The following is a 115343-nucleotide window of genomic DNA, read 5'->3' as shown; positions in this document are numbered from 1 at the left end:
ATGTGCAAAACGTCAATGTAATCGCCAAAGATTGCCCCGACGGTGGAGGTCGGGACGACACGAAGGACGCTGGGCGTTTTATCGACACTGCTCAGAACGTTCCGGGTGCCCAGCAGTGCAGGCTCAAGCATTTCCCGGCGGCCGTCCTTTATTTTTTCAGGCAGCAGAAAGGGCGACGCCACATGATGGACGACCGTGCAGTCGTGCATGGACGCATCAAACGCGCCGTCTACAAGAAGATCTGCTTCGAACAGGTAAAGTTTGCCTGGATGTTGCTTTTGCAACGTCAGCAGAGGAAGCACTTTTGCCCTGTTGGTGAGGTTGCGCACGGTGGTATTGACGACATTGCCGCTGGCAAGCAGTTGCTGAATCAAGTGGCAGGCCACAAAACCGCCACCCCCGGTAACAAGCACTCGTTCTGTCATCACGGCCCATCTCTTGTTTGATTATTTATGGAGAGCAGAGAGCTACGATAAACAACCGGTCACAGAACGATCAGGGGTTGAGCGGACACAAAAGGGGGCGGCAGCGGACGTTTGATGATCACGTATGTTCTTGCGAGTACGCAAAAACTCAGGAGGTTGACAGGCCCTGGATGTCTTTTCGAAATTGTTGAATTTCGTATCTGGCTTCGCGGGGTGTTACCCCGGTCCAGCGTTTGAACGCCCGACGGAAATCACGAATATCGCTGAAGCCGGTTTCAGTCGCCACGTCGATCAATTTCGTTTCACGGTGACTCAGGAGTGACAATGCTCGGGCCCTGCGTAGCGAGTCGATGACGCCCTGATAGGACTGTCCCGCCTCGTCAAGACGACGCCTTAAGGTGCGTTCGCCGATATTGAGCTGTTGCGCAAGGTCATTGAGTGACGGCGGAGCGCAGAGACGCTTGCGTATTTCCCGTTGAACGGTTTCGACAAGATCTGACGTGCCTTTATCTTCCCAGTTTGCACTGTCCAGCAACTCTGCCACTTCTGCAGCCACGAAGTCATCGCGCGTCAACAATGGAATGTCCAGCCACAGGGCATCGAATTCGATCAGATTGTGAGCACCGGCAAATACCACCGGGCAGCGGAATATTTCGCTGTATCGTTGCCGGTGCGCAGGCTCTGGATATTCAAGCTCGATGCGGCTGGGGAGCATGTCATGATGCCCAGTCAGATGCAGCGCGATGGCCATCGCGCTGGCGAATGCCTCTTCCAGATAAAAACTGATCACGTCAGGGTCAAAGAACTGCGGCACCATGTAGGTCAGGCAGCGACCTTCATGAAGCTCCATTCGATGGCGGAGCAGGGCACCGGCATGCTTCTGATAACGAATGGCCAGGTCCAGCGCCTCACCCAGCGTGGCACTGGCCTGCATACCCAGCCCGACAATGCCCCATGACACTGCTGTCTGGCGCTCGCCGACCGACAGACCCAAGCCGTCATCACCCAGCACCGTGATTGTTCGGCGTACCAGCAGGTTGCTTTGCCGATGCGACAGAAGATAGCCGGGCTTTTTCAGGTCATCAGGAGCAAAACCCAGGCCACGGCATAGCCACTCGGCATCGACGCCACGTTCGGTCGCGTACTGCAGGAGCATGCGCGATACCTGCGGCGGAGCCGAGGCTTCAGAGAACAGTGGGTCAGCAATGAGCTTCATGTTGATCCGGACCTTTTACAGACAGGTTTTATTGTTTTATCGAATCACAGCATGCCTGAAAAAACAGCCGAAACACCCCTCGAATCGTTAAATTAATCATTGATCCGACCCGCCAGCCGAACAAGTCCGTTACCACCCCCTTTTACGTCCATTGGCCCCCTGCATGCTCCGCGCCTCCTTGGCTAACTTAGGGTTCTCGCTGTTGAACCCGAGGAATACAAAGTGAGCCACGAGAACAACAAGATCCACGATTGCGCCGACGCGGTGTGCATTATCGGAAGCGGCCCGGGCGGGCTGTGTATGGCGAGGGCGCTCAAGCGTCAGGGCCTCGATTACGAGCAGTTCGAGCGACACGGCGAAGTGGGAGGCGTATGGGATATCAATAACCCCGGAACCCCAATGTACCAATCGGCGCACTTTATCTCCTCTCGCGATCAGTCAGGGTTTATCGACTATCCCATGCCCGCGCACTTTCCCGATTACCCGAGCAATCGACAGATTTTCGAGTACGTTCGCTCTTTTGCGATGGCGTTCGATCTGTACGACAGGATCCGTTTCAACACCGCAGTCAAAGACGTTGAAAAAGAACAGGATGGACGCTGGCTAGTCACGCTGGCCAGCGGTGAACGACGCCGCTATCGCGCGGTAGTGTGTGCCACCGGCTGTAACTGGGACCCTAACATGCCTGAAGTGAAAGGTCAGTTTGAGGGCACCGTTCGGCACTCGGTAACGTACAAGAACGCCGACGAATTCAAGGGCAAGCGGGTGATGGTCATCGGTGCGGGTAACTCCGGCGCCGATATTGCCTGCGATGCGGCCAAATATGCAGATAAAGCCTTTATCAGCATGCGTCGCGGCTACCACCTCATTCCCAAGCACCTGTTCGGGATGCCGGTTGATGAGTTCGGTGAAAAGGGACCGCAACTGCCGATGTGGCTGGCGCGCCCGGTTTTCCAGACCATTTTACGGGTCATAAATGGTGATACCCGGCGCTTTGGCTTGCCCAGGCCGGACCACAAGCTCTTTGAGAGCCACCCGTTGCTCAATACCCAGTTGCTGCACTACCTGCAGCACGGCGATATTCAGGTAAAGCCGGACGTGTCCCACTACGAGGGTCAGCACGTGGTGTTCAAAGACGGCACGCGTGAGCCACTCGATCTGGTGCTGTATGCCACCGGGTATAAATGGAGCTGCCCCTATGCCGCGAAGTATTTCGAGTGGCAGGGCGGTCGGCCCCGGTTGTACCTGTCTATTTTCAGCCGTGAGCATCACAACTTGTTCGGCATCGGGTACGTCGAGACGAACTCGAGCGCCTATAAGCTGTTTGATAGCGAGGCGCATGCTGTCGCTTGTTACTTGCGTGACCAATTGCATCAGAAAACCCAGGCCAGTCATTTCGATCAGTTGATTGCTACGGACGACCCGGATCTTTCCGGGGGAATCAAGTTCGTCAAATCCCAACGCCACGAGGTGTACCTGGAGGCGCATGCGCTCAAGAAATACCTGCGCAAGCTGTTTCACAGCCAAGGCTGGCCTGCGGTCGAAGAGGGTTATTACAAAAGCCTGCGTAAAGGCACTGGCTATATTCCTGCGCCACTGCAACAGAAGGTCGCCATTCAGGAGACGTGCTTATGAAAACGGTGGTCCTGATTACCGGCGCGGCCGGCGGCATTGGCCAGGCGATCTGCGCCCAGCTGATCCGCAGGGGCATGCAACTGATACTGGCAGACATCGACGAAAAGCAGCTGCGCGTGTTGGCGGAAAGCCTCGGCGAAGATGCTTTTCCCTATGTAGTTGATCTGACCGACCAGGAAAGCCTGGCAGGCTTGATGACCTACATAGAGTCAGAGTTTGGCCGACTTGACGTGTTGATCAACAATGCAGCCATTGCAGTAGTCGAAGCGTTTGATACACGCTCGGTGGAAAGCATCAGTCGAGAGCTCAACATCAATCTCGTCGCACCGCTGATCCTGACTCGTCTGGCCATTCCATTGCTCAAGCGCTCGAACGACGCCCGGATCATATCCACTGTTTCATTGGGGGGCGTATTTCCCACGCCCGAATCACCGATCTACTGCGCCAGCAAGTTCGGCCTGCGCGGCGCAATGCTCTCGATCGGTATGGATCTGGCCGAGAAGGGCATCAAGGTCGGCTCCATCCTGCCAACCGCGACAGACACCCAAATGCTGCGCAAGGAAGCGATCGAAGGCGGCAACGCTTTACAGTTCATTGCACCGCCACAATCGCCGGACGACGTCGCACGTCAGGTGTTACTCATGCTCGACAAACCGTGCCTGGAACGGACACCGAAACCGAGCGAATCCTTGGCATCCAGTCTGGCTATGCTGTTCCCCAACCTGTTGCCACGCACCACCCGGTTGCTGCAAAAGCGCGGTGAGAAAGGCATGAAGAAGTACATCGAGTCGCTCGGCGAGCGCGGTCTGGCGCATCGGGTGGAGGGGATTTGGCGTTTGAAATAGCAGCCGTCTGCGCTGCGGACAACACAGAGCGTTTCAGGGCTAAGGGCTTGCGGACATCGTTCGTCCAGGGGCGATGACAGTTGATCGAGCCAGACGGACCGGGGCAAGCCATTGTGGCGCCTCGTCTGGTGAGTCTCATCAGTCGTGATGTTCAGATCCTTCATGGCGTTTACGGTGCCCGACAGGAGCCGGAGCGCGTTCCGGTTTCCGAAGGTGTGGGCGAGGTCATCGCTGTAGGCGAGGGCGTCAGCCAGGTCAAAGTGGGTGACCGGGTTATCTGCGGTCACTTCCCGGACTGGCTGGAAGGCCCATTCAGAATCGACGTGTTTGCCCATGACGTCGGCGTAACCCACGACGGCTGGCTGGCGGAAAAAGTCGTATTACCCGCCGCAGCGTTGATTCGCGTGCCGGACTCGCTGGCGGACAAAGACGTTGCCGCGCTCGCATCTGCGGGCCTGACAGCCTGGAACGCGCTGATGGAGGTGTGCAAAGTCAAACCGGGCGAGCTGGTCCTTTGTCTCGGAACCGGCGGGGTGGCGCTGGCCGCTTTGAAGCTCGCCAGGCTCCACGGCGCGCGCGTGGCAATTACCTCGTCAAGTGACGAAAAACTGGACATCGCCCGCCAGCTGGGCGCGGACATTACCATCAATTACCGAACACACCCTGACTGGGCTGCGCAAGTCATGGCGCTCACCAATAACACCGGTGCGGACGTCATCCTCGAAACCGGAGGCCAGGACACCCTGGGGCAATCAATCGCTGCCGCTGCCGTCAACGGACGTATCGCGGTCATTGGTGTGACCACGGGGAAGCACTCTCCGATTACCTGTCCCTCATCCTGAAAAATGTAACCATCAGGGGCATTGCCAATGGTAGCCGCGCGATGTTTGTCGACCTCATACGCGCAATCGAGGCAAATGGGATTGAAACCGTTGTTGCCAGGACGTTCAAATTCGCTGATGCACCCCAGGCCTATGCTTATTTTGCTGCGGCAAAGCATATAGGAAAGGTATTGATCGAGTTTGAGCGCAACTGAGGGCAGGGCACAGGATCATCCGGAAAATGGCAAAAGGCTTACACGATCTGGAGTGGATCCACTCTGTACGGTGCCACGGCGAAGGAGCAATCTACACCCATCAACTGCAAGCGCAGGAAGCGCTTCACAGGTCACGGATGATCACCATTGCCGGGATGGCTACCGACAGGATGTCGGAATGGTATTGATGGAAAAAACAACCCGCTTCGGCGGGTTTTTTTATGCGCGCAAGTAATGGGCGCGCCTGCAAATGTAATCGAAGCTGGCGGCAACGGTTTTACGGATGACGTGAAGGTGAAGGGCCTATGCAGGCGCATACCCAAGCCCAAAGGCGGAAAAAGGTGTCGTGTCGCGCGGGTGATCGCAAGGCGGCGCTGACCGTCGATTGGCGGTGGTCGTCATTGGCGGGCTATCGGCCTCGACCGTACTAAGTCTGTTGGGAGTGCCCGTTATTTTTACTTATATCGATGATGGCCACGAGACACTAAAAAAATGGTTTCGCAGACCTCGATAAAACAGTGTAATCCGCTATCGTCGCAGGCTCGGTGACTCGGGCTAACGCCCGGTAATACCTGGCACGCCGACACGTTTTCCTACCTGGGTTCTACTTGGAAAACCCTGCGTAGCGGTGCCCGTTTTTCATCTAGTCACCCTCTTTTTATCCAGTAACACCACAGTGTCTATTCATAAAATCCGGTTCATGCCGATAACGACAGGGATCGCGAAAAGTCAGGATGCAGAGAAAAATCAGGTCCTGCTCTGGCACAGAAATTGGATGACTACTTCTGTAGTCCGAAAAATCGCTTATCGCAAAAGTGCGCAAAACCTGCGTTCAACTACTTGCCTCTAGTGCAGTAGGGCTCTCGGACAGAAGTGCCCCCTTACTTAACGATGATGGATAATCAATGAACCTGATAAATCGCACCAGTTTCGCTAAAAAACTCATGGCCGCGTTCATCGTTTGCGCCATGATCACCTTGGCTGTGGGTGGGTTGGGTATGCTCGGTATAAACCGGCTTTCCGACGCCCTTGAGCTGACCTTCTCGAATAACCTGGTTTCAGTGGCCAACACCAACGAGACGATGACCGCCCTGACCACTCATAACCGTGGGCTTTACCGTTTGCTTGATGCCAAGGACAAGGCCACGGCGGATAAAATGCGTCAAAGTATCAATGCCGAGTTGGAGCGTGCGCAGAAAGTCTATGCCGTCTACCGCGCCACGCCATTGGAGGACGATGAACGCGCAGCGGGTGACCAGTACGACGCCTTGATGCCAGCCTACATCTCTGCTTCCCAGAACATCTTTGACCTGCAGCAGGCGGGCAAACTGGAAGACGCGCGCAATCGTCTAAACGCGCTGGCGGACGGGGAGTTCAATAAGGCTCGCGGCTACCTGCAGATCATGATCGACTCCAACAAGCGCCAGATCAAAGAAGGTGCAGAGGCCGCTGACAGGCTGCAAAGCAACTCGGTATTCATGTTGACGGCGGGTATTGTCATCGCGTTTGTGGTGGCGATCATGTTGGGTATTCTGATCACTCGCATGATTACAGGGCCACTGAGAAGCGCTATCGACGTTGCACAACGTATTGCATCGGGTGACTTGACCCAGAGCGTTTCCAGCACCCGAGGTGATGAAGCAGGGCACCTGCTCAATGCGATCGGCACGATGCAGGGCAATTTGAAACGGACGATTCAAGAGATTTCCAGCGCGTCCGACCAGCTTGCGTCCGCTGCCGAAGAGCTCGGCGCGGTCACTGAAGAAAGCACACGCGGTCTTACTCGACAAAATGACGAGATTCAACAGGCAGCAACGGCGGTCAACGAAATGACGGCTGCTGTCGAAGAGGTAGCCCGCAATGCAGTGTCTACCTCGGAGGAATCGAAAGCACTGGCAACCGACGCAGCCAGCGGCCGTGGTCAGGTCGATGACACCGTCAAGGGCATCGGCACGATGGTGAGCGAGATTACCGAATCGACGGGGTCTGTCACAACGCTCGCTGGCCACGTCCGGGATATCAGTAAAGTGCTTGAGGTCATCCGCAGCATTGCGGAACAGACCAACCTGCTTGCACTGAACGCCGCCATCGAGGCTGCACGCGCCGGTGAACAAGGCAGAGGGTTTGCCGTGGTAGCCGACGAAGTGCGCGCCCTTGCACACCGCACCCAGGCTTCTACGGTGGAAATCGAAGGCATGATCGGCACCGTGCAGTCCGGTGCCGACGGTGCGGTCGCTGCAATGAGCAAAAGCCTGGCGACGGCCACCAACACCCAGGAACTCGCTCAGCGTGCCGGCAGCGCCCTGGAAAAAATCACCAGCGGCGTAGGCACCATCAACGAGCGCAACATGGTGATTGCCTCGGCGTCCGAAGAACAGGCCCAGGTCGCACGCGAAGTGGATCGCAACCTGGTCAACATTCAGGAGCTCAGCGCGCAGTCGGCAGCAGGCGCCAATCAGACGAGCGCATCCAGTCAGGAACTGTCACGGCTGGCGACTTCGTTCAACACCATGGTTGCGCAGTTCAAGCTTTAACGGGCTCGTGCAGGTGTATTTCCGGTCTGATTGTCTGGACCGGGAATACATGCTGCATACCTTGTTCTTGTTCTTTCTACGGGTTGACCTCGCCAGTTTACGGGGGCAAAGCGCTTGAGGTAATTTGAGTCTGGCTTAAACGCTGAAGACAAACAGCGATCAGATGTGAAATATCTTGAAACATTCGTGTCACATGTCGAGTCAATGGAATAACCCTCTTCAAGGTTTTCCGATGAAAACGCCTCGTCCCGACACACGCCTCAAATCCCTCATCAACCTGCGCAACCTGAAAATGGCGCGGTCTGCGCACGCGTTCGTTCGAGGCAATACCGAGCAGTTCTATGAGTGGCTTCACAGTCAGTCGGGCAGGCGTCTGCCCAGCGGTCCGCCGGTCTGGATCTGCGGAGACTGCCATGCCGGCAATCTGGGGCCCACTGGGGATTCGAACGGCCGCATCGACATGCATATCCGCGACCTCGATCAAGCCGTCATCGGTAATCCGGCCCATGACCTGGTGAGGCTGGGGCTGTCGTTGGCGACAGCTGCTCGTGGCTCGGATCTACCCGGAGTGACCACGGCAAGAATGCTGGAAGAGATGATGCAGGGCTACGAAGAGGCTTTTATTGGCAACGACGATGAAGAGCCGGATCGTCCTGCGCAAGTGAAAGCGGGGATGCGTAGCGCGGTACAACGCACATGGAAGCATCTGGCAAAGGAGCGTTTCGAAGGTACGCAACCGACCATTCCGCTGGGCAAACATTTCTGGCAGCTGTCACGTGCGGAACGCGATGCAATCAAGGCGCTTTGTGAGACGCCGGAGATTCATGCGTTGGTGACATCGCTAAAAGGCAGGTCCCAGGATGACCGAGTGCGTTTACTCGACTCCGCCTACTGGGTAAAAGGCTGCAGCTCTCTGGGGCTGCTTCGCTACGCGGTGCTGATGGGTGTTGGCGATGAAGAAGATGAAGAGTTCTGCCTGCTCGACGTCAAGGAAGCCGTCGCCGCGGCGGCCCCACGTACTGCGAGGGCGCGCATGCCCAGAGACAATGGCAAACGGGTAGTGGAGGGCGCCCGGAACCTGTCGCCCGGTCTGGGTAGCCGAATGGTTGCCGTGCGAATGCTGGATCATTCGTTCTTCATTCGTGAGCTACTTCCTCAGGACATGAAGTTGGAACTTGATGAGCTCACTGAGCAGGAGGCCATGCAGGCCGCAGCGTATCTCGCCAAAGTTGTGGGTAAAGCCCACGCCAGACAGATGGATCTGGCCACACGTGCGGCGTGGATCAGGGACCTGCAAACCAATCGATCCGATACCCTGGACGCTCCCTCCTGGCTATGGTCGAGCGTCGTTCAACTGGTCGGTAGTCACGAGCAGGGCTACCTTGAGCATTGCCGCCTTTACGCGCTGTAGCGGTTTCGCCGCAGAGCCAGTAGACGGCAAAGCCGGGACGGTTATCTGTTGTGGCGCAGAATGGAAAAGTTCAGCGCCGCTGCCACCGAGAGCCACACCAGATAGGGAAACAAAATCAGCCCAGTAATGATGTCCAGCTGCAAGGCCATTACGATCATTGTGGCGACAACAATCCACAGCAAAGCAAGAATCACCATCGCAGCGACAATGCGGTTCGCACCAAAAAATACTGGTGTCCACAACGTGTTCAGTGCAATCTGAGCAGCCCACAGGGCAAGCACGATCTGGCTGCCGGGGAGCAGCGTCAGGCGATACCCTGCCCAGGCGAGGAGCAGGTAGATCACGGTCCACGCTACCGGAAATGCCCAGTTTGGCGGGGTGAAGCTCGGTTTCTGAAGGGATTCGTACCAGGCTCCTGGCTTGAAGATGATGCCGGTTGCTGCGGCGGCGCTGCAGGCTAGAAGGAAGATCAAAAAGGTCATGGCTTTTCCTGGGTTGAAACGCTGTAGGGCGTCAGATGAGTGGCAATCTCAAGCTTGGACGCCTGTGCGCTGGAAAGGTCCGATCTTTTGAGTGGCGAGGCGAGGCCAGCGAAGCCGATTGAAACAGTCAATGCCCTGCTGCGCTGGCCGAGCCGCTACTTTTGGTCAATAAGCCGCGACAATTCCATCCTTCCTTGGATCGGTCCCGCCCACATAGCCATGCGCCGTGCGCTGGATAATCTGCGCACCGCCAAAGGCAAATACGCCGCTCGGCTCTTCGACATCGATGTCGTGACCCTTTGCACGCAGTGCGCTGACCACATCAGGGTCAAACGCACGCTCCACCGCGACTTTCAAGCCGGTTTCGATCCTCCAGCGCGGCGCATCGGCAGCGGCTTGCGGGTTTTGCTTATAGCGCAGGATGCGCATCATCATCTGCAAGTGGCCCTGCGCCTGCATCGGGCCGCCCATCAACCCGAATGCCATAAGCGGTGTGCCGTCTGAGTTCATGACAAAGCCAGGGATGATGGTGTGGAACGGGCGTTTGCGCGGCGCAACGTAATTGACGTGCTGCGGGTCCAGCGAGAAGCCTGCGCCACGGTTCTGCATGCTGATGCCGGTGCCGGGTACAACGACGCCCGAGCCGAAGCCCATGTAGTTGGACTGGATGAACGAGATCATCATGCCGCTTTCATCCGCCGCTGACAGGTACACCGTGCCACCCGGTTTTGGCGAGCCATGCCCGGGATTGGCGGCCTGATCAGTGACCAGTCCCGCGCGCTCCATCAGGTAGGCCTTACTCAGTAAATCCTCTGAAGGGACGCGCATGTGCTCGCTATCGGCCACATGTTCGTCGAGGTCGGCGAGGGCCATTTTCATCGCCTCCAGCACCGGGTGAACCGTCTCAAGGCTGTCCACCGGGTGCTCGCCGACGCCCAGCGCTTCAAGCATGGTCAGGCCGGCAAGAGTAGCAATGCCTTGGCCATTTGGTGGGAGCTCGTGAACCACAGCGCCCGCGTATGGCACCGACAGCGTATCGATCCAGTCCACGGTGTGCGTCGCCAGATCGTCGAGACTCATCACGCTGCCATTGGCGTTGGCATGGGCGATAATCGCCTGTGCCAGTTCGCCGCGATAGAATGCTTCGCCTTTGGTCCGGGCGATCAGTTCCAGCGTGCGGGCGTGGTCCTTGAGCTGGATTTTTTCTCCGGCCAAGGGGGCTTTGCCACCCGGCATGAAGCATTCGGCAAAGCCCGGTTGATCCTTGAGCAGGTGCGAGCCGCGTTTCCACAGCTCGGCGATAATCGGTGTGACCTGATAGCCATCGCGGGCGTAGCCGATCGCCGGTTCGGCCAGGGTCGCGAAGGGCAGTTTGCCGTAGCGTGCCGAAAGCTCCACCCAGGCCGACACTGCCCCCGGCACGCTGACCGCAGGCCAGCCGCGTTGCGGCATCTGGCTCTGGCCTTCGAAGTATTCCGGTGTCCAGGCCTGTGGCGCGCGGCCGGAAGCGTTCAAGCCTTGCAGCTTGCTGCCGTCCCAGACGATGGCAAAGGCATCGCTGCCGATGCCGCAGCCGGTGGGCTCTACCACAGTCAGCACCATGGCCGCTGCGATGGCGGCGTCGACCGCATTGCCGCCACGGCGCAGCATGTCCAGCCCGGCCTGAGCGGCCAATGGTTGAGAGCAGGCGACCATATTGTTGCCCATCACCGGCGAGCGGGCCGACGCGTACGGTTGGTTGTAATCCAGATCATCGAACATAAGCGTTTCTCTTGGCAGAAGACGAAAGGTTTAGCCCTTGGGGTCCAGCGCATCGCGCAGGCCGTCACCCAGCAGGTTGAAACACAGGACCGTGATGTAAATCGCCACACCTGGCGCGATCGACATCCACGGAGCCTGCTCCATGAAATTCTTCGCTGTATTGAGCATCGAGCCCCACGATGGCGAAGGCGGTTGCTGACCCAGGCCAAGGAACGACAGGCTGGCTTCGGCCAGAATTGCCGAGGCGATGGTCAGCGTTGCCTGTACCACCAGCGGCGACATCACGTTGGGCAGCACGTAACGCAGGATGATCCAGCGATCCGGCAGACCGATGGCGCGCGCACCCTCCAGATAATCCTCGTGCTTGATCGACAGCACCTGGCCGCGGGTCAGGCGGGCAAAGATCGGCATGGCGGACAGGCCGATGGCAATCATCGCGTTGCTCAGGCTTGGGCCGAGAAAGGCGCCCAAAGCGATGGCCAGCACCAGAAACGGACAGGACAACAGTGCTTCCATGACCTGTGAAATAAGCATGTCCAGCTTGCCACCAAAGTACCCGGCCAGCAGGCCCAGCGGCACGCCGATGAGCATGGCGATGGCTACCGAAACACCACCGGCCAGCAGCGAACTGCGTGCGCCATACAGCAAGCGTGAAAACAGATCGCGACCCAGTTCGTCGGTACCCAGCCAATAGATCAGCGAGGGGGCTTTGCGTACGGCGAGAAAGTTGGCCTTTAGCGGATCATGGGGCGCAATCCAGGGGGCCAGAATGGCCGCGAGGACAAACAGCAGCAACACCGCCGCGCCAATCACTGCGCCTTTGTTGGCGAGGAACTTCTTCAGAAAAGGCGAGCGACTGCGCGGCAGGATCGCGCTATGCGGCAGGCTGGCAATAGCGGTCATCAGGCACTCCTCAGGCGTGGGTTGATCAAGCGATAGAGCACGTCGGCCAGCAGGTTCAACAGCAGAAAGCCAATCGCGACACACAACACCACGCCTTGCACCACGGCGTAGTCGCGGTTGAACACAGCGTCGACGATCATCTTGCCGAAGCCCGGAATGCTGAACACTTGCTCGGTCAGCACCGCGCCGCCAAGCAATTCACCAAACAGCAGTGTCGTGAGGGTGACGATGGGCATCAGCGCGTTGCGCAACGCATGCTTGAGAATCACTGTGCGCGGGAACAGTCCTTTGGCCCGAGCGGTGCGGACGTAGTCAGTGCGCAATACTTCCAGCATGGCGCTGCGGGTGTGACGCATGAGAATCCCCGACAGCCCGGCACCCAGTACGAAGGCTGGCAGAATCAAGGTCTTCAGGTTTTGCCCGAAATCCTCGCCCATAGGCACGAAGCCGGAGGCGGGCAGCCACTGCAGTTTCACTGCAAAGATCATGATCAGCAGAATGCCCAGCCAGAAGTGCGGAATGGAAATACCCGACAGCGCCACCACGTTGGCGCCGTAATCCACGGCGGTGCCTTTGCGCACCGCCGAAATGATCCCGGTGGGAACGCCGATCAACAGCGCAATCAGCAGGGCCAGCACGGCCAGCTCGATAGTCACCGGCAGTTTCGACGCCAGCAGCGTGGTCACCGGTTGCTCGGTGCGCAGCGATGTGCCCAGGTCGCCGGTCAATACGTTGCCGACCCAGTTGAGGTACTGCAACGGGATCGGGTCATCGAGCCGGTACTTGTCGCGCAGGTATTCCATGACCGCCGGATCGCGTTCTTCCCCGGCCATGGCCAGCACCGGATCACCCGGCAGCAGCTTCTGTAGGGTGAAGACGAACAGCGAAACCAGAATCAGCGTCGGTATCGAGCTGAGCAGGCGTCGCAGGATGAACATCAGCATACCGGAACCTCGCAGGTGCGCCCGTCAGTCATGGCTTGAACGCGACATTGGCCAGACGAATCAGACCGTCCGGGTTAGGGACGAAACCGGTCACGTTGTTACGCATGGCAATGATTCGCGGGTCGAAATACAGGTAGGCGGTCGGTACTTCATCGGCCAACAAACGCAGCGCTTCGTTGTAAAGCGCCTGGCGTTGTGCAACGTCGTTGACCGTGCGCGCCTTGTTCAACAGCTCGTCGAGCTTGGCGTTGCAGTATTTGCCGTCGTTCTGGCCACCCTTGCAGGTCACGAACTGATGGATATCGCCATCCGGATCAGGGCGGCCCGACCAGGCGCTCATGCCAATCTGGAAATTGCCGCTCGCCTGTTCGCTGAGCATCGTCGCGTATTCAGTGGCAATCAGGTTGACCTTGAAGCCCGCTTCTTCAGCCATGGCCTGAATGATCTGCCCGACCTGTTGCGCGATAGGGTTGTTGGCCACTTTCAGGTCAACCGCCAACGGCAGTTTCACACCGGCCTGCGCCAGCAGCGCCTTGCTTTTCTCGACATCGCGGGCCGGGATCGGCAGGTCCTTGTCGTAATACGGGCTGTTTTTCGGAAACGGCTGAGCGCTAGGGGCGTACAGCCCCTCAAACACCACCTGGTTAATGGCATCGCGGTCGATAGACAGCTCAAATGCCTTGCGTACGCGCTTGTCCTTGCCGATCGGCGAGTTGGCTTTTTCCCCGTTGCCGATGTTGAACATCAGTTGCATGTAGCCCAGGCCGGGTGTGTTGTAGATCGCCAGCTTGCTGTCACCCTTGACCGTTTTCACATCGGTTGGTGCAACACGCTCAATGATATCCAGGTCGCCGGAGCGCAGGTTGGCCAGGCGCACCGAGGTATCCGGAATCGGCAGGAACACCACTTTGTCGAAGTGATACGCCTGTTTATTCCAGTACTTGTCAAAACGCTCCAGCACGATTCGATCCTGCTGCACGCGCTGCACGAATTTGTAAGGGCCGGAGCAGACCGGGTTGGAGGCGAATTCGCCTTGCGCAGCTTTCGGCGCGAGCATCATTCCGGCGCGGTCCGACAGCTGTGAAACCAGCGTGGCATCGGCCTGCTTGAGCTTGATGGCGACGGTTTTTGCGTCTATCACCTCGACGCTGTCCACCGAGGCCAGCTCGCTTTTGCGCAGCGAGTCGGGGAGGGTGCGGGCGCGGTCGAGGTTGAACTTCACCGAGGCGGCATCAAAAGGTTCGCCATCGTGGTACGTCACGCCTTCGCGCAACGTCATGGTCAGGGTTTTACCGTCTTCGCTCCAGTTCCAGGCGGTGGCCAGTTGCGGCGAGTAAGTCAGGTCCGGGTTGACGTCCACCAGTTTGTCGCACAGCGCGGTGTAGACCAGACGGCCGGAGTAGGTACGCGAACGATGCGGATCAAGCACATCGGGATCGTCCTGAATGCCGATGCGCAACGTCGATTCGGCAAAGGCAGCGTTGGCGGCCAGCAATAACAATGTTCCTGTCACGACGCGTGCGATTCTCATGGCTGGCTCTCCACTGCAAGGGATTGATGATGCTTGAACAGATTCAGGCGCTGGGTGTAGGCAGCGCTGGGTGTCGGAAGGATCAGCGTGGCGCTGCCTGCGTTGGCGATTTCACGCCAGAAGTGGCAAGCCACCTGACGTTCGGCCTCGACTGTTTCCATCACCGGCACAGCTTCCTTGCACAGCGCACGGGCATGCGGGCATCGGGTATGAAAACGGCAGCCCGAAGGCGGGCGGCTGGGGCTGGGCATATCGCCGCCGAGGAGCGAACGCGGCTGGCGCAGGTCAGGGTGGCTGACCGGCACAGCGGCCATCAGCGCCTGGGTATAAGGGTGCAAAGGGTTATCGAACAGCGCGTCGACCGGCGCCAGTTCGACGATTTCACCCAGGTACATCACCGCCACGCGGTCGCTCATGTGGCGGATCACGGCCAGTCCGTGGGCGACAATCACCAGGGTCAGGCCGAACTGGTGCTTGAGGTCTTCCAGCAGATTGACCACTTGCGCCTGCACTGAAACGTCCAGCGCCGAAACCGGCTCGTCACCGAGGATCAAGCGCGGTTCGGAAGCCAGTGCGCGGGCAATGCCGATGCGCTGGCGCTGCCCCCCGGAGAATTCGTGGGGATGTCGGCCACCGTGTTCCGGGGCAAGACCTACTGTGCGCAGTAACTCTGCGACCCTGGCCTGACGGTCGCTGCGGCTGGCCTGGCTGTGCAGCCAGATCGGTTCGCCAACGATGGATTCCACGGTCATGCGTGGATTCAGCGAGGCGAACGGGTCCTGAAAGATGATCTGTAAGTCACGGCGTACCTGACGCAGCTTTTCCGGTGTCAGGTTGGCCAGGTTGCGGCCCTCGTAAATCACGTCACCCGCAGTCGGTTGCAGCAGGTTGAGCAGCAAGCGGCCAAGGGTGGATTTACCCGAGCCGGACTCGCCTACCAATGCCAACGTCTCACCCTTGCGGACTGACAGGTTGACCTCATTGACAGCCTGTACCGGCGGCTTCTTCGGCTGCAAAAGGCCGCTTTGCACGGTAAAGTGCTTGCTCAGGCCGATGCCTTCCAGAATGGGTTTCTGCGCGTTGCTGTCGGGGCTGACGCGCCCGGCGATGTCTGGTCTGGAAAGGTTCACGCACTGACTCCCACATGCTGTTCCAAAGGCGCACGGATGCACGCGGCGAAGTGTCCGGGAGACAACTCAAGCAGCGGCGGGCGTTCGTCTCGGCATTGCTGGATCACAAACGGGCAGCGGCCGGCGAAACGGCAGCCGCTTGGCATTTCTGCCGGCGTCGGCACTCGGCCGTTAATCGTTGCCAGGCGACCTTCACGAGGACCAATCGATGGCATCGAGCCCATCAGGCCGATGGTGTATGGGTGCTGCGGATCGTCGAACAGGGTTTTAACCGGGCCGCTTTCAACGACGCGACCGGCGTACATCACCATGACGTCATCGGCGACTTCGGCCACAACGCCCAGGTCGTGGGTGATCAGAATCATCGCTGTGCCAGTCTCGCCCTGCAAGTTGGCGATCAGCGAGAGGATCTGCGCCTGAATGGTTACATCCAGTGCTGTGGTCGGCTCATCCGCAATGATCAGCGCCGGATCATTGGCCAGCGCCATGGCAATCATGGCCCGTTGACGCATGCCACCCGAGAGTTCATGCGGGTAGGCGTCCAGCCGCTGGCGAGCGTCCGGTACGCGGACTTTTTCCAGCATTTCCAGCGCCCGTTGCCGGGCAGCCTTGTCTGAAAGGCCCTGATGACGCATCACGCTTTCGGCGATCTGCTCACCGATGGTGAAAACCGGATTGAGGGAAGTCATCGGTTCCTGAAAAATCATCGCCATGCGGTTACCACGCACATCCAGCAGGCGTTCTTCGGACATGCCCAGCAAGGCTTCATCGATCAGCAGAGAGTCGTGTGCGCCGACCTGGGCAGTCGCAGGCAAAAGTCCCATCAGCGCCATTGAGGTCACGCTCTTGCCGCAGCCAGACTCGCCAACGATGGCCAGGGTCTTGCCGCGCTTGACGGAAAACGACAAACCGTCGACAACGTTGGCGGGCGCACCGGCGAAGCGTACGGTCAGGTCTCTGACACTGAGCACCGTGCTGTCGCCAGTTTCTGTGAGATGGGCGATGGCGCTCATAAGCTGGCCTCCAGGTCTTGATTGATGACGTTATCCAGCGCCTGTTGCAGCGCCCGTAAATGGCCGCGCATGGCCGTGGCGGCCTTGATCGGGTCGCGGCTTTCAATAGCGCTGACGATGTCGTCGTGATCATGGCTGTAAGTGTCGAGGCGGTCGGCGTTACGCGCCCGCTGGCGCAAATCTCGCCAGGTAGGGTCCAGACGGATCGCATCAAGCATTTCGAAGATATCCAGCATCAGCCGATTACCCGCAGCTTCGGCAATTGCACGGTGCAGGGCGCTGTCCCACAGCTCGATGCCTTCGGCATCAGTCTGCTCGGCGACCTGCTGGCGAGTGGTGCGCTCGGCAAGGCGGCGCAAAATCGCCATCTGCTCACCATTGGCCCGCACCGCTGCCAGTGAGGCAAGTGCCGGTTCCAGGTGCAGACGCGCTTCCATGACCTCGCTGAAATTGGTCCGGCCAGAAAGCCGGGCGAAACTCATGGCAGCGCTGGGTGGTGTAGGTCCGACAAAGGTTCCTTTACCTTGCCGCCGCCAGATCTGGCCTTCGGCTTCCAGCACCGACAGGGCCCGACGAATTGCCCGTCGGCTAACCCCGAAATCGACAGCCAGACCCCGTTCAGTAGGCAGCGCCCGCAGGGGAAATGCCGCATGCTGAGCGACGATCTGCCGCAAGGCATCCAGTGCCAGTTTCGAAGAGTTGTCGATGGGGACGTCAGGATCGAACCTTTGCATCGTGGTACTCACACCAGACCAGAAAAAGATGCCCTGAGCTGCCTACACGCAGACATTCAGGGCAAAGGGACCGGTGCAAGAGCGATGCCAATGAAAATTGGTTCGATCAACTTCCAGTTGCAGGACGTCTCACAATTGCAGGCGATCAAGCCTGGCGCGCCAATGCTCAAAGGTTCGGCTGATCGGTTCCAGGCTTGGAAGAGGATTGGTTCGCAGGTCTGTGAACCAATTTTGCGAAGGAGGCGTTTTTTTGCATCAATGCGGGCATAGTGCGCCAGTGAGGCGCGCATTCTGCGGGGAGATTCTGGCATGGCGTTAAAAAATGCATCGATCGCTGTGCTGTTACTGGTATTGGCGGCTGGCGTCGGAACTTTCCTCCTGATGAATGAAGTGCCACAAGGGGAAGCGTTATCGTTAATAGCCAATGCGCACATTGATGGTTTGATCAGAGAGCCTTTGCTGCTCAGCGTCCGCTTGCCCGATGGTTCAAGTGCGCTTCTCGATGCTTTTGTCACGCGGCCAGAGAAGCCGGGGCGCTGGCCAGTTGCTCTGATCACTCATGGCACTAACGGTGATTCGAGCGATCGCACCAAAAGCCCCAATCTTTTCTCATCTGCGGCTACCGTATTTGCCCGTCATGGTTATGCAGCGGTAGTGGTAATGCGTCAGGGATATGGACAATCGTCAGGTGTCAGCGAAAAGCGTGATGGAACATGCCTCAGTCCCCATCATGCCAGGGCCGGCAGAATTGCAGCTGATGATCTCATTGCAGCATTGCAAGCCATTCAGGGGGCGCCCTGGTCATTACCGGATGAGGCCGTATTGATTGGTGTATCGTCCGGAGGATTCTCGGTGCTGGCAGCGGGCGCGTCCAATCCACCGGGCGTACGGGCGATAATAAATTTCGACGGTGGGCGCGGGGCCAAGGGGGCTGGCAAGGTTTGTGGCAAGGAGCAACTTCTAGCGGCTATTAAAACTTACGGAAGCCTCTCACGACTGCCTACCTTATGGATGTACGCCACCAACGATAAAGTATTTCCACTGCCACTCGGCGAAGAGTTTTTTGCAAGCTACATCGATCATGGAGGACGTGGAGAGTTTTTCCAGGCTCCCGTATTTGGTGAGGATGGTCACACGTTCTTTGAATGGGCGCCTGAAGAAATATGGTGGGGCAGGGTGGCTGATTTTCTGGATAAGAACAGGCTGCCGAGTGATGAGATCATTTCTGCACCTGTCCCGGATCTGGACCCGCCCGAGGGCTTGGCCACATCAGGGAAAGCGTCTTTTCAAAAATATCTGAACAGCCAGGTGTATGAAAAAGCTTTCGCGACCAATGGAGCAGGTGTCTGGGCCTGGAGCGGGGGGCATCGCAGTCAGGATCAAGCAGGCAAAAAAGCGCTAACTCGCTGCGAGAAGATGACACTCGCAAAAAAGGGGTTGCCTTGTACGGTCTATGCAGTAGGTAACACGCTGGTTAACGCGCAGAGAAAGTAAGTTATTTTTTATGAGGACTTCGCGACATCACTTCGCCGCGAGTTGTTGGGCCTGCTGCAACTCGTCGGGTGATATCTTATTCTCGCGTGCCTGTTTTACCAGGGCGTTGTTGGCGGTCGCGAGGCCAGCGCTGAGGGTCGCGATCTCCGTTACCAATGCGCCGACTTTGGATTTTTTGATTTCGGGATCCATATTCTGATCCGCCATAAGCGCCTGTAACTCCTGCTGTTTCTCCTCAATTTGTCGCTTCAACTCGCGGATCATCTTGAGGGTTTTTTGCGTCTGGTCTGGTAAGCCGCTTGATTCGATATCGGCATTCGACTTTGCCTGTGGCTTCTTGTCGTCGGCAGATTTCTGAATACTCGCCTCAGACAATGAGACCTTTACCCCTTCGGCAGGAATTGCAGTTGTAGCTGCAGAAGACGACTCAAGCGATTCATCTGTGACGTTGGCACTGTCAGGCCTGGGCGCAGGGACGACCGTTGGCGTGTAGCTAAAATTGGAGAGCTGAGTGTTGATGTTCAACGTATATGCCTCATGAGATGTCCGCAGTACGCCATTGGTACGGAAATGTAGCAAAACGTATCATTTCTGAATCATCGGCCGATCCTAGCAAATCTTTAGGTTCCGGGAGTGCGCCAATTATGATTCAAGCGCAAACGCCAACGACGTTCGCGATGGCTCGACATTGAAGGCTGTGCTGCCCAATCGGCCGCTGCACACTCCCAGGGCGGAGAACCAGGTGTCGGCATTCAGTCGGCGCACGTCACCGATCTGCAGGCCCATCACTTCAGAACGTCGTTGACCGCCACTGTTCCAGGCAAGAGGAGGAGGGCGCGGTCGCGGATCCCGCGCACCATCCTCGCAGGTCGCGAGCATCGCAGCAGGGGCTCGAGCGCCACCGCGGTTTTCTTACGTACCGCCACGCCTTGCCGCGACTGTGATTTGCGGGCTTCACGCAGCAAGGTTTTCACCGGCGGCGCCTCGGTGGGACTGTCCCAGTCATGCAACCGGCGCCACTTGGTCAGCATCACCAGCCGTTGCCATACGCAGCGCCCCTCGTCTCTATCGGCTGTTCATCGACACTACACACATGCTGTTACTTTCTGTCATAAAAGCTTCATATATAGGATCTATTGAGAATCTTGGGCTAGTCGATAACCGATAAATCCCTCATGTAGCCCTGCTATGAATCTTCGAAGCCTGAAAATTGCCTACCGCAGCCTTGCCTGCTTTGGCGTCCTGATAGTGCTCACGCTTAGCGTTGGCCTGTTCGGATTGAATCAATTGTCACACATTCGTGCGCAGGGACTAGCGCTTGAGAACAACAGCATTCCGAGTATTGTCGAGGCCGACAACTTAGCCTTGCAACTGGCCCGCACGCGCATAGAGGCACTGCGTATGGTCGCAATGCCTGACGCTGCCAGTCGCGCCGCCATCCTGAGCAAGATAGACGGTATATCCGGTCTGGTGAACAGCAGCTTCAAACGCTATGAGCCACTTGTGGGCAGTGATGAAGAACGTAGGCAACTGGAAGCCTTGCAACAGCATTACACGAGCTATCTCAGCTTGCTTGGCAAGCTTACAAACCTGATGTCCATGGGGCAGATCGATCAGGCTCGTCTTGTCATCAGTGACGAAATGGCGTCTGTCGGTGCAAAAATGAACGAGGGCACGGAAGCACTGCGAAAGATAAATGAGACTGCAATCAAAAACGCTGCAATAGCGTCCGATTCGACTTACTCGCAGTCACAGCTGGTAACCGGCATTGCGATCACGCTGGCGGTGGCTCTTACCCTGCTCTTGGCATGGCGGCTCACCGCAAGCCTGGCGCAGCCAATCACTCAGGCGGTTCAGGTCGCCAGAACCATCGCCGATGGGGACCTCACGCAAGTACTCGATGTACGCGGTACCGACGAAGCGGCTCAGCTCCTCCAGGCGATGCAGGTAATGCAAAACAATCTGCGTGAGACGCTTACGCACATGGGTCATTCGTCAACTCAGCTGGCAGCATCGGCTGAGGAAATGTCCGCAGTCATGCATGAGAGTGCACTAGGACTGCAGCAGCAGAACACCGAGATCGAGATGGCCGCGACCGCTGTTACTGAAATGAGCCAAGCGGTAGAGGAAGTCGCTAGCAATGCAACGTCAACTTCCACAGAGTCCAGAAAAGCTGCCGAAACAGCCCGAGAAGGGCAGACTCAGTTGGGCGCAACATTAGGGGCCATCGAAACCCTAACTGAGAACGTTTTGGACGCCCGAGAGCAAGCGCAGTACTTGGCCGATAAAACCCTCAACATAAGCCAGGTACTGGACGTCATACGATCGGTGTCGGATCAGACCAATCTGCTTGCACTCAACGCCGCGATCGAAGCAGCCCGCGCGGGTGAGGCAGGGCGGGGATTTGCCGTAGTCGCTGATGAGGTACGCGCATTGGCACACCGTACGAGCGAGTCAACCCGAGAGATCGAGTCGTTGATTGGTAGCATTCAAGACGGTACCGCACGCACTGTCGATGCACTTGAGTCCAGCGCAGAGCAGGCCCGTCTTACGCGAACTCAGGCTCAGTCCGCAAACTCGGCCTTAGCAACAATCGCGCAGTCAGTCTCCGGTATCGATGATTTGAACATGGTGATCGCCAGCGCGGCTGAAGAACAGGCACAGGTCGCACGCGAGGTAGATAGGAACATTGTAAGAATCCGCGATCTTTCAGTACAGACGGCCACAGGCTCCGAGCAAACCCGGATTGCCAGTCAGGAACTGTCTCAGCTCGCTGCCGGATTAAATACGCAGGTTCGCCGTTTTCGCGTTTAACCAACAATCCTTTCAAAAGCCTTGTCAGGTTGGGGGTCTTCCCCCAACTCGCGCGTGCCTTAAATCAAGCTCGCGCGACACTCATCAATGAGCTTTGGCTATCCAGAGCTCATCAACCCGCGTGGTATAACTCTGACTCATCAAGTCGCGCCGCTTAGCACATTCCGGTGTAGTCGGCACTGTCGCTGTGCGTAACGTCCCGCGTCCCCATCGACTGTTGATCGAGTCCATGACCGACATCAGCCGAGTGTCATTGGTAGCGTAGGGCAGCTCGATCACGACACCGTTGGCATACTTCGCTTCGTCCGGATTGAACATGCCCGTACGCACGCTCAAGCGCATCTTCTTGCACACTGAGCCTTGAGCTCGCAGCTTCTCCGCAGCTCGCGCTGTGTAGGTGGCCACCGCCTCCTTGATGGGCCCAACTTCGCTATGTTTGGCGATGTTTTTTTCATAGTCGCCCGGCGCAGGGTGAATTTGCGCGGCGATCAGCTTGATTTGCCCTTTCTCTTCCAAGTGTGGGGACAGCGCTGAGGCGAATGAATCTGTGCCCGAGCACTGCCTTGGATCCAACGGACGCTACACGATCGGCAGCCTGATGAAAAATATATGGAAGGGCATGCGCATCAACACCGGAGGCCAAGAGCGGACGCAAAAATATAAGGCAAGCGTCCTCCAAACTGTGCGGTGATCGCACAGGTTCTCTGTTAACCGCTTAAGTTTTAACGCCTTGGCGTAGATAGCGTATTACAAAAATCTATTCGGAGTCGGGATATTCCCCATGTTCGCACACTTGAAAGTCCGCACAGGCATGATCGGCGTGTTGGTGTTATTCGTCATCGCGCTGATGTTCTCGATCGTCAACAGCTGGTCATCGGCAATGCGCAGCTATGACCAGGTCGACGAGCTCAGACATACTTCACAACAGATTGACGGCATCAATAACTCACTGCTGTTGGCCATCCGTACCAGTGCCAATGTGTCATCGGCCTTCATCGAAACCGTGGGTGGTCGATTTGAGGATGCGGAAGCCCGGCTGATGCGAAGTGAAGGCATCTGGAACGACGCGATTGCCAAGCTCGATGCATCGACGGCCGATATTCGCGACTCGAAACTTCAAGCGCTCGCCGACGAATTGAAGGCCGCGTTCGCCGAGTACGGCAACGCCATCGTCGGCCAGCGCGCCGCCACCCGTGCACGCTCGGCGGACCAGTATTTCGTGGTCAACATCAGCGCTGGCAAGGGTATGACCAAACTTCAGGAAATCCGGGTGAATCTGGTCGGCGCCTTGGATGCCCGTGCCGCTGAGATTAACCGGGACGCCAGTGAACGCCTGGCCACCGCCAAGCGGCTATCCCTGGTACTGGCGTGTATCACTCTGGCGCTGGCGGTGATTTGCTGGATGTTCATCTCCAGCCGTGTACTGCGCCCGCTTCGTGAGGCCGGTGAGAACTTCAAACGCATCGCCAACGGCGACCTGACCCAAGAGGTCGTGCCCCCGGGCCGCAACGAGATCGGCGACTTGTTCGTTGAGCTTCAGCGCATGCAAGCCAGCCAGCGCAACACCTTGATCCTGATTTCCGGTTGCGCGACCCAACTGGCTTCGGCGGCCGAAGAGCTCAACGCAGTGACCGAGGAAAGCAACCGTGGCCTGCAGCAACAAGACATGCAACTTGAACAAGCCGCCACTGCAGTCAACCAGATGACCAGCGCCGTCGAAGAAGTCGCGCGCAATGCCGTCTCCACTTCGCAAGCGGCGACAGCTTCAAACACGCTGTCGGAGAAAAGCCGTCAACAGGTTCGCGAAAACATCGCGGGTACTCAGTTGATGACAACTGAAATCCAGGGCAGCGCAGAGCGTATCCAGCACCTGGCCGGCGAAGTACGCAACATCGGCAAGGTACTGGACGTGATCCGTGCGGTATCGGAGCAGACCAACCTGCTGGCCCTCAACGCCGCCATCGAGGCCGCCCGTGCCGGTGAAGCGGGGCGCGGCTTTGCCGTGGTCGCCGATGAGGTGCGAACGCTCGCCTATCGCACCCAGGAGTCCACCCGCGAGATCGAGCAGATGATTGGCAGCGTGCAGACCACCGCCGAGCAAGCTGTCGACTCGATGCGAGGTAGCACCCTGCGTGCGCAAGGGACCCTGGAAATCACTCAAGCCTCCGGCGCGGTACTTGAAGACATATTTGCTGCCATCGGCCAGATCAACGAACGCAATCTGGTCATCGCCAGTGCCGCGGAAGAGCAGGCTCAGGTCGCCCGTGAAGTGGACAGCAACCTGGTCGCCATTCGTGACCTGTCCGCGCAGTCTGCGGCTGGCGCCCTGCAGACCAATGCGGCGAGTCACGAGCTGTCGCGTCTGGCGGTCGAGTTGAACGACCTCGTGTCTCGTTTTCGTACTTGAGTGAAGCGAGATCAGATATAGGCCCCGACCACCCGCTTTAGGGTGGTCAGCGCTTCACGCAGGGTCTCCGTACTCACTGAGCCCAGGGCCAGCCGTAACGCATGAGGGACGTGAGCCGAGGTGCAAAACGGCCCGAGTGTCGCGACCATCGGTTACTGGTCCGGTCGATTCCCCTGAGGCCCCAAGTCGCCCAAGCCCGGCAGAAGCGTGATTGCTGTGCCAGAGAGGTCCTATTAAATTTCAAAGATCCTCAATGTGATCGCGCACTTTGGCATCCGCTGTCGCCGAGGTGTGTCGCAACCAGTGAAGTGACGCAGATCTCAAATGCTTCACGTCGTCATCGGGGAAGCCTTTACCTTTGACGAGGCGTAGAGCTTGGAAATGGATGTGAGCGTTGCGAATTGCGGACAAAATCCTAAACCATTGTTTTAAATGGGTATTTTTGTTAGCAAACCCTATTGCGGACACAAAAAATCGGTTTTTGTCCGAGTTACTTCAAAAAACAAGCAGGTTTTTTTCCTCATTTACCGCATACACCTTGTCTGCTGGTTAGTGCTTTGAACTCTATCTGGAACTACTAAAACGTGCTCTGAACTCATGAAAATTCTGAGGAGGAGAGTGCTTTTTTAGACTTTGATTTTATAAAGAAAACCATGTAGAAAACTTATTGGAGTGCTACACAATTTGGCTTGATTTTAGTTTGTCAATATACACTAATTGTTCAAGCTGGTAAAGCAAAAAAAACGATATAAATCAATGCCTGCAATTTATCACTATTGTTTAACTCCTTTCTTTGAAGTGCAATATTCGATAATGAAAAATAAAAATGATGTCATTTTAACATTGTTTACCCTGCAGTTTCAGGAAGTAAGACTAGCTTCGCTGTTGGTAACACCGCTCTTTAAAAACATGAAGTGATAGTTAAAGCCAGTCATCTACGATCGACGCTTCGTACCCAGAAGCTTTCGTTAAGAGGCAGTATGTAAGTGGCAAAAAAATTTAGAAAGAGCGAGACCGCTAAATCCAAAAAAATTGAATTGGAGCATGACAATATGCTCCTTAATGTAAACAGCTCGCAAAAAGATATCGAGAGACTGCTGATTGGAAACGAACGAATTCCGACGGTGGAAGCATACTTAACTAAAGAGATGAATGCTCTCACTGCGGCAGAAGCACTTGGAATTACGCTGTCTGGTTTTTATAAGATTGTGAGGCGAGTACAAGCGAGCAAGGGTGATCTTGGAGTCGTTGTATCGAAGAAACCAGGCCCTAAAGCGAGTTTGCCAGTGTTTGAACCCAATATGGAGGCAATCATCATCGAGAGCCTCCTACACTATACGGGGAAAGCAGCAACTATCGAGAAAGTTTGGGAGCAGGTCTGCACTCTTGCAGATGGACAAATGAATCGCCCCAGGTTTCGTAGACACCTCCATGCCTTAAACTGAGGCCAATCAGGAGGTGCCATGAGCAACCCACGTTATCCCGAAGAATTCAAAATCCGAGCGGTCAATCAAGTGATCGAAAAGAAGCTGCCTGTCGCTGATGTGGCGGCGCGTCTTGGCGTGTCGACGCATAGCCTCTATGCCTGGATAAAGCGCTACAGCAAACCTCAGGCAGAACGGCAGCAAGACGATGATCAGCACGCTGAACTGCGTCGTCTGCGAGCGGAACTCAAGCGGGTCACTGAAGAGCGAGACATCTTAAAAAAGGCCGCCGCGTACTTTGCCAAGGAGTGCGGCTGAAGTACGCCTTTATCAAGCAGCGCGCGGGCGACTACTCCATTCGACGGCTTTGCCTGACGCTGAAAGTCCATCCCAGTGGTTATTACGCTTGGTTGTCTGAGCCGCAATCTGCACGCGCTAAAGACGACCAGCGATTGCTCGGTTTGATCAAGCACTCGTGGCTGGAGAGCGGCGGAGTTTATGGCTATCGCAAAATCCATGACGACCTGCGCGAGGTCGGTGAAGATTGTGGTCGGCATCGTGTGGCGAGGTTGATGCGTCTTGAAGGTCTGCGCTCTCAGACAGGGTATCGACGTCGCCCTGGAAAGTACGGCGGTAAGCCAGCGGTCGCCTCACCCAATTTACTGAAGCGCGAGTTCGATGTCGTGGAACCCAACAAGGTTTGGGTCACCGACATCACCTACATTCGTACGTATGAAGGCTGGCTGTATTTGGCGGTGGTGCTGGATCTGTTTTCTCGTCAGGTCGTTGGCTGGTCAATGAAGTCGCAGATGACCAGTGATTTGGCCATTGATGCGTTATTGATGGCGGTTTGGAGGCGAAAACCGAAACAAGAGGTGATGGTTCACTCCGACCAGGGCAGCCAGTACAGCAGCTCCGATTGGCGCAGTTTTTTGAAGGCAAATAATTTGGTTGCCAGCATGAGCCGCCGAGGCAATTGTCATGACAACGCCGTGGCTGAGAGCTTTTTCCAGCTTCTGAAACGGGAACGAATCAAGCGGAAAATCTACACCTCACGGCAAGATGCTCGTAGTGATGTGTTCGATTACATCGAGATGTTCTACAACCCAAAACGCCGCCATGGTTTCAACAATCAGCTGTCACCGGTAGAGTTTGAAAAACGTTACGCAATGAGCTTGCAAGGTGTCTAGAGAATCTGGGGCGATTCAATCTCTGTCATCTAGCGGGGCAACGAAATGGATATTCGGTTCTTCCTTGAACAGCGGCTTGCCTTCATCAAGCAGCTTTATCTGAATGGGGCCAACCCGTTTGAGGATCGCAAAAGGAAAATTGAGAACGAGGAAGCCCCCTTCATTCCACCCTACAGTGAAGATGGCGAGCCGGCTTATCTGAGTGAATGGCTAGAGGCTGATTCGTCAGTGCAAGTATTGGGTAGCGCATGTTTATTAATGATTGCTGCATCACTACACCTGTACTTCACTGAGTGGGAACGCCAGCTTGGGCCTGCCCCAGGGCCCTCACTCAAATCAACATTCAAAAATGGCGGGTGGCCAAATGGCTACCGGGCATTCTATTTGGCCCATGGCTCAGACCGGTTTGAGGATGGCCCCTTCGATTTCGCTTTGATTGAAGAACTCGTTCTGGCCAGAAACAGTATCCAGCACCCTGACTCATTGGTTTTTGAGACATCTCGATATTCTGACGACGCGCTTCAAAAGATGCCAAGCCCCTTTTTCGTGAGTGATCGGGAAAAAAGCTTGATTGAGGAATCCGATGGTGAGAGTCGGCAATGGTTATACCGACCCCATATTCATATCACTACCGAGAAATTCTTGCATGCCGTTTCTCAGGTGTCGGCATTCGTGAAGTGGCTGGAGGATCAAGGGGAGACCATCATGCATAAGCGTTATCTTGAGCGAAAACGTCAACGCGAAATCGACGCTGGCTCCAGTCCGTCTTAACGTCTATCTCGCTCAGTCATTCGTGAATGAAAGTGCGGTCGTCTAGGATTTTCCTCCGTGGGCTGCTCCCCCAGTTGATACGACCGTGGGTAGCAGCCGGCATGGTTCGAGCAGTGGAAAAGGGCAGCAATTTGCATTGTCATCGCAAATTCAGCCGCAAATGGATCGGCCGCTTGGCATGGGTGAAATCCAACGGCTTTACAACGACAGGAGCAATCAGGAGTAGGGCGTACTTACTTACGTGATGGTCGCGTATTTTAGACCTAGCGAACCTTAAAACGGACAACGACATTATTACCTCGGGCGGAAACAGTGGCGGTGTTACATCCCTAAAATCACTGTGCAGGGTTAGGGATCGGGCGGTGCGGCGCATTGGGTGCTTCTAGCTCACGCATCCTCCCATTTGCCGTGGCTAAGCATTCTTTGAGCTTATCTATGCTCAAGACCTCGGCGCCACGATGTACGACTGCATGGCAGTTGGGGCACAGCGGTATCAAATCGGTTATTGGATCGAGCTCGTATTCCACGCCGATCGTGCTCAGGGGTACGATGTGATGAACATGGATAAGCCCTCTCGCGATCTCGCCGTAGACCGAGCCGAAGTCAAATTTACAAGCTGCGCACACGGCCTTGTGATGCCGAATGCATGCTTCCCGGGCCTGAGCATTGCGCTCGTATGCGTTGACCTTCACCTCTCGCAGTGCCCCCTCTAGGTAGAGCACAGGATGACTGACTTCTTCGGGGATTGCAGGGATAGGTACTTCTTCACACGCGTACCATTGACCTTCCTGCTGAAGCAGCCATTTGCGAGTGATAAATCGTTCAAAATGTTTGATCTTTGCAGGGCCTACGCCGTCCTCGTCCTGGAGTTCGTCCGAGTGCGTAATCTTGAATGTATAAAGCTCGTATCCCTGCTCGGCGACTAACCTGAGATGCTCGACATTGTTGCGCCGCCCCTTCTTTATCTCCCACCCCTCGCAAAGTATGAGTGTACGGTCGCCGTTCATATGAATGTCCCAAGCACCGAATATGACCTTGCGCTCTTGATGATTCACAAACGACCAACTCCAAGTCCAGTTTTTACACGTGGCTCCCAAGGATTCGATAAATGCTTTACGGCTTGGGTAGTAATGGGTGGTCATGCGAAATCCTGTGCGCTAGGTTGTCTGGTGGAGCAGTGAAAGTAGGGGGCGTACAGCAGAGCACGACGGAGTCGACAACGTGCCGCTTCGCTTATAGCATCAGGCAACACGGCCATCAAAGCGCCATATAGCAGCAATTCGCCAAGGAACGTCGAACGTGATCACCAAGATCCGCATCCGTGGGTACCGCATCTACAAAGATTTCCTGCTAAAGCCCAACCCGGGCGTGAACATCCTGGTCGGAGACAACGACGCCGGTAAATCCACCTTAATGGAGGCCATCTCGCTGGCGCTCAACGGGCGGATCGGTGGCAGAGGAATCATGGAGGAGCTGAATCCTCACTGGTTCAACACCGAGATTGTGGCTGACTTTCTTGCACTAAGAAGGGCTGGAATGAAGCCGGCACTCCCACAGATTCTCATCGAGCTCTATCTGCAGGACACGGAAGATCTCCAGGGACTGCTGGGCGCAGTGAATGCCGACGTTCCAACGAACGCTTGTCCTGGTGTCTTTCTCTCCATCTTCCCCAACGAGGAGTACAAGGATGAGCTGGATGAATGGCTTAAAAATCCCTCTCCGCTCCTCCCCGTTGAGTACTACACCTACGAATGGCGGTCGTTCGCTGATAATGAACTCACACGACGGCCGCGAGCGCTCTCGGTGGCCACCATCGACTCCCGTACGGTCAAATCCGCCGCCGGCGTCGACTACCATCTTCGCCAAATCCTAAGCGATCACTTGGAGTCATCCGAGAAAGCAGAGATTTCGTTGGACTACCGCAATATCAAAGCGTCCATGACAGATGGCGCGCTGGCACCGGTGAACAAGCGACTTTCGGGTCTAGGCGCAGCGCTCCAGGAAGAGCCCATGGCGCTGGCCATGGATCAGACATCCCGCACATCTTGGGAAAGCGTGGTCACTCCACACGTCGACGGCTTACCGTTTGCGATGGCAGGCCAGGGTCAACAGGCTGCGATCAAGATCTCTCTCGCAATGAAGCGTCATTCCTCAAGGGCGAACATCGTGATGATCGAGGAGCCTGAAAACCATTTATCTCACACCAGCCTAACAACGCTACTCAATCGCATTGAAGATCTGGCGACGGAAGAGCAGCAGCTTTTCATTTCGACTCATAGCACCTACGTGTTGAACCGGCTCGGCCTCGATGCATTGCTGCTTCTTCACCGCAATAGTGCGTCCAAAATCACAGAACTTGATCCGGATACAGTGAGCTACTTTCAGAAGCTGCCTGGCTACGACACCCTCCGCTTGGTGCTAGCGAAAAAAGTCGTCTTGGTCGAGGGGCCATCCGACGAAATCATATTCGAACGCGTCTACAACGATTGCTTCGGCGCACGCCCGATGGCCCACGGGATAGATGTCATCAGCATGCGTGGACTGGCACTGGCGCGATGCCTTGAGCTTTGCGCAGCGATCAACAAACCTGTAGCAGTGATGCGCGACAACGACGGCGTTGACCCAATCGACCTACGTACTCCGGTTCTAAAGTGGCTGGACGTGAAGCGCAGAGAGCTGTTCATCGGCACCGTCGCTGACGGCACCACGCTCGAACCCTAGCTCATCACCGCGAACGGCGAGTCTCAGTTGCGCAAGATGCTCGGTATCACTGCAGCAGCGACCCTATTGACCTGGATGGCGCGCGAGAAAACAGAAGGGGCAATTCGACTGGCTGACTCGACTGAGGTACTCAGCCCACCGGCCTACATGAAGGCCGCTGCGGAGTTCATCCACAATGCCTAACCTTCTGACCTTGGCTGTCGCGGGTGGTAGAAAAACTCAAGGGCTGGTCGATCACTGCAAAGTGTTGCCTACCGATCGGCGTGTGCTCATTGTCACGTTCACCCAGACGAATCAGCAGGAACTGATCCATCGCCTCGGCTTCCAGGTCGGCGATCGCCACAACCTCGAGGTTCTGGGCTGGTACACATTCTTGCTTCGCCACTTTGTAAAACCGTTCCTGCCATTCAAATTCCCGGGGGAGCGGGTAGGGGGCTTCAACTTCGAAGGTCGCCCTAGCATGTACGCGAAGGACAAGCAGAGATTTATGGATGGTAGCAACCAGATCTACGCATGCGAACTCGGCCGCCTCGCGCGGGAGCTTATGGCGGCCACTCCAGCGTTGAGACGCAGACTTGAGTGCCTCTACGACGAAATTCTGATCGACGAGGTACAAGATCTCAGTGGCTACGATTGGGAAATCGTCCATGAATTACTTGAGTCGCGGATCGACGTCCGCATGGTTGGTGACGTGCGCCAAGCGGTGCTCTCAACAAACCCACGGGGACAGAAAAATAAACAATATGGGTATGCAGGTGCACTTGAATGGTTCCTTGCACGAGAAAAGGGAGGGCTGCTTAGCATTGAGTATGCGACCACGACTTACCGCTGCCGAACTGAGATCGCGACATTCTCTGATTCCATTTTTGATGCGTCATGGGGCTTTCCAGAAACAACGTCAGAGAACCACGTAGCGTCTGAGCATGATGGCGTGTACTTGCTGCACTCCAAACATGTCGACCAATACATTGAGCGGTACCGGCCTCAATGCCTACGCAGCACTATAGCTTCTGGCAAAGAGTTCCCGTTGGACTTCATGAACTTCAAAGTGTCGAAAGGCGCCACATTCGAGCGTGTGCTAATCATGCCTACTGCGCCAATAAAGTCCTTCATTCAGAAACAGATCTGTTTGGAATCAACATCAGCGGCTGCCTTTTATGTTGCAGCTACTCGGGCCAAGCAAAGCCTAGCGATCATCATCGATAAACCTGGGAGCTCGAAACTGCCGGTTTGGGCGCCGTAACTGAGAGCAGCAGGGCGCGTGCGAGGGGGCAAACTTTAGTTCTAGGCAACAACCTATATTGTCTCTGGCGCAATCACTATATGGGGTTACCCCAGGGACTGGTTAGCTAGGTGCAGCGTTTAGGGTCGCAAGGGCTGACAGGGAAATCCCCCCGACTCTTTATGCTGTAAGAGCATTGCACTGTCAGCTCAACCAGCCTTCGCTAGGCAATATCGCGGACAGGCCTTGGCATGTGAGCTTCATGTTCACCAACCAGCGATATCAATAACAATCGTCATGGAGATAGAGCAATGGAAGGGCCTAAGCAAACCTCGCAGGACGTGTGGAATGGGGAGGACGTGCTTGAGCCCAGCTTCATCACCATTCGCCGGCCGTTGGAAAGCGGCTTTTGCGTTGACCTGTATCTTCAGGTCTTCGAAAAAGTCTCCATGGACAAATGGCGGTCACTGCCCGAAGACAGATGGCATCACCTAGCAACGATCGAGCCTGGCTGGATTACGATGTATCCCATCTACACGAACCCACACACTCAGCGCTATCGGAGCCCTAAGAACGGAAACGTGGGTTGCATCCTGTACAGCCATCAGTCGACGCGCGACTTTCCAGACACTCCGGATGATGCCGTGCTCTATATCGACGTCAGCCTCCCTCGCAAACTGTTTGATTCCTGTGATGAAGGGCTGGGACTTGTGAAACAGCTCACCCCGCTCTGGCGAGGCTTGCGATTCGCTCCTGGTTTAAAAACCCTAGTCATATCGGATGATAGTGACACCTCGATCACAGACGACATTGTCTTTGTGAGTGAGGCGAGGGTGGATGAATGCCGTAGAACATGCATGCGGATTACCCGGGCCCGAAAAAAGAGTGAGACGTCAGCCCAGTTGCACTGGGTGATGAGCCAGGTGTTTCCGACGCTGATGCCCAATGTGGTATTCGAAGGCAGCCGCCCTGTACTGGTGAGCGATACGAATGCTCGTAAGGTCGGCAATACAATTGCACAAGCTGCTGTGCGAGCCCGGCGTCACCAGCTTAGGGAGATGAAGGTCGGTGTTGAGATGCTGGCGAAGGAAGCTCCTCGCGAACTTTTCGAACTGCGCGCTGAGATCGAGAGGGTTACCTTGGCTGTGATGATCGAAAAGTTCGAGACCATGCTTGGCCAGAACCTCAGCGAGGGGCACTGGCAGCAGTTCTTCGAGGCCAATCTGTTCATCCTAGGGATGGTGTTCGCGCGCCCGGTGGCGCTTCTGCATACTCAGTTCCATGCCCGGGGATCCATGGTCAATGGCGCTGGCGCCCACATCGGCGACCTGCTTTTCGCGCAGGGATGCGAGCTGGCCATCGTGGAGATCAAGAAGCCTTCCACCCCACTCATGCAGAGCAGGGCGTATCGCAATCGCGATGTTTTCGGCCCACATCTGCAGCTCAGTGGAGCGATTACTCAGGTACTGCATCAGCAAGGCCTGATGCGCTCCAACTGGCTGTCACACCTGCAAGACCCGACGATGCGAGACTTGCAACCAGACACAGCGAGGTGCGTCGTCATTGCAGGTACCAAGCCAACCGAAGAGGGGCGCCGGCGCAGCTTCGAGATCTTTCGCAACGCCTGTAAGGACGTCGAGGTCGTCACCTTTGACGAGTTGCTTGGTAAGCTGCGGATGCTGGCTCAGCACCTGGCACCCGTAGATCCAGTCGACATCCCAGACATTTTCTGAAGAGCAGGCCGCGTGAGTTCTCGAATGAAGATACACAGCGAGGGAACGCCGCGGCCTATCAGATACCTGCCTGCATTTCTGCACATCGGCACATCTGGAGCTAAAGACGTTTACCCACGATCGCGTAAACCTAGGCGCTTGATTGAATGTGCACGTTCCTGATCGTGTGAGTGGTAGTACGTGTTTTGAGTCGTTGCCAAGTTGGAATGCCGAAGATCACTCTGCAAGTCTTTGGCGTTCCGAAACGGTGCATCAAACGTCGCCGAAGTATGGCGCAGCCAGTGCGAGGAGGCCGCCCGCAGGCTGTCCATCTCATAAGTTTCACGGCCTTCAGTGCGCATGCGGTTCAGGGCGTTGTCAAACACCGCCTGGAGAAGGGCGCGCACTTGTCGATCGGAGAGGCCAGATCGACCAGACAGGGTGGTGATCAGCGGCGTCTTCTCTTGATACTCTGGCAATGGCGACAGCCCCAAAAATCGACGGTAGCGCGTGAGGTAGCCGGTGACGTAATCGTCTCGCACAGCGATCTTGGCAGATTTATTGCCCTTACCAATGACATGGAACCACCAGTTACCTTCTTGGTCACGGCGGAAGTCGCCCATTGTCGGTTTCCAGTTACTGCGACCTGCAATATCCGAAATCCGGAGATACATACTGAACATAGTAATCAAGATAAACAACGTACGCTCATATTTATCAGGCTCAGCGGCTGCCATAACCTCAGCGGTATCCAATACATAGTCCCATTGTAGTGGCGTCAGTGCACGGGTAACTGTACCTTCATCAGGAGTGGTACTGTATTGATTCTTTTTGGTGACTTTACGGAACGGATTAGTCCCGACCAGTTCTTCCTCAATCAAGTACTCATAAAAACCGCTGCAAATTTTGAAGACGTTGCCCATAGACCCCTTGGACGAATGATACAGTGTTGCGGTTTTTGTCCTGAATTCGTCAAACGAGCGCTTCGGGACAGGTCGTAAATCAAGACAACCCAGATTTCCGTGGGAGTGCTTCCACGGCAGCTGAACGTTTAAGAAAAATGCTGAAAGCCCCGAAAACAGCGGCTTGTCAGCTTGTGAAAGCCATTTGAACGCCTTAAAGGAATCCCAACGGTCTCCAGACATTTTTCGTTTTTTGTCCTAGATTCTCAAAGTAGGCCGGCGACTCGGTTTTTGTCCTCAATCCTCAAAAAACGGCTAAACGCCCCGGTTCCACGGGGTTTCGAGGGCCCAGAAACGTCGCGTACGCCCGACAGGTGTGTCCGTAATAACTCAAGCGTGGAAGAAACGCCTCATACAACCGTTTGAACTTGACTCATTATAAATCAATGAGTTACAGGAACACGATCAGTCAGCCTGTGTCCAGAATTCGTAAAAAAGTGAGTTTTTTTGAGGGTGGTGAAATTGGCTGAACACCTTTATTTTCGGGGCTTACAGCGCAGCGATGACTCGTTTTGTCCACGATTCGCAACGGTCACAATGGAGACCATGGCGCGTGGATCTTAGGTTGCGGGTGTCCAAATTCACATACCTCCGTTCACCACTCAGCTCCTTGAAATTGCACCATTTTTTCAAATTTCATCACTAACATTCGTTTTTTTGTCACAAGAAAACGGAGTTTAGTGAAGTGGAGCTCATATAAATCAATAGGTTATGAACCTCCGTTTTTTTGGATCAGCGGTACGACCATGCCTCCGAAGGCGACCTATGCTTAGGCGTCAGGTGCACGATTGGAGCATGAATGGATGGTCTCTGTCGGCGATTTTTGCTCAGTGGGTAAGGCGTCCGACCTGCTGGTCGTAGAAGCTATGTGGAAGCAGCGCGGCGGGGTCGTACGTCTCTGCAAACTGTCTAATGGGCTCCAGTTGGCTCTGCCCGAGGAGCGGCTGACCCTGTCAACAGATCCGGTCGGGGCCTTCCGAAAGCATATGGACAAAATCGTCCGAGCCTCTCGCAAAAAGTCCAGGGCCTCAGCTAAGCCCGTGTTCGAATCAAATCCTGCTTGCGAGTTTGCAGAGTACCTTGCCATTACTAAAGACGAAGGGGCCACATATCGGATCAAATCAATCACTTACTTTCTCATCCTGCTGGAATCAGAGTATCTGACCCCTCACTACTCACTGAAAGCTCTATGGCGAGACGTCTGCGTCAAATGTGACCTGCTGGACATCGATCCGCCAACACTCGGGTTTGTCAGAGACCGGTTGCATAGCCGGCATCGTTCATTGCTCCACGAAATGATCGGGCGATAGCTATGGAATTTTCAATAGGTGAAGCAGTTCTGGTGGATGGTTTGGAGGGCATCTACCTAATGGACGGCGATGTCCCAGAGCGGGGCTGTTACCGGGTCAAACTCTCCGGATTACCTGTGCCATCAATTGAGGTACCTAAGAGCAAGGTTCACAAGATCAGCACCAAGGCCGTTGAACAAATCCGCGCGGCAAGTGACGTTGGTGTCGAAAACGCCGAGCCTGACGATGAGGTCAGGCCTGTTTCCCCGTATACCCCTGAACAAATTCTTGTGGGGACTGCACGGGAGGCTGTGATCAAACCACTGTACCTGGGACAGATCACCAAAGAGCAGGCTGAGCAAAAATTGAGCATCGGGCGAACAGTTCTGAATGATCTGCTGCGCCGCTATCGAGAATGGCAATCATGGGAAGCGCTGGTGCCCGGTGTTTCTGGACGAAGAAAGGGCGATACCCGGCTAGAGGATGAGGTTGAAGAGATTCTGGCGAAAGCGATCGATGAAGACTACAAGGGGCCGGGTGCGTCTGTAGTCGCTGTACTCAATCGTGTCCGGTGGGAGTGCCAGGCTATTTCGAAGAATCCGCCTTCAGCTTCCACGGTTGAAAGACGGTGTGCCCAGTCATCCATGCGCAAAGCAGTTGCTAATAACCAAGGCCCCGTTGCGGCGCGGGATAAATTCGACTCTTTTCCGTTTGGTACAGTCACGCAGCGTGCCCTTGAGCTTGGGCAGGCTGATAACAGTCCACTCGACTGCCAAGCGGTCGATCCTGATACTGGAAAAGTACTGGGGCGACCAAACCTGACCATCATCAGTGATGACCATACCGAATCCTATTTAGGATTCTGGTTATCGTACGCTGCGCCGTCAAGAAACACACTCGCAAATGCGTTCTTCATGGCATTACAGCCTAAAGATGAACTGCTGGCGGAGTTCGGGCTTTCTGCACGGTTTAAATGGATGCAGTACGGAAAGTTGTTCAGGTTGAGGACAGATGGAGGCGGCGATCTCAACGCCAAAACTGTCCTTGCAACGTTTTCAAAAAATGACATACGTCACGAGCGTAGAATGCGGCCGCAGAGCGGCGGCAAGGTAGAGCGTAAGATTGGTGTGGTGAATCGTTATTTCATTCAGACGCTGAACGGAGCGATAGCATCGAGTAGGAAAATCGCAAGGGGAGAAAACCCAGAGAAACTTGCGGAATACACCATAAAAGACCTTTTTATTCTTATTATTACCCAGATATGCATTCTGCACGAGCGTCCTGGTGAGGATGGTTTGACGCCCAATCAGCGTTGGATGAGAGACTTTGGCGAAAAAGACGGTGTAATACGAACGCCCCCAGTTGTCAAAGATGCAACCCAGTTCAAGATCGACATGCTCCATCAGAGGAACATCCATGTAAGGCGTGAGGGGCTTCTGACTCTTGGGTTGTTGTATGAGCCCGGCCCGTACTGGAACAGAGTCGGAGAGCCGGTAACTCTTAAGCTCGATTACGGTAACTTGCATAGGGCGTGGGTGATGGACGAAGGGCTATGGGTTCCTGTCAAACTTATCAACGCAGATATTTATCCGAAAACGATGATGGAGTGGAATATCCAGCGTAAATCCGGACTTCCAGTAGGCCAGCATACCCCTGAAGGACTCCAAGCTATGCAGGAACAGCATCACCTCAAGCAGTCCCTTCTGACTCAACGGCAGGAGCGTCGGCTGCAGGAAAGCCGGGATCTTGAGGATAAGATGTGCAAGATCAATCAGCGTACATCTAGCTCGCTCCTGGAACCCAAAGCGCCTGCAAAGCCTCACCAAGGCCCTATACCAGTCATGATGGGGGATGATCTGTGACCCACTTAAGCCCCCGGGCATTGGCGCTACTGGAACTACCTCGTGAAGAGCGGGCGCTTGCGTGCATGCGTGACGTATTCCTTAACTACCCCACAGCGATGGCTGTGGAGCACAGCGCCAAGCGGCTACTCGCATCACCCAGAAATACGTCAAACGCCGGGATGTCGCTCATCGCTCTTCCTGGCTTAGGCAAGTCGACGATTGGAGTGAGCTGGGAAAAGCGAAGCTTTGATCCTGCGTCAGATTGGCCGGGCAAGGTCATTTATCTCGACCTGGTTAAAAACAGTGCAAACCTCAGCGTGATGAAGCTGTTCCTGGCCGCAATCGGGGAACGGTTTCATACACGCCCTTTGAATCTCAGCTATCGAGATGTGGGCTTGGCTAAGACTTTGGTTCGGGAGCATAACGTACGCGGGGTTTTTGTTGACGAGGCTCCGATGTTAAGGCTCGCTTTAACTGGGGCGCCCGTGAATCGTGAGCTGGGCTCAATAAAGGGGCTGGCCGGGCACGAATGGCAGCTAAATGTTTTTTTGGCTGGAACGCCAGACGAAATGTATGCTTTGTTTGACAATGATGAAACACTAAAATCAAGATTCAACATTCGGGTAGGTTCTCTAAGCTATTGGAAGAATGATGTTGAGGGCAGGTCTTTTATTAAAGGTTACTTGGCGCTCATGCCGCTAGGGCAGCCCTCCGTACTCAATGATGATTTCTTTAGGATACTTGAAGAAAATACGCTAACAACTACCACTGTTCGAAAGAAATTGGTTATTTATAACTCGCGCCGTGCGGTAACTGACCTGACTCGTGAAACATGTCGCGCGGCAGTTGAGTCCGGGCAAGAATATGTCAACTCGGAGATATTGGTTAGCACTGTTCGCGCAATGAAGAATGTCATCGAAGAGATAAATCTCAATGACTATGCTCGACCGGACTTGGGCCCTTTTGCATGAGCACCGTTCTCGTCAGTGCGACTGAATGTTGTCTGCTCGGAAACGACGTTGCAGGGCTGACGGGAGACGAAGCTGCACGGGCAGCAGCGATGACCCCAGTGTCCTGTCTCGAAAATAAGCCGGTCACTTTTGGCGGAGTCTTGGGGGACTGCCCGGCATTGCCCATAGCCCTGCGATGGCTCGTCGCGGCGCCTTAGCGGAACACGCGAGCCACTCGCCTAGAGAACGTATTTCCGAGACAGGGCTCTAGCCGAGGTGGTACGCGTGATGCCCTGGCTGCCCTGAGAGCACAGAATTTGAAAAATTTGGATTCAAGGATTCATGACTACGGGATTGAGAACCAGGCTCAATGACGATCAAATCAGAGAAATGGTCAGATGCCTCAGGCAACCAAAAGGTCTTGGAGCAGTGCCTTGAGCACTTTCGTACAGTCACTCAGCCAGCCGAGTCACAAAGCGCTTCACATGCAGCCCCCTGCGCGCCTGAGCGAGAGGTTCTGCTGCTGGCTGCTCCGGCAGGAACTGGAGCCACCGCATTGCTGCTTCACCTGGCTTCTCTCCTAAGTCAAGAAGAGCAGAACGTCCTCTCGGTACTGGGAGGTACGACGCTAGAACCGACTGACTTCAGGCACGCGCTGAGTATTGCGGCTGGCATGCCTGGCGAGCTCGCAACTAAGGTTGACACCACCGTGACCGAGCTGGGCCAAGTACAGCATGCCGTGCTGAGCGCCCGAAACTACGAGACGTCTATAGTTCATGATGTTCAGACTTATCTAAAGGGTAGCAAGGACGCAAATACCAACTTCTGGATCATGTCTCATTGGGTAAAGAGTTTCAGGCAGAAGGGCTTTTTGTTCTGCGGTCTGCCAGATGCCATTTCCACGCTGAGCGTGAGCTTCAAAACCGCCTCGATCAAGCATCGCATTTTCACACTTGAACCTATGGTGGAAGGCCTGGGTTTTGACCAGTTTCTTGCGGATGTAAAAGCTGGGCTAGCGGACAGGTACGCCCCAGACGTTTTGGTTGCAGTGGATACGACCATCGTTCATGGGCGCTCCGGTGGTCGCATCGGCGCTGCTGTAGATGTCATGGATCACCTCCTCATGGAGATGACTGCGTCGATTGACACTGTTGGCGAGCCGGACTGGTACTGCCTGGGTGCACACGAGGTGAGCCAGGAAAGGAGATACGAACCAGATCACGATCAGGTACCTATTCAGGAACCAGTGACTCCCGTATTGGATGAAACGTTTTCGTCTTGGGCAGCGAGAAGCAGCTTGGTGCCCCGGAATTCTGCTGACAGCCTGTTTGCGGAAAACTTCATGCTGCTATGCAGCAAAGGTAGCGTCGACCCTGATCGGCAGTACGCGAATCTGGAGCTTCTTAGCCATTTCTCTCCTCGCGAGCGATTGTTGATTTCAAAGCAGTTCAAGGAAACGGATGATGCCTTAGTAGACTATCCAAACGCCTTGAACTATTGCCCACAGTGCTTTCACACAGACCTCAGTGCGGGCCTGAATCCCGTGTGGCGGCTGTCGTGGCAAAAGTCGCGTAGCTGCGTATGCGTGAATCATAAAGGCGGGGTGATGCTGCAGCGGCTTGAAACGCGGAACTTCACGGTCTTGAACAAGGCCTGGGTCGCTTTCAAAGAGCATGTGCAAAGCCCGGCAGCTCGGTTGACGTCCAGCTTTCCGCTTCAGCACTCGAATCCGGAATTCGTCAGCGGTGATAACTCGTGCCTCGTCCATCTAACAGAGCGGGTTCAGACCTGGTTCTACTCGCTGTCAGAAACATCCACTCCGACCAGGCGCGCAGCAGAGTTCCTGCTGGCATTTTGGCTACAGGATTCAGATGAGAGCAAGACCCAGGGTTTTGCTCGCTCATATTTCTTCTATCGATTAACCAAACCTCATGCCGGGCTCAAGAAAAAACTACATGGCGAGGTTCGGGATCGTCTTAGGCCAGACTCTGCTAAGCCTCGTGATCTCGCGGTTGCGTATTGGATGCTTGGGGTGAGTTTCGAGCTGATCTCTGATGTGGAGGCTGGTTTTATCAGAGACACGACTCGGGCCTATTCGACACCATTCCCCGTGAACAGATCGGAGATTGCTACCTTGGGCACACTGGCGTACAGCTGGTCACAAATCTCTGCATACTTGAGGCATGCGCGGGTTATCTTCGATGAGAAAGACCTGAAGGCAGTTGCCTGGGCCATTGATGAGACCATTTTTCCCGCGAGTCGTCGAAAGTAATGTGGAAGGGCAGGGCAGTAGTAACCGGATCAGTGTCAACCTGTTTCGAGCTTCCTCGGGGCTCTGAGGCAACGGATGGAAATTTATGCCGCACGGGCTTTACACTTCCAACTGTGGCTGACGACAAATAATTCAAAGGAGAGAACTCTAGAAAAAGTTGAAGATTACGGTGGAGGCAGAGAGTGCGTCATGCATATCCAGCCTACTCGAACTTGCACTGACCGAATTGAGGCGAGAAAGCCGAATGCTGGTTGAATTCGACAGCAGCATGGCCGGGAGTCAGGAAGGTACATTTGGCAGTTACGTCGTTGAATATGCGGTTTCGGAGACGTCACAAGATGCCTCTGACCCTGATGATCCGTTTGGTTTCGCTGATGTAGATAAGCCTCGATCGCCAAGAAAAGTCGCAGGCTACGAGCACCCGGAAGGTTGGTACGAAGACTCGATCTTACTCATCAATGACCCGAGCCAACCCAAGCTGAAGGAAGGGCAGCTGCTGAGCTACATGCGTGAGGTTCGCGGACTTCACATTTATGTACTACTTACTGATCAGGGCTTAGCTACGGTCGTCCGAGATTATCTTCAGCTCAAGTAGAAAGCGTAGGGCGCGTTCTCCAATTCTTAATCATTAGGCGATGATACAGGTGGTCAATAATGCCTACGTAGCGCGCGGCTCCAAGGACGAGCTGCGCGTCATGAAGAATTGATCAAATGGACTGACCGCGTAGGGCAGGATTCAGGGGTACATCCTTGGCGCCGCTAGCAATGGCTAGAGGTCAGGAGGGTGCTGAAGGGAACAAACGACCTGAATGCTCTGGAACCGAAGCGGGCAAGGAGGAACGGACATAAATGGGCTCGGGTGGGGCACAGGAGGCGGCGTTCAATATCGGTTTTCAATTAAATTGAGTGGTGCTTCTGTCCGTGGCCGCAGAAAAATCGTAGTCGCAAAAAATATAGTTAATTCAATAGACTAGAGTGCCGAGCGCTAGTCGATACTTCTCGGCGTTCCTTCAAAATGTGTTTTTTCCCTGAAGAACGCTGGCTGGCTGAGGCTTTCTGGGCAGCACCGACCGTCAGTCGTAACCAAACTTAATTGATAAATTGACAAGAAGCGATTCAAGGGTGGCGCCAGCATGCGAGTGGGATTGTTGCGTGGGTGCGAACATTCTGCCGAAAGGGTTCTGGCGATCTTGAAACGCCTTCATGTTGAATTTTCTGCTCATGATCCAGCGCAGTCTGGTGTCCGACCAATGGTAGCGGGTGGTAACGATTAGCCATCTAACTTATTGAATGTTATGCATTAATTCCAATTAGAACGGCGCCCTTGCAAGGGTGTTGCTTAGCTCTTAACCTCACTATAATAAGACAGGAACCTCATGAGTCGCCCAGGGGTAGGAGTACCAGATAGCCGGAGCCATGCATGGTCAGAACACACACGCTCGTTGAGTTTAGACGCAAGCAGCACGAGCTTGAATTGGCCTTGCGCGGGCTAGAGAAGCAACAGGAAGAGGTTGATTACAAACTCGACGTCGAGTTTTACCTTCGGCTGGAGGCGCTAGCCAAGGAGCATGGCTACACGTTCGCTCAGGTATTTGATCTTCTTGAGTCCAGGTACAAAAGCTCCGCTGGCAGTGCAAACGTTACCGTAGCTGGGAGTAGAGGAGCTGAAGCACCTGACGGCCCTTTATGCATGAAGACGCGCACGACCTCAGGCTTGCTGGACTTGATCGACCGGCTGCAGCCGAATGGCGGTAATGGTACTCCCTGCGTTAAGAGGGAGTCCGTGCTCGACAGTGATGCCATGCTCACTGTGGGCTTACCCCCTAAGTCAGTCATCGATTCACCAGTGCCGGCCCTGGTGGTGGAGGCAGATAGTGATGAGCCTGCCAGTGAGGAGAAAACCAATGACTAGTGTTCAAGAGTTCTTCGAATTGAGCAATAGAATCACTTTGGAGTACGAGGCGATAATTCCTCTTCTTCGAGATCCAGAAGTAGTGAAGGCGGCCCGCTTTCTTGCGGAACTCGACGCCCTTGCGAACGATTATGACTTTAAGCCAATCGACATAATGACATTGCTTGATCCAGGTCGCGCAGCAAGACTCCCAGCAGTCACTGAACAAAAAAGCAAAGCGACACCCAAACGGCGCAAGAATACTAAATGAGTTTAGGGCTACGCGTTCAGGCTCGTAGCAGGGGCACTTTGAAAAGGAGTCGATGATCTGGCTTTCTCGCCGCTGGCATTAGGAGATTACTTGGTCTGCGTCATGCGCTCAATTTTTTTCTGTAGGGCAGGCCGAAGACATAAAAGCTAAATCTGTGCAAGGCACGTGCAACTGGTGTGTTTCTTAGCTTTCGTTTGTGACTTTCTTAGCATAAAAATGGAGTTTTATTTTGAGCCAAGGGCGCTATTTGCTTTTTCTTGATATCCTGGGTTTCAGCGAGCTTGTAGAAACAAAATCCGTCAAAGAAGTTTACGCCGTCGTCGATAATTCTCTTCAGGCTTTTGGGCGATGGGAAGAACTCAATGCCTTATTTAAAACCATCTATTTCTCTGACACGTTTGTGTTCTACCAAGACCCAAAAGGGTATGGTGACTGGGCGTTCCTGGATATCTATGCCATTGGCGGAATGGTCTTGTCCGCCTTGCTAGCTGCTGGTATTCCCGCTAGAGGCGCGATTTCATTCGGTGAGTTCGAGGTCGAACTCGACTCTTCTGGCCGACATCAGGTCTATTTCGGTAAAGCTCTGATCGAAGCCTACCAGGCGGAGCAGAAGGAAAAATGGATCGGGATCACAATTCTCCCTTCAGCCTGGGAAGCTTATGACGCTGCGAATCCAGGAATTATTGATGCGTTTGCCCGCGAGAACGCGTGGCGGCGTCGGGACGACGGGGTTCTACTTCTGAACCCATTGATCAAGCTGCGAGCGTGGTATGACTTGGCTAGGATGGGGGAGGTAGACAAACCTTATTCGAAATGGGATGCCCCCGAGTTTCCTAACGACATTCTTGCGCTGAAATTCATCCGCGACAAAGCCACCTCTTACGCTGCGATCAACGACTTCACCAGCCCAGTCGCCGTCAAGTTCCACACAACCCATGATTTTCTGAAGAGCATGCTTGGTGATGAATGCTACGCGTGGGCCCAGATGGCGGCGCTGCCAGGAAATTTTTAAAACTCACCGGTGGCCTCGGCTACCATGGAAGGCCGTTACGTCCCCGGCGCGTCGCGATGCACCGTTCGAACACAGGAATTCATCAGACAGGGAGTGCCCATGCTGCAAGCTGCGACAGGAAAACTGTTCACGAACCGTGAAAATCCACGTTCAACCCTTCTCAAGGGTGTCGTCTACACCAACCTCGATCTCGCAGTCGTAGACCAGATCACCACCAAGGTGGGTAGGTTGAGCAGCATGGACACCTCGCATACCCCGACAGCGCTTGGGTATGAGATGACTGAATACATGGAAGCTGCCGATCCAGCTCCTGGCATTCTTCACTCCAGGACGATGGGTGCCTACATCGATGACTTTGCCGACGTTGCCTCGTTCAGCTTACAGGTCATTTGCTCCCCCGATGTCCACATTGTCGAGCGATTGCTGAATCAGAAACGCCGGCCTGGTGAATCGCACCCGCGTGAGCGCTTGATGCGGTATTACGACCCTTCAGTGCGCGCCACCCTTCTAGAAATGAAGGCGTTTGAAGACTTCACTGAGCAGTTGATCGGGCTGAGGCGCGAGACTTATCTCGCCGTCATTCAGTCGATCAGAACCTATGTTGCCGCCGTCCATAGGATGAGTGACGACCTCAATCTGGCCTACACGCTCCTGGTCATGTGTATCGAATCTCTGGTGCAGAAATTTGATGGGCATGAGCCTAAATGGCCCGACGTTCCTGAAGACAAACGGCGCGGAGTGGACAAGGCGCTGGCGGGTATCGATGACGAGCCTGCGCAGGCGGTGAAGGATGCGGTTCTGGACGTCATTTATCCGCGCTTGGGCCATCGCTTTGTGCAGTTCATCTTGGCGCACCTGCCAGCGGACTACTTCACTGCTCAGGCCGATGCTCAAAAGCATCCGATTGGCCGGCGCGACCTGGAGTCGGCTCTGCAAAATCTGTATGGCGTGCGCTCCAACTACGTCCACACCCTCAAGCCGCTAACCAAAGAGTTTCTTCATTTCACAAGCCACGGCGAAACCTATGAAGATGCTGACAAGCTGACTTTCACTTTCCAAGGGTTGTTTCGACTCGTACGGGCGGTGATCATCGAGTACGTGCGCAAGGCGGACAAGGTGGAGCATGAGCCATATCACTACGAGTGGGATAACCCGCACCTGCTGAGGATCAAGCTTGATCCTTCGGCCTGGCTTTACGATCCCCAGGGTCTGAACGCCCAGACTCCCCGACAGTATCTGGAAGGGCTCGTACACCTCCTTGATCAATGCTTGGTCGAATTTCCCAACCGCAAGCTTCGCCATCCAACGCCTGTCATAGACAAAGGATCCAGACTGCAGGCTCAGATGTCCGCGCCCATGAGGGTGTCGTTTTTGGCATTTGCCTATTTGGCTAACTATTTTCTTCAAACTGCGCCCAACCGACGGGAGTTCACAAAGCCGGAGGTCGACCTACTGAATCAACCAGGTATCCACTCGCTGATTGCCCAGGCCTTGATGGGAAGTGATACGGGGTGGACTCCTTCAGAGCACCAGGAGCAGTTCGATCAGTACTACAAAAAACGGCATACAAACGCCGGAATCAAGGTACCGCCCAACGTGGAAGCCTGCATGGCGTTAGCGCTGGCTGAGCGATACCGTCTTTCTGGCGACATCACTGAGGCATCGGCGGCGCTAGGTGCGGCAACAAGGGACTTTCCGCACCTCAAGCAATTGCGGAGCATGGAACAAAATTTCGATCCGAACGCGCCGATCGACTGGCTATCAACCATCTATCCCAAGCTGGCCGCGCCGAGAGCCACATTGGAATGCTACGGTCTGTAACCGCTTTGTAGACGACTGTCTACAAACTGCTAGACGACTGGTCAGCTTGTAGTTAGCATGGCCCGCATGAACAAACCATCGACTGAAATGCGCCAGCACATTCTCGAAGTAGCCCGGGCGTTGATGACCGCCAAGGGCTACACAGCAGTGGGCTTGGCTGAGGTGCTGAGCAATGCAGGCGTGCCGAAGGGCTCGTTTTACTACTACTTCAAGTCGAAGGAGGAGTTTGGAGCTGCGCTGCTGGAAGAGTATTTCGGTGAGTACCTTGCACGCGTTACCCCCATTCTTGAAGGGCAGGCAAAGGCCTCAGACTGCCTAGCTGCATACTTCGCCCACTGGATAGAGACGCAGGGCGCAGACATCCCTCAGCAAAAATGCCTTGTCGTGAAATTGGGCCCAGAGGTTTGCGATCTCTCTGAGGCCATGCGCTTGGTTCTTGACCGAGGCACTGTCCGAATCGTCAGCTTGATCGCACGATGCATTGAACGCGGCATCGAAGACAAGAGCATCCAAACGGCATGCGATTCCTCAATGCTAGCCCAGGCCTTGTACCAGCTCTGGCTTGGTGCCTCTTTGCAAGCAAAGCTGCAGATGTCCACCAAAGCCTTTGATGCCGCTGTTCAAGCTACCCAAACACTCGTGCGCTAAAAAATTTGCCTATTTACTAGACGACTGGTCGACTACTAAGAGATCTCTATGCATAACAGCACTCACACTGATCTTTTCTCACCCGTTTCATTCGGCGCTATCAACGCCTCGAATCGGATCGTAATGGCACCGGTCACGCGCAGCCGCTATTGCGAGGAGGGCATCCCCAATGAGCTGCATGCCCAGTATTACGCTCAGCGAGCAAGTGCAGGGTTGATCGTCGCTGAGGCAACCAACATTTCACCTCAAGGACGTGGTTATGCCGCTACACCCGGCATCTGGAGCGGCGAGCAGGTGGCCGGCTGGAAATTGGTGACTGATGCTGTGCACGAGAAGGGCGGGAAGATTGTCCTACAGCTTTGGCACGTCGGGAGGTTCTCCAGCGTCGAGCTGCAGCCTGATGGTCAGGCGCCAGTGGCACCTTCAGCAGTGAAAGCAGAAGGCAACACCTATACCGTTGACGGCTTCGTGCCTGTGTCCATGCCTCGTGCCCTGGAAACCAGCGAAATCCCGGGCATTATCAAGCAGTACGTCCTGGCGGCTGAGAATGCGAAGCGAGCTGGGTTTGATGGCGTGGAAGTGCACTCGGCGAACAGCTATCTGCTGGATCAGTTCTTGCGTGATTCGACCAACAAGCGCACAGACGCGTATGGTGGCTCGATAGAGAATCGGTGCCGGCTGACGCTCCAGGTCACCGAAGAGGTCGTTAAGATCTGGGGGAGTGACAGGGTAGGTATCAGGCTGTCTCCTGTGACACCTGATGCCGGTAACACTCCGCCTGACAGCCAAGTCATGGATCTCTACGGCTATCTGATTGAGCAACTGAATTCGCTCAATCTGGCTTACCTTCACTTCGTTGAGGGGGCCACTGCCACTTCACGGAACGTGCCTGAGGGGGTGGACATGGATGCTCTCAGCGGCCGGTTTACAGGCCCCTTCATTGGCAACAACAACTACGATCTGGAAATGGCCGTGCAGCGCCGCGCTGAACGAAAGATCGATGCGGTCGCGTTTGGGCGTTTGTTTATCTCCAACCCGGATCTGGTCGAGCGGTTGCGTCAAGGGCACGAGCTGACGATCGCGCCTCGCGAGTCCTATTATGGTGGTGGTGCCAAGGGTTACACCGACTGGCCAACAGCGCAGTGAACCCCGCTGGTGCACGCTAGGTGTTCAAATTCGACGAGATCGTCGAGGCGCATCGTTACATGGAATCTAACAGCCAGGTGGGCAAAATCGTCGTAGAGATTTAAGCCGGCACTGTGCCGGGCGGATGCAATGTCTGCCCGGTACACAAGACCTGTAGTTGCCGAGGGTGACCACTCGGCGGCTGATGCGGGCCAGTATTAGGCGTCGTATTTGCGCACGTGGCGACTCGCCTAGCCCAGCTTCCAGTATCTGTGGACAGTTACCTTGTTCACCTGCAGTTCCGTAGCCGTTTCAGCTTGGGTCATACCCTGGGCTTTGCACGCGAGCACCTTGGCGAGCAGGTCGGCATTTACGGTTGTGCCTCTGGGGCGGTCGACCAACTTTCCATCGACCACCTGGGCGAGGGCCTGCGTCAGTTGTCCTGACGCCTGAATGGCGTTGAGCTCTTCAGAGAGACGAGCGAGGATCGCTTCAATACTCCCGCCATCCTTTATGACCATGGTCGCTGCGACTACCGTAGCGGGGCTTAGCCCCAGCGAGCCAGAAAGCTTTTCAAGTTTGTCGAGCGTGACGCTTGATTTGCCGTGCTCAAGATCGCTGATGTACTGCCTAGCACTCCCTTCGTCAGGCAGTGCTTCCTGGGGCAAACGCTTAGCGGCCCGCAAAGCTCGGAGTACTGCAGCAAGGGGCACCTTCAGCGACATGTCCCGTCCTCAAAAGGCAGGATCAGGCCACGTTGCGTAGTTACACTCTACCGTATATATTTGCATTGATGTAACTCGCTTTGGGTTCGGACTCATGCGCGAATTTCTGCCATGGCAGCCAATGGGCGATTGGCGGACGGTTAATGCAGTCCGGCCGGACGGTTCAGCACAGCGATTGGGCGAGTCGGCCAAGCTGCTCACTGACCAAACTGGCAGGTCGCGCCATCCAATATAGGCCTAAACCGTTCGGCGGTGGATCTACCGGGAGTCAAAAAGCGCCGCTACGGAATCCCTTGCCCAGCCCTGGCCAACACGTCAACCGGTCGTACCTCACGCCTTCAAATTGCCTCAATATTGCTTGCGCCTACATTATGAAAATCCGAATTTACTCAGATCTACACGTCGAGTTTCACCGCTTCGATCCACCTCCGTTGGACGCGAGCATCGACCTAGTGATCCTCGCCGGGGATATCGACAAAAAAGCCCGGGGCGTCCGGTGGGCCAATGACACCTTCAATTGCACCACCGTGTATGTCGCCGGCAACCATGAGTTTTACGGTGGCCACCTCGATCGCACACTCCAGAAAATGCGCGATGCAGCAGCACCTCATGTGCACATTTTAGAAAACCAGTCCCTGGTCATTGGCGACGTCAGAGTCCTTGGCACAGCTGGATGGACTGACTTTACTTCTACGGGTGATCAAGTGGCCGCCAGCAAGATGGCCCGGGAGTCGATGAACGACTTCACGTACATCCGTACCGAGGCGAGTTATCGGCGCATACGCCCCTGGGACATCATCGAAAAGAATCGAACGGCGAAACAATGGCTGACTGAAGAGCTGGCCAAAACCCACTCTGGCAAAACCATTGTGGTTACCCATCATGCGCCGACACCAGCAGTAGTTGGCGAAAAGCATCAAGGTCATCTCAATGCGGCCTATACCAATGACTGGCCCTCGCTCATTAAAAAAGCAGATCTTTGGGTTTTTGGCCATACCCACGAAAGAGTCGACGTTGAGCTGGCTGGATCGCGGGTCGTGTCGAATCCTCGTGGCTATCCCGGAGAAGTTACTGGCTTCAACGACGCCTTTGAGATTGAACTCTAGAGCAGAAGCACATGAGCAGAGCTCCAGGAACAGCCAGATACCAACCGATTAATGAAGAGCCTTGTGTTTTGAAATCAAACGTATACCCCATCAACACCTTCACCCCCCCGTTAGCCGAGTTGGCAATGCCCGCTGACGTGCCAGTCGAGGTTAGACAGGCGATGGAGTACGACTGGGAGGTCTTCGTGGACGCCTTTCTCGTCAACGGCGCGAGGGTAGGTGATCGATACGCCGCAACTGCTTACTTCGGTCAGCAGGGAAAGATTCCAGACGGTATGACCGTGGCCACACATTCCGTAAGGCACGTGACGACGAAGGGGACGTTTAAATTGCTCCAAACCTTGGACGGTGCAGACCATTACGTACTCGTCTCGGAGCACAGCGTTGGAGACATCGATGGCAACGACGCTTGAATGGCCCCCAGCGGTGCTGGCCGCAGTGTCGATTAAATTTACGGCACCTGTCAGTGCTATTCTCTGGCTGCCGGAAGTCCAGTACCCCTGTTTGGTTGGGCGCGTCTTTATGGATCTGAGTGGTAGGTTCGCTGATGGTAGGTTGATCCGCACCTCTGGGATCATCGCGCTCATAGAGGAAGGTAACCACACGATCGCGCGCACGTTTGCGGGTAGCCACTACCTGTTGGTTGAGCCCGCAGGGAATCTCTTCGCTGGATTGCAGCTCCTGCCTCAAATACATCCGCATTCACCTGACACTGTCCACTGATTTTCTGCCTGGGTGACCTTCCAGAGATTGCTGCCCGGATAGTCAATTATGCGAAAACTATTGTGTGCTTGGAGGGCTCGTGCAAGAGACTGATCTGTACCAGTTGTTGAGTCTTCACGGAGAACGCATGGAGGGAGCATCTTATGCCGACGCTTCCACGCTAATCTCGCTTGAGGCGGCAACATCGAAACCTCATTGCGCTGTTCACTCTTGGATAGTGTTGGACTTGCTGAGTGATGACTCGATGTCGCCCGGTACGCGACAGAGCGATCAGACTGACAACCCGTCAGAGGCTGCTGGCAGTGCCGGCGCGTCGGAAGCGATGCTGCTGCCGATTGTGCTATTTAGCCACTACGTCGAGTTTCACAGCACCGGTCAGTTTCAGAAGGGGGACTCCATCCGGACTGGCCTGGCTGCGAATTACGACGGCCGAGGCATTTTTGAGACCCAGGATGCCATCTACGTCCTGCTTGGTCAGGGAGTCCGGCGTGAAGCGCCTATAGATTTTCTACAGGCTCTGCCACAAGGGCTCGCCCTCCATGATTACTCACTGCCCATTCAGGCGGAGCCACGGCGAGGAATTTCTGCGCTGAGAGGCGACCAAGACGTAATTTATTGCGATCTCCAGATGTCACCAGAGCAGGGGCGAGAACTGATATCGCTGATCGAAGGGTTACGCGCCGGGGGACTGCACCCAGGTCTGGAGAGCGTATTCCTCGACATTACGCAGGAGCTCAGTCATTCGAGTCAAAGACAGGATCGTCGAACGCCAAAGGGGTAGCGATCAGGAGATCGATCACAGCTTGTATGATTAGCATTCTCGCATTGACGGAGACATCATGAGCTCTAGGGTAGTCATATTCGACGCGTTCGGTACGATCCTTAAAATCCAGGATGGAGTTCACCCGTACCGGCAATTACTCCGTGAGGGCATGAAACACGGCCGCCGGCCTAGACCTGACGATGCGACTCAGATCATGACCTTCAGTGGCGGCTTACCTGCCTGTGCTGAGGAACTCGGAATCCAGATCAGGTCTGAGCGCTTGACCGAGATTGAAGAAGCACTCGAACGGGAGGTGACTGGAATAGAAGCTTTCCAAGACGCGTTAGACGCCGTCGAGATTCTTCGAGAGCATCACGTACCGGTTGGCGTGTGCAGCAACTTGGCGCAGCCGTACGGGTACGCAGTCAAGCGACTATTTCCCACGCTGCAGGGATATACCTTCAGCTTCGACGTAGGCGCTGTCAAACCCGATCCGCGAATTTATGACCGTGCTTGCCAGGATCTTGGGGTTGAGTTCTCTCACGATCTCGATAGTCGGCGAGTCGTGATGATCGGGGATTCACTGCGCTGTGACTGCCATGGCCCAAGGAGCATGGGTATTACTGGTATCCATCTTGAGCGATCGTCGGTGAGGGGAGTGAATAACCTAGTGGCCTTTGCGAAACAGATCGTCGGAGCGAGGCTGTAAGGAGTCATGGTATTGCGGGCGTGCGAGAGGCCGGCGGTGTTATAGCGGCAAATAGCGAGACGAATGTCCAAGCCCTTTTGCTGCGAAGGGCGAGTATGACGACCTCACTGATCCATGGACTCACTATGGCCATTGCTGAGGTTGGAAAGAAAGTGGGGAGTGATCATTCAGCGAAGCAAAACTCTGTTTGCTGAAGAGCCTTCCCAATCCGGCGGCTCTTTGAAGCTTTAGTGTGCGCCGCATTCCAGGGTTCACCGGGCGGAATCTTAAGCTCCTTCAGTACGCCGGCTTGAGATAGCTCGTCGATCTCACGTTCAGCGTGCATGATCAGTGAACTGATGGATTGTCCAGATTCGGCTGCCAGCGTGAGCGCAACCAATGCGAGTGGACTCAAGCCTAGCGGCGAGCTCAACGTCGACATCATCTCCAGAGTAGGGCTACTTTGCCCGCGTTCGAGCTTTGAGACGTATGTACGGCTACTTACCTCGGCCAGCTTGTACTGTGATAGCCCACGGGCCTTTCGGATCGCTTTGAGGGCTGCGGCTATAGCGTTTTTGATCGGCATAAAGCTTTCCTGAAATCTAGTCTCGCGCTTGGCCCAGCCTCGTTAAAAGTGGCATGACGGATGGTCAGGCGACAGAGCCTATCACACGCTAGTGTGACCGTTAGGAGGCCATGTCCGCTCATGCGCATCCTAAAGATTCTCTTGGCGGCCTGGTCGAGGACAGGATGATCAGATGTTGAGTGCAGCCAAAACTTTATGAGGTTGCTGGAGCTCTGTCGTGAAGCAGGTCAGCCTTTTTCCTTTGCAGGCGTTCATACCTATGGCCAGTAAACCGAGTAAAATGGGAGCGTTCTTACATGACCCTCACCGAGAAATTCGATGACTTCTGATCTGAGTGAAGAAGAGATGCGCAGGGCGCTTTTTGGCGACGCTGAGCCCGCACATCCGGTTGCTGTCCCCCTGAGCCCTGAGCCCATTCCTGAGGTCGTGTTCGTGAAACCGTCCGCGCCCGCGCCAAAGAAGAAGGCAGCGAAAGCTTTCATGCCCAGACTGCGAGTGCTCTTGAGGGTCGGTAATGAATTTGAAGACAAAATGTTCGACTTCATCCATGAAGCAGACACCCTCAGCACGCTCTTGGCAGAACAGGAAGCGGTGAAAGCGGCCAGGAAAAAATTCCGCTATGTCGAATTCGTGGAGGTAAAGTCGATGTAGCGGTCGATACGAAACTGCCCGCCGAAGATTTCGACGCTCGCAGCGGCTGTACTTTTAGCGTGGAGAAAGCTCGACCCAGTGAGCAAGCCGTTAACATTCGTGGCGGGGCTGCATCAGTCACTGTCCAGTGAGCAAAAACTGATGTTCAGGATCATGGTTCATTGAGCCACTACCCATTCGTCCTTCCAAGCAGAGAATCGAGCGGCACTCTGTGCCATCTAGTATCCCCATTTGCAAAACCTTAGGCTGTTTCGACAGATAAGGAGAATTGCTATGTCCCCATTTGCCGTTGCCCTCATGAACTCGCGAATCGAACATTCAATGTCCAGATTCAGGGCCGCAGAGTGCGCTGGAGTAAGCGAGAGAACCTGGAGATCCTACGAGCAGGGGTCGCGAAAACCAGGCAAGAGCGTCGTTCGAAATTTTTATAACCGTTCAGGGATCGCCATGCCCTCAACTACCGTGCAGATGCTTAACGCTACTCGGTCAGCGCGCGTATTAAGCGTTACATCGTTAAAAGGAGGAGTGGGTAAGTCACCTATCACAGTGGACATTGCCGCGTGCCTAGTAGAGCGCGGGAATACCGTGGCTGTCATCACACACGATTGCTGCTATGAGGATGGTGTTTCCAATGGGGCGCAGCTCAAGGCACGCTCGCTGGTCGCAGGCGTTGACTTCTTTGGCTATGCAGATCTGTTCTTCTCCGTTGCGGAGAAGGAAACCTTCGCTAAGCGGCTGCGGCACATCGTGGATCACGGATCCCCCATGGATCGTAGCGGGCTTGAATTTGAAATGGGTGGAACGCTTGGGTCGATGGTGGAAAGGATAGGATCATGCCAGATGTTCAAAGACATGAAAGCAAATTACGACTACATCCTACTTGACCTTAACCTCAAGGTAGATCTAATTCGCGCTCATGCAGACCTTGTAGCAATCATCATCGACAGCTCCTGCCCCCAATCAGTGGATAGCGCCCAGAGATTGAATCACCGATTGCTTGAAAGAAAGCGTGGGCGGCGGGTACCGAAGTGCTTCGGCCTTGTCACTCGTAATGATATCGGGGGACGTAGCCAAGAGCTGGAGGAATACTGTGGAGGTCTGGATATATCGCCGGATTTGGCCGAAGGCCTAGAGGAACAAAGGTTTGTCTCCAGCAAGTTCCGAGAACGTATTCTAGGCGATATCAAAGCTCTGCCATTGACCCGCTTGCTGACCCACCTGACCAACGCTCATGAGATCGTGATCGACAAGTACAATACTGATCAGCCCTTCATGGAGGGCTATACCTATTTCGATTCAGTCCTGGATATCTCCCCGGGTTCCCACGCTGCGGACGAGATACGTCGGCTGACCACCGAAATCGTCGATTTGCGGCTCTGAGCAAAGCAGCTTACCGAGTGAGCCACGCCCGCTCGATTTCTACGGATCAGGTGTAGCCCCCACGGGCTACACATGCGCGGCGTCTACGTTTCAAATGCGGTAGGCGCCTGCGCAGGACATCAAGTTCAGCAGCTCCTCGTTGATAGGGAAGCCCCGTACATCTTCGGATTTTCCATAGAGATGGAGCCCTGCTGGGGTTGTGGCCAGCCAATCTTTCGACATCGGCCACATCGAGACAGTACAAGACAACCTGAGCCGAGTGATCTTCAGGCGTTGGGCGAGTCCATCTGGCGCTGAAGGGCTACGCAACTCTCCCAGCGCAAATCCTAAGATAGGTTTGGCAGGTTGATTTCAATCGCACGGCGCGTTGAAAAACACTCATGAATATCTGGGTGACAATAGCCATCTGACTCAATGACTGCGCCCGAGAACTGCGCTAGTCCATTTCGATAATCCGCCGCACACCTCCAGGTGCTCCGATTTCTGATCGGTGTCTCGGCGCGATTTGGAATCTCAAGAGCACGCCGTTGACGATCGTCGACCGATCTCTCACACCGCTTTTTTGGAGATAGACAGTTATGAGAACGACCGCTTTGGCCATGGTGGCCGCGCTTAGCCTGTCGAGCGCAACAGCATTTGCTCAAGTCATCGATATGGAAGATATACCGACCAAGGGGACACGCGCGCCGGATGCGAATATCAAACCTGGACAGCCGCTACCCCGCAACGCACCAATCAATCCCAAGCAGCAGCCCGCATTCATAGGTCAGACTCAGGCGCCAGCAGTCGTCACAAAGGCTGCTATCGACACGAAGGTGATGACCCGAAATCTGAATCATCCTTGGGGGCTAGCGTTCATTGGGGAAAATCGCGCGATCATTACTGAAAAGCCTGGAGCTATGAGGATCGTCGATCTTGGAACGGGAGAGATCGTTGGTGATGTTCAGGGTGTGCCGCGAGTGGTTTATGGCGCAGATGCCGGATTACTGGACATTATTACCGATCCCAAATTCTCAACGAACGGCATGGTGTACTTCACCTACGTGGAGCCAAGAGGAGGGGAAGAAAATGGGATCGTCGTCGCCAAAGCCAAACTGGCAGTCGAAACCCGCGCGGGTGAGCCGCCTCGCTACAATCTTGCCGGACTTAAAACGGTTATCCGGGTTGAGCCGGGTATCGTTGGAGAAAAACACTATGGTTCGAGGTTAGCTTTTGACCGAGAGGGCTATCTCTACGTATCCCTCGCGGAGCGATTCTTCTCCCCATACCGCGATGAGGCTCAATCGCTCTACAGTTGGCTGGGCAAGATCCTGCGAATTACTACCGACGGTGAAGCCGCGCCGGGTAACCCCTACGCTGGCGATCCTAAAGCTGAAAACCACACGCGGCCAGAGATTTGGAGTTATGGCCAGCGCAACCCGCAAGGACTCGCTTTCCATCCGGAAACGGGAGAGCTCTGGGATGCGGAGCATGGCCCGCAAGGTGGAGATGAGATCAACCTCATCAAGCGCGGGCATAACTACGGCTGGCCACTGGCAGCCTACGGAACCAATTACGACGGCACTGCGATTTACGGCGGTCGCTCGCAGCTCGAAGGAACAGATCAGCCCCGCTATTACTGGGATCCCACGATTGCACCTGGCGGCATGACCTTCTATTCCGGCAAGCTAATTCCTGAATGGAAAAATAACCTGTTTGTCGCTGCGCTGGCCGGTCAACATCTAGCACGATTGGTCATTCAGGGCGACAAGGTTGTTGGTGAGGAGCGGCTGCTTCAGGATCAACATCAGCGAATCCGCGATGCCAAAGAGGGCCCGGACGGAGCGCTCTGGGTGATCACTGATGATGCTGCGGGCCGATTGATCCGTATCACCCCAAAATAAAGAATCTGCTCAGAATACCCAGGAGGAGGCTGCTCAGCGAAAGCTCAAGCAGTCTGCCTTCGCAACCTGGTCGCCGATCCTGATTCCGACCTTTTGGAACGTCCCCTTGGGCACTTCGATGATGGCTATGGCAGGTTCGAATGACGATCGCTTTTCCATAATTTGCGGCTCCAACTCCAGGATGGTCTGAAGCTCACCCTTTGCACTGATCCATCCTGCGGAGAGAGGGGCTGGCGTGTTTTTCATCCATACGCCTCGGACACCGGGCTCAGGCCACACGAATATCACGCCTGGCCCCGGATTGTCTTTTCCCATCAAGCCCTGCTTCATCGCGTCAGCCGTTCGGGCTACAGGTAAGGTGAGCTCGCTGCCGGTTTCGAACTGGATCGTACAGGTCTCCGTCGTGGGGGGTTGGGGTGTAGGGGCTGAAGTGGAGGCGAGTAGGGTGCACATATGAAAAACAATCGTAAGCGAAACCGTGATCTTCAGCTGGCCGTAAGCCTTAGAGCTTCTACGCATAGTGAGTCACGGAACCTGGGTAGCCGAACGCAAAGCAGTGATGAGGATGTAGAAGTGCACATTTGAAAACAGAGTCCACAGACCGTCCCAATTTGCAGGCTGTACAGATCAGCCTTGTTCCACTCAAGCCGCACCCGCTTTCATTAGAGATGTTGGACATTTATGGCTCACTCGCTTAACCCCAAAGTCTATGCTCTGACTTTCACCACGTTTGTCATGCTTTCCTCAGAATTCATCGTCGCAGGGCTGCTACCTGAAATCGCGTCTGCGCTACAGATAACCGTGGGTAATGCCGGCTGGCTTGTCACGGCCTTTGCACTGGGCATGGGCGTGGGTGCGCCGTTAATAGCGGCGTTCACGCACAGAGTCAGTCTACGCTTGTTACTGATCACGGCCTGTGTCGCTTTGTTCCTCGGCAATACCATCTGCGCGCTTACTGACAATTTCGCCTTGTTGATGATAGGCCGCGCATTGGGCGGGGTAGGTGTCGCGATGTTCTGGACGAATGCTGCATTGGCCGCTGCGGCCATGTCCAAGCCTGAGGCTAAAAGTCTTGCAGTTTCCCGAGTGCTCATCGGTGCTTCGATCGCATCGGTGGTAGGCGTTCCTCTGGGTAAGGCCGTGAGCGATGCCTGGCGTTGGGAAGATGCGTTGCTGCTGATGGCGGTGCTCAGCGCTCTAGCTTTGGCAATGGTCATTCGCTGGATTCACGTGCCTGAGAGAGATGGGTCTCAGCTCCAATCTACATTGTCAGAGCGACTCAGGGCGGTGTGCCGCCCCGACATTGTGCGGGCACTGCTGAGCTACTTGTTGATTTTCGGGGGGATAATGGCGGTGTTCAGCTACCTCGCTACCTTCCTCGTCCGTTACACCCATTTCCCATTCGCATACGTCACACCTGTCTTGGCGTTATACGGTGTAGCCGACATCGTGGGTAACCTTGTTGTCTCCAGGCACATACCAGATCCACTTGAGGGCATGTTTAAACGCCTGCTTATCGTGCTCGCAATTTCGTTGACGGCCTTATCCCTGTTCGGCACCACGGTGTGGATGATTCCTTTCGTCATCGCAGCAGTGGGCTGCTGTCACGCAGCTGCGGGCCTCATGACAGGGATCGATGTGCTACGCCGGGCCGGTGCCAACGCTCAGCTCGTAGGCGCATTCAATGTCAGTGCAATTAACGTTGGAATCATGCTTGGCTCTGTCGCCGGAGGGTTGTTGATAGACCATATCGGTTTAGCGTTCATAGGCTGCCTGGGTGGCGGTTTCGTATTGCTTGCATTGCTCGTCAGAGCCCGGCTCACGCCTGCCTAGCTAACTCAATCGGCGCAGCAGGCCCATTCATGTGCGGTTGGCTTCATGATCTTTTTGGCGGATGGGAAGTGCCGCTAGCGCTGTTGCTGGCTTGTGCGGCGCTCCAGGTCATCTTCGCGGTTTTGGCTGGGCGTAATCACTTTGTTTGATCATCTAAAATTTTTGCCGGAACCGCACCTGAATGTCGGGGCATTCGCTTGATGTCACTCTGACTTAGAGTACCGCAGAGCTTCGACGAGTAACTGGAACGCCGAGGTGTTTTGTCGGCGGCTTGGGTAGTACAGGTAGTAGCCAGGGAAGGCAGGGCACCAATCGTCCAGCACTCTCACCAAGCGTCCCGCTTCGACTTGGTGAATGACTTGAGAGTCCAGCAGGCATGCCAGCCCGTATCCCGCTACGGCGGCCTCTAAGATCATCTCTGGTCGATTGAAAGCTACCTGACCCGACACCCGAACCTGTGTCGCTTGGCCGTCCTTTTCAAAGTGCCAGGCAGACTTACCGTTCAAGCTGGGGAAACGGCGATTGATACACAGGTGGTTGACGAGCTGATCAGGGTGAGTAGGCACGGGGTATTTGGCCAGATACGAAGGCGAGCCGACGATGACGCAGCGCTCCATCGGCCCGATCGGAACAGCGATCATGTCCTTGTCCAAGTTTTCGCCAAGCCGGATACCTGCGTCGAAGCGCTCGGCGACAATATCCACGAATCCATTGTCGACGGTGATCTCTACCTCAATGTCAGGGTATTTGGGCAGCCATCGATTGAGGGCAGGCCATAAAATGGTCTCAGCTACATGATCCGCTGTGGTAATCCGGATGGAACCGGCAGGCTTATCCCGCACATCAGTCAAGCTCTCAAGCTGGGCAGTGATGTCAGCTAGTGCAGGCTTCAGTGTTTCTAGTAATCGCTCGCCAGCAGCGGTTGGTGAAACGCTGCGAGTGGTTCTTGTGAGAAGACGAACTCCCAAGCGTGCTTCTAGCCTGCGAATTTTATGGCTCAGCGCCGATTGGGAAGTGCCCAGTCGGCCTGCCGCCCGCGTAAAACTACGCTCCTCCGCCACGGCCACAAAAGCCATGAGGCTACCCATTTCATCTTGAAACATTTAGTTACCCATGTCATAAACGGTGTGCCCATCCCGTGAGCGGATCATATCCCGGTGCGGTTTTCCGGGCCATACCCATTTCATTTATGACGCAACGTCATAGCCCCATTCGATTTTTTCGCCCTAATTCTCGGTGACTTCCCAGTGAATAATTGAGTTTTGCAGCTTCGCGCTGGACGCTCTAATGACTGAAGGACACCTCATGAAAAGCAGATTCAACGCCCCTGTCGCCTGGCTAACCTCGAGCCTTTTTTCAGTACTAAGCGGGTGCTCCTGGGCTGATCAGGAGAAGAGCGGGTCTGATGCCTTTGACATTCTGACTGACAAACCAACGGAGTTTTTCGCGGACGCCACATCCACGAATGTACCGATCGCCCCGAGCCTGCATGCAACCGACTCGGTTTTCATCGATGTGGACAAGGATCGCGACCTTGATGTTGTCGTCTCCGTAGAGCATGGCGTAAATCGCCTTTATCTAAACGATGGCCAGGGTCGCTTGGTAGAGCAGCCAGGCGCTTTCGGCAAGGGCATCCACGACAGCGAGCACGTTCGCGCGGCGGACTTAAATGCCGACGGCAACATGGACGTCGTCTTCGTGGCCGAGGCGGATGAGATCCATCAACTATTTCTAGGTGATGGAAAGGGTGGTTTTACCGATGCCAGTGAGCGTTTGCCTCAAACAAGCCAAGGTAATGCGCTAGCTCTCGGCGACGTGAATGGGGACAAGCTACCTGACATCGTGATTGGCAGCACAGGTGAGACAGCCTATGCCCCAGATGCGAAGATCATCCCTGCACGCAATCTGCTTTTTCTAAATGACCCCAAACGCCCAGGCTACTTTATCAATGCCACGAAGACCCATCTCCCTGATACCAACGATCAGACCGAGGGAGTAGCGCTTGCAGACATGGATGGCGACGGCGATTTGGACATGGTATTGGCCAGTCCAGCGTTCCCAAATCGGCTGCTAATCAATGACGGCAGTGGTCACTTCAAAGACGCCTCATCGCAACTCGACCTGCGAGTTCCGATGGAGAGTCGAGAGGTTCAGGTCGTCGACGTGAACCAGGACGGGTATCTCGACATTGTCTTCTTCAACATCACCAGCAATAACTTCGGCTGGGACAAGGATCCCCAAACTCGCATCCTGGTGAATGACGGCAAAGGTCATTTTCGCGATGAGACTGCCGGGCGTCTGCCTGCGCACAAGTTCTCAAGTTGGGGTGGAACCGTGGTGGATTTCAATCACGACGGAAATCCCGATTTGCTCGTCGGCGCCATTGATGTGCCTGGGTTCGTGCCTCTCCAGGTTCGTGCGTGGCAAAACGACGGAAAGGGCCAATTCCGCGACGTCACAGGCGATGTGATGCCTGGTTCCACAGTTGGCCGCAGTTGGAGCATGGGTCGTGGCGACCTAGACGGCGACGGTCGAGAAGATGTGTTCATCGGCGGTTGGGGTACGCAAGCCCGTCTTCTACTCAGCGATACAAACGCCTATGAGGCGACACGCCCGGCTGTGACTCCTTTGAACTCTCCGAAGGCCGAGACCCAGTAGCCATCAATGGGGTTTGAGACGCCGCTCGCAGTAGCGTTGATCTCTTCTGCAAGTAATTCAAAGCGCAGTCGACAAACAAAAATCCACGCATCGTGCCCCAGAGAATTCAGCGCCTGGGGGACGTTGCCTCGCGCCTCGGAGCTTCCGAGGCTAGCTGCCAGTCACGAATGAATTTTAGCGATTGAGACTGAGGTTGATATGTCCCGTGCACATGTAAACATGGTTTTTCGAGGAGGATTCGTAGCCTCACTAATGGTATTAGCCGGGTGCAGCCAGCCTGAGGCAGCGGCTCCGCCAAAGGTGTTTGAAGTGGGCGTTATCACCGTCAAAACCAGCTCCGTACCAGTCTTCAGCAATCTTCCAGGGCGTACCAATGCCTATCTGGTATCCCAAGTCAGAGCGCGAGTGGACGGTATTGTGCTTAGGCGAGAGTTCACGGAGGGGGCAAACGTAAAAGCAGGTCAACGGTTATACAAGATTGACCCTGCCCCCTACGTCGCGGCCTTGAACAGCGCAAAAGCGACCTTAGCGCGGGCTCAAGCCAGCCTGGTCGCAGAAAATGCACAAGTGCAACGCTATAAAGTCTTGGTTGAGGGCAATGCGATCAGTCGGCAAAACTATGACAACGCTCTCGCAGCTCAGGGCCAAGCTGTAGCGGATGTCGCAGCCGGTAAGGCCATGGTTGAGCGTGCAGAGATCAACCTGAGTTACACAGATGTCGTATCACCCATCAGCGGGCGCATAGGCCTTTCAGAGGTCACACCAGGTGCCTATGTGCAGGCTACCGGTGCGACGCTAATGACCACCGTGCAGCAGCTTGACCCCATGTATGTCGATCTTACGCAGTCAAGCGCCGACGGCTTAAAGCTTCGTACCGACATTCAGGAAGGCCGGCTTCAGACCCAAGGCAACGATGCTGCCAAGGTCACACTGACGCTTGAGAATGGCCGCCAGTACGAACAGGTAGGCAAGCTTCAATTTTCCGATGTCAGTGTCAATCAAGGCACTGGCTCCGTAACAGTAAGGGCCGTTTTTCCAAATCCAAACGGGACGCTATTACCTGGCATGTTTGTGCGGGCACGTTTGGAGGAGGGGACGAACAATGGCGCAATGCTGATCCCCCAAGTAGGCGTAACCCACGATCAGTCAGGCCGGCCTATCGCTTTGATCGTTGGCTCAGATGACAAAGTCTCCCAAGCCGTCCTGACCACCTCAGGCACGCGCGGCACTTACTGGATTGTTACTAGTGGCCTGAAACCTGGCGATCGAGTGATCGTGCAGGGAACCGACAAAACTCGACCTGGTGCAAAGGTCAAAACCGTCCCCGCCCAGCTCAATGGCTCAACCGCTGACGGTACACCACAAGGTGGCGACACCCGCACTAGCCCTAGCGCATAGCCCTCACTCCTCAACCAGCGAGCCCGTGCCATATGGCTAACTTTTTTATTGATCGACCTATTTTTGCCTGGGTCTTGGCAATTATCTTGATGCTAGCCGGCATCGCCGCCATTTTGAATTTGCCGGTTTCTCAATTCCCAACCATTGCACCACCCACAATACAAATTCAGTCCCGTTACCCGGGTGCATCCGCCAGCACGGTGGAGAACACGGTGACCCAGGTAATTGAGCAGCAGATGCGTGGCCTGGATCACCTGATGTACATGTCATCGACTAGCGATGATTTCGGTCAGGCGGCGATCACGCTGACATTTGCTCCGGGCACGAACCCCGATATTGCCCAAGTTCAGGTGCAAAACAAGCTTCAGCTTGCCACACCTCAGCTCCCACAGACGGTGCAGCAGACGGGCATTGAGGTCACTAAGTCCAACAGCAGCACACTATTGGCTGTAGGCTTCATCTCAGCCGATGGCTCGATGAATCGAGACGAGCTCGCCAACTACGTCGCCTCCAATATTCAAGATCCGGTAAGTCGTCTGGACGGGGTCGGGCAGGTTCAACTCTACGGCCGCCAGTTCGCCATGAGGATCTGGCTCAACCCGCTCAGGCTCAACAACTACAAGCTGAATCCCACAGATGTAACCAATGCGATCGCAGCTCAGAATGTGCAGATCGCAGGCGGTTCGCTGGGAGGAACACCGCCTGCTCCAGGCCAGATGCTGCAGGCCACCATCACCGAAGCCACCCTTCTGCGTACGCCAACGGAATTCGGCAATATCCTTCTGAAAGTTGAGCCTGACGGATCGCAGGTGAGGGTCAAGGATGTCGCCCGAGTCGAGCTTGGCGGTGAAGACTACAACTATCTCACGCTTTACAACGGTAAACCTGCAGCTGCCATTGGTGTGCAACTTGCTACCGGTGCGAATGCTTTGGAGGTGGCTGAGCGTGTGCGAGCTCGTGTGAAAGAGCTTGCACCGTTCGCGCCTCCAGGTGTGGTCATTGAATACCCACAAGACACAACGCCCTTCGTGACAGATGCGATCACAGGTGTCTTCAAAACGCTGATTGAAGGCATCGTTTTGGTATTCCTGATCATGTACCTCTTCTTGCAGAACTTCAGAGCGACGCTTATTCCGACCATCGCTGTGCCAGTGGTGTTGTTGGGCACCTTTGCTGCAATGGTGGCGGTAGGGTTCTCCATCAACACCTTGTCGATGTTCGGTTTAGTGCTCGCGATCGGGCTATTGGTTGACGACGCGATCGTAGTGGTTGAGAACGTGGAGCGGGTCATGGTCGAGGAGGGCCTTGGCCCGAAGGAGGCGACTCGCAAGGCGATGGGCCAGATCACCGGAGCGCTGATTGGCGTCGCAGTAGTTCTGGGTGCCGTGTTTGTACCTGTGGCGTTTGCCAGTGGTTCGGTCGGCGCTATCTACCGTCAGTTTTCGCTTACCATCGTGGTGGCGATGGTGCTGTCGGTGCTGACAGCCGTGATCCTCACACCGGCACTCTGCGCAACCATGCTGAAACCTGTTGGGCGTGACCATCAAAAAAAGACAGGTTTCTTCGGCTGGTTCAACCGCATCTTTGATCGCGGCCAGGCTAATTACCACGTCGGTGTACAGCGCGTTATTCGAGCTTCATCTCGATACATTTTGCTCTATGTTCTGCTTACCGGCGCTGCTGTCTTCATGTTTCTGCGCGTACCCACGGGCTTCCTGCCGGACGAAGACCAGGGCCGGATATTCGTCGTGGTCACAACGCCACCGGGGGCAACCCAAGAGCGGACGAGTCGAGCACTCAGTGACGTAAGCGTATATCTGCGTGAGGATGAAAAAGACATCGTCACGTCTACCTGGGAAATCAATGGCTACAGCTTTCCAGGACGCGCGCAGACTTCTGGGGTGATCTTTGTTCAGATGAAGGCATTCGAGGACAGGCTCGGCGATGCACCTAGAGCCCAGGATCTGGTGAACCGACTGAACGCACGCTTTGCGGATTACAAAGATGCCAACATCACTGCGGGTAATCCTCCAGCGATTCCAGGGCTTGGAAATGTGTCTGGTTTTGACCTGGAACTGATGGACAGCGGTGGTGTAGGTCATGACGCGCTCATGAGAGCAAGGAACAGCGTGATGGAGCGGGGCAACGCCTCGCCAGTGGTTCAAAACGTTCGCCCCAACGGCCTGAACGATGCCCCGAAATTCAAAGTGAACATTGATCGCGAGAAAGCCAGCGCGCTGGGTCTCACCGCTGCCGGGATAGACCAGGCGTTCTCTGTTGCTTGGGGTTCGGCCTATGTGAACAAATTTCTCGACCTCGACAACCGAATCAAGAGTGTCTATGTCCAGGCTGATGCCCAATGGCGGATGACACCTGAAAATCTCAACGATTGGTACCTCCGTAATGATGCAGGTGAGATGGTGCCCTTCAGCACGTTTGGTACCGGCGAGTGGATCTACGGGTCGCCTCAGCTCGAACGTTACCAAGGTGTGCCGGCGGTTCAGATCAATGGTAATGCTGCAGATGGGTATTCCACCGGGCAAGCGATGGATGCCATGGAGGAGGTGTTGAAAGACCTTCCGGAGGGAATCAGCTACGCGTGGACAGGCATCTCCGTGCAGGAGCGGCAGTCGGCATCTCAAGCCCCCATCATGTATGCCATCTCCATCGTTTTCGTCTTCCTCTGCTTAGCAGCGCTTTACGAAAGTTGGTCGATTCCTGTTTCAGTCATCCTGGTAGTCCCGCTGGGGATTCTTGGCGCCCTGGCAGCGGCTTTGTTGCGGGGCCTGGAAAATGACGTGTTCTTCCAGGTTGCATTGCTGACCACCGTAGGTTTGTCTGCAAAAAACGCGATCTTGATCGTGGAGTTCGCAAGAGACCTCCAGGATCAGGGCCGAAGCGCGGTGGAGGCAGCGATCGAGGCCGCACGTCTTCGTCTTCGTCCAATCCTGATGACCTCGCTGGCGTTCATTCTGGGTGTTTTGCCACTGGTATTTAGCAGTGGTGCGGGCTCCACCAGCCAGAATGCCATTGGCACTGGTGTGATCGGCGGTATGCTGGCCTCTACCTTCCTTGCGATATTCATGACCCCGCTGTTCTTCGTTTTGGTGAGCAGGCTCTCTGGTGCAAAACAAAATGCACAAGCGGCTCCTGAAGTACCGCAGCGTACAGCACCACAGACGCAAGGAGGGCAGTGATATGTCGAGGGCAAGAGCCTTTGGGGCGATTACCTGTTCATGCCTCGCAGTCGCGCTGGCTGGATGTAATCTTCAGCCCTCATATGAGGCGCCGGAGCCTGCGATCGCTAACAGCTTTCCATCGGGATGGGCTTATCAGGGCGGGCTCGTACAGCCGCCCAACAATGGCGCGCAGCAGGCAAGAGCAGAGCAGCCTGCCAGTGAAGTAGGGTGGCGTGAGTTTTTTCGCGATCAGCGACTGCAAGCACTCATCGCACTGGCTTTGCGGAACAATCAAGACCTTGAGATCGCCATGCTGAATGTGGAGGTCGCCCGGGCTCAATATCGGATCACACGCTCCCAGTTACTGCCGTATGTGGATGCAGCTGCTTCAGCATCAAGGGAGCGAACGCCTAGCAACCTTTCGAGCGACGGGGCAGAGCTGTCAACCGAGTATTCAGTGGGACTTAATGTCTCGTGGGAGCTGGATTTCTTCGGTCGGATCGCAAGCCTGAAGGATGAGGCATTGGCGCAATATTTCTCCTTAGCTCAGACGCGCGAAGCCGCTGAGATGCTCTTGGTATCACAGGTGGCGAACCAGTACTTGGCAATGCTAGGGAGCGACGATCAGCTTGCAGTGACCCGATCCACGTTAAAGAACGCTGAGGAGTCATACCGCATCACGAAACTCAGTTTTGATAACGGTATCGCGACCGAGCTCGATCTTCATCAGTCCCAAGGCATCGTAGAACAGGTATCCGCCAGCCTTGAGGCCTATACGCGGGCGCGCGCCCAGGATGAAAATGCGCTGGTTCTACTGATCGGTCAGCCCATCCCTGAAGGGCTTCCAGTTGGGTTGTCTCTATCCGATCAGGCGCTATTGTCCGACATCCCGGCCGGCCTGCCGTCCCAACTACTAAAGCGCCGTCCAGACATAGCAGCGGCGGAGCAGTCGCTTATTGCCGCCAATGCGAGTATTGGCGCCGCACGCGCGGCATTCTTTCCGACCGTATCGCTCACTGGCAGCTACGGCACTCTATCGCACTCGACCCGGGGCTTGTTTCAGGGCGGGCAGGGGGCATGGAGCGTTGTGCCGCAAATATCCGTACCTATCTTCGCAGGAGGTGCCAACAGGGCGAATCTCGATGCCGCCCAGGTTCAGAAGCGCATAGAGGTTGCCAACTATCAAAAGGTGATCCAGGTAGCCTTTCGCGAGGTGTCAGACGGGCTTGCAGCCCGACGCACCTATGACCGGCAGATTCAGTACCTGCAGCAGTATGAGAGCACACAGACCCGGCGTCTTGAGCTGTCCGACCTGCGATACCGCAGCGGCGTCGATGGCTATCTTTCGGTACTGGAAGCCCAGACGGATTTGTTTGACGCCAACCAGAGTCTTGTAGCTGCTCGGGTATCACGGGCCAGCAACCTGGTGTCGCTCTACAAGGCGTTGGGAGGTGGATGGACGGAGGGCACTTCAGTCTCGGCAACAGACGCCTCCATTGTGAACTAGCGCGTCTGACGTCACTGATGAACCGTTGACCTGTCGATGGACAGGTCAAGCTTGACGCAGCACCTTCGCCCCGCGAGGTGCTGCGAAAGAGCTGGCATGGACGACTAGGACGTGATTCCAAGTCTAAGGGTATCTATTAGCTCTCGAAGACCTGGTGGCATCTGACGACGCCCGGGGTAGTAGATGTGGAAAGCCGGTTCAATAGGGGCCCAATCGGGCAAAACTACCTGCAATTCTCCGCGATCCAGGTAGGAACGAACCCGCGCCTCCAGGCAATACGTGATACCGCAATGTGCGAGTGCCATCTCCACACCGAACGTGGTCTCGTTTGAGCAAAGCTGGCCCGGTACATCAATGGCTCTGTGGTCACCATCCTTTTCAAAATCCCATCGGTAGATGACGCCATTACCTGTGCGAATCTGAATGCAATTCTGGTCTTTGAGGTCTTCTGGAACCTCTATCCGAGGCCGTGTGTTCAGGTACTTTGGAGAAGCCACTGCAACCCAGCGAAGCGGGTCGCTTATCCGTACGGCGATGAAATCCTCCGGGATCGTGTCGCCAAACCTGACGCCCGCATCGAATCCCGCAGATACGATATCCACCATCTTGTCATCCACGGCAACCTCGACCGAGACATCAGGATAAGCCTCAAGAAAGCGAGGGAGGTATTCAGAGAGAAGAAGTCTGGCACCGTCACACAACACGTTCAGTCGCAGTCGACCAGATGGGCGATCACGATGGTTATCCAGCGCGGCCAGCGCGGCACTTATCTCGGTAAACCCAACGGTTAGCCGTTTGGCGAGAACGGCACCAGCGTCAGTAGGGGAAACGGTTCTGCTCGTGCGATTAAGCAACCTGACGCCGAGCCGCGCCTCCAGGTTTCGAACCGAGTGACTTAATGCAGACGTCGTTATCCCCAACTCCACAGCCGCCTGAGTGAAGCTCCTGAGCCGTTCTACTGCTAGGAAAGAATTCAAATCTGCGAGATCTGCTCGTGACAGTCGGCTGGTGGGAAGTACAGGCATGGGCGTATCCACTGTTGAGCAAAATTCAATGACTGATGCAATTCTGCTAATCAATCTTCGCTTTCGAATAGGTTACATTAATTTACCTCAACGATTGCAAGATAAATTGGCTTTGCGGGTGTCGTACTGTGTTCCACGTCTATCTCTCTGTTGCTTATCTCTATGTGCTGTGGCGCTTTGTCATGCCGTTGCCGATCAGCGCTGCCTGGCGGTTGTTGTTGGGTGCTGCGCTTCTGGCTATTTCCAAATATCACCTGATTCTCATCGGCGTTTTCGGGAACATGTTCTCGCCCGAGATGCCACGCGCTGCGGTGATTGCTGCAGGCTGGCTGTTTTGCGCTTTCGTCCTTCTCATGGCGTTGACGCTGCTGGCCGACGTGATCGGTGTTGCGTTCTCATTGGCGCGCAAGACAGCGTTGAACACGTTCTTCGGTGTTCGACTTAGGGGCGCCATTGCAGTATTGGCGTTGATGCTGTCGGCTATCGGCGTTCATGAAGCTATCCAGGTACCGGAGGTGCGCCGGCTAGAGGTTGAAGTCAAGGATCTACCCAAATCGATGGATGGCCTTAGAGTCGTTCAGCTGACAGACCTTCACATCAGCAAGCTTTTCCAAGCGGACTGGGTCGAGCAAGTCGTTGCTCGCACGAACGCTCTCAAGCCTGACGCGATTCTAATCACCGGGGATCTCATCGACGGCACCGTTGAAGCTCGACGCAGCGACGTTGCGCCATTGCGTAACCTGCGTGCTCCGCTTGGAGTGATCGCAATCCCCGGGAATCACGAGTACTACTTTGACTGCGACCGCTGGGGTGCTGAGTTTACGCGCTTGGGTCTCAAAGTACTTTTCAACGAGCACGTTCTGCTCCAACGGGGTGAGGGCAGCGTGGTTGTCGCAGGTGTAACGGATGAAGCAGCACCTTCGTTTGGTTTTCCCGGCCCGGATCTAAATCGAGCGCTGTCTGGTTCCCCTAAGGATGTCCCCACGATTCTTCTTAAGCACCGGCCAGTCGGCGCTGCTGCAGCTGCGGCAGCGGGTGTCAGTCTGCAGCTTTCCGGGCATACCCATGGGGGGATGATACTCGGCCTAGATCAGGTGGCTCGATACGCGAATCAGGGGTTCATCGCTGGAAAATATGACGTTGGAGGAATGACGTTGTACCTGAACAATGGGACGGCCTTATGGAACGGCTTTCCAATCCGACTAGGCGTTCCCGCCGAGATCACTGAGATCGTGCTGAGATCGAGCCCGTCGGATGCGACCACTGCCAACTAGGAGACCTACCATGAACCATCCAGCTATCAGGAAAGATGCCGTCGCAGTCATCACAGGTGCGGCCGTAGGGATTGGCTATGCCATCGCGTACCGAGCAGCGGCGGAGGGTATGAAGGTGGTTATCTTCGACCGTGACGAAAAGGCACTCAATACTGCGACCAGAATGCTCCTCAACGAGTTTCCAGGTCTCAAGCTGCTGGCAATTTCGGGAGATGTGACGTCAGAAGCGGATCTTCACAGTTTATACGAGCAGTCGTGTGAGTTCGGAGAGGTGTCTCTATTGGTCAACAACGCGGCGGTGATTCAAGGAGCAGGCCCTTGGAGCGGACTCGGTAAATGGCGAAAGCTTATGGACATCAATTTCTGGAGTGCGCTAACCCTACAGTCGCTTTTTGTGGAAACGATGTTTTCCCAGAGTGGCGCCGCCGCCATTGTCAATCTCGGTTCCAAGGAGGGTATCACTACGCCGCCAGGCAACGCGGCGTACTCAGTTTCTAAAGCGGCTATCAAGGTGTTGACTGAACAACTGGCTCATGAGCTGCGCGAGAAAGTAGGTGACCGAATTTCTGCTCATTTGTTGATCCCTGGGTACACCTTCACACCCATGAATTTTCCTGGAATGACCAACACTACTGAGAAGCCGGCGAGCCCTTGGACGCCCTCCCAGGTAGTGCAACGACTGTTCGACGGGATGGCGGCGGGGGACTTCTACATCTTCTGTGAGGATAACGAGTCTACTTGGGGGCTCGACCAGCGGCGGATGCAGTGGGCTGCCGACGACATGATTCAAAATCGGCCAGCGCTCTCGCGCTGGCATCAAGATTTTTCGGAAAAGTTCTCGGCCTACACCGCAGACGTAACCAAGTAATCCACTCTTGGTGTTGCGCCCTAGCGCGAATTCGCTCTTCGTTCCCACGAGGACTGATCACTAATCGACAACGAAAGAGGTGCCTGCCGTGTGGTTCACGATGCGCGGCAATATCAAATGACCAGCCAACTCTCCACTGACTCACTCGCTATTCCCTCTACGCCCAACCAAATCGATGCTCCTTACGGGGTGTGGGCGGCGATTCTGATGCTTGCGCTAGGTGGCCTATTTATCGGCACAGGCGAATTCGCATCAATGAGCCTGTTGCCTGGCCTGGCGTCAAGCACAGGTGTCTCTGTTCCCGTTGCCGGCGGTTACATCACGGCTTATGCCCTTGGAGTCGTAGTTGGCGCACCTCTGATCGCTATCTTGGCCGCTCGTTGGCACCGCAAGTCGTTGCTACTCGCACTCATGGCTATGTTCGTCATAGGGTATGGCGCCAGCGCTGTTGCCTGGAACCATGTCTCGCTGCTCATCGCACGCTGCCTGGCGGGGCTGCCGCACGGTGCCTATTACGGCGTGGCCTGCCTGGTTGCTGCCAGGCTCGTCGCAGAGAACCGTAAAGCCCAAGCCGCAGGTTACGTCATGGCGGGACTTGCTGCTGCAAACGTCATTGGCGTTCCTGCTGCCACATGGATAGGTCAGCTATTCGGTTGGCGAGGTGCTTTTGGGATGCTCGCAGTGGGAGGTGTACTGGCTGTGGCCCTGTTTTGGTTTTTCATTCCATCCGTCCCTCGTGATGACTCTGCGAGCCCGAAATCCGAATTGGATGGCCTAAGACGGCCGCAGCTTTGGATCACGCTTGCGGTAGCGTCAATTGGCTTCGGAGGAATGTTTGCCGTCTACAGCTACATCACTCCAACGCTCACCGAAGTGACGGGCTATAGCTCTGATCAGGTGCCAATGGTGCTGGCTGTCTGGGGAGTTGGAATGATCGTAGGCAACCTGGTAGGCGGATGGTTGGCCGACCGCGCTTTGGTGCCGGCAATTTTCTACATCATGATCTGGAACATGGTTTTTCTTGGTTTCTTTTCCCTGTTCACATCTTCGCCGGCAGGTACTGTGGTTGTGTTGTTCTTTGTCGGTTGCGGATTTGCTCTGGTGCCTGCGCTTCAAGTTAGGCTGATGAACGTCGCCGGCGAAGCCCAGACCTTGGCGGCTGCGCTTAACCACAGTGCATTCAACATCTCTAACGCTGTAGGTGCCACGCTTGGCGGATTGTCCATCGCGAGCGGATGGGGGTGGGCTTCCACCGGATGGGTTGGAGCTAGCCTGGCGCTATTGGGGATCATCTTCTTTGCCGTTTCCATCAAGGTTGAGAATCGTCAAAGCGCGGAGGGAGATGAGGTGTAACTCAAAGGTTGGATATGTGAACCTCATGCAAACGCATGATTTTTTGAAGTGGAGCGAATATTGATGAGTAATCCTCAACTCACGGTTCAGCTATGTGACGGCTGCACCATTCCTCAACTGGGCTTAGGTGTATGGCAAGCCAGTGATGCAGAGGCTGCATCTGCGGTGAAAATCGCGCTAGAAGAAGGCTATCGGCATATTGATACAGCAGCGATCTACGGGAACGAAGAGGGGGTTGGCCGGGGTATACGCGCATCTGGTGTATCTCGTGATCAGGTTTTTCTGACCACCAAGGTGTGGAACGATGCGCACGGATTCGACGCGGCCAAAAAAGCATTGGATGCAAGCCTGGCTCGACTCAACGTCGAATATGTGGATCTACTGCTGATCCATTGGCCTGTGCCTAGCAGAGACAAATTTGTTGAAACCTGGAGTGCGCTCATCGACTTGCAGCGTGCCGGCAAGGCAAAATCGATCGGCGTGTCGAATTTCAATAAGGATCACCTGCAAAAGCTGATAACGGAGAGTGGAGTGGTGCCGGTGCTCAACCAGATCGAGCTCCATCCATTCATGCAGCAGAAGGAAATCTGCAGCGTGCATCATGAACTGCAGGTTGCTACCCAAGCGTGGAGCCCGCTTGGCCAAGGTAGTGCGCTAACAAATCCAGTCGTGCTGGACATTGCTCGCAAGCATGACCGAACGGCTGCCCAAATCATCATCCGTTGGCATCTTGAGCTTGGGAATATTGTTATCCCTAAATCCATCACGCCTGCGCGAATCAAGGAGAACCTACACGTATTCGACTTCTCTCTGAATGCTTCGGATATGTCTGCCCTCGCCACGCTGGATAACCGCAAGCGACTAGGCCCGGATCCCAGCGCATTCGGCTAATTTGGTCAATGCCGAGCAGGGAGGTAGACCCTGCCCGGCCGGTCGGCTCAAGAAAAACCAGTTACTGCATGCGGCACATAGAGTTCTTCGAGACGCCGGATCTCCTCGGTAGAGAGGGCCAGATCAAGTGCGGCAATCGCATCATCTAGGTGGTGAGCTTTGGAGGCTCCCACAATGGGGGCTGACACTGTTGTCTTGCTTAGAACCCAGGCCAAGGCAACCTGAGCCATAGGCACTCCTTTTTCTTTGGCTATCTGCTCCACACGATCAATGATCCGCCCATCTTCAGCTTCGGTCGCATGGTAGAAAGACTGCCCAGAAACATCTGTCTGCGTGCGTGTTGTTTGCTGGCCCTTAGGACGTGTCAGCCTTCCGCGCGCCATCGGACTCCAAGGCATGAGTCCAACACCTTGATCCATGCACAGAGGGATCATCTCGCGCTCTTCTTCGCGATAGATCAGATTGAGATAATTCTGCATCGAGACAAAACGACTCCAGCCGTTTGTTACCGCCACCTGCTGCGCCTTTGCAAATTGCCAGGCATACATTGATGAGGCACCGATATAACGTGCTTTACCTGACTTAATCACGTCGTGAAGCGCTTCCATGGTTTCTTCAATGGGCGTGTGATAGTCCCAACGATGTATCTGGTACAGATCAACGTAGTCAGTGCCAAGTCGTGTCAGGCTCGCATCAATGCTCGCCATGATGGCTTTTCTAGAAAGCCCCTTTTCATTGGGCTTCGAGGAGCCCTCCCACATGTTGGCTGGGTAAAAGACCTTAGTGGCGATCACGGTTTCTTCTCGGCGGGTAAACTCTCTCAGCAGCTTACCTATGATCAGCTCAGAGGTTCCGGCGGAGTAGCTGTTCGCTGTATCGAAGAAGTTAATGCCTTGCTCGACCGCGTGTTTAACAATAGGACGACTGGCGTGCTCATCCAACGTCCATGGGTGTGTACCTGCATCAGGCTCACCAAACGTCATGCAACCAAGGCAAAGCGAGGATACGTCCAGTCCTGTCGAACCTAGCTTAACGAACTTCATGAGGCCTCCTACATTTCCGAGATCAGCAATGAATGCTCATCTCTACCCTGACAAGGTAACGTATCCAGGCGTCCGTGTTGTCCTCTCATCGTTGAGAAAATCTCAACCACGCGTTGATTGGAATGCAAGGCTCTTTCTGATACCTCCAAGGTCAGTTCATGAGTAGGCGAATTCGCCGTCATGAATCTGGAGAAATGATGTCTCAAGTAATCAAGCGCGTTGCAGTCACCGGAGGCCACGGCAAGGTTGGCAGAGTGTTAGTTCCGTACCTCAAAGAGCGGGGATATGAAGTATTCATTATCGACAAAGACGATCCACTTGATCCGGATGAGTTGATGATGAAAGCCGACCTGGAAGATTTTGGTCAAACGCTCGACGCGCTTTCATCCGTTGGTGAAGACGTTTATGCCCGCCCAGAACCGCAAGGGTTCGATGCAGTCGTGCACCTAGCGAGCATGCCGCATCCGCGCATGATTCCTGACAGCGATGAGTTCCGGCTGAACATGGTCGCGACCTATAACGTGTTCGAATCATGCCGTCGCCTGGGCGTCAAGAATATTATCTGGGCTGCCAGCGAGGTTGGGACAGGCGTTCCTTATGACAAGACCGACGCCCCCTACGTACCAGTGGACGAAGACTACCCCATGCGAGGTTACAACGTGTATTCGCTTACCAAGGTGCTGGGAGAGGAAATGGCAAGGCAGTTCTGCCTCAACGATCCGACCCTGCGAATCACCTGCCTGCGCCTGTCAAACGTAATGAACCCTGAGGAGTACGCGAAATTTGAAACCTGGCAGGATGACCCGACTGTCCGACTGTGGAATTTCTGGACGTACGTGGACAACAGGGATGTGGCGCAAGGCATCGAGTTAGCGTTGCACTATGACGTTCGCGGCAAGGACGAGTTCTTCATCACCAATGATGAGACGGTCATGCGTACTCCGAGCAGCGAGCTGCTTGATCGCCACTACCCGAATATCGAGCGTCGAAAGCAGATCACCGGAAACGAAGTTCTGCTCTCGAATGACAAAGCCAAGCGAGTGCTCGGGTTCAAACCTATGTACTCCTGGGTCAGCGAGGTTTCTAAACCATAATTTGTGGCTGACCGCTCCTCCCACTCAGGAGGAGCGGTCTGAATCCTGCAGCGAACCATGAGAGTCGATATGAGCAAGCTAGACGATATAGGTTTTCTTGGATTCGATGTCTTCGGCACGGTTGTGGACTGGCGCTCAGGTGTTGCCAGGGCAGCTGAGCCTTTCCTTCGCCGCCACCAAATAGACATCGACCCATTGGAGTTCGCTGATCAATGGCGCTCCCTTTACCAGCCTTCGATGGATCGTGTCAGGAGCGGCGAGCGTCCTTTTGTAACCCTGGACGTTCTCAACAGGGAGAATCTGGAAACCGTTCTCTCAAAGCATAGCGTCGATTACGGCAGGATTGCTGAAGCGGAGCTAGCCCAGCTTAACAAAGCATGGGAGCAGCTCGATCCGTGGCCTGACTCGGTAGCGGGCCTGGGCCGGCTCAAACGCAAGTACTCAATAGGGCCGCTTTCCAATGGGCATATTGCCGGAATGCTCAACTTATCCAGGTTCGCCCAGTTACCTTGGGACGTCATCGTCGGTGCGGAGGTCGCTCATTCGTACAAGCCACAGCCCCAGACTTATCTTAAATCGGCGCAGACAGTGGGTCTCCCACCAGAGCGGGTAGGGATGGTTGCAGCTCACAACTCGGATCTAGCTGCCGCTCGCGCTAGTGGATTGAAAACCATATTCGTGCGCCGCCCGACCGAACACGGCCCTGATCAAGCGTCGGATTTAACGGCCGAGCAAGACTGGGACGTCGTAGCTGAATCCATGACCGAAGCCGCAGACGCGCTGGGCTGCTGACTTAGCAGCTGGAGAATTATGATGAGTGAACAAAGACCGCTTGCTTTAGTAACGGGTGCATCCAGTGGGATTGGCTATGAGCTAGCAAGGCTTTTCGCGGCCGACGGCTACGATCTTGTGATTACTGCCACGGGCGCAAATGATGGACTGCAACGCACGGCTGAAGCCGTCGCAGCCACGGGGGCGGCAGTCACAATCATCAACGCTGATCTGACCCAACCTGAAGACGTTGATCATTTAGTTCGCGCTATCCATGCACTGGAGCGATCTCTCGACGCCGCTGCGTTGAACGCAGGCCTAGGGCTGGGCGGATTCTTCCTAGGCGGTACAGCCCTTGAAGATGAGATGAGACTGATTCAGCTCAACACCGCTTCCCAAGTCCATCTCACCAAGTTGTTGCTGCCGGACATGGTCGCGAGGGGCCAAGGACGCTTGCTATACACGGCCTCGATTTCTGGAACGATGCCCACGCCGTATGAGGCGGTTTATGGCGCTACGAAGGCATTTCTAATTTCTTTCGTGGAAGCAGTAAAGACTGAGGTCAAGGACAGCGGTGTCAGTTTTACACTGCTATTGCCAGGGGAGGTCGACACGAATTTCTGGCATCGAGCGGGCATGGACACTACGACATTGGGGCTCGGCCCAAAGGCCGCTCCGACGAAGGTCGCTCAGGAGGGTTATGAGGCTATGAAAGCCGGGAAAGATCGGGTGGTAGCGGGTAAGCCGGACAGTAAGCTCATTGGCAATGTGATCAACAAGATCCTCCCCGACTCCACGACAGCAAGTTTGCATGCGAAGGGCGCTCGGCCTTGTTCCGGCCTCAAAGATGCGGACGAGTGATTAGATTTTTTAGTACATGGAATGGCGGCCCAAGAAGGCCGCCATTTTGCTGTTACCAGTCCTGCTTAGTTGGGTGAATTACGATGTCGTTGATGGTGAGATTGGTGGGTTGGTCAAGCGCATAGGCGACTGCATCAGCCACCTGCTCAGGAGTGATCGCAATCTCGTTCAGCGCTTTCGCAGCCTCTCTGCCTTTGGCATCACTCACCTTGTCAGCCCAGCCAGTATCGATAACGCCTGGACTGATCATGGAAACTTGAACCCCGCTGTCCACGCCAACTTCTTTTCGCAGGCTCTCTGTGATGCCACGGATGAAAAACTTCGTTGCACTGTACACGCCGCTTGAACCACCGACGTGAAGGCCTGCGACCGATGACATGTTTAAAATCTTGCCATGACCTTGTTCCAGCATTTGGGGAAGCGCTGCCGCGATAGCGTAGAGATAGCCCTTGATGTTGGTGTCGATCATCTTTTCCCAGTCATCGACTACGACGTCTTTCCAGTCGGAAAAAAGCATCAACCCGGCGTTGTTGACGAGACTGTCGATACGACCATACTGCTTAATCGCAAACTCGACCAGGCCTACCAGGCTCGTTTTGTCGGTGACGTTTGTGACGTAGTAGGACGCCTCACCCCCCGCATTTCTGATTTCGGCAACCAAAGCCTTCAATTTTTCCTCATTGCGTGCGGCAAGAACCACTTTGCCGCCGAGGCTGGCCAATTTAATCGCAGAGGCCGCGCCAATACCTGATGACGCACCAGTGATGACGATGACAGTATTTTTCACATTCGACATTACTCGCACCTTTCCTATTTAGTAACGGTAAGGGCTCTGACTGTTCTTTCACCTGGATGACCTTGCGCTAAACCCAATGCTACGTTGAATGCAATTCACGGATCATGGCGTCGTCATGGCGTTCAGAGATTGGGTCACGCTAATTTCATTCGAGGAGACAGACATGACAGCTACACGCCCACTGGCACTGGTCACTGGAGGTTCATCAGGTATCGGCTTGGAGCTTGCCAAGCAATTCGCTCAGAACGGTTACGATCTGGTCATCTCTGGATCCAGTGACAAAGTTCACTCGTCGGCGGATGAGCTGAAAGCGCTCGGAGTTGAGTGTTTCCCTCATCAGGCCGACGCGGCTACCTACGAGGGCGTTCAGGGGCTGTGGGACTTTGTGGTTTCGTTGGGCCGACCGCTTGAAGCAGCGGCTTTGAACGTAGGTATCGGTCAAGGTGGGGCCTTCGTGGACAACGATCTTGAAGATGACTTCAAACTGATCGCTATCAACATCACAGGCACCGTGCATATGGCTAAGCGCGTGGTTAAACATATGGTCGATAACGGCCATGGACGTATCCTGATCACGTCGTCGATTTCAGCGACTCAACCGACTCCTTACGAAACCGTGTATGGCCCATCGAAGGCCTTTGGTTTTTCTTTCGCAGAGTCGCTCCGTGAAGAGCTTCGCGATACCGGAGTCACCGTCACAGCACTCTTGCCAGGGGCTACCGATAGCGATTTTCACAAAAATGCCGGTATGAGCAACAGCAAGATTGGCGAGTCAAAGAAGAACGATAAGACCGAGGTTGCTCGTCAAGGCTTTGAAGCACTTATGAATGACGTAGACCATGTCGTCGGTGGTGATGAAGCCACCAAGCGCAAAGCGATCGAAAATCGTACGACCCCTGAGGTGGTTAAAGCTCACAATCACGCCAAAAATGCGCGCCTCAACTGACATTGTTTTCGGCATGAGGCTCAGCTCTAAGCTGAGCTTCAGCTCGACTCGATAAACAGCACCTTCTTGCCCGGAGGTGGCTACTTGGCTAAAGAGGACACGATGGACAGTTCAGAAATGAATAGCATGCAGTGGGCGTCCGTGGACGTTGGCAACGGCGTGAGGCTTCGTTACGCGGTAGGGGGTACTGGCCCTAAAAATATACTGCTGATCCATGGTTACCCGGAGACGGCGATCGCTTGGCGTCGCATCGTAGGGCCACTTATGGAAAGCGGTTACAGAGTTATAGCCCCGGATTTCAGAGGTGCTGGCGGTTCGACTCGCCCAGCAGATGGATATGACAAGGCTCAGATGGCCCGCGACTGTTTTGCAGTGCTACAGGATGCCGAGATCAAGGCTCCCACTTTCGTAGTCGGTCACGATATCGGCATGATGGTTGCCTACGCATTCGCCCGGCAGTTCCCGGACTCCACCAAGGCGTTCGCGGTTTTAGACGCACCATTACCCGGTACCCAAGTGTTCGACCATGTTTTGCTTGATGATAAGCGCGTCTGGCATTTCCATTTCCACCAGGCTCCGGATATCCCAGAAGCTTTGACCGCTGGCAAGGAGGCTTTTTATCTTGAGCGGTTTTGGCACGATCTTGCGTACGATGCCGGCGCTATCGATCTGGCCGCGAAGCAGCGCTATCTAGAGAGCTTCAGCGGGCCGGGTGGCATGCGAGCTGGTTTTCAGCTGTATAGAGCTTTTGCTCAGGACGCGGCGTTTAACCGAACTCAGCTTGCGGAGCACGGCAAAACTGCCGTGCCCGTTCTTGCGGTTGCAGGAGAGTCGAGCGCCTTTGCGCCAGTCATGGAAAGGATGATGAAGGAGGTGGCGAAGAGTGTGAAATTCTTATGCCTTGCACAGGCGGGGCATTGGCTCGCAGAAGAAAACCCAGCGGGTCTGGTCGAGGCCTTGCTGAATTTTGACCGTGCTAACTAAATCATTACAAGGTCTTGATCTCACACCAAAGCATCGTAGATGGATGTGGTCTGTCCCGGGCTGAGTGGACACTGACTTAAGGTGGATAATGCCCACCGCAAGGAGTGTTCATGACCCAGACCAGACGACGTTTTCCAGAATCCTTCAAACGCGAAGCGGTCGACCAGGTGCTTGCCGGCATGACGCTTCGTCATGTCGCCGAGACGCTCGGCATCGCTGAAAGCCTGTTGGGCAAATGGAAGCGCCAGTCTGAGCAGCAAGGTGACGATGCATTTCCGGGCAATGGCAAGCAGCGGGGCGAGAGCGCGGAGCTAAGTCGCCTACGCCAGCAACTGGCTCAGGTCACCATGGAGCGCGATGTTTTAAAAAAGGCGCTCGCCATCTTCTCGCAGCCCACGAAGTGAAGTTCCGCGCCATTGAGGCGTTGGCCGGTCGCTATCCCGTAGCGCCAATGTGCCGGCTGCTGCAGGTATCGCGCAGCGGTTTCTATGCCTGGCAGCAGCGGCCTCCATCGGCGAGAGAGATGGCGAATCGGCGTCTGAGCAAGGAGATCCGCACCATCCACCACGAGGTGAATGGGATCTATGGCCATCGCCGAATCAAGGCCGAGTTGGCGGCCACGGGGCATGTGTGTGGTCGACACCGGGTTGCTCGACTGATGCGCGAAGCCGGTCTGCGCGTTCGCTCGCGCAAGCGTTGGCGGCTGGTTTCCAGCAGTCGCCATGCTCTGCCGGTTGCCCCGAACCACCTGGATCGCCAGTTCGTCTCGGATCAAGCTAATCGGCACTGGGTCTCGGACATGACCTACGTGCGGACGGCCCAAGGCTGGCTGTATCTGGCCGTCGTGCTCGATCTCTATTCACGCGCTGTCGTCGGTTGGGCGATGCACCATCGGATGCAGCAGGCTCTGGTGCATGCTGCTCTGGAGATGGCCGTTGCACGCCGACAGCCGAAAGAACAAGTGCTGCTGCACTCCGATCGTGGCAGCCAATACTGCGCCTACGACTACCAGGCCTTGCTTCGGCGACATCGAATCGTGCCCAGCCATTCACGTCCGGGGAACTGCTGGGACAACGCCGCGATGGAGAGCTTCTTTCGTTCGCTGAAGGCCGAGCGGGTGTATCTGACTCGCTATGCTAGCTACCAGGAGGCGAAAACCGACCTGTTCGACTACATCCGCTTTTACAATCACCGCCGCCGCCACTCGACGCTGGGCTATCTCAGTCCCATGGAGTTCGAGCGGCGAAATGCGAGCAGTAGCCATTGCTCAGGCGTCGCCGAGCTTGGTAGTACGCCCGATGTTACGACCTCTGCAGTTAAGAGGCGAGTGGCCAGCACAAGCCTCCCCAATTGCTGGCTGTCAGATGAGTGACTTTTCGCTCGACGACGCTGCTTACTGGATGCTAGATAGTTTGAGGGCTCGTGTATGCGAGATTCCGACGCCACCAGTACGGGGCGATCAAAAGAGGTAATTCAGTCAAGCCCTTTGCGCAGCAAATAACGCCCGCGTTTGGCGCTTCTACTTCGGGAGTAGAAAGTCAAAGGTAGCAGCGGGGCGGAGAGGGAATACGAGCAAGAACACATTATGTTTGGTGTCAAATGCCTCCCCCAAGCATTCATACAGCGTGCCATTGAGGTCTTTGATATACACCCTGGCGTCGATCACCATTCGCCGCCCATGCTTAGGAAGCAAGCGGCCAAGCGTATGACTGAGCGTGATGAAGCTATCATCCGGTCGACCAAATTTCTGTACGTAAGCAGGTGAGAGCTCAATCCGTCGTACCAAGGCGATCAGCTCATGGTCTTCATGGATCTGAATGGGTTCGAGCACAAAGAGTGCGCACGCCTGGTCATGAGTGCGAACGAACTCCCGACACGACGCGTAAATCGACGCACCGTACTGCTTGGCGAGAGCCATCGGAGTCTTGATCGCATTTGCCATGTCCAGGGCATGCTGTTTGTAGCTGTCCCCTTGGAACAAAGCGAATCGAGCGAAATTGTTCGCCTCACGCTCGAAGAGATCGGCGATCGAGGGGGCCAGTGTCTGCTCACAATCCTGAAAAAATTTGAACATCTGGCGGTGGCTCGGGAGCCGATGATGACCGGTTTCATGGAGCTTGAGGAAGGTCTGCTTAGATTCGGTGACAGTGGGATCGATGTGGATGAATTGCTCATCCGCGTCATATACACCTAGCACCTTCGACAAGGCTGATTTCAGGCGATGCCCGGCGGCGGCCGTCTTTTGGGCCACGTAGGCCAGAAAGGTTTCGACATCGTGGATGGCGATAGGGGCGACCCGCAGCTTGGCGGCATCAAGGATGTCGGGGACGGGGGTTGGGAACCGTCCCCATGCATTTGCTCATCGAGCAGTTTCTTGGCTTTGGCTTCTACAGCAAAAAGCTCATGTTCCTGCAGGCTACTGTCGTCCGGCTTGGCCATCCTTACGTCGACTCCTGATGAACTGCAAAAACTCCAAAAGCTCACCTTCCTCATCTTGAGTGAGGTTGTGCTCAGCAAATGTTGCAACTCGGCCGTGACGCTGCGAATCCTCCCGTTCGGCGGGGAGGTAGTTAGCGAGCTGCATGAGATATATGTAATCGATCCCATACAACTCAGCCAGTGTGTGGAGCACATTAGGGCTGGGCTGCGTAACCTTGCCGGTTTCTAGCTGGCTCAGGTAGGCATTGGATACTTCCTTGCCGCTCTGCTCCTCAACCTGCCTCAGGGATAGCTGCCTATCCCGGCGAATCGAAGCCAGGTACTGTGCAAGTGTTGGTTTCACATGTGCCTCTGTTGTTACTGATCTTCAGAAAATATCGGCAATCAGCCGCGATCTGACAACCTGCCAGTACGGTGATGTTTGATGCAGTGTAGCGCTCTGCTACTCAAGCACAAACCATTTTCTCGCGAGTGCTTGATATATCAAGCGTGCTTTGCTAGCCTAGCAAACGTAGCGGTTAACTGCCCCAGCGGGGCTAGGAGTTCCATCATGGCTTCTGGTTTTGCGTTAGACGTTGTGGATTTGGCGGCCGTAATCGCCAAAGGTGAACAGCCGCCCGAGCAGGGCCCTTATCGGATTTTGGTGGGCAATGAAGCGCTGTGCTTCACCTCGGTCGTGATCGATGACCCCATCGTGACCGGCGGCCAGATCCTCGAAAGCATCGAGGTTCGCCCTGCGCCGGGCATCATGGTCTTCCAAGTGCTTTCGACGGGGCGCCTGGAAGAGATCGATACCAACGAGCGGGTTGATCTGCGCCATGCTGGGGTGGAGCGCTTCCTGGTGTTCTTAGGCGATAGCTCGTACCGGATCGTGTTGAACGACCAAGTACTCACCTGGGGTGGTCGCCAGATCAACGGAGCAACTCTTAAGGCCCTGGCCGGTGCTCCCCAGGATCACGATGTTTGGGAAATTGTGCCTGGCGGGCGCGACATCCTGGTTGGCGACAAGGACTACATCGACCTGACCAAGCCCGGCGTTGAGCACTTCGTGGTTAAGCCTTTTGAGGCAACCATCATCATGAACGCCAAGCCTCGCGTGGTGCACACCCGCTTCCTGACCTATCAGCAACTGGTCGAGCTGGCGTTCCCTGGTAGCCAGCATCCTCCGCAGACGGTTTACACGATCGACTATGACCATGGCCCTCACGACCACCCGGAAGGTTCGGTAGTGGACGGTCAACAAATTCGTGTCAAAGAGGGGATGGAATTCTATGTCTCGGTCAGTGATAAGTCTTAACCCCACGCTCCTCGATCTCCGCAACCAGGGGTTTGAACTGGAAGTGCGCGAAGGGCATTTGGTCGTGCACTCCATCCCCTACCTCAACGCGCAAGGAGAGGTGAAGCTCGGTACATTCTGCTGCCCGCTTGATCTGGTTAGCCCTGAGGTGGTGGCTGCCCCAGCCACCCACGTCATTCACTTTATTGGTGAGTACCCCCACAAGCACAACGGCGAAAAGATTGCCGCAATCGAGTATCAAGCGGGGCCGCTCCCGTTGACGCAGACGCTGACGGCGAATTTTGCATTCTCGAACAAGCCACAAGGTACCAATGGGTTTACCAGCTTCTACGACAAGGTGTGGCACTACACCCGGATCCTCTGGAATGAGGCGCGGGCTGCTGCCGCCGACGTGACACCGTTGACGTACAAAGTGGTGGAGGCGGAATCGCCTGACTCCGCCTTCCAGTACGAGGACACGGCCTCAGCACGCTATGGCACCACTGCGCTGAATGGGATTTTCACCTCGCAGCGCATCGCCATTGTTGGCTTGGGCGGTACTGGTGCTTACGTACTGGACGCGGTGGCAAAGACGCCAGTGGCTGAGATTCACCTGTACGACTTGGACAAACTTCAGCAGCACAACGCCTTTCGTGCCCCGGGTGCAGTGAGCCGAGAAGCGTTGGATGCTCAGTACACGAAGGTGGACTATTTCGGGCAGCTGTACTCAGCCTTCCGTAAGCACATCGTGCCGCACTGCATAAACGTGACGGAGGTTAACGTTGATGAGCTGAGGGACTTCGACTACGTCTTCCTGTGTGTGGATAAAGGCGATGTGCGCAGGCTGATTTATGACCGTCTGGCCGACTCCAAGGTTGTGATCATCGATACAGGGATCGACGTGATTCGCACCGAAGATAACCAGTTGATTGGCACTGCCAGGGTTACGATGAGCCTTCCAGGCCAGCGTGATCATGTGTTTGAGCGGATCTCTATGGCTGATGGCAACCGCGAGGCTCTCTATAAGGCTGCTGTTCAGATCGCAGAGCTGAACGCGATCAACGCTCAGCTTGCTGTGCTCAGGTGGAAGCGGCACTGCGGGTTCTATTACGACAGCGCGCGCGAGCTGAATGCGACACTCACCACCGCCAGCAACAAGGTGGTCAATTCCGAGCAGTTGCCATGAAGCTACGGAACGCATTTGTCGAGTTCATTCCGGACGAGCTCGAAGCCGGGGTGCTGTACGTTTCCATGAAGTACCGCACCACCACTCATTTGTGTCCCTGCGGGTGTGGCAACGAAGTACCGTTGCCCATTTCCAAGACTCAGTGGAAGCTCACATACAACGGAGAGGTGTCGCTGGATCCTTCAGTAGGCAATTGGAGCTTCCCTTGCCGCTCCCATTACTTCATCCGCAACGGATCGGTGCTCTGGGCTGGAGATATGTCCGACGCTGCGATCAAAAGGGGAAAGGTGCATGCTGATGAACAGCGAAAGAGCTACTACGAGGATCGCTCTGGTTCTGTATCTGTTCAGCCTGAACCTATCGAACAAATTGCGCCCGAGGTAGAAGGAATCTGGTTGCGTCTCAAACGCTGGTTCAATGGCATAAATCACTAGTGACGGCTAGGTGAGCGCTAGCCGTGATCCTTGAGAGCTTGAGCGTTTAGGCGCTGCACGAATCAGCTTCAGCATGTTCAGATGAAATGAAGGTTTTCCAGTACTTGTCGAGTCGGTGATCGGCTGCGTGGGCAGCTGCTCGGACACGTGGGTTCCCATCATTTTTCAGAAGATTGCAAAGCATTACCAGGCGCCACGCGAGGTGACGTTTGTCTTCCTGCAGCGCGTGGGTCACCAATAGTTCGAACTCGTCGGGACGATGTGATGCACAGATGAACAATGCCTGCATGAGTGGCTCGACGATGCCGCTATTGCCGCAGAGCACGGAGCCCACGCCGGGGATGTCGTGCTTGTGCAGGCCAAGCATGTCTCTGAGGTTGTAAGGGGCCGGCTTGAAAATCAGATCTTCACAATTGCCTAGAGCAGCGAAGATCAGGAGATTGACGGATGTGCCTCCATCCCCTCTGTCCATGAGTTTCATCGCCAGGTGGCTCAGAATCAGCCAAGGCTGAGTATCCCCAGGAACGCGCCCGCCCATCCCTTCACCGAGTTTGATGCGCGCCCCTTTGATATCCTTCGCAAGCACTTCGAGCACGGCTCCCTCCGCCAGGAAGGTTGGCTCAGGCTCGCAGCCTATTAGAGAGTCAACGATCTGGTATAGGTGTGCACCGTTCTCGATTCGCGAGATGGCAGCTGCTGCGCAGATATCTCCATCAGGCACAAAATGTGACTGCTGCAGTATGCGGTGCAGGGTGGAATCTACACCAGCTTCATCAACTTGCTTATTAAGATCCGCCGTCCACTGGAGGGAGATGTAATGTGCCAGCTGTTCAGGAAAACGAATGACCAACCTTGGGCCCATCGTTCGTGTGTCAATCCAATGGATCATACCGCTTGCGCGTAGGCGCTCGATTCGTGAATCCCCCAGTGATTGCTCCATCACATCGGGATCGATCGAAGGTACACCATAGGTTTCGATGATCCTCTGGAGGTCTCGTCCGTTATCCGCCACATCGGCCAGATAGGCTGCAGCGAGCTTAGAGAGATCATGTTTCAATTGCGGATCCGCTCCGATGAGGTTGCTCGCCCATTCCAGCATCCGGAGACCGGGAATTGGTGGGATTACGAGTCGGGTTTCAAACTTTGAGCCGTTAGGCCCTGACTTCCTTTCCGGCGCGTGGTTGGGCAGTAGAGTTGCAATGAGACGGAGCAGGCGTGGGCGGCGCAGTTCCGGAATCAGCTCCGCCCCACGTATGAAATGAGCCTGCTTGAGGTTGATAAAAATCTGACAGGCCTCTCTGAATTCTTCGTTTGACAGATCCATGAGCTCGACCGGTTTAGCCAGGCGACCGAGCTTCGTTTCTTCGATGCGGCCAGCCAATGTACGAAGTGCGTCGAATGTACTGCTGTCAGTTCCGAGAACGAGTTGTAGGTGCTTCAACTCTGCAAGGTGTAGCAGCTCCTCAAGCTCACCGGCCGGGATGCCGTCCACCACGAGGATGAGTCCAGCCAGGGGCTGTCCAGTTAACAGCCATTGCCTGACGTCATCCCGGGACACCCCGATAGAAAGCTCCCGGGTCAGACGGGACGAAAGAAACTGGAGAACATCCCCCGAGCTTCGGCGGTCGAGGTAGAGGACAGGGCCTTTCTGGAGTTTCTCAACCAACTGGATCAATGTGCCAGTGATGCCAGATAGCGGAGCGCCATGCAAGATGACAACTTCCGCTCCCTTTTCCACGTGTTCGCAGACTTGGCCGACAGCTTCTCGTGGGATATGGAAGCCTTCGGCAATCGCTCGGTGCAATTCGGAGACGGTGCCCGTTCGACTGCTAATTTCCTCGGCATTCCATTTTTTGACAATGGCTGCCCAGACTCTGGAATCGCGCCCCAGCAGAGTACGTATTGCGCTCTCGGTCGAGCTGCTAGCCAACTTCGATGCCGCCGACAGAATCTCCGCCAAACCTGCAGCATCAGCTTTGTCGTTTGAGACGAGTGTTCCATCGTAGGTCAGCACAAGCCGGGTCGACGCTTGATTGCCGTTCGTGACCAGTACAAGTGGCACCATGGGCTGGTGGATCCGAGCGTAGGAGAGCCCTTGGTCGACGTCTTCATCAGTGATATCCACAGACGGAGCTTTGAGCTCAGCGAGCAACAGCGGTTTATCATCGAGAAACACGACAACGTCCGACCGCCCCCTGAAGAAATCTTTAGTTTTTCCGCTACCATCGATTGCGATCTGATGGTGACCAAGCTGCAATTTCAAATAGCGCTCGGCACGGATGTTAGCCGGCAGCAGGGGAAGGGCTTCACGCAAGCGTGCGATGATCGCAGCCTGGAAGTCAGCTTCGTTTACCGATGGGCTCGCCCCGGAATGGCTGGCAGGTTGCGCCTTCGTCTTAGGAGCGCGTTTCTTTTTCGAGGCGGCCATATCGTCCTTGGAATGAGATCTGAGGGGCGCATAGCGTACCCCATACGGTCTAAGTGGTGATCATCTGAAGAACTACAGCTCCTAGCCGACCTCGCCTAATTTCGGAGCGAAGCGCATCAGGGGGATAAGCGCCAAGGCTGCGAATCCGAACAACATATACGTTGCCGCCGACAGGCCTACGAGATTCCCTAATGTACCTCCTAGCAGGACGCCGGCCATCGAGGAGAGGTACGTCACTGCAGCGTACTTTGAGGACAAAGCAGCTTGTTCGGCCGGAGTCGCATGTCTGACACACGCCAGCAGGCACAGTCGATAGGCCATCCCGAACCCTAACCCGATCATGTCGCTGCTGGCAGAAAAGGGTATTCGCGCCATGGCCCAAGGGCTTCGCGCGCTCAAGCATGACTCCGCCAGCACCGAGGCTCGCAACGCTTGCCTGTACGGCGCCTGGTTGTGCGGCACAGTGCTCGGAAACGTGGCATGGCGCTTCACCACAAGCTCTGCCACACCTTGGGCGTTACGTTCAATCTGCCACACGCCGAGACACATACCATCGTGCTGCCGGATGCCATTGCCTACAACGAAGACCATGCCAAGGCCCAGACCGCCCGTATCAGCTTTGCCCTGGGCGTTGAAGGCACTGTACCAGGCGCCGCGCTGGCGCTGTATGACCTGGCCGTAGAACTCGGTGCGCCGACGGCATTGGAATCGCTGGGAGTGGGCGAGGGCGACATGCAGCGGGCGGCAGATATTGCCCTCCAAAACCCGTACTGGAATCCCGCGCCGATCGAGCATGACGCAATCCTCAAGCTGCTGTCGAACGCACTGCAAGGCAACAGGCCTGCCTAAACACGTTGCTCGCCATCACTGCCAATTCGGTAATGTGCGGGTACTTGGCAGATGTGATGTAGCACCTTTGGTGCCGTTAGCTTCCTCCGCTTTCGGCATCTTTTTTGCCCCTGATTAGTCTGATGATCGCGACACCTATCGGGTGTGTCACGCAGGCTAACAGCGCTGATTCCGCACCAGCTGTCAGCGTCCAGAAAAATCCCTTCAGACTGCGTCATCTGATGTCGGACTAGGCCAAGGTCGGTCTATGACTCTGCGCTGTCTACCGCTACTCTGTGCACCTCAAATTCAGGGCGCGACCATGGCAGATCGAAAGTACATTCCACAGGAAACCAAGCTCCGGCTTTTCTCAGAGGCCGCAGGTCATTGCCAGCACCCGGACTGCCTACAACCCCTATTCCCCGCTGAAATGGGGGGTGACAAGCACATCGCGGAGATGGCCCACGTGATCCCCCATGGTGAAAAAGGGCCACGTCACGAGGAGCGCCCTGATGGCGAATTCGAAGCTGACTCCTTCGAGAACCTCCTGCTCCTGTGCCCGACCTGCCATACGAAGATCGACAAGAACTCCCCGTCGTACAATCGAGTCACGCTGTTGATGTGGAAGAGCAACCACCTAGCGGCACTGGCCCATAAGCAAGGCGTACACGCCTACGAGGAGCGCTCGCAGGTTAGGAACGCCATAACCGCTGCCATGGCGGAGAACAAGGCGATCTGGAAAAGGCTAGCGCCTTGCGAAGGTACAGATTTTGAGTACGACCCTGAGTCAGAGTCCGCGAAAACCTGGTCGGACAGGATGCGTAACGTCATCCTGCCCAATCACCTTCGTATCCAACGCATCATTACGGCGAACCAGCAGCACATGAACGAGGCCGAACATGAGGCCTTTGCCCAGTACCAGGAGCATGTCCGAGGGCTGATCGAACGTCACGTCTGTGGTGTCTCCGGCCGTGCTATTCGCTATCCAGTACAGCTAGACGGAATCTTTGCATGAAGTGGCAGGTGAAATATGCGTTGGAGAATGCCCGGCGTGAAAGCGGAGTCATCTCGGTAGAGCACGCTGGGGGCGACGCTATTCGCATCTCGGTTCATGAGCAGCCTGACGTTTTGGCTGTCATCAGTGACGCCTACAAAATGGACGCCGAGTTGGCTGCTCGATACTACGAGCAATGGCCAGAGATGGATTTCCTCTGCGGCTATCGCAAAGAGTGCTTATGGGATGGTAGTGCGATCGCCTTCCTAGAAGACAAGACCGTAGGATGGGGAAACTACGGATCACTTGGGTCAGCAATTCCAAAAGGCTCGGCGAGGATGGCGTCCCACAAAAACTACATGTTTCCTTACCGCCTGATTCTGCAGCAAGGTTACGTTTCAAACGTCCGCCGTGAGTTCGATCGTGTATTCTCTCTGACCCTTTCGCGTGGCCGCTCACTCAGGGTAGGCATGATCTGGGAATATGAGCCGACAGCTGATGCTGTTCGCAGCCTCTGGGACAGTTGTGGTGCTGTGGACGTTGCGTGGAACACCAACCCCAATGGATCGCCCGCCCCGAGCGCCATTGAGGCAGGGCGGCAGCTGGGATGTAAGGTACTGAAATGGGACGAGCTGAGACCTATCTTGCTGAAGGGCTGATGACAGCAGCGGAGGTGGCAGGCTTTCTCCTCGAAACCTGCCCGACACTGCGGTACTACAAGGCCTTCATGTTTGGCTCATCGCTCCACGGCATCGGCAGCGATTACGACGTCTTGGTAGTGGGCCCTTCTGGCGCGCCATTGGTTCGACTGAAGAGCGAATTAAGAGCCGCTGGCGCTGAGCTCCCGCTCGACATCTTGTACATGGTGCCGGAGGAGGCTGAGGACACAGCGTTCGTCGCTAGGAAAGGGTGTATTCCACTCTCACTGCTGGCTCGCTCACTGTGCGAAATTCAGAAGCGAATTTGAGGCTCCTGTGGCCCTCGCTTGACAGGGTCGGCAGCTCTGGATCTTTGAGAGCCGCCAGAATGCCTTGGAAAGGCCCGGATGGGAAAATTCGGATACCGACTCGCTCAGACCCAATCGCTTCCACCGCTGCGTCGACAACCTCCTGGGCAAAGCGAGCTCGATTTTCCAAGCGGCCACCTTATTCGTCAGTGCGTTTGTTCGACGCGGAGGACAGGAACTGGTGAAGCAGGTAGCCGTGGGCACCATGCAGTTCGCAATACTCGCCGGCTGTCTTTGACACCTGCGGGCCATGAGCTCTACGGGAAGTGCAGGTTCCTGCTGGGTGAGTTCCGCGATGCCGAAGCCGCCGTCCACGCAGCGACGACCGAGGCAAGCGGAACGCTTACCATCACCTCGACTATCTCTTGTGCAAAGCTACACATCGTCCCGATCCTGAGCGAGTTTCGGAAGCGCCATCCCAAGCTCAAGGTGAAGATCATTGGTGCGAACCGTTATTACGCATCATGGATACCGAAATCGACCTGGCGATCCGCACTAGGGAATTCGAGCCTGACTCCAATATCACCACTCGCAAGCTAGCTGAGACCAAGCGCGTACTGGCGGCCTCTCGGGCCTACCTGGCGGAGCGGGGGCGACCTCGTACAGTCGAGGATTTGCTCAATCAAGATTTGCAGATCTATAGTCATGCCAACCAGCCCCGCGTGATTCAATTCACCAAAGGCAAGGAATCCAAGGTAATCGAGATCGATGCTGTCCTCGAATGCAATGATGGCCAGATCATCCGGGTGCACCAAGGCTCACGCGGGCATTTTGATCCAACCGCTGTACATCATCTACAACGAGATCGTCTCAGGCGAACTCATTCCAGTTCTGACCGAATGGGAGCTGCCCAAGCTCATCATCAACATCGCGTTCCATGAGCGAACCTACATACCGGCAAAAACCCGACTGTTCATCGACTTCCTCGTGGAAAAATTTAAGCCCAACAACTTCGAGCGTCTTTGGAACGAGGTCTGATCCAGGGAAGGCTCGCAGCCCCATTATCAAGCCTCCTGGAACCTCGAACGAATCATGCAGCCCGAAACCTTCCTCCGTTATATAGACATGCCGAAATTGGCCGAGACCGTGCGAGCAGTTTGCGCCCGCCTGGATGTAAAAATCCGCCCCCAAACGGATTTTGCGAAGGCCTTGAAGCTTGCCTCTGAAGCCGAATGTATCGCGTCAACCGGGCCCTCAATTGAGCTTGGTCGTGCGCAGCGAGTGTTGTTGGCCATCGAGGCTTGCCAGCACGAACCTGAGCTTCGGGAGCCGTTGCGACGCATCGCCAGTAACCCGCTAGACCCTGCTTCGCTGATGCACTCTCCCGGGAAGGATGCAGTGTTCGAGCTTGAGATGCTCCAGTATGTGCGCCACCGCCAGCTGGTAGGGCGTCTAGGGGAGCCAGATGTCGTAGTTAGCGCGCCTTTCGGTGACTATTACGTCGCGTGCAAAACCATCAACTCCATCAAAAATTTTGAGGGCCAAATACGCGCGGGTTGTGATCAGGTCGTCGAAAGGGGGCATGGGTGCATTGCATTCAATCTTGAGCCGCATCTCCTGATCCCTCAGCCTATTCAAGTTCAGTCTGAGGCCCGGCTCAGGCAGATGATCCACCCATGTTTGGAGAGCCTCTACAAAGAACACCAGCGCTTTGTAGATGCTCGACTCAAGGACGGGCGGCTGGATGGCGTTCTGTTCCAGATATCCTGCTTTGCGGAAATCGCCGACAGCCATTCGGACATGGATGTGTTTACGCACACCGTCTTTTACTGCCGCTCGCACATGCAAGAGCGCGCGGCTATTGACCGATTCGAGGGTTTCCGCCAATCCATGCAAGGCCCAATGAGACATGTTTGGCCCTAAACGTTAAACCTTGCCTTCCAGAACTGGAAAACTGAGGTCGTGCCCCTAGAGAGCATCTCGGCATGTAGGAGCATGGGGCTGGGGGCGAAAGCCCCCTTGGCTTCAGGGCTCATGATCACCCTTTGACCTGATGCATTTCTTATCAACGAAGGTCAGAAATTCCGCCCAGATGGCTAAATCACATGGTCGGGCATTCCGCCTAGGACACAGTGTTTTTCCACCTAGCGAAAAACAGATAACCGATAATGTGCGTTGACCCGTGAACGCGAGTTTCTTTAGCTGAAATCATGTTCTCGAGCTACAAGCGCCAAGGCTCCCAACGCTCTGATGTCGTTGAGCTAGAGCGCAACAGCCGACAGGCAACTACCTCAATAAATAATGCCAAGATGAGGAAAATCATGACTGCTATCCAGCCAACCAAGCCAGAGGCACTGCTAGGTTTCGACAACCTGCTGATCACTCCTCATCTGGCGGGATGGTCTCCAGAAGCTACTGCCGCACAGCTGGAAGTGTTCATGGCCAACGTAACCGGCCACTTTTCAGGCAGCGGCGCCGTAGTACCTGTCTGAACGGGCTCAAACTCTTTCAGGGTGGGATGTGCTTCTGGTTTTCGGCAGCAATCCTACCGGCCAATCTGCAGCTCAGATCCACGTTTCCCCACCGCCAGTCCCGCAAAGGAAGCGCTCGCGTCGATGTAGCGCAGCGCCGACTGCATATCCTTCCACCCCACGTAGGTCATCAGCGCTTTGATGTCCCACCCATTCGCCGTCGCCCATGTTGCGAAGCCTCTCCGAAGGGAATGGCTGCTGTACATGGCAGCAGGTAAACCCGCCTGTGCAAGGATCCTGCGCAACATCGGAATCAGGCTATGAGGATTGATTCCCTCGGTTGAAAGATTGCCCCAGCGATCGATCCCCCTGAACACCGGCCCACTGGCCAGGCCAGCAATGGTGATCCAATTGATGTATGCCTCCACAGGGCAGAGCATCTTGAGCGCCGGCGTGTGATAGGTCGCACCCTGATGCTCGCGATCGCTCTTGGTGTACGGAAGAAAGAATGAAATGCCTTCCCCAGACACCGCGTGGGTGTGCTCGATCTCTAGACGAGCGAGCTCGTCACCTCGGAAGCCACGCCAGAACCCGATCAAGACCAGGGCGATTGATCTCCTTTGCCGAACCTCACACTTGTGATCGCCTCGATGGTGAGCGCCATTTGCTTCGGTATCTAGCCAGCCCACAACTTGCTGCAGCTGGCTCAACTGAAGAGGGGCAGCTTGCTTTGTCTTGGCTGGATGGACAGCTCGAATACCTTTGAGCACCCGTCGGACGTCTGGCGTCTTCGTTGGATCTGGAAAGCCTTGAGTGATGTGCCATTGGGATAGCGCCGCGAGCCGCTGCTTGAGTGTATTGATCGAGTGATGCCCGGCATAGTTGGCCAGGTAGCGGACGATGCCGTCACCCGTGGTAGGCAGGTAGCCACCCCAGTCCATCTCGAAATGCTCAATGGCTGCTCGGTAGCTTTTCCGAGTGTTCTCCCGGGCTCCAGCCTTCAGGTACAGATCGGCTTTGCCCATGTGATGGCCTCCAGATCGAGGGAACTTGGCATTCGTACTGCCTGGGTGTACTAAAAACCGATTCTACCGAACTGAGAAGCCATAACTCTGCATTACTTCATACCAGTTGTCGGCTTCTTAGTTGCACTTTCAAGCATTTTCGTATCATGTAATTACATGACATGTGATATGACACGAAATAGTACGGAGGGCGTATGGCCCGTGGCGGCGTTAACCTGGCAGTGGTGCAGAAAGCGCGGAACAGCCTGCTGATGCGTGGTGTGTACCCCAGCATTGATGCGGTGCGGGTCGAGATTGGAAATACAGGCTCCAAGACCACGATTGCTCGTTACCTGAAACAGCTGGAAACGCCCGGGCCAGACGCAACCACGCGTGATCGCATGAGCGGTGCACTGCGCGGGGTGGTCGAGAACTTGTTGGATCAGGTGCAGGAGGAGGGTAATCAGGTCTTTCTTGAGGCACGGGCAGAGTTCGAGCATGAGCGCAAACAGTTGGCCGCCCGCACAGAAACCCTTGAGAACGAGCTGGCAGAACTTCAGCGCTGTCATGAGGCGCAGGCGTCCGCACTGGCGATCCAAGCCCACTCATGCTTCGCTACAAGCTGAACTTACACGCAACGCCGGCCTATCCCAGCAATGCGCAGACCTCAAGGTTCGCCTAGGCGAGCGGGACGCCCAGATCCAATCCCTCGAAGAAAAACTGCTTCATAACCGCAACGCTCTGGAGCATTACCGTGAGTCGGTGAAGGAGCAGCGCGATCAGGAGCTGCGTCGCCACGAGGCACAGCTTCACCAACTGCAGGTTGAACAGCGCAAGCTGCAGGAGACAGTTTCGGTCAAGCAGGACGAGTCAACTCGGCTCAATCGAGATAACGAGCGCCTGCTGGGTGAGGCCAGGCAGCATGCCAGGAAGTCCGCCGACCTGACGGACACTGTCCAACGCATGACCTCAGATGCTCAGGTTACCCAGGTGGCGCTGGCGCGAGCGGAAGGTGCTCAGGAAGCGCTCAAGGAACAACTGCTTGATCAGAAGCAGGACACTGAAGCATTGCGCCAAGCCCTGATGGCAAGCACCACCACTGTCACTGCGCTGCAGCAACAGATAGGGGCAGTGGAAGCCGAGAATGCCACTCTCCGGCAAGCACTAGAGCAGGCAGTGGATGCATCAGAGTCAACAGATCATTCGAGCGAGACGGGCGGGTGAGGGTGGTCACCCAGGGCCCACCCAGTGACTTTGCGAATTTCTAGCACACCCCTTGGGCAGTCGCAGCCTCGTCGTCAGCCATCAGGGCCTCGGCCAGCGCCTCGAGCGCATCGGCCAAGCGTGCGTTCTCCCTGGCATCGCCACTTGCCGGCACGAACTCCTTGCAGTGGCGAAGCAGTGCTTCCCTGTCATTGTGGTTAAGGTCAAACGAGATGTGCATGCACGAACTCCTACGTGTTGAATCAAAGGAGCGGTTTACCCGAAAATTGCCGGCGTATGTAGCGCGTCTGGAAGAACAAAGAATGGATGATGACCTGGAGGCCGAGGTTTGGCGCGCTGCCGCAGATTTTCACGGCCCGGCGCTTGAGCTGATTTTGCGTGAGGTGCTTAGCTGAGGTATCCCACCCAGATCATCATCGGTACAAATCATCCTCGCAGGCCAAGCCTGGATGCTGAGATTGCCCGGGCTATACCGTAATGCCACTATCACAGGATCAGTTTGCGTGAACCTGCAGGCCAGATACGCCCGGCAGTCACGTCATTTTCGTTGGTAACCGGCCACTAGAAGGGATTCGCATGTATCTACGGCAATTGGATGTCACTGGATTCAAATGCTTTGGTGAGCCGTTCACCATCGAATTTCGAGACGGGCTGAACGTGCTCGTGGGAGAGAATGGGGCCGGCAAGACTGGCGTGGTCAGTGCAGTGCGCCAGCTCTTCAACGACTCGGAGTCAGGCAAGCGAATCATTAGTGAGCGCGATTTCTACCGGGGTTTTGAGCCGGGCGCGGTCGCTGCTGAAAGCATCCAGATTCAGGCGACGTTTTCAGGTCTGGATGATCAGGACGCCATTGCGTTCGAATCCTGGTGTGGAAATCACGACGAGGCCAAGCTGACTTTTGAGGCCCGCAATCAAGAGTCTCGCGGGCGCTTCAGGCACCACACCTACGCGGGGCACGAGCATGCCAAACCGTTCGAGTCCGAGACGCTGGACTACATCCATTGTATTTACCTACCTCCGCTGCGCGATGCCGAGAACAAGTTGCGCGAAGGTCGCCAGTCCCGCCTTGCCCGGCTCATGAAGGCCCTCTGCCGCAAAGAGCTCGCTGAGGCCAGGAAGGCACAGACTCTTCACCCGCTGGAAGAGCATGTCGGAAACTTCAATCGTGAGCTTTCACAGAGCGACGAATTTGCGATCAAACAAGCCAATCAGCGAATCGGAGACAACCTGAAGGCAGCGCTGGGGCTCAATCTCTCTCAGGGCACCATGATTCAGTTCTCAGAAGTCAGCTTCTCCCGGATCGTGGAGGGCTTGCGGCTTCTGTACTTCCCTAACCTCAGCGAGGCTGACACGACCCAGTTCCGATCGCTGGAGGAGAACAGCCTTGGCTACAACAACCTCCTGTACATCGCGTCGATCCTGGCTGAACTGATCCTGGAGGAAGAAGAGGATCGAGGCGAAGAGACCTATCTGCGGCTCCTGTTGATCGAGGAGCCAGAGGCGCATCTTCATCCTCAGCTTCAACTGCGCCTGCTGCGGCATTTGAAAACGGTGGCTGAAGAACGTGGCATCCAGGTCATCATCACCACGCACTCAACGGTCATCTCTGCCGCTGTCTCCCTGGATCACCTCATCCACATTTCAAATGACGCAAGGCCAGTAGCAATACCGCTCAGCGCGTGCGGCCTTCCTGAGCACAGCCGCCGCTTTGTGGATCGCTGGTTGGACGTCACAAAATCCAACCTCCTTTTCTCCAAAGGGGCACTGCTCGTAGAAGGAATCGCTGAGGCGATGGTGCTGCCAGAGCTGGCGCGTATTGTCCTGCGCCCCTACGGAGAGGGGAAGAACTGCCTGGACGACTACGGCGTCTCGGTGATCAATCTTGGTGGCATCTACTTCAATCATTTCATGCAGCTGTTTTGCGATGTCACGGGCGGCCAGCCAGGCGAGAATGTCCCAATCAGGTGTGCAGGGCTTACCGACAATGACCCACCGAAATCTATCAGGTCGGTTGCAGGCGATGACGGTAAAGAAATCCCCGTTCCGTTTCTTCCCCATGATGATGACCTCCTTGTAGGCGACAATCCGGCCTTGGCATTGATAGGGCCGATCAGCCAGTCGCAGTTCGGCAGGTTGTTCGTAGGTAAGTACAAGACCCTCGAGTACGACATCGCGATGGAGGGTAACAACCTCAGATTGATGTCGACGGCTGCGGCCACTCTCTGGCCTGTGCAAGGCGGGGAAGTGGTGAGAGAGCTGACAAGGCGGGCTGGACTGGACTACTCGACCATGAGTTCAGGGGAGAGGGCGCCGTACGCGAATGACATGCTTGATCGAATCGAAACCAAAGAAATTGGCAAAGGGTTCTATGCGCAGGCATTCGCGGACGCGCTGGCTAACGTGAGGGATGACTTTATCGTGCCGGAATACATCCGCTTAGCCGTCCTCTGGGCTTGTGGGATCGAGGAACAAGCCGAATGACCCGGGTCAGGCCTGAAGGCTCGAGGCCGAAGGATGCCAGGCGATGAACTTCACCAAGGAGCAGTTGGAATACATCGCAGCGCCGCTTGATCAGCACAGCTACCTGAAAGCATGCCCAGGTAGTGGCAAGACCGAGGTGGTGGCTGCAATGGTCTCGCAAACCATCCAGGTGTGGTCACGTTCGCCTTCGGGTATCGCTGTTCTCACGTTTTCTAACAGTGCGACCGACGAGCTCCGGAGTAGGGTGCACAAGTACTTGGGCGGGCCTATCGGCTTACCCCACAGTATCTCTACCTTCGACAGCTTTGTTCTCACTAGGTTGGTGGCCAGCATCGCCAGCGAGCTGACGGGCTATCCAGGCAAGGATGGCGATTTCCGTATCCGTATCCTTGAGAAGGAAGCGAATATCTTCCAGACCCAGCAACGGATTTGTGGTCGCCGCATCTCAGCCTGTCGGTACAACTATGACTTGGAGGCGGGGCGCTTCAAGTTTTCGACCGGCGATCGAGCGCTCGATCATCAGCTCAACGCCGTGGAGGTTACTGACAATATGCATCGGGATCTCGTAGCCACGAAGAGGCGGTTCTGGCTCGGTGGTTACGCTACCCATGGTGACATCGATATGCTGGCGCTTATGGCCTTCAAAGATCACCAGTTTGACCGCTACTTCTCCCGAGTTGCCCGTCGGTTTCCCGTTGTGATCGTGGATGAGTGCCAGGATCTCTCCGCTGAACAACTGCAAATCGTGAGCAAACTCAGCGGCTTTGGGATCAAGTTTCACTTCGTCGGTGACCTGAACCAGTCGATTTATGGGTTCCGCAAATCGAACCCGGCCAACGTCAACAAGCTCATGGGCGTACTGCAGTTCAAGCAGTACGAACTGACCACCAATTGGCGCAGCGGCCAGGCCATAGTCGATCTCTGCAGCAACATCGTCGGTACCGGGAAGGTTTCGGGGAATCCTGAAATCGCATCCATCCAGCCCAAAATTCTCGAGTACGAAAGTTGTCCATCCGAGCTGCTGCCTACGATCCGAAACCTGACAGCTGCATACAATGAGGTGGTACTGGTTGCCCGAGGGCATGCAACCCTTCAGCGCCTGCGCAACGGGAAGACCTTTGAAGGCATTGAGCTGCTTGCAGTCGCCTGCATTGGCGCCAGCTCAGGGAGCCTGAGCGATCTCAAAGTGAGTCTCAGGACATTCGCCCAGTGGCTTGCAGGGAAGCTAAAGCTGGAGGTCACTAAGACGGGGCCCTATTGCCCAACCTCAATGGAGTCGAAACTGGCCTGGCGTAAATTCATCCACCAAAGCCTGAGGTTCATGGTTGCCAGCGGCGCCGGCAATTCCGATCAAAACTGGTCAGCGTGGGTACGCTGCGCAAAACTCGCACTGCGACAACTCCCTGACCAGGCGTTCGTGCCCGATGAAATTCTTAATGAATTGCAGGAATTGAGAGGACTCAACCTCGTCACCAAGCGTGGTCAAGGTGATAAGCCAGTGTCGATCCGTCTCTCGAGTCAGGATATCCAGGATGGCGAATCGGAGACATTGCGTTACGAGACGATTCACCAAGTCAAAGGTGAGACTCACGATGTCACTGTGGTTGTGTCCTCACGTAAACGCGGCAAAGGTGAATCACACTGGGCCGACTGGCTACAGAACCGTGAGTCTGAGGCCGCCCGTTTTGCCTACGTCGCGAGCTCAAGACCTCGGCACATGCTCATTTGGGCAGTCAAAACGCTGAAACCTCGCGAGCGTCCAACCCTGGTCAATTTGGGCTTCCAACTGCCGTGAAGGACTTGAGCGTGCCTTCAATGACCGGAAACCTGTTCAATCCCACGGGCAACGAGCGCCCTATCATCGACGGCTCAAAACAACTGATTGAGTGGATCTGATTTCAATGACGTTATCGAGCGCGGCGTGCTTTAAATGCGTACACGACACTTTTCTCAGTACATGGGTCACTGAAACTGGGGCGCTCGACCACTGTAACCTCTGTGGTGACATGGCCCAAAGCGTCGCACTCGTCGAGATCACTGCGCGGGCGCGTGCCGTTCTCGACCAATACATCTGGGAGGCGCGGAATCATCGTCATTGGGGTTCCGACGGTTCAAGACTGGAATCACCCGGCGAACCATTGAAATACTGGGTCGCCGAAGTCTTCGCTTGTTCCCCTGGTGCACCTATCGTTCAGGCAGTTTGTGGTGGACTGAGTGAGGAGTGCGAAGCACTGCCCATTTTTTCCACCACCATCCACTACAGCATTCGTCCGGCTGGGGTTAAAAGTGCGCTTAATCGGTGGTGCGACATCCAGGAGGGCATGCGGCACAGCAGTCGGTTCTTCAACGACGAGGCCAGGCAGCTTCTCAGCTGGCTGTTCGACGACCTGGGCCAATACGCAGAGTCAGCCGAGGCTGACCATGTCGTGCAGACCCTCAAGCCGGATGATTGTCCCGCAATCTACCGCGCGCGGCGCAGTCCTGCTGAAAAGGTCGAGAGGATTCGGGACAACCCCGACACTGAACTGGGTTCACCACCAAAAGAAGTATCGGGCGAGGGTAGAATGAACCCTGCTGGAATCCCGGCGTTCTACGGTGCATTCGATCGTCAGACATGCATCGCAGAACTGCGCCCGCTTCCACAGGACAGCTTCATCAGTGGGCGATTCCAGCTCATCCGCGCGGTTCGAGTACTCGACTTCGAACGCTTCGAAGGCGCTAATCTAGGGCCGATTCCAAGCTTCTTCGACCCTGAGTACTTCAAGCACCTTGATCGCCAAGGTTTCCTTCACAAAATTCACGAGGAAATAAGAATTCCAGTCGATGAGGAAGAAAAACGAAACTACCTGATTACCCAAGCTGTAGCCGAATACTTGGCCCTCAAGTGCTCCCCGCGCTTTGACGGCGTCATCTTTCGCTCTGCTCAACGCGCTGAGGGGCGGAACATTGTACTGTTCTCGCATGCCGCCGCTAAGCCAACGTCATCCACGGTGCGTTTTGCAACCGGATACCGGGTGAGCGGCGCAAAGGCGGGTGATCCATTGAGTATCGAGTACGTGGCCGGTAGCATGATTCTTCACACCATCGATAAAGACAATGTGGGCACGATGGATGAGGTGCTGAAAGAAACAGAATCTTCCAACGCCATACCCGAGGCATAAATAGCCCGGGCTGGTAGCAGGCACAGCCCAAACAGGTGAGGGTGGCGCCTACGCTACGAAAAGTACAAGACCATCATCCATACTGAAACGCTCGGAAAATCAGCGAGACCAGGGAGGGCGAGAGATGAAATATGCCCACGTGGGCGACACCCGAATGGAAGCCGAACCGAAGCTGCGCGGGGTTTGCCCATCTTGTGAATCTGAGGTGATATCCAAATGTGGCAAACATGTGATCTGGCACTGGGCACATCGATCAAAACTCAGCTGTGACCCGTGGTGGGAAAACGAGACGGCCTGGCACCGGGAATGGAAGAATCGATTCCCAGCAGAATGGCAGGAGGTCATGCATCAAGACCCGATCAGCCGTGAACGCCATATCGCCGATGTGAAGACCAGTCACGGTGTCGTAGTTGAATTCCAGCGCTCGACGATCGATCCCGAGGAAGTGACAGCGCGAGAGCAATTCTACAAGCGGATCGTTTGGGTGATCGACGGGACACGCAGCGAACTGGACAGCTCTTTTTTCAATCTTTCACGCAGTGGAATCTCCACTGAGGGCTACGCGTACTTCAAGTGGCTGGGGCGTAGCCGCCTATTCCACCGCTGGCATACCCGCACACCCGTTTTTGTGGACTTTGGGGGCGCGGGGTTTTGGAGGGTGTGCGCGTTCGACCCTACGACCAAAGAGGGAACAGTCGGAATTGTTGATCGGGATTTGTTTTGCCAAGGCTTAATCCGAGGCGAGACCGATTTCAGCCGGGGTGGTGGCCCAGCCGGGATGCTTTAGATGCATTGCGCACCTGAACGTATGGGCAACACCACACGCTCATGGCTCAACGGCTTCCTTGATGCCGGGGCTTGTCGCAGGCGAGCTAAGCGCTCTACAGCTTGCTCGAGGCTCGACCGTTGCCTGGAGGCTAAGGTGTTTCACTGATTCGAATTGCAAACCTGAGATCCGACGCAGTGATTTCGAAAGCAACCACCTGCGCAACCTGACGGCCATACTCTAGTGAGTGGCTCCAAAGTATCCGTGCTGGGCCATGGTCACCCAGATTTCTTGCACACGATTACCCGTCGGATGATCGTCCGGCCAAGGTCAAGCCGAGGTTGCCTCAGCACGCAGTGCTCCACCATGAGACCTACTCGGTCGCCGGCGAAGCTGATGCGCTCGCTGAATACGACGAGCGCCTTGGTGCGTTCTATCAACGCGAAGGAATGAAGGCATCGGGCTGGTCTGAGCAGGTGGTCAGCAGGCTGCGGAGCGTCTCGAGCCTGCACGGACGCGAAGAGCTTGTCGGAGAGCTTAAGCGAATGGGGTTCGGTCTACACTAAAGCAACCTTGGCCACAGCCGTGCACGCATCGAGGATACTCAGGAACAACTGCACAAACGTTTCCACACCCATTTATACCCATTTTCAATGGTCACTCTGATGAGCTCGGTAGCGCCTTGCTAGATCAATCTGCTGTCCTGGATGAATCAAGCGACTCCTTGACCAGCTTACTAGCAGAAGTGGACGCAGATCACGATCTGACAAATAGACTCTTCGATCACACGACCTGTGACCTACACGCACTCACTGACGCCCCGAGATATCTTTGGGCAAAGGCACTTGAGAGTGATCGCCTGGTGGCCAAAGCTGAAGCAGTGTGGATTTTCTTTGAGAAAGTCGTTGGGCCAGACGGCAACGTCTCGGACGAAGAAATCGGATCGGATCCCACAGCGGTATTCACCGGCTTCATCGCTCGGAATGCTTCGTCTCTCAAGGGCACCCTGTGGCAGTCAACGAGCGCAGACTGGTCGCTGCAACAGTATCTTCTGAGCTCCACCGGTATCAGTAATGACGTGCTCCAGGTATTGCTCGATGGCGTCGTGCTTCAAGACGTAGCAATGATAAAAACAGCGCTACCTGAGGGTCGCTGGGGCATGCTGGTAGCCTCATCATTTTTGCCATACAGCTCGGAAGTCAGGGAGATCGTACTGAATACTTGCCCACAGCTCGAAGGCAAGTACCTGGTTGAACGCTGGGATCTAGCAAAAGCAGAGATCGAAATCAGCTCGCTCCAGCTCGACACGATGCTCACGCTGAGCAAAAGCAAAGCGCTGTCACTCACACAGAAAATTCAGATGTGGTCAGGGCTTAACCTGGAGACAATCGAAAGCAAACCGGAAGTGGTTCCAGAGCTCGGCCGTGTATCTATGCTGGCTAATCAAGCCGGCGCAAGATTTGCTGATTCGCTGATGCCTGTGCTGCGACACCTGGTTCGCAACGCGAGCCTCACCACGGAGCAGCGCTCTGAAATACTGACACAATGTCTTCCCGGGATGAAGTGGCCGGACATTGCTGCAGCTCTAGGGTTGCTCGACGATGAGGACTTCAAAACCGTGAGCGCGAAGGTCAAGAAGATCAAGGTAAGAAACACCGAGTCAAATCGGAGGTTGGTCAACGCGATGAAATCTGAAGGGTACTTGGCAACGGTGACGACTGAGGACGACGTCATCATCGCAACCACCAGGCCCTCGTCAATGACATCTGAGAACGGATGGCTCTAGGCTGAGCGCTGAAAGTAGCAGCTCAGCGACCACCGTAGAGCGCCGATAGGGCGTGACGCTGACCTGCATGGGAGTAACCTGACCCTCGCACATGACTTATCAAGCTGCTCGTAAAAGCAGCATGGGCGAGGGGAGTGAAGACGTGAACCATGGGGCTGTTCTTGTGTCAGCAGGTGGGCGATGCTGGAGCGGTAGCGTGGATACATAACAATTCGATAGGCCCCTCAGCCCTGACGCCCCAGGACTGTTTGTCCCGGAATAGTCTGAGCGCGAAAGGGCTCGCTTAGCATCCATGGCAGGCCCGAACCACCATCGGCATATGCGTCGGGTGGCCCAGGCTTCACCGGCTACTTGTCGTACTTGGAAGGCAATGGGCAGTCGTAATTAACGTCAACCATGTCCAAGTTCTTCAGCTCGAAATTGGCGTAGCTCGTCCCCTGTGACGTCCGTACTGTGGGTTGTCCGTACAGAAACACAAACGCAGTGGGCTTGGGCTGCTGGGAGATCTTTGCAAGCCTGGTAGCCATGAGGTTTTTGAGTTTGTAGCGCTCGACGAGCGTGTCCGAAACGAAGCTTGAGGTCGTCAGGCTTTCGGTTCCGCGCATCAAGCATTTCTTGAACTTGATCCGGTACGCGTCATTTTTTCTAGTGCGATCGATGTAGGCCCACCCATAGTAAATGACAGGGTGGTCGGGGAGGTCATTCAGATCCTGCTCCCAGATGCATTTAAAAATGCTGTCGTAGGCCACGTCCTGGCCGGCAATATTGAGCCGGCGAAACTCCAAGGTGTTGTCGGTTCGATACCGGATATACCGGCTTACTACAGAGCGCACGGAGTAAATGGGGCCTACGATCCCGGATTCACCCAGCTTGGTCGTGTAAGGCCTTGTGTTTCTAGCGCGTTGTTTCGCCACATGCACATCAGCGCTGGGATCCTGAGTCGGTTCGTCATAGTACGAGTCAGGTCGAGCAAGCTTGAACACGTCAACAATGGACTCATCGACGGTTTTGCGCTCCTGCCCATCGGGGCCGCTCGGTTCAACCTCAAGGTCGATCGCCTTCCCGTTGATGATCCCGCATGCCTCACTATGCTCTCCGTAAACCTTGAAGTGCGGCACGACCCGCATGCTCTGCACGTCCTTGTCCAAATTCGCACAGGTCACCTGGGCCGCACAGTCCGCTCCAGGGCAAACGAAGGCTCGTTTATTGGTAATTACACCTGCCCAAAACAGGTCATAGGCTCGATCGGGATCGACAAAATCTCCAGCCTCAATGCTGAACGCAACATCCAATGCCATGCTTCTTGTCAAACCTCCGGTAATCCTTTCGATGGCCCCCAACGCTACAGCGGGCGACATCAAGGGTTCGATGTGTGGATAGCGGTCTGGCACGCCCTCATCGGCCACCGCCGTAGCCGAATCCTCGCACACAATCTGGAGCAGGGCGAACCCAAAGATGGCGAAATGAAATCACCTTATTTCTTGTGCCAAACCCCTCCACCGTTCATCTGAAAACCCATTTTGTGGTTTAGCCATATATTGAAACCACTACATATTGGGCTAAATTGTTTTTGAAAGCCTACATGTGGTGTTCTGCCATGAACGAAGCTTCAATCGAGAAAGCAGCTACTGACCTGCTAGTGCAGATTTACCGTGATCGCCGGTACCTGTGGCCAGATCAAGAAATCCCACCGATGATGATGCGCAGCCCCCGGATCGCCGCCATGGTCTGCGGCTACGACTATCACGAATATCCCACCCTGGGAGACACCCAGTTCAACCGGCATAAAACCGGTACTCGCATTGCAGGCCTGATTGACCGTCAATCCAATAAGATCGCTGTCGCGACCGAGTTTGGTGACAAAGTTCAGCTCTTCACGGGGGCCCATGAAGTCGGCCATCTTGTTTTGCATGAGGACACCGTCATGCATCGCGACCGCGCGTTTGATGGCAGCCCGTTGCAAACACCACGTGCACCCGCAGAGCGACAAGCCGATCGCTTCGCGGCCTGCTTCCTCATGCCTCAAAAGCTGGTGAAGGAACGCTTCGAATTTATGTTCTGCTGCAAGGGACAGCTGCGCTTCAGCGACGTGATTGCCTATCACCTCGACCCCAACAATCCGGATCGACTCCTCTACGCCCCAAAAGAGTCGGGAGAACGTGAACTGGCTCTAGCGCGATGCACCCGCTTCAACAACCAGAACCTGGTGTCACTTGCCCAGCAATTCGGCGTCTCGGATTCGGCGATGGCCATCCGGCTCAAGGAACTGGAGTTGGTGCGGTGGCCATAAGGCGGGCAGGGGTCAAAGCATGCAAGTAGAGGCATCCCTGGACGCGACCTGCATCCAGGCTGTTACTTGAATGGGCGCTGATTGAATGCCGGTAGCAATTCCAATATGGCCTGATTTAGTTCTGCAAAGATGAAGAAGCGACGGTGACGCAGGGCTGCCAGCAGCTAGATCTACTGCACAACCTTGATGGATTACCGCCCAAGGCATATCAGATTTACCGACAAATCAACCGGCATCTGCAGGGCTATCCGCTTCTGATTCGGCCAATGCTCTTACGGGCCGAGGCGTAGTACCGATGTCGAGAAAAAGCGCGGGGGCAATGGGGCGGTAAGCGCTCTGGTGCAGACCGTCCCGTGCAGCTAGCCGCAGAGCCGTTAGCTACCATGCCAGTTTCGGTAACCTGCGTGGCTTCGATGCTGCGCGTGACTCGCAGGCACCGAGACGCAGGCCTTTTCGTTAACCGATCTCTAGTGTCAACATGCCAAAGATTTTTGCGAGTGGTAGATCTGGGGCAGTCCCTCGGTACATTCTGGCAGTCTCGAATAGGGGTGTGAGCTCATAACTCTCTGCGAGAAGAGTGCCAACCTTGTTAGGTTGTGGGACATCAAGAATCACGGATGCACCATCAGCCCATGCAACAAGCGAACAGAAAATGGATTCCGCTATAAATTCGTTCTGAGCAGATAATGGGCAAATCTTATAACCGCTCTCAGCTGGTCGGATTGCACCGAAACCTTTAACCACACCCTCCTCGACGTAGGCAACAGAGTAAGACGAGTGCTTGAGAAGCCAGTGTCGAAGAAAAGTCTCTCGACTGGCTGGAAAAAACGACCAGTCATAGTCCAATACCCGATCAATAAGTTCTTCGCCAATGCTTTGTACACAAGGATTATTAGACTTCAAAACCTGCGGGATCCCGGCATAACGCGTGGTCTTGAAAGCCATTTCAAAGCCTGAGCGCGCGTAGTTCCCCTGCTGAGCAACAACCGCATCCAAACCTACTGTCCTACCTTCGAGAGAGGTCATTGCGGCTTTCCAGAGTGGATAACCCATGCCCTTTCCACGTAAATCCTCTCTGACAATATATAGGCCCACAAAGCCTATGGTATCGCCGTATTTGACAGCGGAGATAGCCGCGACGGGATCATCGTTCAAGCAGGCAACGAACAACCCCGTGGGATCTGCGACCTGAAAAGCCCTTCCATCGTTAAGGCCCAAATTCCATCCTTCCCCAGATGTCCATTGAATGACTTTATCTAGGTCGCTTGGCTGCATCGGGCGAATGGATAGCCCATTTGGTGTGTGTGTTGTCATATCGGTCTGACCGTAGAAATTGGATCGTGGATAAGGGGGGGAAGCTTTTTCCACACTCAAGCCGACGCTTGGACGGGGTGTATCAGCTCCAGGCGGAAATCTTAAGAAGAGGAGACAAATCAATACAGAGTCAGATAGAGTGAAAAGATACCAATACAGGGGGGGGGGAGAGTCGATGCTGCGCTATATGGCCCTTGCTGAGTCGCTGCGTACCCAGATCGAGCGAGGCTGGTTGAGGCCTGGCGAGCGCATTCCATCAATTCGTGAGCTAGCCACCAACCATGGTGTCAGCACTGCCACTGCGGTTCAGGCATGTCATCAGCTGGAAAAAGAAGGGTTGATCTTGGCTCGGCAGCGCATGGGATTTTTTGTATGCAGCTCCACACCGTCCGTCACCTTCAAAACGCCCTCTGCACGTGAGCCAGCGTTTATCAGCAACCCTGCATTGCGAGAAATGCGTTTCATCGATGCAAGTGCAGACGTATTACCTCTGCATTACGCTCGTCCTGCCGCCGCACTATTACCTGATGCAGCTATTGCTGCTGCTCTTTCGAGATGCTTACGCAGACAGCGGAGCAGCGCTCTGGACTACTCGCCCCCTCAGGGGCATGGCCCGCTACGACGTCAAATAGCCCAGCGTTACGTGAACCTTGGAGCCCAAGTGGAGGCGGAAGAGATCATCGTAACTGCAGGCGCTATGGAGGCCATCTCATTAGCGTTGCGTGCCACTACTTCTCCTGGGGACTTGGTATTGGTCGAATCCCCTGCCTATCAGGGCATCTTGCAAACACTCGCCGCCTTGAACCTAAGGGTCGTCGAGTTTCCTCAGGATCCTGTCGGTGGGATCCATATGGCGCGCTTGGAGGCAATCCTTGCAGAAGAGCCCGTTCGGCTAGCACTTGTTGTACCGAACTTCTCCAATCCCTCTGGCCGCCTGCTTGATGATGCGACTAAACAGCAACTGCTTTCAGCGTGCCAGCGGCACGGCACTATAATTTTGGAAGACGATGTTTACGGTGAGTTAGCGTGGGACGACAGCCGCCCATCTCCATTACGGCGCTGGGACTCAGGTAGCAACGTGATTACCTGTAGTTCATTCTCCAAATTTTTAGCACCTGGATTACGAGTTGGCTGGATTGTAGGGGGGCGCTGGACAGAAGAATTAAGCAGGGCAAAATACTTCTCCACCATCGGCAATACCGCGCTTCCCCAGCTCGCAATCAGCGACTACCTTGGGCGCCACGATCTTGAGCGCGGACTGCGAAGACTACGCCGGGAGTTGGCAGAAACCTCGCTTCGTATGCGTGATGCAATCAGCCGTTATTGGCCTAAGGAAACACTTACAAGCCAGCCGCGTGGAGGACTGTCGTTGTGGATTCAGTTACCTGCCGGAGGCGACGCTCAGCAGTTATTCAACACGTCGCTGGATAATGGCATTGGAATCGCGCCAGGGCCCCTTTTCTCAAGCAACGGTAGCTACGGTGATCATTTACGCCTGACTTGCGGCTTGCCATGGGGTGAGCGGCTCGCCCAAGGAATGATTAGTTTGGGGAAGCTTGTGCACGAGAACGTTACCAATAACAGGACAAGCATCTGATCAGTCGATAGTTAGTATGAATCCCCTCTGGCTTCATTGAGACTCTCGGGCCTCATGGATGTGTCTATCCATCGATTGTTAGACCGGCTGCTTTTGGCCGAGGCAGTGTAAAAACGTTTTCGGGCGCGCCAGGTACTTAAGACCAGACTGAAATCCGCGCACCTAGGCTGAATCTACATCTGCTGTCGTGCCGACAATTTTCATATATTACGTAGGTGCGCGCACTTCAATTTTGGCGATGCTTTTTTACAAACTCTGGGCCGATAGCTGCCCGTCATCCTCGACAGCTATCGGCCAGAAGCGGTTCTCATTCCAACAGAGGGGCCAGGAAATTTCGACGTCCGCTGCCTATGGCTTGGTAGGGCAGGATCGTCGGCGCAGTGGATCACAACCGCTGGATTGGCTAGGAAAAACCTGCGGATCGGATGACGCACAATCAATGGAATCGGTTGCCACGATCACCGGGAGTACACAGGTACAGGCTTGCGACTAACCAACATAACCGTCAAACCGCGAATCTTCTCCGAGGCGCTGGAGATCTCTGGATCATCAGACCCAGCTGCGCTGTCAGCCAAAGCGTCTCTGATGGAAACAAGGATGCGTCCGAGCGCTTTGGGATAGTAAGAACTCCGATCATCTTTGGGAAAAATTGGAATCGATGGGAGAGGGTGGAGCGGATCAATATTCAGGTAACGCAGGTAACGACCAAAGACTTCATCGAAATGGGGTGACAGCGGCAGCCAGCCATCCTTGGCTGAGCGAAGCTCAACCCAACGTCCGTCCGACCTACGATTGAACTGATCGAGAAGTCCGGGAGACCTGGCGTTTCCCATGACGCTCCAGAGCCGGCGGCCTGAGTATCTAGCCATGATCAGGTACATCTCAATTATTCGGAATTCATGCACGCCGATGAAATTTGGAAGCGACTTTAAGACCCATTCCAGCTCAGCATCGGTCAAGAAACCGATCGCCTTGGGTTGCTTGAAAGCAAGATCAGCAAGGGGCTGCGCGGCAACGTTTTCACGTGAGGCTGAAGTATCCTTGAGGTAGAAATCCAGAAACTGCGTCGCGCATCGAATCTCTCGCTTCCACACATTTTTCTCGATTTCGCCGTCATCACCAATTGATCTGGAATCAAGGAACGGACGCCAGATTGGGTTTATAGACCATCCCTCAAATGCGACGCCGGGTTCCTGCACGAAGCGAGCCTGTTGGCCGTACACAGTCCAAGCTTTTGGCGGGTTGAGCACAAACTCTGCGTAGTTCTCAAAGTCTTTGCGGCGCCAGTCAACGAGCGATAGGCCATGAGCAAAGCTCCAATTGAGCATTTTCTCCAGACCCATAATGCAGCTGTGGTACTGGCGGTGAGGATTTTCTGCTCCCCAATTGTGAGCAATCCAATTCACATACCTGTCGACGTACCAGAGGTTGATGAAGGGATGGGCTGCCGGGTCTATCTGGGCTAACCGATCAGCCACAGCCAGATTCGTAGGAAAGGATCGAAGCTGATTTGGCCTCCAGTAAACGTAGGGAGGGAAAATCGGGAATGGGATGAACGGCCGAGTCATGACAGAACCAGGGGGCTAGAATGAGTGATGGCTCCTTTAACCTGTAGCAGAAAGCTGCAGCATTGCCATGGTGGATGTCGTGGTCGAATGGGGTTCGGGGTCGAGTGGAGTCAACCGGAGGTTAGTGAAGGGCCATGCGCAGAGATAGGATTATGAATGGAACCCAAGCTTTTGAATTTCTGGGAAACGGGGGTATGTGAGGATTTGACCGGAGGTATGTGGGATTGGACAGCGGGTAGCAGTTACAAATAGATACAATTTAACATAATATACATTATGCGTACCTACACGTACATCCTTGGTGAGCCTTGGCCACCAGATTTGAAGCCCGCGAACTGCCTCCTGTGTATTTCAAGAACGTGTAAATCGAAGCCCCTCACACTTCAGTGTCCGACCCATGTGCAGCGTAAATTTCAACACATCGTGATCGACTGTTTGAGACGATCCACAATGACGGACCGAGACATTGCGCCTGGCTCACGTACCCAAGTCAGCACTCGAATTCAAAACGTTTTGCGGTAAAGTGTCCGTCCGACGGTACCAACGCCTGCTAAACCTGAAATCAAGGACTGATGATGAAACGGATAATAGCGACTCTGATTGCCTGCATAAGCTCACCAGCATGGGCTGTAGATCCCGCGACCCTGCCAATGGTCGTGCAGATGCAAAAAGCTGCAAATGCAGCGACATGCGAGTCATATAAAGGCGATACATCGCCGCTGGGCAAGGCTGTTAACAAACAGTGCCGGAACCGAGCCAAAGCTGAGTTTGAAGACATGCAAGACGAAAAGCCGCTAAGGGACTGCATCAAGCCAGGCAACGTTATAGACGATGATGTGCGCAAGTGTATGAAAGGAATGTAACAGCATGGCCAAACCAATCCTGTAGCCTGATGACCTGATAGGTGATAAATATGACAGTTCCGAGGTTTGGAACAGCAACCCTCGCCCATTTATACTTATGCAACAAGCCATATCCTATATAACTCAACTAAACAGACATTTAGTTGAGTTATATAGGTGACCCGATAATGCCTGATCCTCCACGCCTCCGTTCGCTCCACTAACTGATCTGAGCAAACTGTCAGACGCACTGCCGACAGCCGTAAGGCAGCCTACCGCCGCATAGGCCCAATCATCCCGATCTGAGCATCCGGGCACTCAAGCTGCTGCCTGCAGCCAGCCATATAAATTCGCATTCCGGTCATGAAAGCTTCATTAAATTTCAATGGCATTGTCATACGTAACGTCACTTATAAACGTCCACAATTAGCATGACCAAGCTGAACTCAAGCTGTCTGTCTGCGATTACCTAAATGAAAGCTGAACACCACATTAATAATTCTACATATTGTCATGACGACATTGTTATCCCCATATAACTCACCCTACCCTATGGCTGACAAGCGCTGCAATGCGCTACAAAAAACCAACGGCGTCTGGACAATATTTTGATGTTTGAGCCCCTATCTTCGCGACACTTGCTTTCGTCAGCAGGCCGTTTCTGGTGTGCAGCGAGTGTGCCCATACACATAGCGCCACTTGCAGCCGCTACCGGTATTCCCGTCCTGGCAGCTCGTTATTGATGCACGCCTATGTTTGGGTACCCGTGTTATGCGTTTTTTATGTATTGGCTATGAAACGTAAAGTGGAAAAATATCTATGAGCCAGGCTTTTCTTGCTTTTTCACGGCCTTCCATAGGCGATGAAGAAGTTGCTGCGGTGACTCGTGTGCTGCGTTCCGGGTGGATCACAACCGGGCCGGAATGTCAGAAGCTTGAGGAGCAATTTGCGGCTCGGTTTGGCGCGCAACATTCGGTTGCGTTGTCGTCTGCTACCGGGGCGATGCATGTTGCGCTACTGGCACTGGGGGTCGGACCTGGCGATGAAGTGATTACGCCTTCGCAGACCTGGGTGTCGACGGCCAACATGATTTGCCTGCTGGGGGCCACTCCGGTTTTTGTCGACGTCGACCGTGGCACTCTGATGAGCAGCGCCGCGCTCATTGAGCAAGCCATCACGCCACGAACCAAAGCGATCGTGCCGGTGCATTACGCTGGCGCCGCATTCGATCTCGACCCGCTTTATGCGCTGGCAGATCGGTACGGGATTACGGTGATAGAAGACGCTGCCCATGCGACCGGAACCGCTTACAAGGGTCGTCCGATTGGCAACCAGGGCACCGCGATATTTTCATTTCACGCGATCAAGAACATGACCTGTGCCGAAGGTGCAATGTTCGTCACTGACAATGCACAACTGGCTGATCGGGTGCGCCAACTTAAATTTCATGGTCTGGGTGTCGACGCCTACGACCGGCTGACGCTGGGTCGCAAACCCCAGGCAGAAGTCATGGAGCCAGGCTTCAAATACAATCTGGCCGACCTGAATGCGAGTATCGCCCTGGTCCAGTTGCAACGCCTTGACGCAATCAATGCAAAGCGTCAGGCGCTCGCCAGCCACTATCTCGAACGGCTGGCCTCGAACCCGGTCCTGCCCCTCGCCCTGCCCCGCTACGCCCAGCATCACGCCTGGCACTTGTTCATTCTGCGCATTGATCCCGAGCGCTGCGGGCTGGATCGCGACGCGTTCATGAAGGCCTTGCAGGCTCAAAACATCGGCACCGGCATCCACTTCATAGCGACTCACCTGCACAGCTATTACCGCAAACGTTTCCCTGACGTCTGCCTGCCAGACACCGAATGGAATTCATCAAGGCTTTGCTCTATCCCCCTGTTCCCTGACATGACGCTGGATGATGTCGAGCGGGTTGTCAGTGCCATTGAATCGACCGTGGAATCCAGCCATTGAGACCCTACCCAATCAAGTTTGTGTCGATTGTCATCCCTGTCTACAACGAGCGCCAGAGCTTGCCCGAGTTGCTACGGCGTACTGAAGCGGCCTGTAAACAATTGAATCACCGCTTCGAAATCGTGCTGGTGGATGACGGCAGTCGCGACGACTCGGCAGAGATTCTTCAGCAGGCCGCCGAGCGCAGCGCCAGCCCCTTCGTTGCGGTGATTCTGAATCGTAACTACGGTCAGCACGCAGCGATTATGGCTGGGTTCGAGCAATGCAAAGGTGATGTGGTGATCACCCTCGACGCTGATCTGCAGAACCCTCCCGAGGAAATTCCCCGGCTGGTGGCGCTTGCAGAGCAGGGATATGACGTTGTCGGCACAGTGCGCAGCAATCGTCAGGACTCCGCATGGCGACGTTGGCCATCAAAGATCATCAACGTGGCAGTACAGCGTTCCACCGGCGTGGCTATGAGTGATTACGGCTGCATGCTGCGCGCGTACCGGCGCACGATTGTCGATGCAATGCTGGCCTGCCGGGAGCGCAGCACCTTCATTCCGATTTTGGCTAACAGTTTTGCGCGGCACACGACGGAGGTATTGGTCGATCACGCTGAACGTGAACATGGCGACTCGAAATACAGCCCCATGCGCCTGGTCAACCTCATGTTTGACCTGATCACCTGCATGACCACTACGCCCTTGCGCCTGCTCAGCATTATCGGCTTCAGCATGGCGCTGCTCGGTGTGCTGTTCGCTGCGTTACTGATCATTCTGCGTCTGATCTTCGGTGCGCCATGGGCCGGTGACGGCACGTTCGTGCTGTTTGCGGTGTTGTTCGTATTCACCGGAGGGCAGTTCATCGGTATGGGATTACTGGGTGAATACCTGGGCCGAATGTACAGCGATGTCCGCGCGCGCCCGCGCTTCTTCATTGAAAAAGTCGTGCGCAGCTCGTCCGAAGTTGTCAGCGAAAGCGTCGATTCCTCTGTAACTCCCTATATGAACAAGGTTGCGCCATGAGCCCTAAAGCTGTCGTTTTCGCCTATCACGATATTGGCTGTGTCGGCCTGCAAGCGCTGCTGGGCGCAGGTTATGAAATTGCTGCAGTTTTCACTCACGCCGACGATCCCAAGGAAAAAACCTTCTTCGGTTCCGTGGCTCAGCTGTGCGCGCGACATGGCATTCCCGTACATGCTCCTGAGGACCCTAATCATCCTTTGTGGGTAGAACGCATCGGTAAACTGGCCCCTGACTTCATCTTTTCCTTCTATTACCGCCAACTTCTCGGTGATCCGTTACTGGCCTGCGCGAAAAAAGGCGCATTGAATCTGCATGGCTCGCTGTTACCACGCTATCGCGGGCGAGCACCGGCGAACTGGGTGCTGGTCAACGGCGAAAGCGAAACCGGCGTGACCTTGCATCAGATGGTCAAACGCGCCGATGCAGGGCCAATAGTCGCTCAGCAACGCGTCTCGATCAGTTCCACCGATACGGCCTTGACGCTCCACGGCAAACTGCGTGAAGCCGCCGCTGACCTGCTTAGTGAAACGCTACCGCTGCTTGCCCTCGGGCAACTTTCAGGCACGCCGCAGGACGAAACCCTTGCAAGCTGTTTCGGTCGCCGCACCCCGGCCGACGGTTTGATCGACTGGTCGCTTCCGGCCATTCAACTGTACAACCTGATACGGGCAGTCACGCAGCCCTACCCTGGCGCATTTTGCGCGGTAGGCGAAAACAAGTTGATTGTCTGGGCCGCCAGTGCCGAAGCAGGCAACAACGGCGAAGCACCCGGCACGGTCATCAGTCACGACCCATTGCGTATCGCCTGCGGTGAGGGCTCGCTGGTGATCAACGCAGGGCAGCGCGGCGACAACGGCTTGTACCTCAGTGGCGCACAACTGGCTCGCGAGTTCGGGCTGGTGGAAGGCTCGCAACTGCTCGATACAGAAAAGCGCCGCCCGGCCCGCCGTACCCGCGTGCTGATCCTCGGCGTCAACGGTTTCATCGGCAATCATCTGTCAGAACGCCTGTTGCAGGACGATCGTTACGACATCTACGGCATGGACATCGGTTCAGACGCCATTGAGCGCCTGCGAACCAAGCCGAACTTTCACTTTATCGAAGGCGACATCAGCATCCACACCGAGTGGATCGAGTATCACATCAAGAAATGCGATGTGGTGCTGCCATTGGTGGCCATCGCTACACCGATTGAATACACCCGCAACCCGTTGCGAGTGTTTGAGCTGGATTTCGAAGAAAACCTGAAGATCGTCCGTTACTGCGTGAAGTACACCAAGCGGGTGATCTTCCCGTCAACGTCCGAAGTCTATGGTATGTGCCAGGACGCAAGCTTCAACGAAGACACATCGAACCTTATCGTTGGCCCGATCAACAAGCAGCGCTGGATCTACTCGGTGTCCAAGCAACTGCTGGACCGCGTGATCTGGGCCTATGGTCAGAAAGGCCTGCAATTCACCCTGTTTCGCCCGTTCAACTGGATGGGCCCACGCCTGGACCGACTGGACTCGGCGCGTATCGGCAGTTCTCGGGCCATCACCCAACTGATTTTGCACTTGGTGGAAGGTACGCCGATTCGGCTGGTGGACGGCGGGGCCCAGAAGCGCTGTTTCACCGATGTCGCCGACGGTATCGAGGCGCTGGCGCGGATTATCGAAAATCGTGATGGGCGCTGTAATGGTCAGATCATCAACATCGGTAACCCCGACAATGAAGCCAGCATTCGCCAATTGGGTGAAGAGCTGCTGCGCCAGTTCGAAGCGCACCCGTTGCGCGGCAACTTCCCGCCATTCGCAGGCTTTCGCGAAGTAGAAAGCCAGTCCTTTTATGGCAAGGGTTATCAGGATGTCAGCCATCGCAAACCGAGTATCGACAACGCCCGACAGTTGATTGGCTGGACACCAGGTATCGAGCTGAGCGAAACGATTGGCAAAACCCTGGACTTCTTCCTTCGCGAAGCCATGGCTGAAAAGGCGGATATGCGCTGATGCAGGCAGGCTTAAGAATCGATGTCGACACATATAGGGGCACCCGTGAAGGCGTGCCGAGGTTGCTGGACATACTCGATGAAGCTCAGGTCAAGGCGACGTTCTTTTTCAGCGTCGGCCCCGACAACATGGGACGTCACCTGTGGCGTCTCGCACGGCCCACGTTTTTCTGGAAGATGCTTCGCTCCAGAGCAGCAAGCCTGTATGGCTGGGATATTCTGCTGGCGGGTACGGCGTGGCCGGGCAAGCCGATAGGACGTGACCTTGGCCCGTTGATGCGTCGCGCTCTGGATGCAGGCCACGAGGTCGGCCTGCATGCATGGGATCACCATGGCTGGCAAGCCAATGCCGGACGCTGGAACGATCGCCAGTTGACCGCGCAAATACACCGTGGGGTCGACTGCCTGAGCGACATTTTAGGCAACCCGGTGATCTGCTCCGCAGCAGCGGGCTGGCGTGCCGACCAGCATGTCGTGCAGGCCAAGCAGGCGTTTGGCTTCCGCTACAACAGCGACTGTCGCGGCGCTACCCTGTTTCGCCCGTTATTGGCTGATGGCAGACTCGGCACGCCGCAGATCCCGGTGGACTTGCCGACCTTCGACGAGGTGGTCGGCCCACAGCTCCAGCCAGGGGCCTTCAACGAATACATCCTCAACCGCTTCGCTGCGCAACGGCTCAACGTCTACACCATTCATGCTGAAGTCGAAGGCATTGTCATGGCGGACGGCTTCAGGCAGCTTTTAAGGCAGGCCGATGCACGGGAAATCGAGTTCAACCCGCTGGGCCAGCTGCTGCCGGAATCCATCGAGCAACTGCCTTGCGGACAAGTTGTTCGCGGTCACCTGCCCGGTCGCGAAGGCTGGCTGGGGGTGCAACAGTGATGCACTCCAGATACCGTGATGGCGCACTCCTGTTA

The 115343-nt window shown here is 55.3% G+C and carries 101 protein-coding genes and 8 pseudogenes (2 of these 109 only partly in view); 76 read left to right on the top strand and 33 right to left on the bottom strand.

Annotation, left to right across the window (positions count from 1 at the left end):
* Positions 1 to 425: the 5' portion of an NAD-dependent epimerase/dehydratase family protein gene (locus RYA97_RS07445; RefSeq protein WP_016980511.1), read on the bottom strand. The gene continues 649 nt to the left of window position 1, outside the view; the window shows 425 of its 1074 coding nt (coding positions 1-425); it begins with the start codon at positions 423 to 425; its stop codon lies off the left edge, out of view.
* 148 nt (positions 426 to 573) lie between these two features.
* A complete protein-coding gene (locus RYA97_RS07440; RefSeq protein ID WP_316892036.1) occupies positions 574 to 1641 on the bottom strand; it encodes an AraC family transcriptional regulator in 1068 nt (355 codons plus the stop codon).
* A gap of 264 nt (positions 1642 to 1905) precedes the next feature.
* On the opposite strand from RYA97_RS07440, the gene RYA97_RS07435 reads away from it, so the two are divergent.
* The 7 genes and pseudogenes from RYA97_RS07435 to RYA97_RS07410 all read left to right on the top strand — a co-directional run bounded on the left by RYA97_RS07435 (position 1906) and on the right by RYA97_RS07410 (position 9102).
* Entirely contained in the window at positions 1906 to 3276 is a 1371-nt protein-coding gene (locus RYA97_RS07435; RefSeq protein WP_050547697.1) for a flavin-containing monooxygenase, read from the top strand.
* Positions 3273 to 4121, top strand: coding sequence for an SDR family oxidoreductase (locus RYA97_RS07430; RefSeq protein WP_044292815.1), 849 nt, complete (start codon positions 3273 to 3275; stop codon positions 4119 to 4121). Before RYA97_RS07435 ends, RYA97_RS07430 begins: the two co-directional genes overlap by 4 nt.
* A gap of 80 nt (positions 4122 to 4201) precedes the next feature.
* The gene (locus RYA97_RS07425) at positions 4202 to 4963 is read left to right on the top strand and encodes a zinc-dependent alcohol dehydrogenase family protein (protein WP_225694377.1); all 762 of its coding nucleotides are present in this window, start codon (positions 4202 to 4204) and stop codon (positions 4961 to 4963) included.
* Between the two features lie 41 nt (positions 4964 to 5004).
* Positions 5005 to 5157, top strand: coding sequence for a zinc-binding dehydrogenase (locus RYA97_RS07420; protein ID WP_232288564.1), 153 nt, complete (start codon positions 5005 to 5007; stop codon positions 5155 to 5157).
* Positions 5158 to 6062: 905 nt separating this feature from the next.
* Positions 6063 to 6833: pseudogene (locus tag RYA97_RS26430) on the top strand (MCP four helix bundle domain-containing protein); the annotation flags it as partial.
* Complete coding sequence (locus RYA97_RS26425) at positions 6828 to 7691, top strand: methyl-accepting chemotaxis protein (RefSeq protein ID WP_394326304.1); 864 nt, start codon at positions 6828 to 6830, stop codon at positions 7689 to 7691. The pseudogene RYA97_RS26430 and the gene RYA97_RS26425, both read left to right, overlap by 6 nt.
* A 232-nt stretch (positions 7692 to 7923) precedes the next feature.
* The gene (locus RYA97_RS07410) at positions 7924 to 9102 is read left to right on the top strand and encodes a DUF2252 domain-containing protein (RefSeq protein WP_057404310.1); all 1179 of its coding nucleotides are present in this window, start codon (positions 7924 to 7926) and stop codon (positions 9100 to 9102) included.
* A 41-nt stretch (positions 9103 to 9143) separates the two neighbouring features.
* On the opposite strand, the gene tspO is transcribed toward RYA97_RS07410, so the two are convergent.
* The 8 genes from tspO to RYA97_RS07370 form a co-directional block, all read right to left on the bottom strand.
* Positions 9144 to 9584: a tryptophan-rich sensory protein TspO gene (gene tspO / locus RYA97_RS07405; RefSeq protein ID WP_005777309.1), complete on the bottom strand. Its 441-nt coding sequence runs from the start codon at positions 9582 to 9584 to the stop codon at positions 9144 to 9146.
* 165 nt (positions 9585 to 9749) lie between these two features.
* A complete protein-coding gene (locus RYA97_RS07400) occupies positions 9750 to 11345 on the bottom strand; it encodes a gamma-glutamyltransferase family protein (RefSeq protein WP_016981819.1) in 1596 nt (531 codons plus the stop codon).
* A 30-nt stretch (positions 11346 to 11375) separates the two neighbouring features.
* A complete protein-coding gene (locus RYA97_RS07395; RefSeq protein WP_316892035.1) occupies positions 11376 to 12248 on the bottom strand; it encodes an ABC transporter permease in 873 nt (290 codons plus the stop codon).
* On the bottom strand, positions 12248 to 13192 hold the full coding sequence (locus RYA97_RS07390; RefSeq protein ID WP_016981817.1) for an ABC transporter permease: 945 nt from the start codon (positions 13190 to 13192) through the stop codon (positions 12248 to 12250). Before RYA97_RS07390 ends, RYA97_RS07395 begins: the two co-directional genes overlap by 1 nt.
* A gap of 28 nt (positions 13193 to 13220) precedes the next feature.
* On the bottom strand, positions 13221 to 14723 hold the full coding sequence (locus tag RYA97_RS07385; protein WP_029240982.1) for an ABC transporter substrate-binding protein: 1503 nt from the start codon (positions 14721 to 14723) through the stop codon (positions 13221 to 13223).
* Positions 14720 to 15853 carry an ABC transporter ATP-binding protein gene (locus RYA97_RS07380; RefSeq protein ID WP_016981811.1) on the bottom strand — a complete coding sequence of 378 codons (1134 nt, stop codon included), beginning with the start codon at positions 15851 to 15853 and terminating at the stop codon, positions 14720 to 14722. Before RYA97_RS07380 ends, RYA97_RS07385 begins: the two co-directional genes overlap by 4 nt.
* The gene (locus RYA97_RS07375; protein ID WP_005777297.1) at positions 15850 to 16866 is read right to left on the bottom strand and encodes an ABC transporter ATP-binding protein; all 1017 of its coding nucleotides are present in this window, start codon (positions 16864 to 16866) and stop codon (positions 15850 to 15852) included. Before RYA97_RS07375 ends, RYA97_RS07380 begins: the two co-directional genes overlap by 4 nt.
* On the bottom strand, positions 16863 to 17600 hold the full coding sequence (locus RYA97_RS07370) for a FadR/GntR family transcriptional regulator (RefSeq protein WP_005777295.1): 738 nt from the start codon (positions 17598 to 17600) through the stop codon (positions 16863 to 16865). Before RYA97_RS07370 ends, RYA97_RS07375 begins: the two co-directional genes overlap by 4 nt.
* Positions 17601 to 17909: 309 nt before the next feature.
* Between RYA97_RS07370 and RYA97_RS07365 the strand changes: the two genes are divergently transcribed.
* Complete coding sequence (locus RYA97_RS07365) at positions 17910 to 19094, top strand: dienelactone hydrolase family protein (protein WP_005777291.1); 1185 nt, start codon at positions 17910 to 17912, stop codon at positions 19092 to 19094.
* A 27-nt stretch (positions 19095 to 19121) separates the two neighbouring features.
* Here RYA97_RS07365 and RYA97_RS07360 read toward each other — a convergent pair whose 3' ends face one another.
* Positions 19122 to 19619 (bottom strand): hypothetical protein, encoded by a 498-nt coding sequence (locus RYA97_RS07360; protein WP_005777289.1) that lies wholly within the window; start codon positions 19617 to 19619, stop codon positions 19122 to 19124.
* Positions 19620 to 19745: 126 nt separating this feature from the next.
* Positions 19746 to 20143, bottom strand: a pseudogene (locus tag RYA97_RS07355) (integrase); the annotation flags it as partial.
* 139 nt (positions 20144 to 20282) lie between these two features.
* On the opposite strand from RYA97_RS07355, the pseudogene RYA97_RS26420 reads away from it, so the two are divergent.
* Together RYA97_RS26420 and RYA97_RS26415 are read left to right on the top strand one after the other, a co-directional pair.
* A pseudogene (locus RYA97_RS26420) lies at positions 20283 to 21053 on the top strand (MCP four helix bundle domain-containing protein); the annotation flags it as partial.
* On the top strand, positions 21036 to 21908 hold the full coding sequence (locus RYA97_RS26415; protein ID WP_410478503.1) for a methyl-accepting chemotaxis protein: 873 nt from the start codon (positions 21036 to 21038) through the stop codon (positions 21906 to 21908). The pseudogene RYA97_RS26420 and the gene RYA97_RS26415, both read left to right, overlap by 18 nt.
* An 84-nt stretch (positions 21909 to 21992) precedes the next feature.
* Here RYA97_RS26415 and RYA97_RS07345 read toward each other — a convergent pair whose 3' ends face one another.
* Positions 21993 to 22424 carry a DUF4113 domain-containing protein gene (locus RYA97_RS07345; RefSeq protein WP_005777282.1) on the bottom strand — a complete coding sequence of 144 codons (432 nt, stop codon included), beginning with the start codon at positions 22422 to 22424 and terminating at the stop codon, positions 21993 to 21995.
* Positions 22425 to 22689: 265 nt separating this feature from the next.
* Here RYA97_RS07345 and RYA97_RS07340 point away from each other — a divergent pair, with 265 nt between their 5' ends.
* Positions 22690 to 24315 carry a methyl-accepting chemotaxis protein gene (locus tag RYA97_RS07340; protein ID WP_016981800.1) on the top strand — a complete coding sequence of 542 codons (1626 nt, stop codon included), beginning with the start codon at positions 22690 to 22692 and terminating at the stop codon, positions 24313 to 24315.
* A gap of 11 nt (positions 24316 to 24326) precedes the next feature.
* Here the strand turns inward: RYA97_RS07340 and RYA97_RS26410 are convergent.
* Positions 24327 to 24461: pseudogene (locus RYA97_RS26410) on the bottom strand (PLP-dependent aminotransferase family protein); the annotation flags it as partial.
* A gap of 112 nt (positions 24462 to 24573) precedes the next feature.
* A pseudogene (locus tag RYA97_RS26405) lies at positions 24574 to 24693 on the bottom strand (site-specific integrase); the annotation flags it as partial.
* 608 nt (positions 24694 to 25301) lie between these two features.
* Between RYA97_RS26405 and RYA97_RS07335 the strand changes: the two are divergent.
* The 3 genes from RYA97_RS07335 (at position 25302) to RYA97_RS07325 (ending at position 27700) form a co-directional block, all read left to right on the top strand.
* Positions 25302 to 25760, top strand: a complete 459-nt coding sequence (locus RYA97_RS07335; protein ID WP_016981798.1) for a hypothetical protein — start codon at positions 25302 to 25304, stop codon at positions 25758 to 25760.
* Between the two features lie 18 nt (positions 25761 to 25778).
* Positions 25779 to 26929 (top strand): IS3-like element ISPsy29 family transposase gene (locus tag RYA97_RS07330; protein WP_086003976.1). Its coding sequence is split into 2 segments (ribosomal slippage): positions 25779 to 26013 and positions 26013 to 26929, totalling 1152 coding nucleotides; the frame shifts between segments, so codons are not numbered across the junction.
* Positions 26930 to 26974: 45 nt separating this feature from the next.
* Entirely contained in the window at positions 26975 to 27700 is a 726-nt protein-coding gene (locus tag RYA97_RS07325) for a hypothetical protein (protein ID WP_016981794.1), read from the top strand.
* A 335-nt stretch (positions 27701 to 28035) separates the two neighbouring features.
* Here RYA97_RS07325 and RYA97_RS07320 read toward each other — a convergent pair whose 3' ends face one another.
* Positions 28036 to 28842 carry an HNH endonuclease gene (locus tag RYA97_RS07320; protein WP_316892033.1) on the bottom strand — a complete coding sequence of 269 codons (807 nt, stop codon included), beginning with the start codon at positions 28840 to 28842 and terminating at the stop codon, positions 28036 to 28038.
* A 157-nt stretch (positions 28843 to 28999) separates the two neighbouring features.
* Here RYA97_RS07320 and RYA97_RS07315 point away from each other — a divergent pair, with 157 nt between their 5' ends.
* From RYA97_RS07315 to RYA97_RS07305, 3 genes are all read left to right on the top strand, one after another.
* Positions 29000 to 30421, top strand: a complete 1422-nt coding sequence (locus RYA97_RS07315) for an ATP-dependent nuclease (protein ID WP_316892032.1) — start codon at positions 29000 to 29002, stop codon at positions 30419 to 30421.
* 175 nt (positions 30422 to 30596) lie between these two features.
* Complete coding sequence (locus RYA97_RS07310) at positions 30597 to 31664, top strand: UvrD-helicase domain-containing protein (protein WP_316892031.1); 1068 nt, start codon at positions 30597 to 30599, stop codon at positions 31662 to 31664.
* Between the two features lie 290 nt (positions 31665 to 31954).
* Complete coding sequence (locus tag RYA97_RS07305) at positions 31955 to 33376, top strand: Shedu immune nuclease family protein (protein ID WP_016981789.1); 1422 nt, start codon at positions 31955 to 31957, stop codon at positions 33374 to 33376.
* 110 nt (positions 33377 to 33486) lie between these two features.
* Here the strand turns inward: RYA97_RS07305 and RYA97_RS07300 are convergent, their stop codons facing one another.
* Complete coding sequence (locus RYA97_RS07300) at positions 33487 to 34500, bottom strand: tyrosine-type recombinase/integrase (protein ID WP_225694380.1); 1014 nt, start codon at positions 34498 to 34500, stop codon at positions 33487 to 33489.
* 1129 nt (positions 34501 to 35629) lie between these two features.
* Between RYA97_RS07300 and RYA97_RS07295 the strand changes: the two genes are divergently transcribed.
* The 11 genes from RYA97_RS07295 (at position 35630) to RYA97_RS26400 (ending at position 47565) form a co-directional block, all read left to right on the top strand.
* Positions 35630 to 37468, top strand: a complete 1839-nt coding sequence (locus RYA97_RS07295) for an integrase (protein WP_016981786.1) — start codon at positions 35630 to 35632, stop codon at positions 37466 to 37468.
* Between the two features lie 65 nt (positions 37469 to 37533).
* The gene (locus RYA97_RS07290; protein WP_005777275.1) at positions 37534 to 38421 is read left to right on the top strand and encodes a TniB family NTP-binding protein; all 888 of its coding nucleotides are present in this window, start codon (positions 37534 to 37536) and stop codon (positions 38419 to 38421) included.
* A gap of 349 nt (positions 38422 to 38770) precedes the next feature.
* Positions 38771 to 40672: a TniQ family protein gene (locus tag RYA97_RS07285; RefSeq protein WP_316892030.1), complete on the top strand. Its 1902-nt coding sequence runs from the start codon at positions 38771 to 38773 to the stop codon at positions 40670 to 40672.
* 244 nt (positions 40673 to 40916) lie between these two features.
* A complete protein-coding gene (locus tag RYA97_RS07280) occupies positions 40917 to 41267 on the top strand; it encodes a hypothetical protein (RefSeq protein WP_316892029.1) in 351 nt (116 codons plus the stop codon).
* 825 nt (positions 41268 to 42092) lie between these two features.
* Positions 42093 to 42584: a hypothetical protein gene (locus RYA97_RS07275; RefSeq protein WP_005777268.1), complete on the top strand. Its 492-nt coding sequence runs from the start codon at positions 42093 to 42095 to the stop codon at positions 42582 to 42584.
* Positions 42577 to 42834 (top strand): hypothetical protein, encoded by a 258-nt coding sequence (locus tag RYA97_RS07270; protein ID WP_005777266.1) that lies wholly within the window; start codon positions 42577 to 42579, stop codon positions 42832 to 42834. Before RYA97_RS07275 ends, RYA97_RS07270 begins: the two co-directional genes overlap by 8 nt.
* A gap of 229 nt (positions 42835 to 43063) precedes the next feature.
* Entirely contained in the window at positions 43064 to 43846 is a 783-nt protein-coding gene (locus RYA97_RS07265) for a hypothetical protein (RefSeq protein ID WP_005777263.1), read from the top strand.
* A gap of 99 nt (positions 43847 to 43945) precedes the next feature.
* A complete protein-coding gene (locus tag RYA97_RS07260; RefSeq protein ID WP_010196816.1) occupies positions 43946 to 45667 on the top strand; it encodes a hypothetical protein in 1722 nt (573 codons plus the stop codon).
* Between the two features lie 66 nt (positions 45668 to 45733).
* Positions 45734 to 46315 carry a TetR/AcrR family transcriptional regulator gene (locus tag RYA97_RS07255; protein WP_029240979.1) on the top strand — a complete coding sequence of 194 codons (582 nt, stop codon included), beginning with the start codon at positions 45734 to 45736 and terminating at the stop codon, positions 46313 to 46315.
* Between the two features lie 48 nt (positions 46316 to 46363).
* On the top strand, positions 46364 to 47461 hold the full coding sequence (locus RYA97_RS07250) for an alkene reductase (protein WP_016981779.1): 1098 nt from the start codon (positions 46364 to 46366) through the stop codon (positions 47459 to 47461).
* Between the two features lie 20 nt (positions 47462 to 47481).
* Positions 47482 to 47565 carry a zinc-binding dehydrogenase gene (locus RYA97_RS26400; protein WP_003433863.1) on the top strand — a complete coding sequence of 28 codons (84 nt, stop codon included), beginning with the start codon at positions 47482 to 47484 and terminating at the stop codon, positions 47563 to 47565.
* Between the two features lie 126 nt (positions 47566 to 47691).
* Here RYA97_RS26400 and RYA97_RS07245 read toward each other — a convergent pair whose 3' ends face one another.
* Positions 47692 to 48165 (bottom strand): helix-turn-helix domain-containing protein, encoded by a 474-nt coding sequence (locus RYA97_RS07245; RefSeq protein WP_003433861.1) that lies wholly within the window; start codon positions 48163 to 48165, stop codon positions 47692 to 47694.
* Positions 48166 to 48536: 371 nt separating this feature from the next.
* Here RYA97_RS07245 and RYA97_RS07240 point away from each other — a divergent pair, with 371 nt between their 5' ends.
* The 4 genes from RYA97_RS07240 to RYA97_RS07225 all read left to right on the top strand — a co-directional run bounded on the left by RYA97_RS07240 (position 48537) and on the right by RYA97_RS07225 (position 51466).
* Positions 48537 to 49271, top strand: a complete 735-nt coding sequence (locus RYA97_RS07240) for a metallophosphoesterase (protein ID WP_054080914.1) — start codon at positions 48537 to 48539, stop codon at positions 49269 to 49271.
* Positions 49272 to 49282: 11 nt separating this feature from the next.
* Positions 49283 to 49684, top strand: a complete 402-nt coding sequence (locus RYA97_RS07235; RefSeq protein ID WP_050547709.1) for a hypothetical protein — start codon at positions 49283 to 49285, stop codon at positions 49682 to 49684.
* Positions 49685 to 50073: 389 nt separating this feature from the next.
* Complete coding sequence (locus tag RYA97_RS07230; RefSeq protein ID WP_223272535.1) at positions 50074 to 50775, top strand: DUF6957 family protein; 702 nt, start codon at positions 50074 to 50076, stop codon at positions 50773 to 50775.
* A 58-nt stretch (positions 50776 to 50833) separates the two neighbouring features.
* Positions 50834 to 51466, top strand: a complete 633-nt coding sequence (locus tag RYA97_RS07225; RefSeq protein WP_003433852.1) for an HAD family hydrolase — start codon at positions 50834 to 50836, stop codon at positions 51464 to 51466.
* 163 nt (positions 51467 to 51629) lie between these two features.
* On the opposite strand, the gene RYA97_RS07220 is transcribed toward RYA97_RS07225, so the two are convergent.
* Positions 51630 to 52031: a helix-turn-helix domain-containing protein gene (locus RYA97_RS07220; RefSeq protein ID WP_003433850.1), complete on the bottom strand. Its 402-nt coding sequence runs from the start codon at positions 52029 to 52031 to the stop codon at positions 51630 to 51632.
* Positions 52032 to 52349: 318 nt separating this feature from the next.
* Between RYA97_RS07220 and RYA97_RS07215 the strand changes: the two genes are divergently transcribed.
* The 3 genes from RYA97_RS07215 (at position 52350) to RYA97_RS07205 (ending at position 55945) form a co-directional block, all read left to right on the top strand.
* Positions 52350 to 52682, top strand: coding sequence for a hypothetical protein (locus tag RYA97_RS07215; protein ID WP_003433848.1), 333 nt, complete (start codon positions 52350 to 52352; stop codon positions 52680 to 52682).
* 273 nt (positions 52683 to 52955) lie between these two features.
* Complete coding sequence (locus RYA97_RS07210; protein WP_005777247.1) at positions 52956 to 54062, top strand: AAA family ATPase; 1107 nt, start codon at positions 52956 to 52958, stop codon at positions 54060 to 54062.
* Positions 54063 to 54640: 578 nt separating this feature from the next.
* Positions 54641 to 55945 (top strand): PQQ-dependent sugar dehydrogenase, encoded by a 1305-nt coding sequence (locus tag RYA97_RS07205; protein ID WP_005777246.1) that lies wholly within the window; start codon positions 54641 to 54643, stop codon positions 55943 to 55945.
* A 33-nt stretch (positions 55946 to 55978) separates the two neighbouring features.
* Here the strand turns inward: RYA97_RS07205 and RYA97_RS07200 are convergent, their stop codons facing one another.
* On the bottom strand, positions 55979 to 56275 hold the full coding sequence (locus tag RYA97_RS07200) for a DUF192 domain-containing protein (protein ID WP_016981765.1): 297 nt from the start codon (positions 56273 to 56275) through the stop codon (positions 55979 to 55981).
* 351 nt (positions 56276 to 56626) lie between these two features.
* Between RYA97_RS07200 and RYA97_RS07195 the strand changes: the two genes are divergently transcribed.
* Positions 56627 to 57778 carry an MFS transporter gene (locus RYA97_RS07195; RefSeq protein ID WP_003435165.1) on the top strand — a complete coding sequence of 384 codons (1152 nt, stop codon included), beginning with the start codon at positions 56627 to 56629 and terminating at the stop codon, positions 57776 to 57778.
* Positions 57779 to 57981: 203 nt separating this feature from the next.
* Here the strand turns inward: RYA97_RS07195 and RYA97_RS07190 are convergent, their stop codons facing one another.
* Positions 57982 to 58881, bottom strand: coding sequence for a LysR family transcriptional regulator (locus RYA97_RS07190; protein ID WP_003435167.1), 900 nt, complete (start codon positions 58879 to 58881; stop codon positions 57982 to 57984).
* A 202-nt stretch (positions 58882 to 59083) separates the two neighbouring features.
* On the opposite strand from RYA97_RS07190, the gene RYA97_RS07185 reads away from it, so the two are divergent.
* The 4 genes from RYA97_RS07185 (at position 59084) to RYA97_RS07170 (ending at position 66520) form a co-directional block, all read left to right on the top strand.
* The gene (locus RYA97_RS07185) at positions 59084 to 60436 is read left to right on the top strand and encodes a VCBS repeat-containing protein (protein ID WP_316892028.1); all 1353 of its coding nucleotides are present in this window, start codon (positions 59084 to 59086) and stop codon (positions 60434 to 60436) included.
* Between the two features lie 252 nt (positions 60437 to 60688).
* Positions 60689 to 61834, top strand: coding sequence for an efflux RND transporter periplasmic adaptor subunit (locus tag RYA97_RS07180; RefSeq protein ID WP_003435170.1), 1146 nt, complete (start codon positions 60689 to 60691; stop codon positions 61832 to 61834).
* Positions 61835 to 61866: 32 nt separating this feature from the next.
* Positions 61867 to 65031 carry an efflux RND transporter permease subunit gene (locus RYA97_RS07175; protein ID WP_003435172.1) on the top strand — a complete coding sequence of 1055 codons (3165 nt, stop codon included), beginning with the start codon at positions 61867 to 61869 and terminating at the stop codon, positions 65029 to 65031.
* Position 65032: 1 nt separating this feature from the next.
* Positions 65033 to 66520: an efflux transporter outer membrane subunit gene (locus RYA97_RS07170; RefSeq protein WP_016981760.1), complete on the top strand. Its 1488-nt coding sequence runs from the start codon at positions 65033 to 65035 to the stop codon at positions 66518 to 66520.
* Positions 66521 to 66624: 104 nt separating this feature from the next.
* Here the strand turns inward: RYA97_RS07170 and RYA97_RS07165 are convergent, their stop codons facing one another.
* Positions 66625 to 67545 (bottom strand): LysR family transcriptional regulator, encoded by a 921-nt coding sequence (locus tag RYA97_RS07165; RefSeq protein WP_003435176.1) that lies wholly within the window; start codon positions 67543 to 67545, stop codon positions 66625 to 66627.
* Positions 67546 to 67673: 128 nt separating this feature from the next.
* On the opposite strand from RYA97_RS07165, the gene RYA97_RS07160 reads away from it, so the two are divergent.
* From RYA97_RS07160 to RYA97_RS07145, 4 genes are all read left to right on the top strand, one after another.
* Positions 67674 to 68819 (top strand): metallophosphoesterase, encoded by a 1146-nt coding sequence (locus tag RYA97_RS07160; RefSeq protein ID WP_316892027.1) that lies wholly within the window; start codon positions 67674 to 67676, stop codon positions 68817 to 68819.
* A gap of 10 nt (positions 68820 to 68829) precedes the next feature.
* On the top strand, positions 68830 to 69687 hold the full coding sequence (locus RYA97_RS07155) for an SDR family NAD(P)-dependent oxidoreductase (protein WP_003435179.1): 858 nt from the start codon (positions 68830 to 68832) through the stop codon (positions 69685 to 69687).
* Positions 69688 to 69894: 207 nt separating this feature from the next.
* On the top strand, positions 69895 to 71040 hold the full coding sequence (locus RYA97_RS07150) for an MFS transporter (protein ID WP_029240976.1): 1146 nt from the start codon (positions 69895 to 69897) through the stop codon (positions 71038 to 71040).
* A 63-nt stretch (positions 71041 to 71103) separates the two neighbouring features.
* Positions 71104 to 71931 (top strand): aldo/keto reductase, encoded by an 828-nt coding sequence (locus RYA97_RS07145; protein WP_003435183.1) that lies wholly within the window; start codon positions 71104 to 71106, stop codon positions 71929 to 71931.
* Positions 71932 to 71978: 47 nt separating this feature from the next.
* Here RYA97_RS07145 and RYA97_RS07140 read toward each other — a convergent pair whose 3' ends face one another.
* Complete coding sequence (locus RYA97_RS07140) at positions 71979 to 72974, bottom strand: aldo/keto reductase (protein ID WP_003435185.1); 996 nt, start codon at positions 72972 to 72974, stop codon at positions 71979 to 71981.
* A gap of 197 nt (positions 72975 to 73171) precedes the next feature.
* Between RYA97_RS07140 and RYA97_RS07135 the strand changes: the two genes are divergently transcribed.
* From RYA97_RS07135 to RYA97_RS07125, 3 genes are all read left to right on the top strand, one after another.
* Positions 73172 to 74068 carry an NAD-dependent epimerase/dehydratase family protein gene (locus tag RYA97_RS07135; protein ID WP_029240975.1) on the top strand — a complete coding sequence of 299 codons (897 nt, stop codon included), beginning with the start codon at positions 73172 to 73174 and terminating at the stop codon, positions 74066 to 74068.
* A 69-nt stretch (positions 74069 to 74137) separates the two neighbouring features.
* The gene (locus RYA97_RS07130; RefSeq protein WP_016981748.1) at positions 74138 to 74860 is read left to right on the top strand and encodes a haloacid dehalogenase type II; all 723 of its coding nucleotides are present in this window, start codon (positions 74138 to 74140) and stop codon (positions 74858 to 74860) included.
* 18 nt (positions 74861 to 74878) lie between these two features.
* On the top strand, positions 74879 to 75700 hold the full coding sequence (locus RYA97_RS07125; RefSeq protein ID WP_234942973.1) for an SDR family NAD(P)-dependent oxidoreductase: 822 nt from the start codon (positions 74879 to 74881) through the stop codon (positions 75698 to 75700).
* Between the two features lie 52 nt (positions 75701 to 75752).
* On the opposite strand, the gene RYA97_RS07120 is transcribed toward RYA97_RS07125, so the two are convergent.
* A complete protein-coding gene (locus RYA97_RS07120) occupies positions 75753 to 76496 on the bottom strand; it encodes an SDR family oxidoreductase (RefSeq protein ID WP_003435192.1) in 744 nt (247 codons plus the stop codon).
* A gap of 163 nt (positions 76497 to 76659) precedes the next feature.
* On the opposite strand from RYA97_RS07120, the gene RYA97_RS07115 reads away from it, so the two are divergent.
* The 3 genes and pseudogenes from RYA97_RS07115 to RYA97_RS07100 form a co-directional block, all read left to right on the top strand.
* Complete coding sequence (locus RYA97_RS07115; RefSeq protein ID WP_003435193.1) at positions 76660 to 77442, top strand: SDR family NAD(P)-dependent oxidoreductase; 783 nt, start codon at positions 76660 to 76662, stop codon at positions 77440 to 77442.
* 102 nt (positions 77443 to 77544) lie between these two features.
* Positions 77545 to 78426 (top strand): alpha/beta fold hydrolase, encoded by an 882-nt coding sequence (locus RYA97_RS07110; RefSeq protein ID WP_003435196.1) that lies wholly within the window; start codon positions 77545 to 77547, stop codon positions 78424 to 78426.
* Positions 78427 to 78536: 110 nt separating this feature from the next.
* Positions 78537 to 79666, top strand: a pseudogene (locus RYA97_RS07100) (IS3 family transposase); the annotation flags it as partial.
* A 279-nt stretch (positions 79667 to 79945) separates the two neighbouring features.
* On the opposite strand, the gene RYA97_RS07095 reads toward RYA97_RS07100, so the two are convergent.
* Positions 79946 to 80677 carry a hypothetical protein gene (locus RYA97_RS07095; protein ID WP_316892026.1) on the bottom strand — a complete coding sequence of 244 codons (732 nt, stop codon included), beginning with the start codon at positions 80675 to 80677 and terminating at the stop codon, positions 79946 to 79948.
* Positions 80678 to 80842: 165 nt separating this feature from the next.
* Positions 80843 to 81208, bottom strand: a complete 366-nt coding sequence (locus RYA97_RS07090) for a helix-turn-helix domain-containing protein (RefSeq protein WP_003435204.1) — start codon at positions 81206 to 81208, stop codon at positions 80843 to 80845.
* Between the two features lie 207 nt (positions 81209 to 81415).
* Between RYA97_RS07090 and RYA97_RS07085 the strand changes: the two genes are divergently transcribed.
* From RYA97_RS07085 to RYA97_RS07075, 3 genes are read left to right on the top strand one after another with little or no spacing between them, the layout of a single operon-like run.
* Complete coding sequence (locus RYA97_RS07085; RefSeq protein WP_003435206.1) at positions 81416 to 82162, top strand: multiubiquitin domain-containing protein; 747 nt, start codon at positions 81416 to 81418, stop codon at positions 82160 to 82162.
* The gene (locus RYA97_RS07080) at positions 82137 to 83327 is read left to right on the top strand and encodes a ThiF family adenylyltransferase (protein ID WP_117139558.1); all 1191 of its coding nucleotides are present in this window, start codon (positions 82137 to 82139) and stop codon (positions 83325 to 83327) included. Before RYA97_RS07085 ends, RYA97_RS07080 begins: the two co-directional genes overlap by 26 nt.
* Positions 83324 to 83761: a DUF6527 family protein gene (locus tag RYA97_RS07075; protein WP_003435209.1), complete on the top strand. Its 438-nt coding sequence runs from the start codon at positions 83324 to 83326 to the stop codon at positions 83759 to 83761. The genes RYA97_RS07080 and RYA97_RS07075 overlap by 4 nt, the downstream gene beginning before the upstream one ends.
* Before the next feature lie 46 nt (positions 83762 to 83807).
* On the opposite strand, the gene RYA97_RS07070 is transcribed toward RYA97_RS07075, so the two are convergent.
* Positions 83808 to 86189, bottom strand: a complete 2382-nt coding sequence (locus RYA97_RS07070; protein ID WP_016981741.1) for a type I restriction enzyme HsdR N-terminal domain-containing protein — start codon at positions 86187 to 86189, stop codon at positions 83808 to 83810.
* A 480-nt stretch (positions 86190 to 86669) separates the two neighbouring features.
* On the opposite strand from RYA97_RS07070, the gene RYA97_RS07065 reads away from it, so the two are divergent.
* The 3 genes from RYA97_RS07065 to RYA97_RS07055 all read left to right on the top strand — a co-directional run bounded on the left by RYA97_RS07065 (position 86670) and on the right by RYA97_RS07055 (position 88670).
* Complete coding sequence (locus RYA97_RS07065) at positions 86670 to 87038, top strand: iron-containing alcohol dehydrogenase (protein WP_003435219.1); 369 nt, start codon at positions 86670 to 86672, stop codon at positions 87036 to 87038.
* A 301-nt stretch (positions 87039 to 87339) separates the two neighbouring features.
* On the top strand, positions 87340 to 88032 hold the full coding sequence (locus tag RYA97_RS07060; protein ID WP_003435221.1) for an HNH endonuclease: 693 nt from the start codon (positions 87340 to 87342) through the stop codon (positions 88030 to 88032).
* Complete coding sequence (locus tag RYA97_RS07055; RefSeq protein WP_003435223.1) at positions 88029 to 88670, top strand: hypothetical protein; 642 nt, start codon at positions 88029 to 88031, stop codon at positions 88668 to 88670. Before RYA97_RS07060 ends, RYA97_RS07055 begins: the two co-directional genes overlap by 4 nt.
* Positions 88671 to 89051: 381 nt before the next feature.
* Here RYA97_RS07055 and RYA97_RS07050 read toward each other — a convergent pair.
* A pseudogene (locus tag RYA97_RS07050) lies at positions 89052 to 89231 on the bottom strand (alkene reductase); the annotation flags it as partial.
* Between the two features lie 250 nt (positions 89232 to 89481).
* Here RYA97_RS07050 and RYA97_RS07045 point away from each other — a divergent pair.
* The 4 genes and pseudogenes from RYA97_RS07045 to RYA97_RS07030 form a co-directional block, all read left to right on the top strand.
* Positions 89482 to 89700: pseudogene (locus tag RYA97_RS07045) on the top strand (LysR substrate-binding domain-containing protein); the annotation flags it as partial.
* A gap of 25 nt (positions 89701 to 89725) precedes the next feature.
* Positions 89726 to 89995: a LysR substrate-binding domain-containing protein gene (locus tag RYA97_RS07040; RefSeq protein WP_172833045.1), complete on the top strand. Its 270-nt coding sequence runs from the start codon at positions 89726 to 89728 to the stop codon at positions 89993 to 89995.
* Between the two features lie 54 nt (positions 89996 to 90049).
* Positions 90050 to 90880, top strand: coding sequence for a hypothetical protein (locus tag RYA97_RS07035; RefSeq protein ID WP_003435231.1), 831 nt, complete (start codon positions 90050 to 90052; stop codon positions 90878 to 90880).
* A gap of 398 nt (positions 90881 to 91278) precedes the next feature.
* On the top strand, positions 91279 to 91449 hold the full coding sequence (locus RYA97_RS07030) for a hypothetical protein (protein ID WP_003435236.1): 171 nt from the start codon (positions 91279 to 91281) through the stop codon (positions 91447 to 91449).
* A gap of 53 nt (positions 91450 to 91502) precedes the next feature.
* On the opposite strand, the gene RYA97_RS07025 is transcribed toward RYA97_RS07030, so the two are convergent.
* Positions 91503 to 92453: a site-specific integrase gene (locus RYA97_RS07025; RefSeq protein WP_316892025.1), complete on the bottom strand. Its 951-nt coding sequence runs from the start codon at positions 92451 to 92453 to the stop codon at positions 91503 to 91505.
* A gap of 194 nt (positions 92454 to 92647) precedes the next feature.
* Between RYA97_RS07025 and RYA97_RS07020 the strand changes: the two genes are divergently transcribed.
* Positions 92648 to 93058 (top strand): DNA-binding protein, encoded by a 411-nt coding sequence (locus tag RYA97_RS07020; RefSeq protein WP_316892024.1) that lies wholly within the window; start codon positions 92648 to 92650, stop codon positions 93056 to 93058.
* A complete protein-coding gene (locus RYA97_RS07015) occupies positions 93000 to 93656 on the top strand; it encodes a hypothetical protein (protein WP_316892023.1) in 657 nt (218 codons plus the stop codon). The genes RYA97_RS07020 and RYA97_RS07015 overlap by 59 nt, the downstream gene beginning before the upstream one ends.
* 40 nt (positions 93657 to 93696) lie before the next feature.
* Here RYA97_RS07015 and RYA97_RS07010 read toward each other — a convergent pair whose 3' ends face one another.
* Positions 93697 to 93876, bottom strand: a complete 180-nt coding sequence (locus RYA97_RS07010; protein WP_016981733.1) for a hypothetical protein — start codon at positions 93874 to 93876, stop codon at positions 93697 to 93699.
* Between RYA97_RS07010 and RYA97_RS07005 the strand changes: the two genes are divergently transcribed.
* The 6 genes from RYA97_RS07005 (at position 93875) to RYA97_RS06980 (ending at position 101850) form a co-directional block, all read left to right on the top strand.
* Positions 93875 to 94051, top strand: a complete 177-nt coding sequence (locus tag RYA97_RS07005; RefSeq protein WP_157178027.1) for a hypothetical protein — start codon at positions 93875 to 93877, stop codon at positions 94049 to 94051. The genes RYA97_RS07010 and RYA97_RS07005 overlap by 2 nt on opposite strands.
* A gap of 181 nt (positions 94052 to 94232) precedes the next feature.
* Positions 94233 to 96137 carry an ATP-dependent nuclease gene (locus tag RYA97_RS07000; protein WP_003435243.1) on the top strand — a complete coding sequence of 635 codons (1905 nt, stop codon included), beginning with the start codon at positions 94233 to 94235 and terminating at the stop codon, positions 96135 to 96137.
* Between the two features lie 43 nt (positions 96138 to 96180).
* Positions 96181 to 97932 carry a UvrD-helicase domain-containing protein gene (locus tag RYA97_RS06995; RefSeq protein WP_016981727.1) on the top strand — a complete coding sequence of 584 codons (1752 nt, stop codon included), beginning with the start codon at positions 96181 to 96183 and terminating at the stop codon, positions 97930 to 97932.
* 211 nt (positions 97933 to 98143) lie between these two features.
* Positions 98144 to 99298: an RES family NAD+ phosphorylase gene (locus RYA97_RS06990; protein ID WP_225231426.1), complete on the top strand. Its 1155-nt coding sequence runs from the start codon at positions 98144 to 98146 to the stop codon at positions 99296 to 99298.
* 124 nt (positions 99299 to 99422) lie between these two features.
* Positions 99423 to 100085: a competence protein CoiA gene (locus RYA97_RS06985; protein ID WP_029240973.1), complete on the top strand. Its 663-nt coding sequence runs from the start codon at positions 99423 to 99425 to the stop codon at positions 100083 to 100085.
* Between the two features lie 841 nt (positions 100086 to 100926).
* Positions 100927 to 101850 carry a hypothetical protein gene (locus RYA97_RS06980; RefSeq protein WP_225231418.1) on the top strand — a complete coding sequence of 308 codons (924 nt, stop codon included), beginning with the start codon at positions 100927 to 100929 and terminating at the stop codon, positions 101848 to 101850.
* 347 nt (positions 101851 to 102197) lie between these two features.
* On the opposite strand, the gene RYA97_RS06975 is transcribed toward RYA97_RS06980, so the two are convergent.
* The gene (locus RYA97_RS06975; RefSeq protein WP_005777171.1) at positions 102198 to 103256 is read right to left on the bottom strand and encodes a hypothetical protein; all 1059 of its coding nucleotides are present in this window, start codon (positions 103254 to 103256) and stop codon (positions 102198 to 102200) included.
* Positions 103257 to 103447: 191 nt separating this feature from the next.
* On the opposite strand from RYA97_RS06975, the gene RYA97_RS06970 reads away from it, so the two are divergent.
* Positions 103448 to 104140, top strand: coding sequence for an ImmA/IrrE family metallo-endopeptidase (locus RYA97_RS06970; RefSeq protein WP_005777170.1), 693 nt, complete (start codon positions 103448 to 103450; stop codon positions 104138 to 104140).
* A 456-nt stretch (positions 104141 to 104596) separates the two neighbouring features.
* Here RYA97_RS06970 and RYA97_RS06965 read toward each other — a convergent pair whose 3' ends face one another.
* The gene (locus RYA97_RS06965; protein WP_316892041.1) at positions 104597 to 105508 is read right to left on the bottom strand and encodes a GNAT family N-acetyltransferase; all 912 of its coding nucleotides are present in this window, start codon (positions 105506 to 105508) and stop codon (positions 104597 to 104599) included.
* 121 nt (positions 105509 to 105629) lie between these two features.
* On the opposite strand from RYA97_RS06965, the gene RYA97_RS06960 reads away from it, so the two are divergent.
* Positions 105630 to 107051, top strand: coding sequence for a PLP-dependent aminotransferase family protein (locus tag RYA97_RS06960; RefSeq protein ID WP_005777167.1), 1422 nt, complete (start codon positions 105630 to 105632; stop codon positions 107049 to 107051).
* A gap of 458 nt (positions 107052 to 107509) precedes the next feature.
* On the opposite strand, the gene RYA97_RS06955 is transcribed toward RYA97_RS06960, so the two are convergent.
* Positions 107510 to 108529, bottom strand: a complete 1020-nt coding sequence (locus RYA97_RS06955) for an integrase (protein WP_248671689.1) — start codon at positions 108527 to 108529, stop codon at positions 107510 to 107512.
* 662 nt (positions 108530 to 109191) lie between these two features.
* Here RYA97_RS06955 and RYA97_RS06950 point away from each other — a divergent pair.
* The 6 genes from RYA97_RS06950 to arnT form a co-directional block, all read left to right on the top strand.
* Positions 109192 to 109482, top strand: a complete 291-nt coding sequence (locus tag RYA97_RS06950; protein WP_005743709.1) for a hypothetical protein — start codon at positions 109192 to 109194, stop codon at positions 109480 to 109482.
* 798 nt (positions 109483 to 110280) lie between these two features.
* A complete protein-coding gene (gene arnB, locus RYA97_RS06945; protein ID WP_005743711.1) occupies positions 110281 to 111429 on the top strand; it encodes a UDP-4-amino-4-deoxy-L-arabinose aminotransferase in 1149 nt (382 codons plus the stop codon).
* On the top strand, positions 111426 to 112439 hold the full coding sequence (gene arnC / locus RYA97_RS06940) for an undecaprenyl-phosphate 4-deoxy-4-formamido-L-arabinose transferase (RefSeq protein ID WP_005743713.1): 1014 nt from the start codon (positions 111426 to 111428) through the stop codon (positions 112437 to 112439). Before arnB ends, arnC begins: the two co-directional genes overlap by 4 nt.
* On the top strand, positions 112436 to 114427 hold the full coding sequence (arnA, locus tag RYA97_RS06935; RefSeq protein ID WP_316886073.1) for a bifunctional UDP-4-amino-4-deoxy-L-arabinose formyltransferase/UDP-glucuronic acid oxidase ArnA: 1992 nt from the start codon (positions 112436 to 112438) through the stop codon (positions 114425 to 114427). Before arnC ends, arnA begins: the two co-directional genes overlap by 4 nt.
* Entirely contained in the window at positions 114427 to 115308 is an 882-nt protein-coding gene (gene arnD / locus RYA97_RS06930) for a 4-deoxy-4-formamido-L-arabinose-phosphoundecaprenol deformylase (RefSeq protein WP_002553514.1), read from the top strand. Before arnA ends, arnD begins: the two co-directional genes overlap by 1 nt.
* Positions 115308 to 115343 carry the start of a lipid IV(A) 4-amino-4-deoxy-L-arabinosyltransferase gene (gene arnT, locus RYA97_RS06925; protein ID WP_005743715.1) on the top strand. The gene runs 1614 nt beyond the window's last position, so the window shows 36 of its 1650 coding nt (coding positions 1-36); it begins with the start codon at positions 115308 to 115310; its stop codon lies beyond the right edge, outside the window. Before arnD ends, arnT begins: the two co-directional genes overlap by 1 nt.

This window comes from Pseudomonas syringae group sp. 26L6 (assembly GCF_032587815.1).
Classification (GTDB): Bacteria; Pseudomonadota; Gammaproteobacteria; order Pseudomonadales; family Pseudomonadaceae; genus Aquipseudomonas; species Aquipseudomonas amygdali.
Note: the sequence above shows the minus strand (reverse complement) of the source record. Positions and strands in the feature narration are given on the sequence as shown.

What these genes read in the sequence shown, in the direction of transcription:
- RYA97_RS07225 (WP_003433852.1), top strand. Translation starts at nt 50,834, where the DNA reads ATGAGCTCTAGGGTAGTCATATTCGACGCGTTCGGTACGATCCTTAAA.
- RYA97_RS07215 (WP_003433848.1), top strand. Translation starts at nt 52,350, where the DNA reads ATGACTTCTGATCTGAGTGAAGAAGAGATGCGCAGGGCGCTTTTTGGC.
- RYA97_RS07260 (WP_010196816.1), top strand. Translation starts at nt 43,946, where the DNA reads ATGCTGCAAGCTGCGACAGGAAAACTGTTCACGAACCGTGAAAATCCA.
- arnB (WP_005743711.1), top strand. Translation starts at nt 110,281, where the DNA reads ATGAGCCAGGCTTTTCTTGCTTTTTCACGGCCTTCCATAGGCGATGAA.
- RYA97_RS07320 (WP_316892033.1), bottom strand. Translation starts at nt 28,842, where the DNA reads ATGACCACCCATTACTACCCAAGCCGTAAAGCATTTATCGAATCCTTG.
- RYA97_RS07430 (WP_044292815.1), top strand. Translation starts at nt 3,273, where the DNA reads ATGAAAACGGTGGTCCTGATTACCGGCGCGGCCGGCGGCATTGGCCAG.
- RYA97_RS06960 (WP_005777167.1), top strand. Translation starts at nt 105,630, where the DNA reads ATGCTGCGCTATATGGCCCTTGCTGAGTCGCTGCGTACCCAGATCGAG.
- RYA97_RS07295 (WP_016981786.1), top strand. Translation starts at nt 35,630, where the DNA reads ATGGAATTTTCAATAGGTGAAGCAGTTCTGGTGGATGGTTTGGAGGGC.
- RYA97_RS07175 (WP_003435172.1), top strand. Translation starts at nt 61,867, where the DNA reads ATGGCTAACTTTTTTATTGATCGACCTATTTTTGCCTGGGTCTTGGCA.
- RYA97_RS06950 (WP_005743709.1), top strand. Translation starts at nt 109,192, where the DNA reads ATGATGAAACGGATAATAGCGACTCTGATTGCCTGCATAAGCTCACCA.
- RYA97_RS07155 (WP_003435179.1), top strand. Translation starts at nt 68,830, where the DNA reads ATGAACCATCCAGCTATCAGGAAAGATGCCGTCGCAGTCATCACAGGT.
- RYA97_RS07240 (WP_054080914.1), top strand. Translation starts at nt 48,537, where the DNA reads ATGAAAATCCGAATTTACTCAGATCTACACGTCGAGTTTCACCGCTTC.
- RYA97_RS07060 (WP_003435221.1), top strand. Translation starts at nt 87,340, where the DNA reads ATGGCAGATCGAAAGTACATTCCACAGGAAACCAAGCTCCGGCTTTTC.
- RYA97_RS07440 (WP_316892036.1), bottom strand. Translation starts at nt 1,641, where the DNA reads ATGAAGCTCATTGCTGACCCACTGTTCTCTGAAGCCTCGGCTCCGCCG.
- RYA97_RS07245 (WP_003433861.1), bottom strand. Translation starts at nt 48,165, where the DNA reads ATGTCGCTGAAGGTGCCCCTTGCTGCAGTACTCCGAGCTTTGCGGGCC.
- RYA97_RS07250 (WP_016981779.1), top strand. Translation starts at nt 46,364, where the DNA reads ATGCATAACAGCACTCACACTGATCTTTTCTCACCCGTTTCATTCGGC.
- RYA97_RS07120 (WP_003435192.1), bottom strand. Translation starts at nt 76,496, where the DNA reads ATGTCGAATGTGAAAAATACTGTCATCGTCATCACTGGTGCGTCATCA.
- RYA97_RS06985 (WP_029240973.1), top strand. Translation starts at nt 99,423, where the DNA reads ATGAAATATGCCCACGTGGGCGACACCCGAATGGAAGCCGAACCGAAG.
- RYA97_RS07310 (WP_316892031.1), top strand. Translation starts at nt 30,597, where the DNA reads ATGCCTAACCTTCTGACCTTGGCTGTCGCGGGTGGTAGAAAAACTCAA.
- RYA97_RS07400 (WP_016981819.1), bottom strand. Translation starts at nt 11,345, where the DNA reads ATGTTCGATGATCTGGATTACAACCAACCGTACGCGTCGGCCCGCTCG.
- RYA97_RS07055 (WP_003435223.1), top strand. Translation starts at nt 88,029, where the DNA reads ATGAAGTGGCAGGTGAAATATGCGTTGGAGAATGCCCGGCGTGAAAGC.
- RYA97_RS07340 (WP_016981800.1), top strand. Translation starts at nt 22,690, where the DNA reads ATGTTCGCACACTTGAAAGTCCGCACAGGCATGATCGGCGTGTTGGTG.
- RYA97_RS07030 (WP_003435236.1), top strand. Translation starts at nt 91,279, where the DNA reads ATGACTGCTATCCAGCCAACCAAGCCAGAGGCACTGCTAGGTTTCGAC.
- RYA97_RS26425 (WP_394326304.1), top strand. Translation starts at nt 6,828, where the DNA reads ATGCAGGGCAATTTGAAACGGACGATTCAAGAGATTTCCAGCGCGTCC.
- RYA97_RS07205 (WP_005777246.1), top strand. Translation starts at nt 54,641, where the DNA reads ATGAGAACGACCGCTTTGGCCATGGTGGCCGCGCTTAGCCTGTCGAGC.
- RYA97_RS07370 (WP_005777295.1), bottom strand. Translation starts at nt 17,600, where the DNA reads ATGCAAAGGTTCGATCCTGACGTCCCCATCGACAACTCTTCGAAACTG.
- RYA97_RS07145 (WP_003435183.1), top strand. Translation starts at nt 71,104, where the DNA reads ATGAGTAATCCTCAACTCACGGTTCAGCTATGTGACGGCTGCACCATT.
- RYA97_RS07375 (WP_005777297.1), bottom strand. Translation starts at nt 16,866, where the DNA reads ATGAGCGCCATCGCCCATCTCACAGAAACTGGCGACAGCACGGTGCTC.
- RYA97_RS07200 (WP_016981765.1), bottom strand. Translation starts at nt 56,275, where the DNA reads ATGAAGCAGGGCTTGATGGGAAAAGACAATCCGGGGCCAGGCGTGATA.
- RYA97_RS07365 (WP_005777291.1), top strand. Translation starts at nt 17,910, where the DNA reads ATGGCGTTAAAAAATGCATCGATCGCTGTGCTGTTACTGGTATTGGCG.
- RYA97_RS07000 (WP_003435243.1), top strand. Translation starts at nt 94,233, where the DNA reads ATGTATCTACGGCAATTGGATGTCACTGGATTCAAATGCTTTGGTGAG.
- RYA97_RS07020 (WP_316892024.1), top strand. Translation starts at nt 92,648, where the DNA reads ATGGCCCGTGGCGGCGTTAACCTGGCAGTGGTGCAGAAAGCGCGGAAC.
- RYA97_RS26415 (WP_410478503.1), top strand. Translation starts at nt 21,036, where the DNA reads ATGCAGGTAATGCAAAACAATCTGCGTGAGACGCTTACGCACATGGGT.
- RYA97_RS07410 (WP_057404310.1), top strand. Translation starts at nt 7,924, where the DNA reads ATGAAAACGCCTCGTCCCGACACACGCCTCAAATCCCTCATCAACCTG.
- RYA97_RS07010 (WP_016981733.1), bottom strand. Translation starts at nt 93,876, where the DNA reads ATGCACATCTCGTTTGACCTTAACCACAATGACAGGGAAGCACTGCTT.
- RYA97_RS06970 (WP_005777170.1), top strand. Translation starts at nt 103,448, where the DNA reads ATGAACGAAGCTTCAATCGAGAAAGCAGCTACTGACCTGCTAGTGCAG.
- RYA97_RS07130 (WP_016981748.1), top strand. Translation starts at nt 74,138, where the DNA reads ATGAGCAAGCTAGACGATATAGGTTTTCTTGGATTCGATGTCTTCGGC.
- RYA97_RS07305 (WP_016981789.1), top strand. Translation starts at nt 31,955, where the DNA reads ATGGAAGGGCCTAAGCAAACCTCGCAGGACGTGTGGAATGGGGAGGAC.
- RYA97_RS07210 (WP_005777247.1), top strand. Translation starts at nt 52,956, where the DNA reads ATGTCCCCATTTGCCGTTGCCCTCATGAACTCGCGAATCGAACATTCA.
- RYA97_RS07275 (WP_005777268.1), top strand. Translation starts at nt 42,093, where the DNA reads ATGGTCAGAACACACACGCTCGTTGAGTTTAGACGCAAGCAGCACGAG.
- RYA97_RS07220 (WP_003433850.1), bottom strand. Translation starts at nt 52,031, where the DNA reads ATGCCGATCAAAAACGCTATAGCCGCAGCCCTCAAAGCGATCCGAAAG.
- RYA97_RS07015 (WP_316892023.1), top strand. Translation starts at nt 93,000, where the DNA reads ATGAGGCGCAGGCGTCCGCACTGGCGATCCAAGCCCACTCATGCTTCG.
- RYA97_RS07075 (WP_003435209.1), top strand. Translation starts at nt 83,324, where the DNA reads ATGAAGCTACGGAACGCATTTGTCGAGTTCATTCCGGACGAGCTCGAA.
- RYA97_RS07080 (WP_117139558.1), top strand. Translation starts at nt 82,137, where the DNA reads ATGTCTCGGTCAGTGATAAGTCTTAACCCCACGCTCCTCGATCTCCGC.
- RYA97_RS07255 (WP_029240979.1), top strand. Translation starts at nt 45,734, where the DNA reads ATGAACAAACCATCGACTGAAATGCGCCAGCACATTCTCGAAGTAGCC.
- RYA97_RS06990 (WP_225231426.1), top strand. Translation starts at nt 98,144, where the DNA reads ATGGCCCAAAGCGTCGCACTCGTCGAGATCACTGCGCGGGCGCGTGCC.
- RYA97_RS07165 (WP_003435176.1), bottom strand. Translation starts at nt 67,545, where the DNA reads ATGCCTGTACTTCCCACCAGCCGACTGTCACGAGCAGATCTCGCAGAT.
- RYA97_RS07110 (WP_003435196.1), top strand. Translation starts at nt 77,545, where the DNA reads ATGGACAGTTCAGAAATGAATAGCATGCAGTGGGCGTCCGTGGACGTT.
- RYA97_RS07325 (WP_016981794.1), top strand. Translation starts at nt 26,975, where the DNA reads ATGGATATTCGGTTCTTCCTTGAACAGCGGCTTGCCTTCATCAAGCAG.
- RYA97_RS07185 (WP_316892028.1), top strand. Translation starts at nt 59,084, where the DNA reads ATGAAAAGCAGATTCAACGCCCCTGTCGCCTGGCTAACCTCGAGCCTT.
- RYA97_RS06995 (WP_016981727.1), top strand. Translation starts at nt 96,181, where the DNA reads ATGAACTTCACCAAGGAGCAGTTGGAATACATCGCAGCGCCGCTTGAT.
- RYA97_RS07420 (WP_232288564.1), top strand. Translation starts at nt 5,005, where the DNA reads ATGTTTGTCGACCTCATACGCGCAATCGAGGCAAATGGGATTGAAACC.
- RYA97_RS07135 (WP_029240975.1), top strand. Translation starts at nt 73,172, where the DNA reads ATGTCTCAAGTAATCAAGCGCGTTGCAGTCACCGGAGGCCACGGCAAG.
- RYA97_RS07070 (WP_016981741.1), bottom strand. Translation starts at nt 86,189, where the DNA reads ATGGCCGCCTCGAAAAAGAAACGCGCTCCTAAGACGAAGGCGCAACCT.
- RYA97_RS07150 (WP_029240976.1), top strand. Translation starts at nt 69,895, where the DNA reads ATGCTTGCGCTAGGTGGCCTATTTATCGGCACAGGCGAATTCGCATCA.
- RYA97_RS07040 (WP_172833045.1), top strand. Translation starts at nt 89,726, where the DNA reads ATGCTGTCCTCGAATGCAATGATGGCCAGATCATCCGGGTGCACCAAG.
- tspO (WP_005777309.1), bottom strand. Translation starts at nt 9,584, where the DNA reads ATGACCTTTTTGATCTTCCTTCTAGCCTGCAGCGCCGCCGCAGCAACC.
- arnD (WP_002553514.1), top strand. Translation starts at nt 114,427, where the DNA reads ATGCAGGCAGGCTTAAGAATCGATGTCGACACATATAGGGGCACCCGT.
- RYA97_RS07195 (WP_003435165.1), top strand. Translation starts at nt 56,627, where the DNA reads ATGGCTCACTCGCTTAACCCCAAAGTCTATGCTCTGACTTTCACCACG.
- RYA97_RS07180 (WP_003435170.1), top strand. Translation starts at nt 60,689, where the DNA reads ATGGTATTAGCCGGGTGCAGCCAGCCTGAGGCAGCGGCTCCGCCAAAG.
- RYA97_RS07290 (WP_005777275.1), top strand. Translation starts at nt 37,534, where the DNA reads ATGCGTGACGTATTCCTTAACTACCCCACAGCGATGGCTGTGGAGCAC.
- RYA97_RS07085 (WP_003435206.1), top strand. Translation starts at nt 81,416, where the DNA reads ATGGCTTCTGGTTTTGCGTTAGACGTTGTGGATTTGGCGGCCGTAATC.
- RYA97_RS07390 (WP_016981817.1), bottom strand. Translation starts at nt 13,192, where the DNA reads ATGCTGATGTTCATCCTGCGACGCCTGCTCAGCTCGATACCGACGCTG.
- RYA97_RS07190 (WP_003435167.1), bottom strand. Translation starts at nt 58,881, where the DNA reads ATGTTTCAAGATGAAATGGGTAGCCTCATGGCTTTTGTGGCCGTGGCG.
- RYA97_RS07035 (WP_003435231.1), top strand. Translation starts at nt 90,050, where the DNA reads ATGCAGCCCGAAACCTTCCTCCGTTATATAGACATGCCGAAATTGGCC.
- RYA97_RS07005 (WP_157178027.1), top strand. Translation starts at nt 93,875, where the DNA reads ATGCACGAACTCCTACGTGTTGAATCAAAGGAGCGGTTTACCCGAAAA.
- RYA97_RS07285 (WP_316892030.1), top strand. Translation starts at nt 38,771, where the DNA reads ATGACGATCAAATCAGAGAAATGGTCAGATGCCTCAGGCAACCAAAAG.
- RYA97_RS07235 (WP_050547709.1), top strand. Translation starts at nt 49,283, where the DNA reads ATGAGCAGAGCTCCAGGAACAGCCAGATACCAACCGATTAATGAAGAG.
- RYA97_RS07065 (WP_003435219.1), top strand. Translation starts at nt 86,670, where the DNA reads ATGGCGCTTCACCACAAGCTCTGCCACACCTTGGGCGTTACGTTCAAT.
- RYA97_RS07395 (WP_316892035.1), bottom strand. Translation starts at nt 12,248, where the DNA reads ATGACCGCTATTGCCAGCCTGCCGCATAGCGCGATCCTGCCGCGCAGT.
- RYA97_RS07115 (WP_003435193.1), top strand. Translation starts at nt 76,660, where the DNA reads ATGACAGCTACACGCCCACTGGCACTGGTCACTGGAGGTTCATCAGGT.
- RYA97_RS07280 (WP_316892029.1), top strand. Translation starts at nt 40,917, where the DNA reads ATGCTGGTTGAATTCGACAGCAGCATGGCCGGGAGTCAGGAAGGTACA.
- RYA97_RS07170 (WP_016981760.1), top strand. Translation starts at nt 65,033, where the DNA reads ATGTCGAGGGCAAGAGCCTTTGGGGCGATTACCTGTTCATGCCTCGCA.
- RYA97_RS07140 (WP_003435185.1), bottom strand. Translation starts at nt 72,974, where the DNA reads ATGAAGTTCGTTAAGCTAGGTTCGACAGGACTGGACGTATCCTCGCTT.
- RYA97_RS07300 (WP_225694380.1), bottom strand. Translation starts at nt 34,500, where the DNA reads ATGTCTGGAGACCGTTGGGATTCCTTTAAGGCGTTCAAATGGCTTTCA.
- RYA97_RS07385 (WP_029240982.1), bottom strand. Translation starts at nt 14,723, where the DNA reads ATGAGAATCGCACGCGTCGTGACAGGAACATTGTTATTGCTGGCCGCC.
- RYA97_RS07125 (WP_234942973.1), top strand. Translation starts at nt 74,879, where the DNA reads ATGATGAGTGAACAAAGACCGCTTGCTTTAGTAACGGGTGCATCCAGT.
- arnA (WP_316886073.1), top strand. Translation starts at nt 112,436, where the DNA reads ATGAGCCCTAAAGCTGTCGTTTTCGCCTATCACGATATTGGCTGTGTC.
- RYA97_RS07270 (WP_005777266.1), top strand. Translation starts at nt 42,577, where the DNA reads ATGACTAGTGTTCAAGAGTTCTTCGAATTGAGCAATAGAATCACTTTG.
- RYA97_RS07025 (WP_316892025.1), bottom strand. Translation starts at nt 92,453, where the DNA reads ATGGGCAAAGCCGATCTGTACCTGAAGGCTGGAGCCCGGGAGAACACT.